The sequence below is a fragment of the Leclercia sp. genome (genome assembly GCF_036780805.1).
GTDB lineage: Bacteria > Pseudomonadota > Gammaproteobacteria > Enterobacterales > Enterobacteriaceae > Enterobacter.
The window spans coordinates 57672-163458 of the sequence record NZ_DAIQCE010000007.1 but is presented as its reverse complement, the minus strand read 5'-3'; the positions used below and the strand labels follow the sequence as shown (position 1 = coordinate 163458).

At 58.1% G+C, this 105787-nt stretch carries 95 protein-coding genes; 48 read left to right on the top strand and 47 right to left on the bottom strand.

The window, feature by feature from the left end:
* Nucleotides 1-180 (bottom strand): hypothetical protein (locus V7Q49_RS16930; protein ID WP_333853705.1); only part of this gene is annotated, 180 nt, incomplete at its 3' end.
* 74 nt (nucleotides 181-254) lie between these two features.
* Here V7Q49_RS16930 and metA point away from each other — a divergent pair.
* The 4 genes from metA (at nucleotide 255) to aceK (ending at nucleotide 6201) form a co-directional block, all read left to right on the top strand.
* On the top strand, nucleotides 255-1184 hold the full coding sequence (metA, locus tag V7Q49_RS16925; RefSeq protein WP_333853704.1) for a homoserine O-acetyltransferase MetA: 930 nt from the start codon (nucleotides 255-257) through the stop codon (nucleotides 1182-1184).
* 270 nt (nucleotides 1185-1454) lie between these two features.
* Complete coding sequence (aceB, locus tag V7Q49_RS16920) at nucleotides 1455-3056, top strand: malate synthase A (protein ID WP_333853703.1); 1602 nt, start codon at nucleotides 1455-1457, stop codon at nucleotides 3054-3056.
* A gap of 33 nt (nucleotides 3057-3089) precedes the next feature.
* Entirely contained in the window at nucleotides 3090-4394 is a 1305-nt protein-coding gene (gene aceA, locus V7Q49_RS16915; protein WP_333853702.1) for an isocitrate lyase, read from the top strand.
* 55 nt (nucleotides 4395-4449) lie between these two features.
* The gene (gene aceK / locus V7Q49_RS16910) at nucleotides 4450-6201 is read left to right on the top strand and encodes a bifunctional isocitrate dehydrogenase kinase/phosphatase (RefSeq protein WP_333853701.1); all 1752 of its coding nucleotides are present in this window, start codon (nucleotides 4450-4452) and stop codon (nucleotides 6199-6201) included.
* A gap of 22 nt (nucleotides 6202-6223) precedes the next feature.
* Here aceK and iclR read toward each other — a convergent pair whose 3' ends face one another.
* Complete coding sequence (iclR, locus tag V7Q49_RS16905) at nucleotides 6224-7048, bottom strand: glyoxylate bypass operon transcriptional repressor IclR (RefSeq protein WP_333853700.1); 825 nt, start codon at nucleotides 7046-7048, stop codon at nucleotides 6224-6226.
* 194 nt (nucleotides 7049-7242) lie between these two features.
* On the opposite strand from iclR, the gene metH reads away from it, so the two are divergent.
* Nucleotides 7243-10926: a methionine synthase gene (gene metH, locus V7Q49_RS16900; RefSeq protein WP_333853699.1), complete on the top strand. Its 3684-nt coding sequence runs from the start codon at nucleotides 7243-7245 to the stop codon at nucleotides 10924-10926.
* Nucleotides 10927-11110: 184 nt separating this feature from the next.
* Entirely contained in the window at nucleotides 11111-12742 is a 1632-nt protein-coding gene (locus V7Q49_RS16895; protein ID WP_333853697.1) for a Na/Pi cotransporter family protein, read from the top strand.
* On the opposite strand, the gene V7Q49_RS16890 is transcribed toward V7Q49_RS16895, so the two are convergent.
* Nucleotides 12739-13026 (bottom strand): addiction module antidote protein, encoded by a 288-nt coding sequence (locus V7Q49_RS16890; protein WP_333853695.1) that lies wholly within the window; start codon nucleotides 13024-13026, stop codon nucleotides 12739-12741. The genes V7Q49_RS16895 and V7Q49_RS16890 overlap by 4 nt on opposite strands.
* Nucleotides 13019-13336 carry a type II toxin-antitoxin system RelE/ParE family toxin gene (locus V7Q49_RS16885; RefSeq protein ID WP_333853693.1) on the bottom strand — a complete coding sequence of 106 codons (318 nt, stop codon included), beginning with the start codon at nucleotides 13334-13336 and terminating at the stop codon, nucleotides 13019-13021. Before V7Q49_RS16885 ends, V7Q49_RS16890 begins: the two co-directional genes overlap by 8 nt.
* Before the next feature lie 180 nt (nucleotides 13337-13516).
* Here V7Q49_RS16885 and rluF point away from each other — a divergent pair, with 180 nt between their 5' ends.
* Nucleotides 13517-14392: a 23S rRNA pseudouridine(2604) synthase RluF gene (gene rluF, locus V7Q49_RS16880; RefSeq protein ID WP_333853691.1), complete on the top strand. Its 876-nt coding sequence runs from the start codon at nucleotides 13517-13519 to the stop codon at nucleotides 14390-14392.
* Here the strand turns inward: rluF and V7Q49_RS16875 are convergent, their stop codons facing one another.
* The 3 genes from V7Q49_RS16875 to rtcR all read right to left on the bottom strand — a co-directional run bounded on the left by V7Q49_RS16875 (nucleotide 14393) and on the right by rtcR (nucleotide 17360).
* Complete coding sequence (locus V7Q49_RS16875; RefSeq protein WP_333853688.1) at nucleotides 14393-14665, bottom strand: DUF3811 domain-containing protein; 273 nt, start codon at nucleotides 14663-14665, stop codon at nucleotides 14393-14395.
* A 63-nt stretch (nucleotides 14666-14728) separates the two neighbouring features.
* The gene (gene panS, locus V7Q49_RS16870; protein ID WP_333853686.1) at nucleotides 14729-15673 is read right to left on the bottom strand and encodes a ketopantoate/pantoate/pantothenate transporter PanS; all 945 of its coding nucleotides are present in this window, start codon (nucleotides 15671-15673) and stop codon (nucleotides 14729-14731) included.
* Nucleotides 15674-15785: 112 nt separating this feature from the next.
* Nucleotides 15786-17360 (bottom strand): RNA repair transcriptional activator RtcR, encoded by a 1575-nt coding sequence (rtcR, locus tag V7Q49_RS16865; protein ID WP_333853684.1) that lies wholly within the window; start codon nucleotides 17358-17360, stop codon nucleotides 15786-15788.
* 188 nt (nucleotides 17361-17548) lie between these two features.
* Here rtcR and V7Q49_RS16860 point away from each other — a divergent pair, with 188 nt between their 5' ends.
* Nucleotides 17549-18775, top strand: a complete 1227-nt coding sequence (locus V7Q49_RS16860) for an RtcB family protein (RefSeq protein ID WP_333853682.1) — start codon at nucleotides 17549-17551, stop codon at nucleotides 18773-18775.
* 4 nt (nucleotides 18776-18779) lie between these two features.
* On the top strand, nucleotides 18780-19568 hold the full coding sequence (locus V7Q49_RS16855) for a nucleotidyltransferase domain-containing protein (protein WP_333853680.1): 789 nt from the start codon (nucleotides 18780-18782) through the stop codon (nucleotides 19566-19568).
* Nucleotides 19569-19600: 32 nt separating this feature from the next.
* Here V7Q49_RS16855 and lysC read toward each other — a convergent pair whose 3' ends face one another.
* Complete coding sequence (lysC, locus tag V7Q49_RS16850) at nucleotides 19601-20950, bottom strand: lysine-sensitive aspartokinase 3 (protein WP_333853678.1); 1350 nt, start codon at nucleotides 20948-20950, stop codon at nucleotides 19601-19603.
* Between the two features lie 304 nt (nucleotides 20951-21254).
* On the opposite strand from lysC, the gene pgi reads away from it, so the two are divergent.
* Together pgi and psiE are read left to right on the top strand one after the other, a co-directional pair.
* Nucleotides 21255-22904 (top strand): glucose-6-phosphate isomerase, encoded by a 1650-nt coding sequence (pgi, locus tag V7Q49_RS16845; RefSeq protein ID WP_333853676.1) that lies wholly within the window; start codon nucleotides 21255-21257, stop codon nucleotides 22902-22904.
* A 175-nt stretch (nucleotides 22905-23079) separates the two neighbouring features.
* Nucleotides 23080-23490, top strand: a complete 411-nt coding sequence (gene psiE, locus V7Q49_RS16840) for a phosphate-starvation-inducible protein PsiE (protein ID WP_103825384.1) — start codon at nucleotides 23080-23082, stop codon at nucleotides 23488-23490.
* Between the two features lie 92 nt (nucleotides 23491-23582).
* Here the strand turns inward: psiE and malG are convergent, their stop codons facing one another.
* The 3 genes from malG to malE all read right to left on the bottom strand — a co-directional run bounded on the left by malG (nucleotide 23583) and on the right by malE (nucleotide 27343).
* The gene (gene malG, locus V7Q49_RS16835; protein ID WP_333853674.1) at nucleotides 23583-24473 is read right to left on the bottom strand and encodes a maltose ABC transporter permease MalG; all 891 of its coding nucleotides are present in this window, start codon (nucleotides 24471-24473) and stop codon (nucleotides 23583-23585) included.
* Between the two features lie 14 nt (nucleotides 24474-24487).
* Complete coding sequence (malF, locus tag V7Q49_RS16830; protein WP_333853672.1) at nucleotides 24488-26032, bottom strand: maltose ABC transporter permease MalF; 1545 nt, start codon at nucleotides 26030-26032, stop codon at nucleotides 24488-24490.
* 120 nt (nucleotides 26033-26152) lie between these two features.
* Nucleotides 26153-27343 (bottom strand): maltose/maltodextrin ABC transporter substrate-binding protein MalE, encoded by a 1191-nt coding sequence (gene malE / locus V7Q49_RS16825; RefSeq protein ID WP_333853670.1) that lies wholly within the window; start codon nucleotides 27341-27343, stop codon nucleotides 26153-26155.
* Nucleotides 27344-27712: 369 nt separating this feature from the next.
* Between malE and malK the strand changes: the two genes are divergently transcribed.
* The 5 genes from malK (at nucleotide 27713) to ubiA (ending at nucleotide 32841) form a co-directional block, all read left to right on the top strand.
* Nucleotides 27713-28822: a maltose/maltodextrin ABC transporter ATP-binding protein MalK gene (malK, locus tag V7Q49_RS16820; protein ID WP_106993920.1), complete on the top strand. Its 1110-nt coding sequence runs from the start codon at nucleotides 27713-27715 to the stop codon at nucleotides 28820-28822.
* 71 nt (nucleotides 28823-28893) lie between these two features.
* Nucleotides 28894-30201 carry a maltoporin gene (locus V7Q49_RS16815; protein WP_333853711.1) on the top strand — a complete coding sequence of 436 codons (1308 nt, stop codon included), beginning with the start codon at nucleotides 28894-28896 and terminating at the stop codon, nucleotides 30199-30201.
* Between the two features lie 113 nt (nucleotides 30202-30314).
* Nucleotides 30315-31280, top strand: a complete 966-nt coding sequence (gene malM / locus V7Q49_RS16810; protein ID WP_333853667.1) for a maltose operon protein MalM — start codon at nucleotides 30315-30317, stop codon at nucleotides 31278-31280.
* Nucleotides 31281-31461: 181 nt separating this feature from the next.
* On the top strand, nucleotides 31462-31959 hold the full coding sequence (gene ubiC / locus V7Q49_RS16805) for a chorismate lyase (RefSeq protein WP_333853665.1): 498 nt from the start codon (nucleotides 31462-31464) through the stop codon (nucleotides 31957-31959).
* Nucleotides 31960-31971: 12 nt separating this feature from the next.
* The gene (ubiA, locus tag V7Q49_RS16800) at nucleotides 31972-32841 is read left to right on the top strand and encodes a 4-hydroxybenzoate octaprenyltransferase (protein WP_333853664.1); all 870 of its coding nucleotides are present in this window, start codon (nucleotides 31972-31974) and stop codon (nucleotides 32839-32841) included.
* Between the two features lie 92 nt (nucleotides 32842-32933).
* Here the strand turns inward: ubiA and plsB are convergent, their stop codons facing one another.
* Nucleotides 32934-35354, bottom strand: coding sequence for a glycerol-3-phosphate 1-O-acyltransferase PlsB (gene plsB, locus V7Q49_RS16795; RefSeq protein ID WP_333853661.1), 2421 nt, complete (start codon nucleotides 35352-35354; stop codon nucleotides 32934-32936).
* A 155-nt stretch (nucleotides 35355-35509) separates the two neighbouring features.
* On the opposite strand from plsB, the gene V7Q49_RS16790 reads away from it, so the two are divergent.
* From V7Q49_RS16790 to V7Q49_RS16775, 4 genes are all read left to right on the top strand, one after another.
* Nucleotides 35510-35878 (top strand): diacylglycerol kinase, encoded by a 369-nt coding sequence (locus V7Q49_RS16790; protein ID WP_333853660.1) that lies wholly within the window; start codon nucleotides 35510-35512, stop codon nucleotides 35876-35878.
* A 109-nt stretch (nucleotides 35879-35987) separates the two neighbouring features.
* Complete coding sequence (lexA, locus tag V7Q49_RS16785; RefSeq protein ID WP_166181281.1) at nucleotides 35988-36596, top strand: transcriptional repressor LexA; 609 nt, start codon at nucleotides 35988-35990, stop codon at nucleotides 36594-36596.
* Between the two features lie 63 nt (nucleotides 36597-36659).
* Nucleotides 36660-37979 (top strand): MATE family efflux transporter DinF, encoded by a 1320-nt coding sequence (dinF, locus tag V7Q49_RS16780; RefSeq protein ID WP_333853659.1) that lies wholly within the window; start codon nucleotides 36660-36662, stop codon nucleotides 37977-37979.
* A 141-nt stretch (nucleotides 37980-38120) separates the two neighbouring features.
* The gene (locus V7Q49_RS16775) at nucleotides 38121-38330 is read left to right on the top strand and encodes a CsbD family protein (RefSeq protein ID WP_032615972.1); all 210 of its coding nucleotides are present in this window, start codon (nucleotides 38121-38123) and stop codon (nucleotides 38328-38330) included.
* 69 nt (nucleotides 38331-38399) lie between these two features.
* Here V7Q49_RS16775 and zur read toward each other — a convergent pair whose 3' ends face one another.
* On the bottom strand, nucleotides 38400-38915 hold the full coding sequence (gene zur, locus V7Q49_RS16770; protein WP_333853656.1) for a zinc uptake transcriptional repressor Zur: 516 nt from the start codon (nucleotides 38913-38915) through the stop codon (nucleotides 38400-38402).
* Nucleotides 38916-39027: 112 nt separating this feature from the next.
* On the opposite strand from zur, the gene V7Q49_RS16765 reads away from it, so the two are divergent.
* The 6 genes from V7Q49_RS16765 to pspG all read left to right on the top strand — a co-directional run bounded on the left by V7Q49_RS16765 (nucleotide 39028) and on the right by pspG (nucleotide 43373).
* Nucleotides 39028-39516: a cupin domain-containing protein gene (locus V7Q49_RS16765; RefSeq protein ID WP_333853654.1), complete on the top strand. Its 489-nt coding sequence runs from the start codon at nucleotides 39028-39030 to the stop codon at nucleotides 39514-39516.
* 164 nt (nucleotides 39517-39680) lie between these two features.
* Entirely contained in the window at nucleotides 39681-40991 is a 1311-nt protein-coding gene (locus V7Q49_RS16760; protein ID WP_333853652.1) for a conjugal transfer protein TraF, read from the top strand.
* A gap of 117 nt (nucleotides 40992-41108) precedes the next feature.
* Nucleotides 41109-41426: a type II toxin-antitoxin system RelE/ParE family toxin gene (locus tag V7Q49_RS16755; protein ID WP_333853650.1), complete on the top strand. Its 318-nt coding sequence runs from the start codon at nucleotides 41109-41111 to the stop codon at nucleotides 41424-41426.
* Nucleotides 41427-41501: 75 nt separating this feature from the next.
* Nucleotides 41502-41798 (top strand): NadS family protein, encoded by a 297-nt coding sequence (gene nadS / locus V7Q49_RS16750; protein ID WP_333853648.1) that lies wholly within the window; start codon nucleotides 41502-41504, stop codon nucleotides 41796-41798.
* A 197-nt stretch (nucleotides 41799-41995) separates the two neighbouring features.
* Entirely contained in the window at nucleotides 41996-42988 is a 993-nt protein-coding gene (dusA, locus tag V7Q49_RS16745; protein WP_333853709.1) for a tRNA dihydrouridine(20/20a) synthase DusA, read from the top strand.
* Between the two features lie 142 nt (nucleotides 42989-43130).
* Complete coding sequence (gene pspG / locus V7Q49_RS16740) at nucleotides 43131-43373, top strand: envelope stress response protein PspG (protein WP_039031939.1); 243 nt, start codon at nucleotides 43131-43133, stop codon at nucleotides 43371-43373.
* Between the two features lie 178 nt (nucleotides 43374-43551).
* Here pspG and V7Q49_RS16735 read toward each other — a convergent pair whose 3' ends face one another.
* Complete coding sequence (locus tag V7Q49_RS16735; protein ID WP_333853645.1) at nucleotides 43552-44535, bottom strand: quinone oxidoreductase; 984 nt, start codon at nucleotides 44533-44535, stop codon at nucleotides 43552-43554.
* Nucleotides 44536-44606: 71 nt separating this feature from the next.
* Between V7Q49_RS16735 and dnaB the strand changes: the two genes are divergently transcribed.
* The 6 genes from dnaB (at nucleotide 44607) to V7Q49_RS16705 (ending at nucleotide 50239) form a co-directional block, all read left to right on the top strand.
* Complete coding sequence (gene dnaB, locus V7Q49_RS16730; protein ID WP_333853643.1) at nucleotides 44607-46019, top strand: replicative DNA helicase; 1413 nt, start codon at nucleotides 44607-44609, stop codon at nucleotides 46017-46019.
* Between the two features lie 9 nt (nucleotides 46020-46028).
* On the top strand, nucleotides 46029-47108 hold the full coding sequence (gene alr / locus V7Q49_RS16725) for an alanine racemase (protein ID WP_333853641.1): 1080 nt from the start codon (nucleotides 46029-46031) through the stop codon (nucleotides 47106-47108).
* 145 nt (nucleotides 47109-47253) lie between these two features.
* Complete coding sequence (gene tyrB / locus V7Q49_RS16720; protein WP_333853639.1) at nucleotides 47254-48447, top strand: aromatic amino acid transaminase; 1194 nt, start codon at nucleotides 47254-47256, stop codon at nucleotides 48445-48447.
* Nucleotides 48448-48642: 195 nt separating this feature from the next.
* Entirely contained in the window at nucleotides 48643-49356 is a 714-nt protein-coding gene (aphA, locus tag V7Q49_RS16715; protein ID WP_333853638.1) for an acid phosphatase AphA, read from the top strand.
* 110 nt (nucleotides 49357-49466) lie between these two features.
* Nucleotides 49467-49883: a secondary thiamine-phosphate synthase enzyme YjbQ gene (locus V7Q49_RS16710; RefSeq protein WP_333853637.1), complete on the top strand. Its 417-nt coding sequence runs from the start codon at nucleotides 49467-49469 to the stop codon at nucleotides 49881-49883.
* A 2-nt stretch (nucleotides 49884-49885) separates the two neighbouring features.
* Entirely contained in the window at nucleotides 49886-50239 is a 354-nt protein-coding gene (locus tag V7Q49_RS16705; protein WP_142490045.1) for an MmcQ/YjbR family DNA-binding protein, read from the top strand.
* Here V7Q49_RS16705 and uvrA read toward each other — a convergent pair whose 3' ends face one another.
* Complete coding sequence (gene uvrA / locus V7Q49_RS16700) at nucleotides 50240-53065, bottom strand: excinuclease ABC subunit UvrA (protein ID WP_333853636.1); 2826 nt, start codon at nucleotides 53063-53065, stop codon at nucleotides 50240-50242. It abuts the gene before it with no gap.
* A gap of 251 nt (nucleotides 53066-53316) precedes the next feature.
* Between uvrA and ssb1 the strand changes: the two genes are divergently transcribed.
* Nucleotides 53317-53847: a single-stranded DNA-binding protein SSB1 gene (ssb1, locus tag V7Q49_RS16695; protein ID WP_032615999.1), complete on the top strand. Its 531-nt coding sequence runs from the start codon at nucleotides 53317-53319 to the stop codon at nucleotides 53845-53847.
* A gap of 63 nt (nucleotides 53848-53910) precedes the next feature.
* On the opposite strand, the gene V7Q49_RS16690 is transcribed toward ssb1, so the two are convergent.
* Complete coding sequence (locus V7Q49_RS16690) at nucleotides 53911-54192, bottom strand: YjcB family protein (RefSeq protein ID WP_333853634.1); 282 nt, start codon at nucleotides 54190-54192, stop codon at nucleotides 53911-53913.
* 614 nt (nucleotides 54193-54806) lie between these two features.
* On the opposite strand from V7Q49_RS16690, the gene V7Q49_RS16685 reads away from it, so the two are divergent.
* Nucleotides 54807-56135 (top strand): GGDEF domain-containing protein, encoded by a 1329-nt coding sequence (locus V7Q49_RS16685; protein WP_333853633.1) that lies wholly within the window; start codon nucleotides 54807-54809, stop codon nucleotides 56133-56135.
* 338 nt (nucleotides 56136-56473) lie between these two features.
* The gene (locus tag V7Q49_RS16680; protein ID WP_333853631.1) at nucleotides 56474-58060 is read left to right on the top strand and encodes an EAL domain-containing protein; all 1587 of its coding nucleotides are present in this window, start codon (nucleotides 56474-56476) and stop codon (nucleotides 58058-58060) included.
* Here V7Q49_RS16680 and soxS read toward each other — a convergent pair.
* Entirely contained in the window at nucleotides 58057-58383 is a 327-nt protein-coding gene (soxS, locus tag V7Q49_RS16675; protein ID WP_039031951.1) for a superoxide response transcriptional regulator SoxS, read from the bottom strand. The genes V7Q49_RS16680 and soxS overlap by 4 nt on opposite strands.
* Before the next feature lie 98 nt (nucleotides 58384-58481).
* Here soxS and soxR point away from each other — a divergent pair, with 98 nt between their 5' ends.
* From soxR to V7Q49_RS16655, 4 genes are all read left to right on the top strand, one after another.
* On the top strand, nucleotides 58482-58940 hold the full coding sequence (gene soxR, locus V7Q49_RS16670) for a redox-sensitive transcriptional activator SoxR (RefSeq protein ID WP_333853628.1): 459 nt from the start codon (nucleotides 58482-58484) through the stop codon (nucleotides 58938-58940).
* A gap of 273 nt (nucleotides 58941-59213) precedes the next feature.
* On the top strand, nucleotides 59214-59885 hold the full coding sequence (locus V7Q49_RS16665) for a glutathione S-transferase family protein (protein ID WP_333853626.1): 672 nt from the start codon (nucleotides 59214-59216) through the stop codon (nucleotides 59883-59885).
* A gap of 298 nt (nucleotides 59886-60183) precedes the next feature.
* Nucleotides 60184-61533, top strand: a complete 1350-nt coding sequence (gene ghxP / locus V7Q49_RS16660) for a guanine/hypoxanthine transporter GhxP (protein ID WP_333853624.1) — start codon at nucleotides 60184-60186, stop codon at nucleotides 61531-61533.
* A gap of 151 nt (nucleotides 61534-61684) precedes the next feature.
* Nucleotides 61685-63331: a Na+/H+ antiporter gene (locus V7Q49_RS16655; protein ID WP_333853622.1), complete on the top strand. Its 1647-nt coding sequence runs from the start codon at nucleotides 61685-61687 to the stop codon at nucleotides 63329-63331.
* Nucleotides 63332-63427: 96 nt separating this feature from the next.
* Here the strand turns inward: V7Q49_RS16655 and V7Q49_RS16650 are convergent, their stop codons facing one another.
* Nucleotides 63428-64315 carry a LysR family transcriptional regulator gene (locus tag V7Q49_RS16650; protein ID WP_333853620.1) on the bottom strand — a complete coding sequence of 296 codons (888 nt, stop codon included), beginning with the start codon at nucleotides 64313-64315 and terminating at the stop codon, nucleotides 63428-63430.
* A gap of 100 nt (nucleotides 64316-64415) precedes the next feature.
* Here V7Q49_RS16650 and V7Q49_RS16645 point away from each other — a divergent pair, with 100 nt between their 5' ends.
* Entirely contained in the window at nucleotides 64416-64826 is a 411-nt protein-coding gene (locus V7Q49_RS16645; RefSeq protein ID WP_333853616.1) for a CidA/LrgA family protein, read from the top strand.
* Nucleotides 64819-65508 (top strand): LrgB family protein, encoded by a 690-nt coding sequence (locus tag V7Q49_RS16640; RefSeq protein WP_106993951.1) that lies wholly within the window; start codon nucleotides 64819-64821, stop codon nucleotides 65506-65508. The genes V7Q49_RS16645 and V7Q49_RS16640 overlap by 8 nt, the downstream gene beginning before the upstream one ends.
* Before the next feature lie 83 nt (nucleotides 65509-65591).
* Here V7Q49_RS16640 and V7Q49_RS16635 read toward each other — a convergent pair whose 3' ends face one another.
* Nucleotides 65592-66866, bottom strand: a complete 1275-nt coding sequence (locus tag V7Q49_RS16635) for an ABC transporter substrate-binding protein (protein ID WP_333853614.1) — start codon at nucleotides 66864-66866, stop codon at nucleotides 65592-65594.
* Between the two features lie 54 nt (nucleotides 66867-66920).
* The gene (locus V7Q49_RS16630) at nucleotides 66921-68216 is read right to left on the bottom strand and encodes a Gfo/Idh/MocA family protein (protein WP_333853612.1); all 1296 of its coding nucleotides are present in this window, start codon (nucleotides 68214-68216) and stop codon (nucleotides 66921-66923) included.
* Between the two features lie 46 nt (nucleotides 68217-68262).
* On the opposite strand from V7Q49_RS16630, the gene V7Q49_RS16625 reads away from it, so the two are divergent.
* Entirely contained in the window at nucleotides 68263-69840 is a 1578-nt protein-coding gene (locus V7Q49_RS16625; protein WP_333853611.1) for a hypothetical protein, read from the top strand.
* 210 nt (nucleotides 69841-70050) lie between these two features.
* Here V7Q49_RS16625 and actP read toward each other — a convergent pair whose 3' ends face one another.
* The 3 genes from actP to acs form a co-directional block, all read right to left on the bottom strand.
* Nucleotides 70051-71700 carry a cation/acetate symporter ActP gene (gene actP, locus V7Q49_RS16620; protein WP_333853610.1) on the bottom strand — a complete coding sequence of 550 codons (1650 nt, stop codon included), beginning with the start codon at nucleotides 71698-71700 and terminating at the stop codon, nucleotides 70051-70053.
* Nucleotides 71697-72011, bottom strand: coding sequence for a DUF485 domain-containing protein (locus tag V7Q49_RS16615; protein WP_142487870.1), 315 nt, complete (start codon nucleotides 72009-72011; stop codon nucleotides 71697-71699). The genes actP and V7Q49_RS16615 overlap by 4 nt, the downstream gene beginning before the upstream one ends.
* Before the next feature lie 135 nt (nucleotides 72012-72146).
* Nucleotides 72147-74105: an acetate--CoA ligase gene (acs, locus tag V7Q49_RS16610; protein WP_333853609.1), complete on the bottom strand. Its 1959-nt coding sequence runs from the start codon at nucleotides 74103-74105 to the stop codon at nucleotides 72147-72149.
* A gap of 426 nt (nucleotides 74106-74531) precedes the next feature.
* Here acs and gltP point away from each other — a divergent pair, with 426 nt between their 5' ends.
* Complete coding sequence (gltP, locus tag V7Q49_RS16605) at nucleotides 74532-75845, top strand: glutamate/aspartate:proton symporter GltP (protein WP_333853608.1); 1314 nt, start codon at nucleotides 74532-74534, stop codon at nucleotides 75843-75845.
* Nucleotides 75846-75922: 77 nt separating this feature from the next.
* Here gltP and V7Q49_RS16600 read toward each other — a convergent pair whose 3' ends face one another.
* Nucleotides 75923-76597, bottom strand: a complete 675-nt coding sequence (locus V7Q49_RS16600; protein WP_333853607.1) for a tetratricopeptide repeat protein — start codon at nucleotides 76595-76597, stop codon at nucleotides 75923-75925.
* A gap of 115 nt (nucleotides 76598-76712) precedes the next feature.
* Nucleotides 76713-78860, bottom strand: coding sequence for a formate dehydrogenase subunit alpha (gene fdhF, locus V7Q49_RS16595; RefSeq protein ID WP_333853606.1), 2148 nt, complete (start codon nucleotides 78858-78860; stop codon nucleotides 76713-76715).
* A 265-nt stretch (nucleotides 78861-79125) separates the two neighbouring features.
* On the opposite strand from fdhF, the gene V7Q49_RS16590 reads away from it, so the two are divergent.
* Nucleotides 79126-79857: a response regulator transcription factor gene (locus V7Q49_RS16590; protein WP_333853605.1), complete on the top strand. Its 732-nt coding sequence runs from the start codon at nucleotides 79126-79128 to the stop codon at nucleotides 79855-79857.
* On the opposite strand, the gene V7Q49_RS16585 is transcribed toward V7Q49_RS16590, so the two are convergent.
* From V7Q49_RS16585 to V7Q49_RS16560, 6 genes are all read right to left on the bottom strand, one after another.
* Nucleotides 79854-80864, bottom strand: a complete 1011-nt coding sequence (locus tag V7Q49_RS16585; RefSeq protein WP_333853604.1) for a carbohydrate kinase family protein — start codon at nucleotides 80862-80864, stop codon at nucleotides 79854-79856. The two genes, V7Q49_RS16590 and V7Q49_RS16585, sit on opposite strands and share 4 nt — an antisense overlap.
* Nucleotides 80864-81724: a ketose 1,6-bisphosphate aldolase gene (locus tag V7Q49_RS16580; protein ID WP_333853603.1), complete on the bottom strand. Its 861-nt coding sequence runs from the start codon at nucleotides 81722-81724 to the stop codon at nucleotides 80864-80866. The genes V7Q49_RS16585 and V7Q49_RS16580 overlap by 1 nt, the downstream gene beginning before the upstream one ends.
* 10 nt (nucleotides 81725-81734) lie before the next feature.
* Nucleotides 81735-82421: a D-lyxose/D-mannose isomerase gene (locus V7Q49_RS16575; RefSeq protein WP_333853602.1), complete on the bottom strand. Its 687-nt coding sequence runs from the start codon at nucleotides 82419-82421 to the stop codon at nucleotides 81735-81737.
* A 122-nt stretch (nucleotides 82422-82543) separates the two neighbouring features.
* Entirely contained in the window at nucleotides 82544-83485 is a 942-nt protein-coding gene (locus tag V7Q49_RS16570; protein WP_333853601.1) for an ABC transporter substrate-binding protein, read from the bottom strand.
* Between the two features lie 28 nt (nucleotides 83486-83513).
* Nucleotides 83514-84509 carry an ABC transporter permease subunit gene (locus V7Q49_RS16565; RefSeq protein WP_106993966.1) on the bottom strand — a complete coding sequence of 332 codons (996 nt, stop codon included), beginning with the start codon at nucleotides 84507-84509 and terminating at the stop codon, nucleotides 83514-83516.
* A gap of 2 nt (nucleotides 84510-84511) precedes the next feature.
* Nucleotides 84512-86026: a sugar ABC transporter ATP-binding protein gene (locus V7Q49_RS16560; RefSeq protein WP_333853600.1), complete on the bottom strand. Its 1515-nt coding sequence runs from the start codon at nucleotides 86024-86026 to the stop codon at nucleotides 84512-84514.
* Between the two features lie 158 nt (nucleotides 86027-86184).
* On the opposite strand from V7Q49_RS16560, the gene V7Q49_RS16555 reads away from it, so the two are divergent.
* On the top strand, nucleotides 86185-88467 hold the full coding sequence (locus V7Q49_RS16555) for an ATP-binding protein (protein ID WP_333853599.1): 2283 nt from the start codon (nucleotides 86185-86187) through the stop codon (nucleotides 88465-88467).
* A 70-nt stretch (nucleotides 88468-88537) separates the two neighbouring features.
* A complete protein-coding gene (yjdP, locus tag V7Q49_RS16550) occupies nucleotides 88538-88864 on the top strand; it encodes a DDRRRQL repeat protein YjdP (protein ID WP_312190654.1) in 327 nt (108 codons plus the stop codon).
* An 86-nt stretch (nucleotides 88865-88950) separates the two neighbouring features.
* Here yjdP and phnP read toward each other — a convergent pair whose 3' ends face one another.
* The 15 genes from phnP to V7Q49_RS16475 all read right to left on the bottom strand — a co-directional run bounded on the left by phnP (nucleotide 88951) and on the right by V7Q49_RS16475 (nucleotide 100296).
* Nucleotides 88951-89709 carry a phosphonate metabolism protein PhnP gene (gene phnP / locus V7Q49_RS16545; RefSeq protein WP_333853598.1) on the bottom strand — a complete coding sequence of 253 codons (759 nt, stop codon included), beginning with the start codon at nucleotides 89707-89709 and terminating at the stop codon, nucleotides 88951-88953.
* Nucleotides 89710-89718: 9 nt separating this feature from the next.
* Complete coding sequence (gene phnO, locus V7Q49_RS16540; RefSeq protein ID WP_142487885.1) at nucleotides 89719-90153, bottom strand: aminoalkylphosphonate N-acetyltransferase; 435 nt, start codon at nucleotides 90151-90153, stop codon at nucleotides 89719-89721.
* Nucleotides 90146-90697 (bottom strand): ribose 1,5-bisphosphokinase, encoded by a 552-nt coding sequence (gene phnN / locus V7Q49_RS16535; protein WP_333853708.1) that lies wholly within the window; start codon nucleotides 90695-90697, stop codon nucleotides 90146-90148. The genes phnO and phnN overlap by 8 nt, the downstream gene beginning before the upstream one ends.
* Nucleotides 90694-91830: an alpha-D-ribose 1-methylphosphonate 5-triphosphate diphosphatase gene (gene phnM / locus V7Q49_RS16530; RefSeq protein ID WP_333853597.1), complete on the bottom strand. Its 1137-nt coding sequence runs from the start codon at nucleotides 91828-91830 to the stop codon at nucleotides 90694-90696. Before phnM ends, phnN begins: the two co-directional genes overlap by 4 nt.
* The gene (phnL, locus tag V7Q49_RS16525) at nucleotides 91827-92507 is read right to left on the bottom strand and encodes a phosphonate C-P lyase system protein PhnL (RefSeq protein WP_333853596.1); all 681 of its coding nucleotides are present in this window, start codon (nucleotides 92505-92507) and stop codon (nucleotides 91827-91829) included. Before phnL ends, phnM begins: the two co-directional genes overlap by 4 nt.
* Before the next feature lie 100 nt (nucleotides 92508-92607).
* Entirely contained in the window at nucleotides 92608-93363 is a 756-nt protein-coding gene (phnK, locus tag V7Q49_RS16520; RefSeq protein WP_333853595.1) for a phosphonate C-P lyase system protein PhnK, read from the bottom strand.
* Nucleotides 93360-94205 carry an alpha-D-ribose 1-methylphosphonate 5-phosphate C-P-lyase PhnJ gene (gene phnJ / locus V7Q49_RS16515; protein ID WP_333853594.1) on the bottom strand — a complete coding sequence of 282 codons (846 nt, stop codon included), beginning with the start codon at nucleotides 94203-94205 and terminating at the stop codon, nucleotides 93360-93362. Before phnJ ends, phnK begins: the two co-directional genes overlap by 4 nt.
* Nucleotides 94198-95262 (bottom strand): carbon-phosphorus lyase complex subunit PhnI, encoded by a 1065-nt coding sequence (locus V7Q49_RS16510; RefSeq protein ID WP_333853593.1) that lies wholly within the window; start codon nucleotides 95260-95262, stop codon nucleotides 94198-94200. The genes phnJ and V7Q49_RS16510 overlap by 8 nt, the downstream gene beginning before the upstream one ends.
* Entirely contained in the window at nucleotides 95262-95846 is a 585-nt protein-coding gene (gene phnH, locus V7Q49_RS16505) for a phosphonate C-P lyase system protein PhnH (RefSeq protein ID WP_333853592.1), read from the bottom strand. Before phnH ends, V7Q49_RS16510 begins: the two co-directional genes overlap by 1 nt.
* A complete protein-coding gene (gene phnG / locus V7Q49_RS16500; RefSeq protein WP_333853591.1) occupies nucleotides 95843-96295 on the bottom strand; it encodes a phosphonate C-P lyase system protein PhnG in 453 nt (150 codons plus the stop codon). The genes phnH and phnG overlap by 4 nt, the downstream gene beginning before the upstream one ends.
* The gene (phnF, locus tag V7Q49_RS16495) at nucleotides 96296-97021 is read right to left on the bottom strand and encodes a phosphonate metabolism transcriptional regulator PhnF (protein WP_333853590.1); all 726 of its coding nucleotides are present in this window, start codon (nucleotides 97019-97021) and stop codon (nucleotides 96296-96298) included.
* Between the two features lie 20 nt (nucleotides 97022-97041).
* Entirely contained in the window at nucleotides 97042-97821 is a 780-nt protein-coding gene (gene phnE / locus V7Q49_RS16490) for a phosphonate ABC transporter, permease protein PhnE (RefSeq protein WP_333853589.1), read from the bottom strand.
* 115 nt (nucleotides 97822-97936) lie between these two features.
* Nucleotides 97937-98953, bottom strand: a complete 1017-nt coding sequence (phnD, locus tag V7Q49_RS16485; RefSeq protein WP_333853588.1) for a phosphonate ABC transporter substrate-binding protein — start codon at nucleotides 98951-98953, stop codon at nucleotides 97937-97939.
* Between the two features lie 23 nt (nucleotides 98954-98976).
* The gene (phnC, locus tag V7Q49_RS16480; RefSeq protein ID WP_333853587.1) at nucleotides 98977-99765 is read right to left on the bottom strand and encodes a phosphonate ABC transporter ATP-binding protein; all 789 of its coding nucleotides are present in this window, start codon (nucleotides 99763-99765) and stop codon (nucleotides 98977-98979) included.
* 195 nt (nucleotides 99766-99960) lie between these two features.
* A complete protein-coding gene (locus V7Q49_RS16475; protein WP_333853586.1) occupies nucleotides 99961-100296 on the bottom strand; it encodes a zinc ribbon domain-containing protein YjdM in 336 nt (111 codons plus the stop codon).
* 592 nt (nucleotides 100297-100888) lie between these two features.
* On the opposite strand from V7Q49_RS16475, the gene crfC reads away from it, so the two are divergent.
* The gene (crfC, locus tag V7Q49_RS16470; RefSeq protein ID WP_333853585.1) at nucleotides 100889-103246 is read left to right on the top strand and encodes a clamp-binding protein CrfC; all 2358 of its coding nucleotides are present in this window, start codon (nucleotides 100889-100891) and stop codon (nucleotides 103244-103246) included.
* Complete coding sequence (locus tag V7Q49_RS16465) at nucleotides 103243-104121, top strand: diguanylate cyclase regulator RdcB family protein (protein ID WP_333853584.1); 879 nt, start codon at nucleotides 103243-103245, stop codon at nucleotides 104119-104121. The genes crfC and V7Q49_RS16465 overlap by 4 nt, the downstream gene beginning before the upstream one ends.
* A gap of 338 nt (nucleotides 104122-104459) precedes the next feature.
* Here V7Q49_RS16465 and kdgT read toward each other — a convergent pair whose 3' ends face one another.
* Nucleotides 104460-105455 (bottom strand): 2-keto-3-deoxygluconate transporter, encoded by a 996-nt coding sequence (kdgT, locus tag V7Q49_RS16460; protein WP_333853707.1) that lies wholly within the window; start codon nucleotides 105453-105455, stop codon nucleotides 104460-104462.
* Nucleotides 105456-105787: the final 332 nt, after the last annotated feature.

Below are 105787 nucleotides of genomic sequence, written 5' to 3'. Positions count from 1 at the left end.
AACAGGTAAAAAGGCCATCCGCAAGGATGGCCTTTTTGCGTTGTGCCTTAAAAAAACGGGCGGCGCTGCGCTTGCCCGATCTACGGGGCCTGTAGTCCCGATAAGCGTAGCACCACCGGGCATATAAGCCGCATTCTTCCTCCTTGAAACTTTCTCACCTTTCACATGCAGACTCGACATTTGCCTTATTCCTGGTTATTGTCAGCTATCTGGATGTCTAAACGTTTATACGTATGCTGTGAGGATGTAAGGTTATGCCGATTCGGGTGCAGGACGAGCTACCAGCCGTCAATTTCTTGCGTGAGGAAAATGTCTTTGTCATGAAGGCATCGCGCGCTACAGGTCAGGAAATTCGTCCTCTGAAGGTGCTTATCCTCAACCTGATGCCTAAGAAGATTGAGACGGAGAATCAGTTCCTCCGCTTGCTCTCAAACTCCCCGTTACAGGTCGATATCCAGCTGTTGCGTATTGATGCACGTGAGTCCCGCAATACGCCTTCAGAGCATCTCAATAATTTCTACTGTAACTTCGCTGACATCCGCGACGAGAATTTCGATGGCCTGATTGTCACCGGAGCGCCGCTGGGTCTGGTTGAGTTCAACGATGTGGCCTACTGGCCGCAGATTAAGCAGGTACTGGAGTGGGCCAAAGATCATGTCACCTCCACGCTGTTTGTCTGTTGGGCGGTACAGGCGGCCCTCAACATTCTTTACGGTATCCCTAAGCAAACCCGCAGTGAAAAACTCTCAGGCGTTTACGAACACCATATTCTGCACCCCCATGCACTGCTGACGCGCGGCTTTGATGACACCTTCCTGGCGCCCCATTCACGCTATGCCGATTTCCCGGCTGCACTGATCCGTGACTACACCGATCTGGAGATCCTGGCAGAGAGCGAGGAGGGGGATGCCTACCTGTTCGCCAGCAAAGACAAGCGTATTGCTTTTGTCACCGGCCATCCGGAATACGATCCCGATACCCTGGCCAGCGAATTTTTCCGCGATGTGGAAGCGGGCTTAAACCCGGATGTTCCGTACAACTATTTCCCGCAAAACGATCCGCAAAACAAACCGCGGGCAACCTGGCGCAGCCATGGCAACCTGCTGTTTACTAACTGGCTCAACTACTACGTCTACCAGATCACACCATACGATCTGCGCCACATGAATCCGACGCTGGAGTAATCCTCTGAGGATCCTCATCCTGTAGCGTTTCAGCTATCCAGTTAAGGCACCTTCGGGTGCCTTTTTTATTTCCGAAACCCACTCCGTGTTATCAATTATTTTTAATCTGATAAATATCAATCGATTAAGCGTATTTAAAATTAAAAATGGAAATAGTTTTTGATTTTGCGATAAATCCAGATAGTCTTAATTTTGCTGAACGAAAACTACACAACGATCTTTCGTTCGCGTGGGGGAAATGAATTCGGATCAACGACGAGGAGCAGTGGAATGAATCAACAGGCAACCATTATCGATGAACTGGCCTTTAACCAACCGCATGGCGAGCAGGAGCAGCAGGTTCTGACGCCCGATGCCGTTGAGTTTCTTACCGAGCTGGTAACCCGCTTCACGCCAAAACGCAATAAGTTACTGGCGGCACGTATCCAGCAGCAGCAAGACATTGATAACGGAAAGCTGCCTGATTTTATTTCGGAAACTGCTTCCATTCTCGAAGGCGACTGGACGATCCGCGGCATCCCGCAGGATCTGCAGGACCGACGCGTCGAGATCACCGGCCCGGTAGAGCGCAAAATGGTGATCAATGCGCTGAATGCCAATGTGAAAGTCTTTATGGCCGACTTTGAAGATTCGCTGGCGCCCGACTGGAATAAAGTGATCGAAGGCCAGATCAACCTGCGCGATGCGGTGAACGGCACCATCAGCCACACCAATGAAGCCGGCAAAATTTACCAGCTCAAGCCTAACCCTGCGGTGCTGGTCTGCCGCGTGCGCGGCCTGCATTTACCGGAAAAGCATGTCACCTGGAACGGGGAAGCGATCCCCGGGAGCCTGTTCGATTTTGCCCTCTATTTCTTCCACAACCATAAAAATCTGCTGGCAAAAGGCAGCGGCCCCTATTTCTACCTGCCGAAAACCCAGTCCTGGCAGGAAGCGGCCTGGTGGAGTGAGGTCTTCAGCTATGCCGAGGATCGTTTCGAACTGCCGCGCGGCACCATCAAAGCCACGCTGCTGATTGAAACCCTGCCGGCGGTGTTCCAGATGGACGAAATCCTGCATGCCCTGCGCGACCACATCGTTGGCCTGAACTGCGGCCGCTGGGATTATATTTTCAGCTATATCAAAACCCTGAAAAATCACCCCGATCGCGTCCTGCCGGATCGCCAGGTGGTGACCATGGATAAATCATTCCTGAATGCCTACTCGCGTCTGCTGATCAAAACCTGCCACAAACGCGGCGCCTTCGCGATGGGCGGCATGGCGGCCTTTATTCCGAGCAAAGACAGCGAGCGTAACAATCAGGTGCTGAACAAGGTGAAGGCCGACAAAGAGCTGGAAGCCAGCAACGGCCATGACGGCACCTGGGTGGCGCACCCCGGACTGGCCGATACCGCCATGGAGGTGTTCAACCGCATTCTGGGCGATAACAAAAACCAGCTGCACGTAACCCGCGAAGAGGATGCCCCTGTCACTGCCGCACAGCTGCTCGAGCCGTGCGAGGGCGAGCGCACCGAAGAGGGGATGCGCGCCAATATCCGCGTGGCGGTGCAGTACATCGAAGCGTGGATCTCCGGCAACGGCTGTGTGCCGATTTACGGTCTGATGGAGGATGCCGCCACCGCCGAGATCTCCCGTACCTCTATCTGGCAGTGGATCCATCATCAGAAGACCCTCAGCAACGGCAAACCGGTCACTAAAGCCCTGTTCCGCCAGATGCTGTCGGAAGAGATGCTGAATATTCAGGAAGAGCTGGGCGAGCACCGCTTCAGCAGTGGTCGCTTCGACGCCGCCGCACGCCTGATGGAACAGATCACCACCTCAGATGAACTCATCGATTTCCTGACGCTGCCTGGCTACCGCCTGCTGGCCTGATTTCACCACATAACAATAATGGAGCATCTGCACATGAAAACCCGTACCCAACAAATCGAAGCATTACAGAACGAGTGGACTCAACCGCGCTGGGAAGGCATTGAGCGTCCTTATAGCGCAGAGGAAGTGGTGAAGTTACGCGGCTCGGTCAACCCGGAGTGCACCCTGGCACAGCTGGGGGCGGCAAAAATGTGGCGGCTGCTGCATGGGGAGTCGAAAAAGGGCTACATCAACAGCCTCGGCGCGCTGACCGGCGGCCAGGCGTTGCAGCAGGCAAAAGCGGGCATTGAAGCGGTCTATCTGTCGGGCTGGCAGGTCGCGGCGGACGCCAACCTTGCGTCCAGCATGTATCCGGATCAGTCTCTCTATCCGGCAAACTCTGTCCCGGCAGTAGTGGAGCGCATCAACAACACCTTCCGTCGTGCGGATCAGATCCAGTGGGCGTCCGGCATTGAGCCGAACGATCCGCGCTTTGTGGACTACTTCCTGCCGATTGTCGCCGATGCCGAAGCAGGCTTTGGCGGCGTGCTGAACGCTTTCGAGCTGATGAAATCGATGATTGAAGCCGGTGCAGCGGCCGTTCACTTCGAAGATCAGCTGGCCTCGGTGAAGAAGTGCGGACACATGGGGGGCAAGGTGCTGGTGCCAACGCAGGAGGCGATCCAGAAACTGGTGGCTGCCCGTCTGGCCGCTGACGTGCTGGGCGTTCCGACGCTGGTGATTGCCCGTACCGATGCCGATGCTGCGGACCTGATCACCTCCGATTGCGACCCTTACGACAGCCAGTTCATTACCGGGGAGCGTACCAGCGAAGGCTTCTATCGTACCCATGCCGGCATTGAGCAGGCGATCAGCCGCGGGCTGGCCTACGCCCCTTATGCCGATCTGGTGTGGTGTGAAACCTCCACCCCGGATCTGGCCCTGGCGAAACGCTTCGCTGACGCCATCCATGCGAAATACCCGGGCAAACTGCTGGCTTATAACTGCTCCCCGTCCTTCAACTGGCAGAAGAACCTGGACGATAAAACCATCGCCAGCTTCCAGCAGGCGCTGTCGGACATGGGCTACAAATATCAGTTCATTACCCTCGCGGGCATTCACAGCATGTGGTTCAACATGTTCGATCTGGCGCACGCCTATGCCCAGGGTGAGGGCATGAAGCACTACGTCGAGAAGGTTCAGCAGCCTGAGTTCGCGGCAAGCCAAAAGGGCTATACCTTCGCCTCGCATCAGCAGGAAGTGGGAACGGGCTACTTCGATAAAGTGACCACCATCATTCAGGGCGGCGCTTCTTCCGTGACCGCGCTGACCGGGTCGACCGAAGAAGCACAGTTCTAATCTTTTCCACCTCTCCCCCTCGGGGAGAGGGTTAGGGTGAGGGGTAAGGGAACCTATGTCGCGTGGTCTGGAATTATTGATTGCCCAAACCATCCTGCAGGGCTTTGATGCCCAGTATGGACGTTTTCTGGAAGTGACCTCCGGCGCGCAGCAGCGCTTCGAACACGCTGACTGGCATGCGGTTCAGCAGGCGATGAAGCAGCGTATTCATCTCTACGACCACCATGTGGGCCTGGTGGTGGAGCAGTTGCGCTGTATTACCGACGGTAAAAGTCCGGAGGCGGAATTTTTACTGCGCGTCAAAGAGCATTACACCCATTTGTTACCCGACTACCCGCGCTTCGAAATTGCGGAGAGCTTTTTTAACTCCGTCTATTGCCGGTTATTTGACCACCGATCATTATCTCCTGAGCGGTTATTTATCTTCAGTTCCCAGCCCGAGCGACGCTTTCGAACCATTCCGCGTCCGCTGGCAAAAGATTTCTTTCCCGAGCGCGGCTGGGAAAAGCTTCTGCACCGCGTCTTAACGGATTTGCCGCTGCGCTTGCCGTGGGAGAATAAAACCCGGGATATCGATTATATCCACGCACATCTCAACGAAACCTTTGGCGCGGATGTCCTCAGCCACAGCCATTTGCAGGTTGCCAACGAGCTTTTCTACCGCAATAAAGCGGCCTGGCTGGTGGGCAAAGTGATTACGCCGACAGCCATCGTGCCGTTTCTGTTACCGATTCATCGTACCGACGACGGGGAACTGTTTGTCGATACCTGCCTGACCACCAGCACCGAGGCCAGTATCGTTTTCGGCTTTGCCCGCTCCTACTTTATGGTTTATGCCCCGCAGCCGGGCGCGCTGGTGGAGTGGCTGCGCGAGATCCTGCCGGGCAAAACAACCGCCGAGCTGTATATGGCGATAGGGTGCCAGAAGCACGCCAAAACCGAGAGCTATCGGGAGTATCTGCACTATATCGCCCATGCCGACGAGCAGTTTATCGAGGCGCCGGGCATCCGCGGTATGGTGATGCTGGTCTTTACCCTGCCGGGATTTGACCGGGTATTTAAGGTGATTAAGGACAGATTTGCGCCGCAAAAAGAGATGACCGCTGCCCACGTGCGCGCCTGCTATCAGCTGGTTAAGGAGCACGATCGCGTTGGACGCATGGCGGATACCCAGGAATTCGAAAACTTTGTGCTGGATAAGCAGCAGATCGATCCGGCGCTCATGGCGCTTTTACTGCAGGAAGCCTCCGGCAAAATCACCGATCTTGGCGACAAAATCGTAATAAGCCATCTCTACATTGAACGCCGCATGGTGCCGCTTAATATCTGGCTGGAACAGTCCGAAGGTCAGGCGCTGCGTGATGCCATTGAAGAGTACGGCAACGCGATTCGCCAGCTTGCCGCCGCTAATATTTTCCCGGGTGATATGCTGTTTAAAAACTTCGGCGTCACCCGCCACGGGCGAGTGGTGTTCTATGATTATGATGAAATTTGCTATATGACCGAAGTGAATTTCCGCGATATCCCGCCGCCCCGTTACCCTGAAGATGAGCTTTCCGGTGAACCCTGGTACAGCGTATCGCCGGGCGACGTTTTCCCCGAAGAGTTTCGCCACTGGCTGTGCGCCGACCCACGTATCGGGCCGTTATTTGAAGAGATGCATGAGGATCTGTTCCGAGCCAGCTACTGGCGCGGTTTGCAAACGCGGATCAAAAATGGGCACGTGGAAGATGTGTACGCTTACCGCCGTAAGCAGCGGTTTAACATCCGATTTTCTCCCTCTCCCTGTGGGAGAGGGCCGGGGTGAGGGCATCAGGCCGCACTCAATCTTAACGAATCCCGCCGTACGCCAGCGTCACCTCTTTCGCCGCCTTAATCACCAGCGCACCCAGCTCGGTCACCCGGTCATCGGTCATACGTGAAATGGGGCCGGAGATAGAAATGGCCGCAAACGGCTCGCGGTGCTCGTCGAAAATACAGGCTGCCAGGCAGCGAAGGCCCAGGGCATGTTCTTCATCATCAAACGAATAGCCGCGCTTGCGGGTCAGGGCCAAATCTTCTTTCAGATGCACCGGTGATACCAGCGTTGCATGAGTATAGGCATGCAGCCCTTTGCGGTGCAGCAGCCCGGTGACCTGCTCCTCGCTGAGCTGGGATAAAAATGCTTTTCCCGCCCCGGAGGCGTGCATCGGCAGCTTGCCGCCAATCGGTGCCGACATGCGCATCAGCTGAGTACACTGCACCTGGTCGATAATGATCGCCTGGTGATCGCTCTGGTCGAGCACCGCCAGGTTGACCGTCTCGCCGGAATCTTCCATCAGCTTGCGCAGGATCGGGTGCACGATAGCGAGCAGGTTACGGCTCTGCAAAAAGCTGCTGCCGACGATAAAGGCGTGGGCACCCACAGACCAGTGCCCCAGCTCGCCCACCTGACGGACAAAGCCCAGCTGCTGCATGGTGGTCAGCAGGCGATGGGTGGTGGAGTTCGGCAGGCCTGCCTGTTGGGCCAGCTCGGTCAACGCCACGCTGCTGTGCGATTCGGCTATCCACTCCAGCAGTTTAAGGCCCCGCGTCAGGGACTGGACTTGTCCGCCCGCCGGGGCGGTTGCGGCGGCGGGTTTTCTGCCGCGTTTAGCGGGAACGGTGGCAACCATAGCAGGCTCCTTTTTCTGTATCGTGGAAATCATTTTCGTTTTATTTGGCTGTTTTGCAACCGCTATCCTTACTGATCGGAGGAGTTATGGTGAACATGTCTCATGTTACCGCGGTGTGACTTTTCCCCTTTGCAAGATTATGCCAGTATGGTCTGCTGGCCTTTTGGCCTGGTTGAGCGTTGTCGGGAGCAAGTGTGAGCAGCAAAGTAGATCAACTTCGTGCGCAGTTAAATGAACGCATTCTGGTGCTGGATGGCGGTATGGGCACCATGATCCAGAGCTATCGTCTGAGTGAAGACGACTTTCGCGGCGACCGTTTCGCCGACTGGCCCTGCGATCTGAAAGGTAACAACGACCTGCTGGTACTCAGCAAGCCAGAGATCATCGCCGCCATTCATTACGCCTATTTCGAGGCGGGTGCGGATATCGTTGAGACTAACACCTTCAACTCGACAACTATCGCCATGGCGGATTACGAGATGGAATCCCTGTCGGCAGAGATCAACTACGAGGCGGCGAAGCTGGCCCGTGCCTGTGCCGACGAGTGGACGGCCCGCACGCCAGAGAAACCGCGCTACGTGGCGGGGGTGCTCGGTCCGACCAACCGCACCGCCTCTATCTCACCGGACGTGAACGATCCGGCATTTCGTAATATCACCTTTGACCAGCTGGTGGCCGCGTACCGCGAGTCAACCCGCGCGCTGGTGGAAGGCGGTTCCGATCTGATCATGATTGAAACGGTCTTCGATACCCTCAACGCTAAAGCGGCTATTTACGCTGTGAAAGAGGAGTTCGAGGCCCTCGGCGTGGATCTGCCGATCATGATCTCCGGCACTATCACCGACGCCTCTGGCCGTACTCTCTCCGGGCAGACCACCGAAGCCTTTTATAACTCCCTGCGCCACGCCGATGCCCTGAGCTTTGGCCTGAACTGTGCCCTGGGGCCGGACGAACTGCGCCAGTATGTGCAGGAGCTGTCGCGCATCGCCGACTGCTACGTCACTGCCCACCCAAACGCTGGCCTGCCGAACGCCTTCGGGGAATACGATCTCGACGCCGCGACCATGGCGGCGCAGATCCGCGAATGGGCTGAATCCGGATTCCTGAATATCGTCGGCGGCTGCTGCGGCACCACGCCGGAGCATATCGCCGCCATGAGCAACGCGGTGGCTGGCCTGCCGCCGCGCAAGCTGCCCGAGCTGCCGGTGGCCTGCCGTCTTGCCGGTCTTGAGCCGCTGAACATCGGGGATGAGAGCCTGTTTGTGAACGTCGGGGAACGTACCAACGTCACCGGCTCCGCGAAGTTCAAGCGCCTGATCAAAGAAGAGAAATACAACGAAGCGCTGGACGTTGCCCGCCAGCAGGTTGAGAGCGGCGCGCAAATTATTGATATCAATATGGATGAGGGGATGCTCGATGCCGAAGCGGCGATGGTGCGTTTCCTCAACCTGATCGCCGGTGAGCCGGACATTGCCCGCGTGCCCATCATGATCGACTCCTCAAAATGGGACGTGATCGAGAAAGGCCTTAAGTGCATTCAGGGCAAGGGCATCGTTAACTCCATTTCGATGAAAGAGGGGGTCGAACCCTTTATCCATCACGCGAAAATGGTGCGCCGCTACGGTGCCGCCGTGGTGGTGATGGCCTTTGACGAAGTGGGCCAGGCCGATACCCGCGAGCGCAAAATTGAGATCTGCCGCCGCGCGTACCAGATCCTGACCGAAGAGGTCGGCTTCCCGCCGGAAGACATTATCTTTGACCCGAACATCTTCGCCGTCGCGACCGGGATTGAAGAGCACAACAACTACGCGCAGGACTTTATCGGCGCGTGTGAAGACATTAAGCGCGAGCTGCCGCACGCGCTGATCTCCGGCGGCGTCTCCAACGTGTCGTTCTCTTTCCGCGGCAACGACCCGGTGCGTGAGGCGATCCACGCGGTGTTCCTCTACTACGCCATCCGCAACGGGATGGACATGGGGATCGTTAACGCCGGTCAGCTGGCGATTTACGACGATCTGCCGGCGGAGCTGCGCGACGCGGTCGAAGACGTGATCCTCAATCGTCGCGACGATGCCACCGAGCGGATGCTGGATCTGGCAGAAAAATACCGCGGCAGCAAATCGGACGAGGCGGTTAACGTTCAGCAGGCCGAATGGCGCGCCTGGGACGTGAAAAAACGTCTCGAATACTCGCTGGTCAAAGGCATTACCGAGTTTATCGAACTGGATACCGAAGAGGCCCGCCAGCAGGCCGCGCGCCCGATTGAGGTCATCGAAGGGCCGCTGATGGACGGCATGAACGTGGTCGGCGATCTGTTCGGCGAGGGCAAAATGTTCCTGCCGCAGGTGGTGAAATCGGCCCGCGTAATGAAGCAGGCGGTGGCCTATCTGGAACCCTATATCGAAGCCAGCAAAGAGAAAGGCTCCAGCAACGGCAAGATGGTGATCGCCACCGTGAAGGGCGACGTGCATGACATCGGCAAAAACATCGTCGGCGTGGTGCTGCAGTGTAATAACTACGAGATCATCGATCTGGGCGTGATGGTGCCGGCGGATAAAATCCTCAAAACCGCGCGCGAAGTGAATGCCGACCTGATTGGCCTCTCCGGCCTGATCACCCCGTCGCTGGACGAGATGGTCAACGTGGCGAAAGAGATGGAGCGCCAGGGCTTTACCCTGCCGCTGCTGATTGGCGGCGCAACCACCTCGAAAGCGCACACGGCGGTGAAGATCGAGCAGAACTACAGCGGGCCGACGGTATACGTGCAGAACGCCTCGCGCACGGTGGGCGTGGTCTCGGCGCTGCTGTCCGCAACCCAGCGCGACGACTTTGTTGCCAGAACCCGCAAAGAGTACGAAACGGTGCGTATTCAGCACGCGCGCAAAAAGCCGCGCACCCCGCCGGTGACCCTGGCGGCGGCACGGGATAACGACCTGGCCTTTGACTGGTCAAGCTACACGCCGCCGGTTGCCCATCGCCTGGGCGTGCAGGAGGTGACGGCCAGCATCGAAACCCTGCGTAACTATATCGACTGGACGCCGTTCTTTATGACCTGGTCGCTGGCCGGGAAATACCCGCGCATCCTTGAAGATGAAGTGGTGGGTGAAGAGGCCCAGCGCCTGTTTAAAGATGCCAACGACCTGCTCGACCAGCTCAGCGAGGAGAAAACCCTCAACCCGCGCGGCGTGGTGGGGCTGTTCCCGGCCAACCGCGTAGGCGATGACATCGAGATCTATCGTGATGAAACCCGCACTCACGTGCTGACGGTCAGCCATCATCTGCGTCAGCAGACCGAGAAGGTCGGTTTTGCCAACTACTGCCTGGCCGATTTTGTCGCGCCGAAGCTGAGCGGTAAAGCCGACTACATCGGCGCCTTTGCTGTGACCGGTGGGCTGGAAGAGGACGCGCTGGCGGAGGCCTATGAAGCGCAGCATGATGATTACAACAAAATCATGATTAAAGCGATTGCCGACCGTCTGGCCGAAGCCTTTGCCGAATACCTGCATGAGCGGGTGCGTAAAGTCTACTGGGGCTATGCGCCGAACGAGAACCTCAGCAACGAGGAGCTGATCCGCGAGAACTACCAGGGCATTCGTCCGGCGCCAGGCTACCCGGCCTGCCCGGAGCATACCGAGAAAGGCACCATCTGGCAGCTTCTGGATGTCGAAGCCCATACCGGCATGAAACTGACCGAATCCTTCGCCATGTGGCCTGGGGCGTCGGTGTCCGGCTGGTATTTCAGTCATCCTGACAGCAAGTACTACGCCGTGGCGCAGATCCAGCGCGACCAGGTGGAAGATTATGCCCTGCGTAAAGGGATGAGCGTGTCTGAAGTTGAGCGCTGGCTGGCACCGAACTTAGGCTACGATGCCGACTGACATCACTATTCTTAACGACAAACAGGGCGCTCAATGAGCGCTCTGTCTCTTTCTATCGTTTGAAGCCTTATACTTGAGAAAAGCTCAGGCCGATCCTGGGCCGGATAAGGCATAGCCGCCATCCGGCAATAGCGCGCGCAACGAGCCTCAGGAAAACGTATAACGAAAAGGAGAACCTACATCCGTGCTGACACTGCTACATCTGCTTTCTGCCGTCGCGTTGCTGGTCTGGGGCACGCACATTGTCCGTACCGGCGTGATGCGGGTTTTTGGTGCCCGCTTACGTACCGTTCTCAGCCGCAGCGTTGAGAAAAAACCGCTCGCGTTCTGCGCTGGCATCGGCGTGACCGCGCTGGTGCAAAGCAGCAACGCCACCACCATGCTGGTTACCTCGTTTGTGGCCCAGGATCTGGTGGCGCTGACGCCTGCGCTGGTTATTGTCCTTGGTGCCGACGTGGGGACCGCGCTGATGGCGCGAGTGTTAACCTTCGATCTCTCCTGGCTCTCACCGCTGCTGATTTTCATCGGCGTGATATTTTTCCTTGGCCGTAAACAGACCCGCGCCGGACAGCTGGGGCGCGTGGGGATCGGCCTGGGACTGATTCTGCTGGCGCTGGAGCTCATCGTCCAGGCCGTTACCCCCATCACCCAGGCCAGCGGCGTGCAGGTTATCTTCGCCTCGCTGACCGGCGATATCCTGCTGGATGCGCTGATTGGCGCGGTGTTTGCCCTGATCAGCTACTCCAGCCTGGCGGCAGTGCTGTTAACCGCCACGCTCACCGCGGCGGGGATCATCTCCTTCCCGGTGGCCCTCTGTCTGGTGATAGGCGCTAACCTCGGCTCCGGCCTGCTGGCGATGCTCAACAACAGCGCGGCCAACGCCGCGGCCCGTCGCGTGGCGCTCGGCAGCCTGCTGTTTAAGCTGGTGGGCAGCCTGCTGATCCTGCCGTTTGTTTATCCGCTGGCGAACCTGATGGACAACCTGCCGCTGCCGAAATCGGAGCTGGTGATCTACTTCCACGTCTTCTACAACCTGGTGCGCTGCCTGGCGATGGTGCCCTTTGCCGAGCCGATGGCGCGGTTCTGTAAGCGGGTGATCCGCGATGAACCGGAGCTGGATGCGCGCCTGAAACCGAAACATCTGGATACCTCAGCCCTGGATACCCCGGCGCTGGCGCTGGCCAATGCCGCCCGGGAAACGCTGCGCATGGGCGATGCCATGGAGCTGATGCTGGAGGGGTTAAAAAAGGTGATGCATGGCGAACCGCGGGAAGAGAAAGATCTGCGCAAGATCGCCGATGACATCAACGTGCTCTATACCGCCATCAAACTCTATCTGGCGCGGATGCCAAAAGATGAACTGGCGGAGGAGGAGTCCCGCCGCTGGGCGGAGATCATTGAGATGGCGCTTAACCTTGAGCAGGCCTCCGATATCGTCGAGCGCATGGGGAGTGAAATCGCCGACAAATCGCTGGCGGCCCGCCGGGCGTTTTCCCTCGAAGGGGTCAAAGAGCTGGATGCGCTGCACGATCAGCTGCTCGCCAACCTGAAGCTGGCAATGTCGGTCTTTTTCTCCAGCGATCTGGCCAGCGCCCGACGTCTGCGCCGCAACAAGCACCGCTTCCGCATCCTCAACCGTCGCTATTCCCACGCGCACGTTGACCGACTGCACCAGCAAAACGTGCAAAGTATCGAGACCAGCTCCCTGCATATGGGGCTGCTGGGTGACATGAAGCGTCTTAACTCCCTGTTCTGCGCGGTGGCGTACAGCGTGATGGAGCAGCCGGATGAAGATGATGTGCGGGATGAGTATTAATTTATGGCGTTTTTAATGGCCAGGCCGAGGCCCAACGCTTTCAGCACTGCCAGGGTGGTTTTAAGCGTTGGGTTACCTTTCTCGCTGAACGAGCGATAAAGCTGTTCCCGTGAAAGGCCTGTCTGGGCTGCAATCTGCGTCATGCCTTTGGCGCGGGCGACGACGCCCAGCGCTTGTGCAATATAGGCGGCATCACCCGTCTCCAGCGCATCGGCCATGAATACGGCTATCTCCTCATCGTTGATGAGTGCGCTGGCGGGGTCGTAGGGGGTTAATTTATTCATTGCGAATGATCTCCTGATAGTCGAGCGATCTGGCGAGCATCTTAGCCATCTCAATATCTTTTTTTTGGCTGCTTTTATCGCCGCCGCAGAGCAGGATAATGAGGATATCCCCCTGCTGTTGATAGTAGAGCCGATAGCCAGGACCATACTGAATACGAAGCTCACTGATCCCTTCACCGACAGGCTTCACATCACCCGATAAACCCTGTGACAGGCGAAAAAGCCGGGTCGCAATCAGTGTTTTTACTCGATCGTCCTTGATGCTTTTTTGCCAGCGCCGAAAGACCTCTGTCTGGACAATTTCCTTCATCATACCTCCTTGTATTTTATAAACTACAGTCCGGGTTAACAAGTGGACGAGAAAAATTAGGAGGCGATGGTGGGCAAGTAAAGGAGGATTTTAGCGATTCTGAATGCGTCTCGTATTTCTTGGCTCTTAACTTTTTACCAGCCCAAACCTAAGGTATATTTCGCCTCTACAGGAGAAATTATGCTGCCAACTCAATCCACCCGATTAAACAAATACATTAGCGAGAGCGGGATCTGCTCGCGTCGCGAGGCTGACCGTTACATCGAACAGGGCAACGTGTTTATCAACGGTAAACGCGCCACCATTGGCGATCAGGTCGCCCCTGGCGACGTGGTCAAAGTGAATGGTCAACTGATCGAGCCCCGGGACGAAGAAGACCTGGTGTTTATCGCGCTGAATAAACCGGTTGGCATTGTCAGTACCACAGAAGACGGCGAGCGCGACAACATCGTTGATTTCGTCAACCACAGCAGCCGTATCTTCCCGATTGGCCGTCTGGATAAAGACTCTCAGGGATTAATTTTCCTCACTAACCACGGCGATCTGGTGAATAAGATCCTGCGTGCCGGTAACGACCACGAGAAAGAGTACATCGTCACGGTCAACAAGCCGGTGACGGATGACTTCATTCGCGGGATGGGGGCGGGCGTGCCGATCCTCGGCACGGTCACGAAGAAGTGCAAGGTGAAGAAAGAGGCGCCGTTCGCCTTCCGTATCACCCTGGTTCAGGGTTTAAATCGCCAGATCCGCCGCATGTGCGAACATTTTGGCTTTGAAGTAACCAAGCTGGAACGTACCCGCATCATGAACGTCAGCCTCTCCGGCATCCCGCTGGGCGAGTGGCGCGATCTGACCGGGGACGAGTTGATTGAGCTGTTTAAGCTGATCGAGAATTCGTCCTCAGAAGCCAGGCCGAAAGCCAAAGCGAAGCCGAAAACCCAGGGCATTAAACGACCGGTAGTCAAAGCCCCACAGGCAGAAGAGAAAAGTAAAGCCAAACCGGCCGGGAACGGGAAACGCTTTACCCAGCCAGGGCGCAAAAAGAAAGGGCGCTGATTAGCGCCTTCCACGGGTTGGGGTATTTGCCGACCAGGAGAATGTCGCCTCTTTATCCACTTTATAAGCCTGCTCTTTTTTAAGCTTGCGGGCTTTTTTGGCGTCCAGTTCACGCTGCGCCATCAGTTTGTCGATGTACTCTTTTTTAAGGTGATTGGTTTCGGCGTTGGTCAGCAGTCGGCCATGGGCGATACGGGCGCGATCGAGCAGGGTTTTCAGTTCGCGCTGCTCGCTCTCCGTCATGTCTTTCTGGGTCAATCTCGGTGTGGACATACCTGAAGCCTCCTGTGGACGAGGCTTCAGTGTAAAGCATGCCTTCGCTGTCGCGAAGCTGAATTAACCTTCCTTCACCACATCGCGTTTCTTTTGTTCATCGATCGGCTTACCCGACCAGTAACCCGCCAGCAGCGAGCCGGACAGGTTATGCCACACCGAGAACAGCGCGCCCGGCAGAGCTGCCAGCGGCGAGAAGTAAATTTTGCCGAGCGCTGCGGCCAGGCCGGAGTTCTGCATGCCTACCTCAATCGCCAGCGTGCGGCAGGTGGATTCATCAAAGCCGAACAGCTTCCCGCCCCAGTAACCGCCCAGCAGGCCGATGGTGTTATGCAGCACAACCGCGATAATCACTACAAAACCAACAGAGGCGATATGCGCCGCAGAACCAGCCACCACGGCGCTGATAATTGCCAGAATACAGACCATCGAAAACGCCGGCAGATAGGGCTCCACGGCTTTCACCAGCCGCGGGAACAGGTGGTGGATAACCAGTCCCAGCGCAATCGGGATCACCACGATCTGCAGAATGCTCAGCAGCATTCCCATCACATCCACCTGAATGTGGGCATCCACATACAGACGCGTCAGCAGCGGGGTCGCCACCACGCCCACCAGCGTGGAGACGGAGGAGATGGTCACCGACAGCGCCACATCGCCTTTCGCCAGATAGATCATCACGTTGGAGGCCGTACCGCTGGCCACGCTGCCCACCAGTACCATCCCGGCGGAGAGATCCGGCGGCATCTTAAAGGCAATGGCCAGCGCCCATGCTGCCAGCGGCATCACCAGGTAGTGCAGGAAAATACCCGCCGCGACCGGGGCCGGGCGTGACAGCACGCGTTTAAAATCGTCGACTTTGAGATGCACGCCCATGCCGAACATGATCAGCATCAGCAGCGTGGTGACCCACGGGCCGATAGCGGTAAAGGTGGATGGCGTGTAATACGCGAGAACAGAGAGCAGCAGCGCCCATAACGGGAACAGCCGGGTGATGGCGGATAACATATGAATTCCTTGCGATTGTGTTGTGTCATGTAGTTATAAAAAAAGCCGGGATCGAGCCCGGCTTAGAGATAGTGTTTATCCTGCTAATGAATTTTGTTCAACCAAATTTTCTTCATGATCCCGGGTGGAGGCTTTCCCAGCTCAGCCCAAAGCGGGTGAGATATTTGCGCAGCCGGTCAGCATCGTTAGGGTTGACCTTTTTCATCCGCGAGACTGCAAAGAGTTCGCGTCCGGCCTCGGATAATGAGGCGCTACGACGGCACACCTCCAGCACGGTTTCCAGCTGTCGCTGGTCGAAGAGATCGAGCTCCATCGCCGGTGATGGCGTGGCGGTTTGCCAGCTCTCCTGCAGCCTGAGGATCTCTTCTTCAACAAGCGCTAAGGTGATGCGCCCCTGCTCGGCAAGCGTGGCCATCCGCGCCACAGAGGAACCCAGTTCACGAAAGTTACCGCGCCATAACGCCTGAGGCGAGTCCGCAAAACGCAGATAGCGCTCGCGCGCCTCTTTATCGAAGCGAACCTGTGCCTGGGCTTCGGATGCAAAGCGCTGCAGCTCGTACTCCACGTTAGGGGGGATATCCTCCCGGCGCTGCGCCAGGCCGGGCAGGGCAAAACTCCACATATTGATCCGCGCGTAGAGATCCTCCCGGAAACGACCTTCTGCCACCCACTGACGCATCTCCCGGTGCGTACCGGCAATCAGCTGAAAATCGCTCCTGACCTCTTTATCGGATCCAAACGGAAAGAAGGTTTTTTCTTCGATAGCTTTTAACAGCATGGCTTGTTCGTCGAGGCCCAGTTCGGCGATCTCATCTAAAAACAATACGCCGCCGTCGGCCTCACGCAGCAGCCCGGCGCGCGGCGTGGCTGCTCCGGTAAAGGCCCCTTTGACATGGCCGAAAAGAGTCGACATGGCGTTGTCTCCCCGCAGCGTGGCGCAGTTTACTGCCACCAGCCTGCCTGTCAGCTGATGGCGGGCTTGCTTAAGCTGGTAGATACGGTTGGCGAGGAAGGATTTTCCGGCCCCCGTTGGGCCAGTCAGCAGAACAGGGGCGGTCGAGCGTAGCGCCACCCGCTCAATCTGATCGATCAGGGCGTTGAAGGTGGCATTGCGGGTCTCTATCCCGGCTTTCAGGAACGAAACGGACTCCTGCTGCTCACGCTGAAAGCGGCTGGTCAGCGTGGCATAGCGGCTTAAATCCAGGTCGATGATTGAGTAACGTCCGACGGGGATGGCCTCTTCTGGCGCATCCCTGCTGGCGGGGCCTGTCTGGATCAGGCTGGCCGGGAGATACCGCGCTTCGGTCAGTAAAAACCAGCAGATCTGCGCCACGTGGGTGCCGGTGGTGATATGCACCAGGTACTCTTCATGCTCGGTATCAAACTTGTAGCCTGTAGCGAAGTCGAGTAACGCAGCGTACACCTCTTCAAAATCCCAGGGATCGGCAATGGTCACGGGCCACGGGCGCACGGTAGTATGGGGTGAAAGCAGTCTGATATCTTCCGTTATCTGTTCCGCCATCCCCTGGTCCTGTGGCTGGTGGAGCAGCTCAAGCCTGTCGACGGGAAGATCGGGCTGCTGGCAAAGCGCGACCGTTGGGCGCCATTTGCGTAAGCGGTTGGCCCGCTTGCCGCGTTTGTCCATCACCGTACCCAGTACCCCAATAACCACTCGCCGCTTTTTCATGTTTATCCTGCAAGATAAAGACCGATACTAAAAGATAAAAATATTCGCCAGGTTAAGCAATGTCTGGAGAGGTCTTCAAAATAAAAAGTAACATAATCAATAAGATGTATTTTTTATGTTGAGGATTAATAGTCTGGCACGCTTCTGGCAATACTTCTCAGTAACAGACAGCCCTGAGGGTGAGCACCATGAAACAGAATGATTTTGACGTAGTAACGGCGCAGCACAGCGCACCGGTAAAAATGTGGACGCACGGGGTGCCCGTTGAGCCAGAGGCGCGCGAGCAGCTGCTGAATACCGCAAAGATGCCGTTTATTTTTAAACATCTGGCAGTGATGCCGGATGTGCATCTCGGAAAAGGGTCCACCATCGGCAGCGTGATCCCCACCAAAGGGGCCATCATTCCGGCGGCGGTGGGGGTGGATATCGGCTGCGGGATGATCGCCGTGCGGACGTCGCTGCTGGCAGGCGATCTGCCGGATAACCTCCACGGACTGCGCAGCGCCATTGAACAGGCGGTGCCGCATGGGCGCACCAACACCCGCTCCCGCCGCGACAAGGGGGCGTGGGAAAAGACCCCGGATGAAGTGGATAACCACTGGGCCCGGCTGGCGCCGCGCTTCAGACGGCTGACGGATAAATATCCGCAGCTGCTGAAAACCAATAATCATCAGCATCTGGGGACGCTGGGCACCGGGAATCACTTTATCGAGGTGTGTCTGGACGAGCAGCAGCGCGTGTGGGTCATGCTGCACAGCGGCTCGCGTGGCGTGGGCAACGCGATTGGCAACGTGTTTATCGCCCTGGCGCAGAAAGATATGCAGCAGCACATTGCCAACCTGCCGGACCGGAATCTGGCCTATTTCCAGGAGGGGAGCCGGCACTATAAAGACTACATCGAGGCCGTGGAGTGGGCGCAGGATTTTGCCCGTCATAACCGCGAGGTAATGATGTCGCGGGTGCTGGCCGCGCTGTCGCGCATCGTGCCAAAGCCTTTCCTGACCCAGCAGGAGGCGGTGAATTGCCATCACAACTATGTCCAGAAAGAGCGTCATTTTGGTGAAGAGGTGCTGGTGACGCGTAAAGGGGCGGTGTCGGCGCAGAAGGGCGAGATGGGGATCATCCCCGGCTCGATGGGGGCGAAAAGCTTTATCGTGCGCGGCCTGGGCAATGAAGAGAGCTTCTGCTCCTGCAGCCATGGGGCAGGGCGGGTGATGAGCCGCACGGCGGCCAAAAAGCGCTTCACCGTTGCCGATCAGATCCGCGCGACGGCCCACGTCGAGTGCAGAAAAGACAACGAGGTGATCGATGAGATCCCGATGGCCTATAAAGACATTGATGCCGTCATGGCGGCGCAAGCATCCCTGGTCGAAATCGTTCATACGTTGCGCCAGGTAGTATGTGTAAAAGGATAAAGAGATGGCTGATAACGGTGTAGATAACGCCATGCGCGAGCGCGTACGGCAGCAACTCAACGAAATAGAACAACGATTCAATGTGACCGTGCTCTATGCCTGTGAATCGGGCAGCCGGGGCTGGGGCTTTGCGTCGCCGGACAGCGATTATGACGTGCGTTTTCTGTATGTGCATAAACCGGACTGGTATTTGCGCGTAGAGCCGCAGCGGGACGTGATCGAGCTGCCGATAGACGACGAGCTGGACGTGAGCGGCTGGGAGTGGCGCAAGGCGCTTGGCCTGCTGAAAGCGGCTAACCCTACGCTTATCGAGTGGCTGGATTCGCCGGTGGTCTATCAGCAGAGCGAAACGGTGATAGCGGAATTGCGCACGCAGGTGCCCGCCTGGTTTTCCCCGGTGCGTGCGCGCTGGCACTATTACTCCATGGCGCGCAAAAACTTCCGTGGTTATTTACAGGGCGAAGAGGTGCGGCTGAAGAAGTACTTTTACGTTCTGCGGCCGCTGTTAGCGGTGCGCTGGGTGGAGGCCGGAAAAGGGATGCCGCCGATGCGTTTTGCTGACCTTCTGGCGGGAAGCGATCTTGATGCGCCGCTACGGCAGGAAATCGATGCTTTACTGGCGATAAAACAGCGTGCGGGAGAAGCGCACTACGGCCCCAGACGGCCTTTGCTGCATGCTTTCATTCAGCATGAGCTGGTACGGGGCGAAAACCCGCCCACGCTGCCGGACAGCCGTGATGGCAAAATAGCCTCGCTGGATTCACTGCTGATGAGAACGGTACTGGCAGGATAAAAAAATGGCCCGGTTTCCCGGGCCATTGTCTGTTACTCGAACAGATTATGATGCAGCTTCTGCACGACCTGCTCGGCTTCGGCGCCAGGCACCAGGAAGCACAGGTTGTAGCTGGATGCGCCATAGCAAATCATGCGGATGTTGAACGGCTCCATCACGCCAAACACCTCTTTGCCCACGCCGCTGGCGCGGGACAGCTCGTTACCGATGATCGCCACCAGGGCGAGATCTTCTTCCACCTCGACGCGGCACAGTTCTGAAAGCTCCATCAGCAGGGACTGCGTCAGCAGCGTATCTCCGGTGGAGGTTGAGCCGGTGGTGTCCAGGGTCAGGGCGATATTCACTTCTGAGGTGGTCACCAGGTCCACCGAGATGCTGTGGCGCGCCAGAATGCTAAACACGTCCGCCAGGAAGCCGCGGGAGTGCAGCATGCTCAGGCTGTGCAGGGTCAGCAGGGTCTGTTTGCGACGCAGGGCGATGGCGCGGAACAGCGGTGGGTTTTCGGTGGTGTTGCACACTATCGTGCCGCCCGCTTTCGGATCTTTGCTGGACCCGACAAATACCGGGATATTGCTGCGCACTGCAGGCATCAGCGTCGCCGGGTGCAGCACTTTCGCGCCAAAGGTCGCCATCTCAGCGGCTTCTTCAAAGGCGATCACATCAATACGTTTTGCCGCAGGCACCACGCGCGGATCGGTGGTGTAGATACCCGGCACGTCCGTCCAGATATCGACGCGGGAGGCCTGCAGGGCTTCACCCAGCAGGGCTGCGGTGTAGTCGCTGCCGCCACGGCCCAGCGTGGTGGTGCGGCCTTTGGCTTCGCTGCCGATAAAGCCCTGAGTGATGACAATCCCTTCTGCCAGACGCGGCGCCAGCTGTTGGGTGGTCAGTTCGGCAATGGCGGTAACGTCCGGCTCGGCGCGGCCAAAGCGATCGCTGGTGCGCAGCACTTTACGCACGTCAAACCACTGCGACTGAACGTTACGCTCGCGCAGCACTTCGACAAACAGCAGGGTCGACATCAGCTCACCGTGGCTGACCAGCTCGTCGGTCAGGGCGGTGGAGGTCGCCAGCGAGGCGGCTTCCGCCAGGGTGATAATATTTTCCAGCAGGCGTTCAATCTCTTCGCTGATCACGCTTGGATCGCGCAGACGGCTAAGAATATCGAACTGAATTTTGTGCAGCGCTTCGAGCTTCGCCTGGCGCTCGCTCGCTTCCAGCCCTTCAGCAAGGGCCACCAGCAGATTAGTGACGCCAGCCGAAGCGGACAACACCACCAGGCGGGTATCAGGATCGGCCAGCACCACATCGGCGCTGCGGTTCATGGCATCAAAATCGGCCACGCTGGTACCGCCAAATTTGGCGACAACAAAACTCGTCATAACAACCTCGTGTCAGGGAAGGAAAAAAGCGACCATGGCACAAGGACAAAATAGTTTTATCGGTGCAGGCGCAAATACCGTGTGTATAAATAAAATGTGCAGGGGATCCTGTCAACGCCGGGATTATGCGGATTTTTCATGCTGCCTTCCATATGAGAAACAGGACTTATAACAGCTATACTTTTGGAGCTTTTGCGCCGCACTTGATGCAGGCCAGGCCAATGGCATAAAAACCATCACAATTTTTGGCGACAGAGGCTACAATCGACCGAGGTCACAATTCTCAATTCAGAAGAGTATTGCTATGAAAAATATCAATCCAACGCAGACTTCAGCCTGGCAGGCATTACAGAAACATTTTGATGAAATGAAAGACGTCACCATCGCGGAGCTGTTCGCGAAAGACGGCGATCGTTTCAGCAAGTTCTCCGCGACCTTCGACGATCTGATGCTGGTGGATTTTTCCAAAAACCGCATCACCGAAGAAACCCTGGCAAAACTGCAGGATCTGGCGAAAGAGACCGATCTGAGCGGTGCCATCAAGTCGATGTTCTCCGGTGAGAAGATCAACCGCACTGAAGATCGCGCGGTGCTGCACGTGGCCCTGCGTAACCGTAGCAATACCCCGATTATCGTTGACGGCAAAGATGTGATGCCGGAAGTGAACGCCGTCCTGGAAAAGATGAAATCCTTCTCTGAAGCGATCATCTCCGGCAGCTGGAAAGGCTACACCGGCAAGGCGATCACCGACGTGGTGAACATCGGTATCGGCGGCTCCGATCTCGGCCCGTTCATGGTGACCGAAGCGCTGCGTCCGTACAAAAACCACCTCAACATGCACTTTGTTTCAAACGTCGATGGCACCCACATCGCGGAAGTGCTGAAAAACGTGAACCCGGAAACCACCCTGTTCCTGGTGGCGTCCAAAACCTTCACCACCCAGGAAACCATGACCAACGCCCACAGCGCGCGCGACTGGTTCCTGAAAACCGCTGGCGACAACAAGCACGTGGCGAAACACTTCGCGGCGCTCTCCACCAACGGTAAAGCGGTTGGCGAGTTCGGTATCGACACCGCCAACATGTTTGAATTCTGGGACTGGGTTGGCGGTCGCTACTCCCTGTGGTCCGCTATCGGCCTGTCGATCATCCTCTCCGTGGGCTACGACAACTTTGTTGAGCTGCTCTCCGGCGCGCACGCGATGGATAAACACTTCGCCACCACCGCACCAGAGAAAAACCTGCCGGTCCTGCTGGCGCTGATCGGCATCTGGTACAACAACTTCTTCGGCGCAGAAACCGAAGCGATCCTGCCTTACGACCAGTACATGCACCGTTTCGCGGCCTACTTCCAGCAGGGCAACATGGAATCCAACGGTAAATACGTTGACCGTAACGGCAACGCCGTGGATTACCAGACCGGCCCAATCATCTGGGGTGAGCCAGGCACCAACGGCCAGCACGCGTTCTACCAGCTGATCCACCAGGGCACCAAAATGGTTCCTTGCGATTTTATCGCCCCGGCCATTACGCACAACCCGCTGTCTGACCACCATCCGAAGCTGCTGTCGAACTTCTTCGCGCAAACTGAAGCGCTGGCGTTCGGTAAAGCGCGCGATGTGGTTGAGCAGGAGTATCGCGATCAGGGTAAAGATCCGGCGACCCTAGACCACGTGGTGCCGTTCAAAGTGTTCGAAGGCAACCGCCCTACCAACTCCATCCTGCTGCGTGAGATCACCCCGTTCAGCCTGGGCGCGCTGATTGCCCTGTATGAGCACAAAATCTTCACCCAGGGCGCAATCCTGAATATCTTCACCTTCGACCAGTGGGGCGTAGAGCTGGGCAAACAGCTGGCTAACCGCATTCTGCCGGAGCTGGGTGATAACCAGGATATCAACAGCCACGACAGCTCCACTAACGGTCTGATTAACCGTTATAAAGCATGGCGGGCATAATTCTGCCGCTTTAAACAATGCCGGGCGGCACTGCGTTTGCCCGGCCTACAGGTCACGTAGGCCCGGTAAGCGCAGCGCCACCGGGCGGTTTTGCACAAAATATAAACAAAAAATATAGATCCCCGTCACATTTTTGCGTTATACAGGAATCTCGCCCCGGAGAATGAGGTGCTGTATGACATCCCTGACTCGCCCGCGTGTTGAGTTTATCTCAACCATTCTGCAGACCGTGCTGAACCTGGGTCTGCTGAGCCTTGGCCTGATCCTGGTCGTCTTCCTCGGTAAAGAGACGGTGCATCTGGCTGATGTGCTTTTTGCCCCTGAGCAAACCAGCAAATACGAGCTGGTTGAAGGGCTGGTGGTTTACTTTCTCTACTTCGAATTTATCGCCCTGATCGTCAAGTACTTTCAGTCTGGCTTTCACTTCCCGCTGCGCTACTTTGTCTACATTGGTATCACCGCGATTGTGCGACTGATTATCGTCGATCATAAATCGCCCCTCGACGTGCTGCTCTATTCGGCGGCGATCCTGCTGCTGGTAGTCACACTCTGGCTGTGCAACTCGAAGCGACTGAAACGGGAATAAAAAAGGGCGGCCCGAGGGCCGCCGAATACAGTCACAAGTTGGATTAAGACATCAAGGCAAAGTTGAGGGTTGCAGTGGCATAACAATGAAACTTAACCTTTCACGCCCCCCGCGGTCAGGCCGTTCACCAGCCAGCGCTGGGCCAGCAGGAACACGACGGTGATCGGGATAGCGGAGAGGACGGCGGCAGCGGCAAAGTCGCCCCACAGGTAGTTTTGTGGGTTGAGATATTGCTGCATCCCTACCGCCAGGGTGTAGCTGTTCACATCACGCAGCAGCAGCGACGCGACCGGCACTTCGGTGATGGCGGCAATAAACGACAGAATAAAGACCACCGCCAGAATCGGCACGGAGAGCGGCAGCAGCACCAGGCGGAACGCCTGCCACGGGGTTGCGCCATCCAGCGAGGCAGCTTCTTCCAGCGAGTTATCGATGGTTTCGAAATAGCCTTTGATGGTCCAGACGTGCAGCGCGATCCCGCCGAGATAGGCGAAGATCACCCCGCCGTGGGTGTTCAGGCCAATGAACGGCACGTACTGGCCGAGGCGGTCAAACAACGCGTACAGGGCTACCAGCGACAGTACCGCCGGGAACATCTGGAAAATCAGCATCCCTTTCAGCAGCGTGGCTTTCCCCTTGAAGCGCATACGGGCAAAGGCGTAGGCGCAGGTGGTGGAGAGGGTCACGATGCCAATCGCGGTGATGGTGGCGACTTTCACCGAGTTCCACAGCCACAGCAGCACCGGGAACGGCGGCGGCGTGACGCGGCCATCGGCGTGCTCCACGCTGAAGCCCAGCGCCAGCTTCCAGTGCTCCCAGGAGATTTGATCCGGGATCAGGCTGCCGGTGGCGAAGTTACCCGAACGCAGGGAGATGGCGATAACCATCAGCAGCGGGAACATGATCGCCGCGATAAAAATCAGCAGGCCTAAGTGCGTGGCGAAGAGGCGCAGCTTCTGAGATTTGGGTTGGACCATAGACATGTTCTGTGCCCTCCTTAGTCGAATTTCATGCGTGTGGCTTTCAGGTTCACAATCGCCAGCGCGCCTACCAGCAGGAAGATCAGGGTGGCAATCGCTGCCGCCAGACCGAAGTCCTGGCCGCCGCCGCCTTCAAAGGCGATACGGTAGGTGTAGCTCACGAGCAGGTCGGTATAACCGGCTGGCGTGGTGGTGCCGAGACGGTCCGGGCCACCGTTGGTCAACAGCTGAATCAGCACGAAGTTGTTAAAGTTAAAGGCGAAGCTGGCAATCATCAACGGCGTCAGCGGCTTGATCAGCAGCGGGAGCGTAATTTTAAAGAAGTTCTGGAACGGGGTCGCACCGTCCATCGCCGAGGCTTCGTACAGGTCATCCGGGATCGCCTTCAGCAGCCCCATGCACAGGATCATCATGTACGGATAGCCGAGCCAGGTGTTGACGATAACGATCATGGTGCGGGCGGTGGTCGGGTCGCTGAACCAGGCCGGTTTAATGCCAAACAGGCTGCTCAGCATCATGTTGATTTCACCAAAGCTCTGGTTGAACAGACCCTTGAAAATCAGAATCGAGATGAACGACGGTACGGCGTACGGCAGGATCAGCAGGACGCGGTAAATCGCTTTCCCTTTTAACGCTTCCCACTGCACCAGGCAGGCCAGCACCATGCCGACGGCCACGGTCAGGATCACGGTCAACACCGAGAAGACCACGGTCCAGACGAAGATGGCGAAGAACGGCTTCTGAATGCCTTCGTCGGTAAAGACGCGGGTAAAGTTGTCCCAGCCGATGGTGACGGTATAACCCGGGCTGAGCTTATCGTCGCCCCAGTTACCGTCGGCATTCACCGACTGGTAGAAGCCAATCTCGTTGTTCGGGCGGTACTTCACGCCGGTCTGGTTGTTAGTGAGCGTGCTGTTATCGCCCAGCGTGTAGAGCGGGCGGGTGCCGGAGAACTGGCGCAGCGAGCTCATGATCACTTTGCTTTCGTCCGGCAGCTCGGCGGTGATCTGGGTCAGCGCCTGGCGGTTCTGGGTGATGACACGCAGGTTAGCGCGTTCCCCTTCCGGCAGGGCGTCTGCCTCTTTCAGGGCCAGTTTCTGCTCGCCGCCAAATTTAAAGGCGTCGGAGACATAGTATTTGCCCGCTGCATCGTCGGTCAGCGCCAGCTTCCACTCGTCACCGGCCGGGTAGAGGCCAAAGTTGAAGGTTTTACCGGCCTGATAGGAGCGGTCCATCAGCACCTGCTGGGCGCGCTCTTGCGCGAGCTGGTTGGTGCTGCTGTAGTTGGTGAAGGCAATGGCGATGGTGCAGATCAGCGGGAACAGGACAAACAGCCCCATCCCGGCCACGCCCGGATAGACATAGCGCCAGGCGTAGGCTTTACGATTGGCGAAAATATAGAGGCCGACCGCGCTTAAGATCAGCGTCATGGCGGCAAACAGGTACTCCCCCTGGGCGTACATCAAAACAATAAGGTAACCCACCAGCAAGCCCAGCAGACCAATCACTGACCATTTCAGCGTGTCGCTTTGCCACCAATGTTTCTTTTTAACGACATCCATGGGGATCTTCCTCTACAACAATTAAACAACCCTCACCCCAACCCTCTCCCTGAGGGAGAGGGGCGGTTTTCTCCTTCTCCCTTGAGGGAGAAGGACGGGATGAGGGGGTTACAGCCAGTCTTACTTCGTAATACGACCCTGAGCATCTTTCAGCGCGGCATCCACAGTCTGACGACCGCTGGCGGCGTTGATCACCGCTGTACGGGTGGCATACCAGAAGGCTGCCATCTGTGGGATGTTCGGCATGATTTCGCCTTTCTCGGCGTTGCTCATGGTGGCGGCGATGCGTGGATCTTTCGCCAGCGTCTCCTGGAAGGATTTCAGCGCCACGGCACCCAGCGGTTTATCCTTGTTCACTTCTTCCAGACCCTGATCGGTCAGCAGGTAGTTTTCCAGGAACTCTTTCGCCAGCTCTTTGTTCGGGCTGGCGGCGTTGATACCGGCACTCAGCACGCCAACGAACGGTTTAGACGGCTTGCCATTGAAGGTTGGCAGCACCGCAACGCCGTAGTTGATCTTGCTCTTGTCGATGTTGGACCATGCCCACGGACCGTTGATGGTCATCGCGGTTTCGCCCTTGTTGAAGGCGGCTTCGGCGATGGAGTAATCGGTGTCCGCGTTCATGTGTTTGTTCTTGATCAGGTCAACCAGGAAGGTCAGACCCGCTTTCGCGCCTGCGTTGTCTACGCCGACGTCTTTCACGTCGTATTTGCCGTCAGCAAACTTGAACGCGTAACCGCCATCGGCAGCAATCAGCGGCCAGGTGAAGTACGGCTCTTGCAGGTTGAACATCAGCGCGCTCTTACCTTTCGCCTTCAGCTCTTTATCCAGAGCCGGGAGCTCTTCCCAGGTTTTCGGCGGGTTAGGTACGAGGTCTTTGTTGTAGATCAGGGAGAGCGATTCAACCGCGACCGGGTAAGCGATCAGCTTGCCGTTGTAACGCACGGCATCCCAGGTGAACGGGAACAGCTTGTCCTGGAAGGCTTTATCCGGAGAGACTTCCGCCAGCAGGCCAGACTGTGCGTAGCCGCCGAAACGGTCATGCGCCCAGAAGATAATGTCCGGGCCGTCGCCGGTCGCCGCAACCTGCGGGAATTTCTCTTCCAGTTTGTCCGGGTGTTCAACGGTGACTTTGATGCCGGTGTCTTTCTCGAATTTTTTACCCACTTCGGCCAGGCCGTTGTAGCCTTTGTCGCCGTTAATCCAGATTACCAGCTTACCTTCTTCAATTTTGGCGAGCGCCGGAGCGGAGATCATCATTGCTGCAAGGGCGGACAATGCGAAAACGCGTGCGCCAGTCTTGATATTCATATCTGCCATCCTTTTTGGTGATGTGCTGTGGATACATGAGGTGGTTCAACGTCGCTCAGTCTCCTTATTTGACATCCTCTTTCCATCCTCCCGTCCCCTACGCCCCACCCCCGTTTTATGTGATCTGCGTTGCATAAAATTGAGTTATGTGTCCCAGCGCACATAAAAGTACGGTGAATTTTGCCAGTGACATCACGAATTTAGCCTCAGCCCCCCGGCCGCGCTGGCGGAGTCCTCTCTCTCATCCTCCCGCCTCCTCCCCCATAAAAAAGGCAGGGGGTGGAGGATTCGCGAGGCCGCGCGATACCGCATAGTCAGCCCATATTGAATGTTTCTGTCGATGACAGGTTGTAACGAAGGGAGTAGGGCATGGCGAGCGTAGAACTGCGTAACGTAACGAAAGCCTGGGGTGACGTGGTGGTATCGAAAGATATCAACCTCGATATCCAGGAAGGCGAATTCGTGGTTTTTGTTGGCCCGTCAGGCTGCGGTAAATCCACGCTGCTGCGCATGATTGCCGGTCTGGAAACCATCACCAGCGGCGATTTAATGATTGGCGATACCCGGATGAACGATATCCCGCCTGCGGAACGCGGCGTCGGGATGGTATTCCAGTCTTATGCGCTCTATCCACATCTCTCCGTTGCCGAGAACATGTCGTTCGGCCTGAAGCTGGCCGGTGCCAAAAAAGAGGTTATTAACCAGCGCGTGACCCAGGTCGCCGAAGTGCTCCAGCTGGCGCACCTGCTGGAGCGTAAGCCGAAGGCGCTCTCCGGTGGTCAGCGTCAGCGTGTGGCGATTGGCCGTACGCTGGTGGCGGAACCGCGCGTGTTCCTGCTCGATGAGCCGCTGTCGAACCTCGATGCCGCATTGCGCGTGCAGATGCGTATTGAAATATCCCGTCTGCACAAGCGTCTGGGTCGCACCATGATTTACGTCACCCACGATCAGGTCGAAGCGATGACCCTGGCCGACAAGATTGTGGTGCTGGATGCCGGTCGCGTGGCGCAGGTGGGCAAACCGCTGGAACTCTATCACTACCCGGCAGACCGCTTTGTTGCGGGCTTTATTGGCTCGCCAAAGATGAACTTCCTGCCGGTCAAAGTCACCGCCACCGCCATTGAGCAGGTTCAGGTTGAACTGCCGAACCGCCAGCAGGTGTGGTTACCGGTAGACAGTGCAAACGTCAACGTGGGGGCAAACATGTCCCTCGGGATCCGCCCTGAGCATCTGCTGCCGAGCCACATCGCTGATGTGACGCTGGAAGGCGAGGTTCAGGTGGTTGAGCAACTTGGTCACGAAACACAGATTCATATCCAGATCCCCGCCATTCGTCAGAACCTGGTGTACCGCCAGAATGACGTGGTGTTGGTAAAAGAGGGTGCCACATTCGCTATCGGCTTGCCGCCAGAGCGCTGCCATCTGTTCCGAGAAGATGGCACTGCATGTCGTCGGCTGCATCAGGAGCCCGGCGTTTAAGCAATCCCAATAATAAGCACGAAACCATCAGGTGAAGTGTTCAAAGAAAAGCAATGATCTCAGGAGATAGAATAATGATTACTCTGCGCAAAGTCCCTCTGGCGGTCGCCATTGCGGCAGGCATCCTGTCTGCCCAGGCCGGCGCTGTCGACTTTAAAGGTTATGCTCGTTCTGGCATTGGCTGGACCGGGAGTGGTGGCGAACAGCAGTGTTTCCAGGCAACAGGTGCACAAAGTAAATACCGTCTTGGTAACGAATGTGAAACCTATGCCGAGCTGAAACTGGGCCAGGAAGTGTGGAAAGAAGGCGACAAGAGCTTCTACTTCGACACCAACGTAGCCTACTCCGTTTCACAGCAGAACGACTGGGAATCAACCAGCCCGGCCTTCCGTGAAGCAAACGTGCAGGGTAAAAACCTGATTGAATGGCTGCCAGGCTCCACCATCTGGGCCGGTAAGCGCTTCTATCAGCGTCATGACGTTCACATGATCGACTTCTACTACTGGGATATTTCAGGTCCTGGTGCAGGTATCGAAAACATCGATCTGGGCTTCGGTAAGCTCTCTCTGGCAGCAACCCGTTCTTCTGAGTCCGGCGGCTCTGCGACCTTCGCCGAGCGTAATGCGGACGGCGACCGTGTTTATGACAACGTCGTACCAAACGATGTCTTCGACGTTCGTTTAGCGGGTATGGAAATCAACCCAGGCGGTACCCTGGAACTGGGCGTTGACTACGGTCACACCAACATTCCTGACGACTTCTACCTGCAGCCTGGCGCCTCTAAAGATGGCTGGTTGTTCACCGCTGAACACACCCAGAGCATGATGAAGGGCTTCAACAAGTTCGTTCTGCAGTACGGCACGGACTCCATGACCTCTAACGGCAAAGGTATTCCACAGGGCGGTAGCGTTAATAACGACGGTTCTCTGATCCGCGTTCTCGACCACGGTGCCATCACCCTGGCTGACCAGTGGGATCTGATGTACGTCGGTATGTACCAGAATATCGACCGCGACAACAACAACGGTACCGAGTGGTGGACCGTCGGTGTGCGTCCGATGTACAAATGGACACCAATCATGTCCACCCTGCTGGAAGTGGGCTACGACAACGTCAAGTCTCAGAAAACTGACGATAAAAACAGCCAGTACAAAATCACCCTGGCACAACAGTGGCAGGCAGGCGACAGCATCTGGTCTCGTCCGGCTATCCGTGTCTTTGCAACCTACGCCAAGTGGGATGAGAAATGGGGCTACGCAAACAACAGTGATACCGGCTACACCTCTGGTGTCGCGTATAACGACACTTCTGCGAAAACCTTCAGCCGTGGCGACAACGATGAGTGGACCTTCGGCGCCCAGATGGAAATCTGGTGGTAATACGTAACACCTGATGTATTGACCTAAAAGAGGGGCGCAAGCCCCTCTCTTCGTAGAGTACGGCGCGCTATTGCCTGGCCACCGCTGTGCTGATGCTATCTGAGGTAAAAACAATGAAAATGAAGAAAAGTCTCGTCGCGCTGTGCCTCTCTGCAGGGTTGCTGGCAAGTGCTCCAGCCATCACTCTCGCAGACGTCAATTTTGTACCGCAAAACACCAGCGCCGCGCCTGCTATCCCGGCCGCCGCGCTACAACAGCTGGTCTGGACGCCTGTCGACCAGTCCAAAGCCCAGACCACCCAGCTTTCTACCGGCGGTCAGTCCTTAAATGTCCCGGGGATCGCCGGCCCGGTGGCGGCCTACAGCGTGCCTGCCAATATCGGTGAAATCACCCTGACGCTGAACAGTATTGTGAACAAGCAAACCAGCGTCTTCGCACCGAACGTGCTGATTCTGGATCAGAACCTGACGCCATCGGCCTACTTCCCGAGCGAATACTTTACCTACCAGGAGCCGGGCGTGATGAGCGCTGACCGTCTGGAAGGGGTCATGCGCCTGACGCCTGCGCTGGGTCAGCAAAAACTGTACGTGCTGGTATTTACTACCGATAAAGATCTGCAGCAATCCACCAAGCTCATCAACCCGGCTAAAGCCTATGCCAAAGGCACCGGCAACGCCGTGCCGGATATCCCGGACCCGCTTGCCCGCCACGTCACCGACGGTGAGCTGCGGTTGAAAGTCTCCACTAACAGCGCCTCCAGCGTGCTGGTTGGCCCGCTGTTTGGCTCCTCCGGCACCGGCCCGGTGACCGTGGGTAATACCGCAGCACCTGCTCCGGTCTATGCCGCGCCAGTCGCCGCTCCGGCCACCACGACACCGGCGACCGCTGCTGCCCCGGCCGCCGCGAAGAAGAGCGAGCCGGTGCTTAACGATACCGAAACCTATTTCAATCAGGCCATTAAACAGGCAGTCGATAAAGGCGATGTCGACAAGGCGCTGAAACTCCTTGATGAAGCCGAGCGTTTAGGCTCGACCACTGCCCGTTCCACCTTTATCAGCAGTGTAAAAGGCAAGGGGTGACCGTCTCCCCACAGTGCTGATTTTGTCAGTAGTTTGGTGCGCCCTTACGGGCGCACTTTTTTTGCACGGTCTGCCGCTGTTGCATCTCTGTTGCGATAATGTTCGCTAGTTCACGTTTGCCCGCCCCCATTCCGCGTTTCTGCGATACAATAGCTTCACGTTATGTATCGGAGAGTCTGGCATGTCACACCCCGCGCTAACGCAACTGCACGCGCTGCGTTATTTTGACGAAATCCCTGCGCTGGAACCGGAGCAGCTCGACTGGCTGCTGCTGGAAGATTCCATGACCAAACGTTTTGAGCAGCAGGGCAAAAAGGTTACCGTCACCCTCATTCAGGAGGGATTTGTCACGCCCGACGCGGTTGCGGATGAACTGCCGTTGCTGCCGAAAGAGGCGCGCTACTGGCTGCGGGAGATCCTGCTCTGTGCCGACGGTGAACCCTGGCTGGCCGGACGCACCGTGGTGCCTGAGTCCACGCTTACCGGGCCGGAGCTGGCGCTGCAGCAGATGGGCAAAACCCCGCTGGGGCGTTATCTGTTCACCTCCTCCGAGCTTACCCGTGATTTTATTGAAATTGGTCGCGATGCCGGGCTGTGGGGACGTCGTTCCCGCCTGCGCTTAAGTGGTAAACCTTTGATGCTGACCGAGCTGTTTTTACCGGCGTCGCCGTTGTACTAAGAGGAAGAGAAAATGGAGTGGAGTCTGACGCAGAACAAGCTGCTGGCGTATCACCGCTTGATGCGAACCGACAAGCCAATCGGTGCGCTGCTGCTGCTGTGGCCGACCCTGTGGGCGCTGTGGGTGGCGACCCCCGGGCTGCCGCCGCTGTGGATCCTGGCGGTGTTCGTGGCGGGCGTCTGGCTGATGCGTGCGGCAGGCTGTGTCGTCAACGACTATGCCGACCGTAAATTTGACGGCCATGTGAAACGCACCGCGAATCGTCCGCTGCCAAGCGGCGATGTCACCGAGAAAGAGGCACGCACGCTGTTTGTGGTGCTGGTCCTGCTGTCGTTCCTGCTGGTACTGACCCTGAACACCATGACCATTCTGCTCTCCGTGGCAGCGCTGGCCCTGGCCTGGGTCTACCCGTTTATGAAGCGCTACACCCATCTGCCGCAGGTGGTGCTGGGCGCGGCCTTTGGCTGGTCGATCCCGATGGCGTTCGCCGCCGTCAGCGAAAGCGTGCCCTTGAGCTGCTGGCTGATGTTCCTGGCGAATATCCTCTGGGCGGTGGCCTACGATACCCAGTACGCGATGGTTGATCGGGACGATGACCTGAAAATCGGCATCAAATCGACCGCCATTCTGTTTGGGCGTCAGGACAAGCTGATCATTGGGATTTTGCAGGTTGCAGTGCTGGGGCTGATGGTGGCGATTGGTTACCTGAACCAGCTGAACGGGGCCTTCTACGCGGCGGTCGCGGCGGCAGGGGTGCTGTTTATCTATCAGCAGAAGCTCATCGCCAACCGCGAGCGCGAAGCCTGCTTTAAGGCGTTTCTCAATAACAATTACGTCGGTCTGGTGCTTTTCCTGGGACTGGCGGTGAGTTACTGGGCATAAAAAAATGCCCGGTGGCGCTAGCGCTTACCGGGCCTACAGGTTCTGTATCGTAGGCCGGGTAAGGCGAAGCCGCCACCCGGCATTTTTATGCACTACTCGCCCTGCGTCGCGCTCTCAATCGTTAAGCGCACGTCGGAGGTCATCAGGTCTGCCAGCATCTGGTACACCTTCATCGTCTCTTCCGGCTCGGCATCACCGCTGTCGCTGATATACCCCTCGTCACGCAGCGTCAACACCAGCGAGCTGAACACCGCTTTATCGAAGAACTCCGGCGCGTTGATGCCGTGCAGCATCGACAGACGCTGTGCCAGCGTGCGGCTCTCTTTCTCCAGCGTACCGCGGTTGATCGACGGGTTAGCGCTCAGCAGCCAGAAGGTAATAGCGTAGCGCTGCACGGTCTCGCGTGCGCCCGCCGCCAGCAGCTGCAGCGTGCGTGCCCGGGACGGGTTGATCAGCAGAGCGTCATCTTTCTGCGAGATCAGTCCCTGGCGGGTCAGCTCTTCAATCTGCTGATCCAGCACCTCTGCCAGCTCGTCGTTGTTCCAGCGCAGGAACAGCTCGGCTTTCAGCATCGGGTAGAGAGCGGTGACATGCTCCAGCAGTGCCTGACGGCTGATCTGGCGATGCTGGGTGATGATGGCAGCCATCAGCGAAGGCAGCATCAGCATATGCGCAATGTTGTTGCGGTAGTAGGTCATCAGTACCGCCTGCTCGCGCGGCAGAATGATGATATCGCCAATGGTGTCCTTCTCGACCTCGAACTTGTTCATCTGCAGCGCGTGGTCGATCAGCTCGCTGGCGCTGGCGGCCGGCACCGTGGCATCTGCCGCGTACGGCACGTTGCGCATCAGGTTCAGGTAGCAGTCGAGCTGCTCGGTCAGCTGCTCGCGGGTGAGCGAGCGCTGGCGAGAGGCCAGCAGGGCGGTACAACACAGGTTCATGGCGTTGGCCGCCCCGGCGTTGTTAATACGCACCATCAGATCGGCGGCAATGGCGTTCACCGTTGGCGTCAGCCAGGCCGGACGCACCGCTTCGATCGGATCGATGGACTCGCGCCACTCCGGCACACGGTGGTTGAGATAAGTCATCAGCGGCATAGGTTCGCCGAAGTTGACATACCCCTGGCCGAGGTTACGCAGCTTGCTCAGGCCGCGCAGCATCTGCAGCAGGCTCTCTTTCTCTTTGGTGGCACCGCGCAGCTCTTTGGCGTAGGTACCCACTTCCATCACGTGCTCGTAACCTATGTAGATTGGCACCAGGGTGATTGGACGCGTACCGCCGCGCAGCATCGCCTGAATGGTCATCGACAGGGTGCCGGTTTTCGGATCGAGCAGACGGCCGGTACGGGAGCGGCCGCCCTCCACGAAATATTCCACCGAGTAGCCGCGGCTGAACAGCTCGCCCAGATACTCGCGGAACACGGTGGAGTAGAGCTTGTTGCCTTTAAAGGTACGGCGAATAAAGAACGCACCCAGACGGCGGAAGATCGGGCCTGCCGGCCAGAAGTTGAGGTTGATACCCGCAGCGATGTGCGGCGGCACCAGCCCCTGATGATAGAGCACGTACGAGAGCAGCAGGTAGTCCATGTGGCTGCGGTGGCAGGGCACGTAGACAATCTCATGGCCGTCGTGGGCCAGCTGGCGCACGCGCTCGGCGTTGTGCACGTTGATCCCCTGATAGAGACGGTTCCAGGTAAAGCTCAGGATACGGTCGCTAAGGCGGATCATCTCGTAGGAGAAGTTGGCCGCAATCTCTTCCATCAGGGCGATGGCGTTTTGCTGCGCCTTCTCGTGGGAGATTTTTTTGCTACGCGCTTCGTCTTCGACGGCGCGGGCAATGGCCTTCGAGGCCAGCAGCTTATTAAACAGATCCTGACGGGCCGGCAGGCGCGGGCCTACCGCGGCCAGACGCTGACGGGCAAAGTGCATGCGCGCCACGCGTGCCAGCTTCTGGGCAATGGTCTTATCCGTACCGTGCTCATCGGCCATGCGACGCAGGGAGACTGACGGTGAAAAACGGACGAAGCTGTCGCGGCCAAGCCAGTTGACGGCGAAAAACTTCTGCACCCCGTTGAGCATGCGCAACGGCGGATTTTCCTCGCCTTTATCGCGCCCCGGACGACGACCAAACATCACCGACACGGGCACCATCTGCACGTCCAGCAGCGGGTTGCTGCGGTGCAGATCGAGGTAGTCATGGAACAGCTTGATCGACTCTTCTTTCGGCGTGTACCAGGTGAACACGCGAGGGCCACCGTGGATAAAGATGTAGCGCGGCAGCTGGGTGCCGTCGATCTCCAGCGGCTCCAGCGGATCGGGAAGATCGTGCGCCAGGCACTGGGCGCGCAGCGTCAGCAAGTCGGCCTTCGAGTTATAAGGCAAAACGTACATAATAGGACGCGAGGTATCGAGTCCCAGTTCCAGCGTCGGAACCGCCGGAATAGACTTGCTTTTTACCAGGACGCTTAATGGTAAATTAAGTAATTTGTAGTAAATTCGTGGCCAGCCAGACATAAACGATGTAAAGCCTCTGGTTAAAAATGCAATTGCGGCGCAAGGATAACAGAAAGCGCGCAAAATTTCTGTTGTTACCCGTCATACTTCCGGTGGCTGCGCCAGGCGCTTAACCCACCGTTTCTGACGCTATTTTCGAAGAAAGGTTTCTTTTAATGGCCAATAATACCACTGGGTTAACCCGAATCATTAAAGCTGCCGGCTATTCATGGAAGGGCATCCGTGCTGCCTGGATCAATGAAGCCGCATTTCGCCAGGAAGGGGTTGCGGTCGTCGCGGCGATTATCCTTGCCTGCTGGCTGGACGTTGATCCCATCACCCGCGTATTACTGATTGGCTCGGTGATGTTGGTGATGATAGTCGAAATTCTCAACAGTGCGATCGAGGCGGTCGTCGACCGTATCGGCACTGACTTTCACGAGCTCTCGGGCCGGGCAAAAGATATGGGCTCAGCCGCGGTGCTGATGGCGATTATCGTTGCGTTGTTTACCTGGGTCACGCTGCTTTGGGGACATTTACGATAAGCCTTCAGAAACCGAACAAGTCTCTGGTTTTTTATGCGGTTTGTGGTTCCAAAATCACCTTTAGCTGTATATACTCACAGCATAACTGTATATACACCCAGGGGGCGGAATGAAAGCGTTAACGACCAGGCAGCAAGAGGTGTTTGATCTCATTCGGGATCATATCGGCCAGACGGGTATGCCGCCGACGCGTGCAGAAATCGCGCAGCGTCTGGGCTTCCGTTCTCCAAATGCCGCCGAAGAGCACCTTAAGGCACTGGCGCGCAAGGGTGTGCTTGAGATTGTTTCCGGTGCGTCTCGCGGTATTCGTCTGCTGATTGAAGCCGAAGAGGGCCTGCCGCTCGTCGGTCGCGTTGCCGCGGGTGAACCGCTGCTGGCGCAACAGCACATTGAAGGCCATTATCAGGTCGATCCGGGCATGTTCAAACCGAGCGCAGATTTTCTGCTGCGCGTAAGCGGTATGTCCATGAAAGACATCGGCATTCTGGATGGCGATCTGCTGGCGGTACATAAAACGCAGGACGTGCGTAACGGTCAGGTCGTGGTGGCGCGCATCGATGATGAAGTGACCGTCAAGCGCCTGAAAAAGCAGGGCAACACCGTGCAGCTGCTGCCGGAAAACAGCGAGTTTTCCCCGATTGTTGTCGACCTGCGCGAAAATAACTTCTCCATCGAAGGGCTGGCGGTTGGCGTCATCCGCAACGGTGAATGGTTATAAATCCTTTCTGACAAACTGCGGCAGTGCCGCAGTTTGCTTTTCCTGCCTCTGGCGAACATTTTCATGTCTCTCCTGACTGCTTCAGACAAGGCGTTGTGGCGTCTTGCGCTTCCCATGATCGTCTCCAATATCAGCGTCCCTCTGCTTGGGCTGGTGGACACGGCTGTGATTGGTCATCTCGATTCCCCCGTTTATCTGGGCGGTGTCGCCATCGGCGCGACGGCAACCAGCTTCCTGTTTATGCTGCTGCTCTTTTTGCGCATGAGCACCACCGGCCTCACCGCGCAGGCCTATGGCGCGAAAGATCCGCTACGTCTGGCCCGCGCGCTGGTGCAGCCGCTGATCCTGGCCCTGGGTGCCGGGCTGCTGATTGTGCTGTTGCGCACGCCGCTTATCGATCTGGCGCTGCATATCGTTGGCGGCAGCGAGGCCGTGCTCCATCAGGCGCGGCGCTTCCTTGAGATCCGCTGGCTCAGCGCCCCGGCATCGCTGGCTAACCTGGTGCTGCTCGGCTGGCTGCTGGGGGTGCAGTATGCCCGGGCGCCGGTGATCCTGCTGGTGGTGGGTAACCTGCTCAACATCGTGCTGGATCTGTGGCTGGTGATGGGCCTGCAGATGAACGTGCAGGGGGCCGCGCTGGCGACCGCTATCGCAGAGTACGCCACTCTGATGATTGGCCTGTGGATGGTCTGGCGGGTGCTGGCCCTGCGTGGTATTTCGCTGGCGCTGCTGAAAACGAGCTGGCGGGGCAATATCCGCAAGCTGCTGGCCCTCAATCGCGACATCATGCTGCGCTCGCTGTTGCTACAGCTCTGCTTCGGGACGCTGACGGTAATGGGGGCACGGCTGGGGCCGGAGATCATCGCCGTTAACGCCGTGCTGATGACCCTGCTGACCTTTACCGCCTATGCGCTGGATGGCTTCGCTTATGCGGTCGAGGCACACTCCGGGCAGGCCTATGGCGCGCGGGAAAGCGGGCAACTGCGGGAAGTGTGGCGGGCGGCCTGCCGTCAGTCCGGCCTGGTGGCGCTGGCCTTTGCCCTCATCTATGCTCTGGCAGGCGATCACATTATTGCCCTGCTGACTTCACTGCCCGAGCTGCGCGCGCTGGCGAGCCACTATCTTATCTGGCAGGTGATCCTGCCGGTGGTAGGGGTCTGGTGCTATTTGCTGGATGGCATGTTTATCGGTGCCACCCGAGGGGCAGAGATGCGCAACAGTATGGCCGTGGCGGCCGCTGGATTTGGCCTGACGCTTTTCACCCTGCCGTGGCTGGGCAACCACGGTCTGTGGCTGGCCCTGACCGTGTTCCTGGCCCTGCGGGGGCTGTCTCTGGCCTGGATCTGGCACCGGCACTGGCGCAACGGCAGCTGGTTTTCATAGCGGCTTCGCCTGGCCGAACGGTAAAAGATTCCGAATAACAAACCGAACGCCGCAGGCTTATCTATAATTATTATCACGTCCAGCACGAAACGTATTTCAGGACGAACTTAACCTTAACGACCGAACGAAGAGGAATCGATGATGAATAAAGACCAAGTCGGCGGTAACTGGAAGCAATTTAAAGGTAAAGTAAAAGAACAGTGGGGCGACCTGACTGACGATGACATGACCGTCATCGAAGGTAAACGTGACCAACTGGTGGGTAAAATTCAGGAACGCTATGGTTATGAGAAAGACCAGGCAGAGAAAGAAGTTGGTGACTGGGAAACCCGTAACAACTATCGCTGGTAATTAACCTATACCCGCAGGTACACGGATGTACGCCCAGGGCGACCTTTCAGGTCGCCCATTTTTTTGTCCTCAGCGCGGCTTTTTCTTCAGCTGGATAGAGTGATCGTGCTGACAATTTTCCTGATGGCGGCAGGCTTCCACTTCAACGCAGTTACGGCACAGACCGTGCGCTTCAATCACGTTGTGGCGCAGGGCAAACCCCATCTTCGCCGCCAGGCTATGCATGATATCTTCCACCCCTTCCGCGCCTTCTTCCTTCACGCTGCCACAGCGGTCACAGATGAACATCGCTGAGGTATGGGTCGGCTGATCGAACAGATGACACAAAACGTAGCTGTTGGTCGATTCCACCTTATGCACAAAGCCCTGCTCGAGTAAGAAATCGAGCGCCCGATAGACGGTAGGCGGCTTGGCCTGCGGCTCGCTCTCGCGCAGCAGGTCGAGCAGGTCGTAGGCGCTGATCGCCCCGTTTTGCAGGCTCAGCAGACGCAACACTTCAAGGCGCTGCGGAGTCAGGCGCACATTGCGTTGCGCGCACAGCTTTTCGGCTTGCGCTAACAGTGCCTGCATTGTGGTCGTTTCCATTTTGCACCTCGAATGACGTGGAATAACAAACCGCCAGTTTACCATGTTCTGGCCTAAACGCCGAGATCCACCGGGTGTGCTACCCTGACGAAAAACCACAGGAGATGAAAAGATGAAAAGACCGGACTGCATTCGCCACTGGCGTGAAGTAGAAGGCGCCGACGACTCAACCTATCCCGACAGCACAGAGCGTTTCGCCATTGGCGCGCCGCTGGCCCGTGCGCTCGGGCTGGGCCGTCTCGGTATCCACCATGAACGCCTGCCGCCGGGACGTCGCACTTCCTATCCTCATGCCGAAAGCGACGAAGAGGAATTTATCTTTGTGCTCGAGGGATATCCCGAAGCCTGGATCAACGGTTATTTATGGAAACTGGAGCCGGGGGACAGCGTTGGTTTTCCTGCCGGAACGGGCGTGTGCCACACCTTTATTAATAATACCAGTGAAGAAGTGCGGTTATTAGTGGTGGGCGAAGCGAATAAAAAACATAACCGAATTTATTATCCGCTGAATGCGGTATATGCCGCCACTCGCGAAGATCGCTGGATCGATCATCCGCCGCAATTTTTTGGTCCGCATGATGGAAAACCAGGGCAAAAGTAATTTCTTGTTCTATACATACTTAAAGGAATAACAAAATCAACAACTTAATCTAATACTAAAGTTTAGATAAATTCGGCTCCTCATACTTTTTTCACAAAGGACGTATGCCCCTGCGCGGCGTTTAGCCGTCGGGGTTTATTCACCCAAAATAAGTCAGGTGTCCTGTGAAAATAATATTCAAATTTTCTGTGGCTGGAATTGCCACCGGTATTCTTTTGGCTAATCAGGCGGGAGCCGCAAATACCTGGACGGAAGCACGCGGCGATGCAATGGGTGGGACGGGCGTTGCGTCGGCGCATTATAGTAGCGGGGTGCTGATCAACCCGGCCCTGCTGGCAAAATCGAAAGCAGAAGATGACGTCGCCATTATATTCCCCTCGGTGGGGGCGCAAATCAGCGACAAAGACAATCTGCAGGACAAGATCGATGAAATCAGCGATGAGATCGGTGACGATCGCGAGATGATCGACGATCTGACCGTGGCGAGGATCCTGGCCGATCCGCAGGGTACGCTCGGTGAGCTTCAGAGTGCCGCAGGCAATCTGGCCGATCAGTTGGAGTTCCTCGAAGGCAAAACCGCACACGGCAACGCCGGGGCAGGGATAGCCGTCAGTATTCCGGGCTCGGGGCTGTCGCTGGCGTTTGTCGCTAAGGCCAATGCCCATGCGCGCATCAGCTCGGAGATCGATCAGCAGGATATTGATTTTCTGCGCCAGTTGCAGGGCAACGCAGGGATGACCAACCAGATGGCGCTGGGTGCGGCGCGAAATGGCAGCGACGTCATTACCCGCAACCTTAACTCCGTCGCCCTGGGCAGGGCAGCGATCGTTTCCGACTACGGCGTGGCGGTTGCCCGTCAGTTTGAGTTCAACGGCCTGCCGGTCTCGGTCGGCGTGACGCCTAAACTGCAGCAAACCTGGCTCTACAACTACACCACTTCAATCTATACCTACGACAGCGGCGACTTTAACAGCAGCCGCTACCGGAATGACGATACCAGTTTTAACGTCGATGTTGGCGTCGCGGTCGACTTCGGTGAATACTGGACGGTCGGCCTGAGCGGGCAAAACCTGTTCTCACGGGATATTGATACCAACGATATCCGCATCCTCAACGGGCGTACCGGGCAGGTGGTGAGCTATCAGGACACTTACCAGATCCGCCCCCTGGTCACGGCGGGGGTGGCCTGGCATACCGGCCTGCTCACCCTCAGCGCCGATGGCGATCTGACAGAAACCCGGGGCTTCAAAAGCGAAGATGACTCGCAATATGTCGGTGTAGGGGCAGAGGTCTCCCTGCTTAGCTGGCTGGCGGTGCGCGGCGGCTTTCGCGGGGACGTGAAGGGCAATGATAGTAACGTCTTCACCGGCGGTTTCGGCTTCGCGCCCTTTAACACCGTGCATATCGATCTAACCGGCATTGTCGGCGAGGATGAAACCTGGGGAGCCGGGGCGCAGTTCAGCGTCACCTTCTGACGGGTGCCGGAGGCGCTCTTCTTACTCTAACTATGTACCGGGTACATTAAAGAACTTGATTAATGTACCCGGTACACTTAAAGTGCACTAAGAATTACGATAGCCTCAGGGAATGAGATGTTTACTTTTATTGAACTGCAGGGTTTCAGTAAACAACGTCAGTTGCTCCTGCCAGATAATGAGTTTCGGGCCTTTCAGGAGGTATTGATTGAAAATCCTGAAGCCGGAGACACTATCGCCGGGACAGGAGGATTTCGGAAGATCCGCTGGAGTCGTCCGGGAATGGGCAAACGCGGCGGCGTGCGGGTGATTTACTACAATGTGACGCGTAAAGGACGAATTTATCTGGCTCTGGTCTATCCAAAAAATGAGCAGGATGATTTAACTGAAGAGCAAAAGAGAATGCTGAAGCAGTTATCCGATATGTTGGTATAACGCTGAGGTTCTGTAACTCCCATAGGGGCGAAGTATAAAGCCCGATGCGGCGTCAACGAGGGCGATGAGATACAGATGAAAGACGAATTATTTGCCGAGCTGCTGGCCAGTGCAGAAGAAATGGTACGAATTGAAAAGGGTGAACAGACGCCAATGCCGGAGCATGTGCATACGTTTAGCCCGATTGATGTAAAGGCAATTCGTGAGGCGACTGGGTTAAAACAGCAGGATTTTGCGGCCGCCGTAGGCGTCAGCTATGACCTTGTAAGAAGCTGGGAGACAAAACGGCGTCAGCCAACCGGCGCACCGCGAAAATTATTGCTGTTGTTACAGACTAATCCTTTTATTATCAATCAGCTTAAAACTATTTAATTCCGTGAGGTGCTTGTTCTGGCGCATCATGATTTATCACTAAATTTATTTTAAGTCCAAAGTACAGCGATCTCCGTATCTAAGTTCACCTGTTGTGCGGTGTATTATTTGTTGTACTGAGGAATTAGAAATACGGCAAAAAATTTAAAAAAATGTCTCAAATTAAAGAAGCACAAAATGCGTTGAATACCACCGTGATGCCTGAGCAATCAGTTAAATTCCCACCACACCGTTTTTCCATCGCGCCGATGCTCGACTGGACAGACAGGCACTGCCGCTACTTCCTGCGCCAGCTGTCGCGCCATACCCTGCTCTATACCGAGATGGTGACCACTGGGGCGATTATTCATGGCAAGGGCGACTATCTCGCCTTCAGCGAAGAGGAGCATCCGGTGGCGTTGCAGCTCGGCGGCAGCGATCCCGCCGCGCTGGCGCACTGTGCGAAGCTGGCAGAGGAGCGCGGTTACGACGAGATTAACCTCAACGTCGGCTGCCCTTCCGATCGCGTGCAGAACGGCATGTTTGGCGCCTGCCTGATGGGCAATGCGCAGCTGGTGGCCGACTGCGTGAAAGCGATGCGCGATGTGGTCTCCATTCCGGTGACGGTCAAAACCCGTATTGGCATCGACGATCGGGACAGCTACGAATTTCTCTGCGATTTTATCGGCACGGTGGCCGGCAAGGGCGAGTGCGAGATGTTTATCATCCATGCCCGCAAAGCCTGGCTCTCTGGCCTGAGCCCGAAAGAGAACCGTGAGATCCCGCCGCTGGATTACCCGCGCGTCTACCAGCTGAAGCGCGATTTCCCGCAGCTGACCATGTCGATCAACGGCGGCATCAAGTCGCTGGACGAGGCCAAAGCCCATTTACAGCATATGGACGGCGTGATGGTAGGCCGCGAGGCGTACCAGAACCCGGGCGTGCTGGCGGCAGTGGACCGCGAGATTTTTGGTGTGGATAGCGCCGACCGCGATCCGGTGGCGGTGGTGCGGGCGATGTATCCCTACATTGAGCGCGAGCTGAGCAACGGCACCTATCTGGGACACGTGACCCGCCACATGCTGGGTCTGTTCCAGGGGATCCCGGGCGCACGTCAGTGGCGTCGTTACCTGAGTGAAAACGCTCATAAAGCGGGCGCTGATATCGAGGTGCTTGAGCAGGCGCTGCGTCTGGTGGCAAACAAGCGATAATTTTCACCAAAACTTCGTCAAATTCACTACGCCCGGCAGCGCATCGCCGGGCGTTTTAGTTTTATATCAAATAGTTATGTTTTGGCACGGATCTTGTAATACTCATAGCAGCGTATCGTTGTGATGCATTCGGGAGAGAGCCATGCTGGAACTACTTTTTGTGATTGGATTTTTTGTCATGCTGTTGGCAACCGGCGTCTCGCTGCTGGGGATTATTGCCGCGCTGGTGGTCGCTACCGTGGTGATGTTTATCGGCGGATTATTTGCCCTGATGCTGAAACTGCTGCCGTGGTTGCTGTTGGCCGTCGCGGTGGTGTGGGCGATACGGGCGATTAAATCGCCAAAACTCCCACGCTATCAGCGCAATAACCGCTTTCGTTACTAAGGTATTGAGCGGTTCGTCACATCCTTGCAACTTTTACGGCAGCATTGCTTAGAACAGAATAGGATTTACTTATCGAATCTGTCACTATTGCCGCCGTTAAAGAATTCATCGAGCTGTACCCTACATACAGCCGAACTAAAAAAAGAAAAGGGCTTCCTACGGGAAGCCCAATTTCTTTCTAGGGGATCAGTAAGCTCGATCCCTGTGTCGCCCGACTCTCCAGCACCTCATGCGCGCGTTGCGCGTCACTCAGCGGATACTTCTGCGCCTCTGCTACATCCACCTTAATCACGCCGCTGGCAATCAACGAGAACAGCTCGTTGCTGGCCTCAACCAGTTCGTCATGGTTGGTGATATAGCCCTGCAGCGAAGGGCGGGTGGCGAATAGCGAACCTTTCTGGTTAAGAATGCCCAGATTGACGCCGGTCACCGGGCCGGAGGCGTTGCCGAAGCTGACCATCAGGCCGCGACGTTGCAGGCAGTCCAGCGAGGCTTCCCAGGTATCTTTGCCCACCGAGTCATAGACCACGCGCACCTTTTTACCGCCGGTAATCTCTTTTACCCGCTCCACAATGCTCTCTTCGCGGTAGTTGATCACTTGCCAGGCACCCGCCTGCAGTGCGCGCTGCGCCTTTTGCGCGCTACCCACCGTGCCGATCAGCTTGGCCCCCAGCGCTTTTGCCCACTGGCAGGCAATCAGCCCGACGCCGCCTGCGGCCGCGTGGAACAGAAACTGTTCGTCAGGTTTGATCTCATAGGTTTTACGCAGCAGATAAAAGACCGTCAGCCCTTTCAGGAAGGAGGCAGCGGCCTGCTCAAAGGAGATGGCGGAGGGGAGAATGGCGGCTTTATCCGCCGGGACGTTGTGGATCGAGCTGTAAGCACCGAGGGCGGATTGCGCATACACCACGCGGTCGCCCTCCTTAATATGCTTAACGGCGCTGCCGACTTTGACTACCACTCCGGCCGCCTCGGTACCCAGCCCGCTTGGCAGGGCCGGGGGCGGATAGAGGCCACCGCGGATATAGGTGTCGATGTAGTTAATGCCAATGGCTTTGTTTTCGACCTGGACTTCGTTATCGCCAGGTGCGGTGGGGGTGAACTCTACCGCCCTGAGAACGTCCGGGCCGCCGTGCTTGTGAAATTCAATACGCGTTGCCATGCTCCCTCCATTAGACTTAGAAAATATGGTAATCTTTCGACCCACTCTCTATCTCGGTAACTCCATTCACTATGGCAGGAAACAAACCCTTCAACAAACAGACTGAACCCCGCGAGCGCGATCCACAGTTAGCCGGGTTAAAGGTCCCGCCGCACTCGATTGAAGCGGAACAGTCGGTGTTGGGCGGTTTAATGCTGGATAACGAGCGCTGGGACGACGTTGCCGAGCGCGTCGTCACCGACGATTTCTACACCCGCCCGCACCGCCATATCTTTACCGAGATGGCGCGTCTGCAGGAATCCGGCAGCCCCATCGACCTGATCACGCTCGCGGAATCGCTGGAGCGTCAGGGGCAGCTGGAAACCGTTGGCGGCTTCGCCTATCTGGCCGAGTTATCGAAAAACACGCCAAGTGCGGCGAACATCAGCGCCTATGCCGATATCGTGCGCGAACGTGCGGTGGTGCGCGACATGATCTCCGTCGCCAACGAAATCGCTGAAGCCGGTTTCGATCCCCAGGGGCGTAACAGCGACGAACTGCTCGATCTGGCCGAGTCACGGGTCTTTAAAATTGCCGAAAGTCGCGCTAATAAAGACGAAGGGCCAAAAAACATTGCCGAGGTGCTGGATGCCACCGTCTCGCGTATTGAGCAGCTGTTCCAGCAGCCTCACGACGGCGTTACCGGGGTTAATACCGGCTATGACGATCTGAACAAAAAGACCGCCGGTCTGCAGCCGTCGGATCTGATTATCGTCGCCGCGCGTCCGTCGATGGGTAAAACGACCTTTGCGATGAACCTCGTCGAAAACGCGGCGATGTTGCAGGATAAACCGGTTCTCATCTTCAGTCTGGAGATGCCCTCCGAGCAGATCATGATGCGTTCTCTGGCCTCGCTGTCGCGCGTGGATCAGACCCGCATTCGTACCGGCCAGCTGGACGATGAGGACTGGGCGCGGATCTCCGGCACCATGGGCATTCTGCTGGAAAAACGAAACATCTATATCGATGACTCCTCCGGCCTGACGCCGACAGAAGTGCGCTCCCGCGCCCGCCGTATCGCCCGCGAACACGGCGGCATTGGCCTGATCATGATCGACTACCTCCAGCTGATGCGCGTCCCGTCGCTATCGGACAACCGTACCCTGGAAATTGCCGAAATCTCCCGCTCGCTGAAAGCGCTGGCGAAAGAGCTGCAGGTACCGGTGGTGGCGCTGTCGCAGCTCAACCGCTCCCTGGAACAGCGTGCTGACAAGCGCCCGGTCAACTCCGACCTGCGTGAATCCGGCTCCATCGAGCAGGATGCCGACCTGATCATGTTCATCTATCGTGATGAGGTTTATCACGAGAACAGCGACCTGAAAGGGATCGCAGAAATTATTATCGGTAAGCAGCGTAACGGCCCGATCGGTACGGTGCGTCTGACCTTTAACGGACAGTGGTCACGCTTTGATAACTATGCGGGCCCGCAGTACGACGACGAATAAGGAATTCAAATGCAAGCGGCAACTGTAGTCATTAACCGCCGCGCTCTGCGACACAACCTGCAACGCCTGCGTGAACTGGCGCCCGCCAGCAAACTGGTTGCAGTCGTGAAAGCGAACGCTTACGGACACGGTCTGATCGAGACCGCGCGAACGCTCCCCGATGCCGACGCCTTTGGCGTCGCCCGTCTCGAAGAAGCCCTGCGCCTGCGCGAAGGGGGGATCACCCAGCCGATTCTGCTGCTCGAAGGCTTCTTTAATGCCAGCGACCTGCCGACCATCGCCGCAAAACGACTGCATACCGCGGTGCACAACCTGGAGCAGCTCGAGGCCCTGGAGAACGCGGTGCTCAGCGAGCCCGTCACCGTGTGGATGAAGCTCGACACCGGCATGCACCGTCTGGGCGTACGCCCGGAGCAGGCGGAGGCCTTTTATCAACGCTTAAGCCAGTGCCAGAACGTGCGTCAGCCGGTCAATATCGTCAGCCATTTCGCCCGCGCCGACGAGCCCGAGTGTGGTGCGACAGAACAGCAGCTCGATATCTTCAACACCTTCTGCGAAGGCAAGCCGGGGATGCGCTCGATCGCGGCCTCCGGCGGCATTCTGCTCTGGCCGCAGTCCCATTTCGACTGGGCGCGTCCAGGCATTATTCTGTACGGCGTCTCGCCGCTGGAGGGTAAACCCTGGGGGCCGGACTTCGGTTTTCAGCCGGTGATGTCGCTCACTTCCAGCCTGATTGCGGTGCGCGAACACAAAGCTGGAGAGCCGGTGGGCTACGGCGGCACCTGGATCAGCGAGCGCGACACCCGTCTGGGCGTGGTGGCGATGGGCTACGGCGACGGCTATCCGCGCGCTGCACCCTCCGGTACGCCGGTGCTGGTGAACGGCCGCGAAGTGACCATCGTTGGTCGTGTGGCAATGGACATGATCTGCGTTGACCTCGGGCCCGAGGCGCAGGATAAAGCGGGCGATCCGGTGACCCTGTGGGGTGAAGGTTTACCCGTAGAGCGGATCGCGGAAATTACAAAAGTAAGTGCTTACGAACTTATTACCCGCCTGACGTCACGGGTGGCAATGCACTACCTCGACTGATATCGACTTCCCTCTCCCTTAAGGGAGAGGGCGTTAAGCAGGTTCTGTCGCCCGCACCTCATCTTCCTTAACATCCTCTCGATCTTCTGCTGCTTCCGGTTTATTGTTGAATTCCCTGCCTCATTATTATCCGGAGAACCATCGCGTGTTCCAGAAAGTCGACGCCTATGCTGGCGACCCCATCCTCTCCTTAATGGAGCGTTTCAAAGAAGATCCGCGCGGCGATAAAGTTAACCTCAGTATCGGCCTGTACTACAACGAAGCGGGCATTATTCCGCAGCTGCAGGCGGTAGCCAAAGCCGAAGCGCGGCTGAACGCCACGCCGCACGGCGCGTCGCTCTATCTGCCGATGGAAGGGCTGAACAGCTATCGTCACACCATTGCTCCGCTGCTGTTTGGCGCAGATCATCCGGTGCTGGCGGAAAAGCGCGTTGCCACCATCCAGACGCTCGGCGGCTCAGGCGCGCTGAAAGTCGGAGCCGACTTCCTGCACAAGTATTTCCCGGAATCCGGGGTCTGGGTGAGCGACCCGACCTGGGAAAACCACGTCGCCATCTTTGAAGGCGCGGGCTTTACGGTAAAAACCTACCCATGGTTTGACGACCAGACCAACGGCGTGCGCGTTGGCGCGTTACTGGAAAAACTGAGCACCCTGCCGGAGCGCAGCATCGTGCTGCTGCACCCGTGCTGCCATAACCCGACCGGCGCCGATCTGACCAACGATCAGTGGGATGCGGTGATTGAGGTGCTGAAGGCCCGCAATCTCATTCCGTTCCTCGATATCGCCTATCAGGGCTTTGGTGCGGGGATGGAAGAGGATGCCTACGCCATTCGCGCCATCGCCAGCGCAGGCCTGCCGGCGCTGGTCAGCAACTCCTTCTCCAAAATCTTCTCGCTGTATGGCGAGCGTGTTGGCGGCCTGTCGGTGGTTTGTGAAGATCAGGATGCTGCCGGACGCGTGCTTGGCCAGCTGAAAGCCACCGTGCGTCGCATTTACTCCAGCCCACCAAACTTTGGTGCGCAGGTGGTGGCGACCGTGCTGGGTGATGATGAACTCAAAGCCGAGTGGCTGGCGGAAGTGGAAGCGATGCGTACCCGTATCCTGTCCATGCGCCAGACGCTGGTCGACGTGCTGAAAGAGGCGGTGCCGGGACACAACTTCGACTACCTGCTGCAGCAGCGCGGCATGTTCAGCTACACCGGCTTCAGCGCGCAGCAGGTGGATCGCCTGCGTGATGAGTTTGGCGTCTACCTGATTGCCAGCGGACGCATGTGCGTGGCGGGCCTGAACAGCAGCAACGTTCAGCGCGTGGCGCAGGCCTTTGCCGCTGTAATGTAAGCGCTTACTCACGGCCTCCTTCCTTTAGTGAAGGGGGCCTGAATGGGTTAAACTCCGCTTTGTGATACCCCTCTTTTTATTGTGACTTATATAAAAAATTCCCTTTCATTCCCTTCCGCCTGCGGTTATTTTCGATGTGGTTTTTGACCATCCGCTCAAAATAATAAATAACGGTTTGAATATTAAGGGGAAAATATGCGCAAAATCACACTGGCGCTCAGCGCCGTCTGCTTATTGCTCTCGCTCAGCCATCCGGCGGTGGCGCTCCCCTCATCACCTCCACCGCTATACACCGGCACCAATGCCGCCAGACTGGCCGAGCAGGCACCGATCCACTGGGTGTCCGTTGCCCAGATTGAACACAGCCTGATGGGACGTCCGCCCATGTCGGTGGGATTTGATATTGATGACACCGTGCTGTTCTCCAGCCCGGGCTTCTGGCGGGGTAAAAAGACCTGGTCACCGGACAGCGACGATTACCTGAAAAACCCGGCCTTCTGGCAGCAAATGAACAACGGCTGGGATGAGTTCAGCATTCCGAAAGAGGTGGCTCGCGCGCTGATTGCCATGCACGTTAAGCGTGGCGACAGGATCTGGTTTATTACCGGGCGTCATCCCACTAAAACCGAAACCGTCACCAAAGCGTTGCAGGACGCCTTTCTGATCCCCGCCCCGGCCATGAATCCGGTCATTTTTGCCGGTGAGCAGTCTGGCAAAAGCAACAAAGCCCAATGGATGGAGCAGAAACAGGTCAAGATTTACTATGGCGATGCCGACAGCGACATCATCGCGGCCCGCGAGGCGGGCGCCAGAGGCATCCGGGTGCTGCGCGCCTCCAACTCAACGTACAAACCGCTGCCGCAGGCAGGGGCGTTCGGCGAAGAAGTGATCGTCAATTCAGAATATTGAGTATTCGGGCAGAAAAGACGCTTTTTTAAGCAGATTTACCCGCTACGGGTTTTACCTTTCGTCGTATTGCTGCACACTTAGAAGGATTATCCTGCAAAACGGAGCAGCACATGTGGTATCAGCAAACCCTGACCCTGCGCGCCAGGTCTCGCGGTTTTCACCTGGTGACGGACGAGGTCCTCGGACAGATCCGCGATCTCTCCCGCATTAACGTCGGTTTACTGCATCTGTTGCTGCAACACACGTCAGCCTCTCTCACTCTCAACGAGAATTGCGATCCCACCGTCCGTTCCGATATGGAGCAGCATTTTCTCAAAACCGTTCCCGACGATGCGCGCTGGGAACATGATGACGAGGGGCCAGACGACATGCCTTCCCATATTAAATCCTCCATGCTTGGCGTCTCTTTGCTGCTGCCGGTGAATCACGGCCGCGTGCAGCTCGGCACCTGGCAGGGGATCTGGCTGGGAGAACATCGTATCCATGGCGGTTCGCGCAAAATTATCGCTACGCTACAAGGGGAATAATGATGACAATTTCGGAGATACTTCAGTACTGCATGAATAAGCCGGGTGCGGAGCAAAGCGTGCACAGTGACTGGAAGGCAACCCAGATTAAGGTCGCGGACGTGCTGTTTGCGATGGTGAAAGATGTGGAGGGGCGTCCGGCGGCCTCGCTAAAAACCAGCCCGGAACTGGCGGATCTGCTGCGCCAGCAGCACACCGACGTGCGTCCCAGCAAGCACCTGAATAAAGCGCACTGGAGCACGGTCTATCTCGATGGGTCGATACCGGATTCGCAGATTTACTACCTGGTGGATGCCTCGTACAAGCAGGCGGTGGAACTGCTGCCGGAGATGACCCGGCAGCAGCTGTCAGTCTGACTACTTCAGAAGCGGTTTAAGGAAGCGGGCCGTGTGCGAGGCTTCGCACTCCGCCACGGTTTCCGGGGTGCCGGAAACCAGGATTTCACCGCCGCCGCTGCCGCCTTCCGGACCGAGATCGACAATCCAGTCTGCGGTTTTAATTACGTCCAGGTTGTGCTCAATCACCACGATGGTGTTGCCCTGATCGCGCAGCTGGTGCAGCACGTCGAGTAACTGCTGGATATCGGCAAAGTGCAGACCGGTGGTCGGCTCATCCAGAATGTACAGCGTCTGCCCGGTGCCGCGTTTGGAGAGCTCACGCGCCAGCTTCACGCGCTGCGCCTCGCCGCCCGACAGGGTAGTCGCCGACTGACCCAGACGAATGTAGGTCAGACCGACATCCATCAAAGTCTGGAGCTTACGCGCCAGCGCCGGAACGGCATCAAAGAACTCACGCGCCTCTTCAATGGTCATATCCAGCACTTCGTGGATGGTCTTGCCTTTGTATTTAATCTCCAGCGTTTCGCGGTTATAGCGTTTGCCTTTGCACTGGTCGCACGGCACATAGATGTCCGGCAGGAAGTGCATCTCTACCTTGATCACCCCATCGCCCTGACAGGCTTCACAGCGGCCGCCGCGAACGTTAAAGCTGAAACGTCCTGGCGTATAGCCGCGCGAACGCGATTCCGGCACGCCGGCAAAGAGTTCACGTACTGGCGTAAACACGCCGGTATAGGTGGCCGGGTTAGAGCGAGGCGTACGACCGATCGGGCTCTGGTCGATATCGATCACCTTGTCGAAGTGCTCCAGACCGTGGATCTCGCGATACGGCGCGGGTTCAGCCAGGGTTGCTCCGTTCAGCTGAGTCTGAGCAATCGGGAACAGGGTGTCGTTAATCAGCGTTGATTTACCGGAACCCGAGACACCGGTGATACAGGTGAACAGGCCGACCGGCAGGGTCAGGGTCACGTCTTTCAGGTTGTTGCCGCGGGCACCGGTCAGCTTCAGCACTTTTTCCGGGTCGGCGGGCACGCGCTGTTTCGGGACTTCAATCTTGCGCTTGCCGCTCATGTACTGGCCGGTCAGGGATTCCGGTACCGCCATAATGGCGTCCAGAGGCCCTTCCGCCACCACCTGGCCGCCGTGGACGCCAGCCCCCGGGCCGATGTCGATCACGTGGTCGGCCGCGCGGATGGCGTCTTCATCGTGCTCAACCACAATCACGGTGTTACCGAGGTTACGCAGGTGGATCAGCGTCCCGAGCAGGCGTTCGTTGTCGCGCTGGTGCAGACCAATGGACGGCTCATCCAGCACGTACATCACCCCCACGAGTCCCGCGCCAATCTGGCTTGCCAGACGGATACGCTGGGCTTCACCGCCGGACAGGGTCTCTGCCGAGCGGGAGAGGGTGAGATAGTTCAGGCCGACGTTGACCAGGAACTTGAGGCGATCCCCGATCTCTTTCAGCACTTTCTCGGCGATTTGCGCGCGCTGGCCGGAGAGCTTCAGGTTGTTGAAGAAGTCCATCGCATGGCCGATGCTCATGTCCGAGATGGTCGGCAACGGCGTGTTTTCGACATACACGTGGCGCGCTTCGCGACGCAGACGAGTGCCGTCACAGGTGGCGCAGGAGCGGTTGCTGATAAACTTCGCCAGCTCTTCACGTACCGCGCTGGACTCCGTCTCTTTGTAACGGCGCTCCATGTTATGCAGCACGCCTTCGAACGGATGGCGGCGCACCGAGGTATCGCCGCGATCGTTCATGTATTTGAACTCGATGTTCTCTTTCGCGGAACCGAACAGGATCACTTTGTGCACGGTTGGGCTGAGGCTGCCCCACGGCGCTTCGACATCGAACTTGTAGTGTTCAGCCAGCGACTTCAGCATCTGGAAATAGTAGAAGTTACGCTTATCCCAGCCGCGGATCGCGCCGCCAGCCAGCGACAGCTCCGGGTTCTGGATCACCCGGTCGGGATCGAAATACTGCTGCACGCCCAGGCCATCGCAGGTCGGGCAGGCGCCGGCCGGGTTGTTGAACGAGAACAGGCGCGGTTCCAGCTCGCGCATGCTGTAGCCGCAAATCGGGCAGGCGAAGTTGGCAGAGAAGAGCAGCTCGTCTGCTTTCGAATCGTCCATATCGGCCACGACGGCCGTACCGCCGGACAGATCCAGCGCGGTTTCGAACGACTCTGCCAGGCGCTGGGTGAGGTCATCACGCACCTTAAAGCGGTCGATAACCACCTCGATGGTGTGTTTCTTTTGCAGCTCCAGCTTCGGCGGATCGGAGAGATCGCACACTTCCCCGTCGATACGGGCGCGGATGTAGCCCTGGCTGGCCAGGTTCTCCAGCGTTTTGGTGTGCTCGCCTTTACGCTCTTTAATGATTGGCGCCAGCAGCATCAGGCGTTTGCCTTCCGGCTGCGCCAGCACGTTATCCACCATCTGGCTGACGGTCTGGGCCGCCAGCGGGACATCGTGGTCCGGGCAGCGCGGCTCGCCCACGCGGGCATACAGCAGACGCAGGTAGTCATGGATTTCGGTGATGGTCCCGACGGTGGAGCGCGGGTTGTGGGAGGTCGACTTCTGCTCAATGGAGATAGCCGGCGACAACCCTTCGATATGGTCGACGTCTGGTTTTTCCATCAGCGACAGGAACTGACGCGCATACGCAGAGAGCGATTCAACGTAACGGCGCTGCCCTTCGGCATACAGAGTGTCGAAAGCCAGTGACGATTTGCCTGAGCCTGAAAGCCCGGTCACGACGATCAGTTTGTCGCGAGGGATAACGAGGTTGATATTCTTGAGATTGTGGGTGCGGGCGCCCCGAACTTCTATCTTATCCATTCACCTTTCCCGGTAGGTAGATACACGGAATGCCTGGTTTGTTTGAAGGACAACCGGCAGAAACGATTAATTATGACACAAATTGACCTGGCTGGATATACAGTATTGGAATGCAAATTCTGATTACCTGTGCAACAATGTAACCTTCGTGAGAACTCTGGAAGATGCTTCGAAACTATCGGAAGACCACGTGGAAATGGTACACTCGCGCGCTTACACTATTTTCAGACACGTTTTCAGGAGACACGATCATGGCCAGCAGAGGCGTAAACAAGGTGATTCTCGTCGGTAATCTGGGCCAGGACCCGGAAGTACGCTATATGCCGAGTGGTGGTGCAGTGGCCAACATTACGCTGGCGACGTCCGAATCCTGGCGCGATAAAGCGACCGGTGAGATGAAAGAGCAGACCGAATGGCACCGCGTTGTGCTGTTTGGCAAACTGGCCGAAGTGGCCGGTGAATATCTGCGTAAAGGCTCCCAGGTCTATATCGAAGGCCAGCTGCGTACCCGTAAATGGACCGATCAGTCCGGCGCAGAAAAGTACACTACCGAAGTGGTGGTTAACGTCGGCGGCACCATGCAGATGCTGGGTGGCCGTCAGGGCGGTGGCGCACCAGCAGGTGGCGGCCAGCAGCAGCAGGGCGGTTGGGGTCAGCCTCAGCAGCCGCAGGGTGGCAACCAGTTCAGCGGCGGCGCACAGTCCCGTCCGCAGCAGCAGCCGTCCGCACCAGCGCAGTCTAACGAACCGCCAATGGATTTCGACGACGATATCCCGTTCTGATCAGCAGAACCTGCGTTTCGCAACCACAAAAAACCCAGACATCGTCTGGGTTTTTTAACTTCACTAGGTGTACATCATTGGCCAGTCTGGTGGCGTATGGCTCATCGCCTCGACCATTACCGCTTTAACGTTATTCCAGATAACGGCCACATCCAGCAGGGTGATGCCCAGCAGGCCGGTCGCGAACCAGCATGCCGCCGCCAGACCCAGACAGGTGCTGACCACCGCCAGCGCGGTGTAATCTGATTTACGAAACTGAATGTTCAGCGTGCTGGCCAGAAACATCAGCACCGCGCTCAACAACTCCCAGCGTGCAAACACAACACCTGTGGTAATAGCTGCCATAAAAACGATCCTCAAAGATAACCGCCGCCGGGTAAAGCGCGACGTTGCCCACACACTGTGGCAAACTGGCTATCGGCAGGCTCAGACTCACAACAATGAAACGATGTTTCTTGTTACATAAGATATGTGAACTATATCACGTTTGTTCTTTTATTCGCCACTGGGCAAATGCATAAAAATAGCCTTTTTTAACCCTGTAATTAGCATGGTTATTAACATCAAAAATATATATTTAGCCTGCTAACCGGTGTAATTAAGATAACTTTGCTGATAATTCATTGGCATAAGAAAACATGTACAGAGCGGCAGCTTATGTACAATATTTACAGCCTCATGGCTATGGATTATGCTTCTTGCGGTTACTTACTCTGTTCGTAATAAATAAATCAGGCTTGAATTTTTTTTGCTGGTTATTATTTTTTTGTCATTTTATTTTTACACGCGCATCCCTGTAAGAGAGTCGCATTAATTTATGCCGACTGAATATCACTTATTCCTGATTAATTCGTTGCGGTATTTCTGTCTCGTTAATGAGCTGCGAATAAACAATGAAGCCAGTAAATCGAGAGAATATTAATGACAGTACCCGGGCCCTGCACGCATTAGCTAAATTAATGCCAAAATTATCGTCTCATGCCACCTTAACGGATCTGCTGGAGACGATTAATCATACCTTTGGCGCCCAGCTCAGTTGGGTGATGATGCAGGATGATACTGGTCCGCCGCAGTTTGTCAGTGCCGGGGAATTAACCTGCCATCCGCTGGAAATTAATGCGTTTCTTGCCAGCCTGTTATTGCAACGCCAGCGCCGTTCATGGCAGGTCATCGGCTGGAAAGAGAATATGGGCGCGCTGATATTTCCTCCCGGACATCCGGGACACCTTCAATTACAGTGTGGGGTGCTGTGTAAAATGGCGCCGCATCAGCACGGCTATTTTTTCCTGGGGTTTACGCAGCCGCAAAGCACCCTCACCGTACTGAAAGAGGTGGTGATTATCCTGATGGAAAAACTGAAGGATTTTGTCACCGGTCTCGTTGCCCGTGAGCGCACGGCAAAAGAGATGCAGCGGATGATCGCCCAGTACAAAACGCTGTTTGAACGAGCCCCGGTACTGATGAACTCTTTCGACAGGAATAGCCGCTGCGTATTGTGGAATGCCGAATGCGAAAAGGTGTTTGGCTGGACGATGGCGGAGATCAACGCCCATACCGATCCGCTGGCGCTATTTTATCCTGACCCGGAGGTGCGCCGCCGGGTGCACGAGTCGCTGAACACCGCCCCACTGAACGATATGTACGAATGGCATCCGCTGCGCCGGGACGGTATGCAGCTGACGATCCTGTGGTCGAATATTTCTCTGCCGGACGGTTCAATCCTCAATATCGGGCTCGATATTACCGCTCGCAAAAAAGCAGAGCGGCAGCTGGAGGTGAAGGCCATGACCGACGATCTGACGCGCTGCTTAAATCGCTTTGCCATCCTGCAACAGATTGCCGCCGCCCTGGAGGCCAGCCAACGGCAGGAGGCGAACAGCCACTTCTCGGTTCTGATGTTCGACCTGGATTTCTTTAAACAGATCAACGATCAATGGGGTCATCTGGTGGGGGATGCGGCGCTGGTGCACTTCTGCGACTGCCTGCGGGCGTTGATCCCTCCCGGCTCGGCGCTGGGGCGGGTAGGCGGAGAGGAATTTTTACTGCTGCTGCCGAAAACCCACAGCGATGCGGCGGTGCAGCTCTCCACCCGGCTCCGCCAGGCGCTGGCCGTGACGCCGCTTAACGTCGGCAGCCGGACGCTGATCCTCTCCTTCAGTGCGGGGGTGGTGGAGGTGAGCGGGAAACAGCACGATAGCTCCTCGCTACTCATTAGCGCAGATAAGGCACTTTATGATGCCAAACGTGCAGGAAGAGGAAAAACAATCGTCGCGGTTGATTATTTATAAATCACTTTAATCATTATCATGGGATAAATAGCACAAAACTTCATGAGGAAGTTGCGCTTTTTTGATGCTGTCGGTAGTTTGACTTAATCGACGACATTCTGTTGAGTTATCCGGGAGCCTGGCTTTCGCCCCCGGTAATTATTTTGCTTAATAAACAGGAAACGAATACTTTCAGTTTGGCTTACGGACAAATATTATCGGCATAACCAAATATTAGGTTATTGGTGTTAAAAGTCAGTTGCTAACTTCGCATGATTCATGCAACGTAATCACCTGTTTAGCAAAGCATCCGGCCTTCATGATCACAGGCACATAAAAAGCAGGGAAAAAGGGCGGAAATGAATCGTAGCGCACGGGACAAGGTGCTGAGGATAGTCGGGGTTATCATGGTAGTTTCGCTACCTGTGATGCTTGCGCTATGGTTTGCCCAGCAACGCGCGGTCAACGAAACACGCAGCCAACTTAGCTCCTTTGCTCAACTCGCTTTAGATAAAACTGAACTGGTGATACAGCAGGTTGAGCTGGCACGTCATGCGGCTGAACAGTATTCGGGCGATATTTGCACGCCGGCACACCGACAGAATATGTTAAATATCGTCCGGGGCCGACTTTACATTGCCGACCTGCTCTATGCTGATGGCCGTGAATTCCTCTGCTCAACGACCAGCACCCCCGATAACCCCTATACGATTTCCGACGCCAATTACCAACGCCAGCCTGACGTCTCTATCTATTATTACCGCGATACGCCGTTTTACGCGGGATATAAGATGACTTATATGCAATTAGGGCATTATGTGGTGGTGGTGAACCCCCTGACCTATAGCGAAGTGATGTCTTCGGATCGCTCTCTGGCATGGGGTGTATTTGATACGGTGACCAATGCCTTTTTTTCGGTCAGCGAACAGGCTAATCAAAATGAATTAAAAACGCTGATTGGCGATAACGATCTCTCCTTCCAGAGCGAAGGTCGCTTTTATACTATTGTTCGTTCCGACAAGCGCCCGATTGCCGCCATTGTTTCGACCACTAACCAGCGTTTTTATGAAGTGCTCTATCATCAGGCGACATTAACCCTGCCGCTGGGAATGATCAGCAGCATTATTATTTTACTGATGTGGTCGCGAACGCGACGCGAATTTAATTCACCGGGTCGCTTATTACATCGGGCATTAAATAAAAGACAGCTTTGTCTGCACTACCAGCCCATTATCGATATTAAAACCAATGTTTGTGTCGGGGCAGAGGCGCTGTTGCGATGGCCAGGTTTTAACGGCCCGGTGATGAGCCCGGTAGAATTTATCCCGCTGGCAGAAAAAGAGGGCATGAGCGAGCGTATTACCGACTACGTAGTGGAAGAAGTCTTCAGCGATCTCGGCCCTTTCCTGGCCTGCAACCCGCATATCTATATCTCCATTAACCTGTCGGCCACGGACTTTCACTCTTCACGCCTGATTGCGATGATCACCGACAAAGCCCGCCACTATAACGTTCGGGCCCAGCAGATTAAAATCGAAGTGACCGAGCGCGGGTTCATCGACGTACCGAGAACCACGCCGGTGATCCAGGCGTTTCGTCAGGCGGGATATGAAGTGGCGATCGATGATTTTGGTACCGGCTATTCCAACCTGCACAACCTCTACTCGCTGAACGTCGACATCCTGAAAATCGATAAATCCTTCATTGATACGCTGACCACCAACAGCACCAGCCACCTGATCGTCGAGCACATTATTGAAATGGCCCAAAGCCTGCGCTTAAAAACCATCGCGGAAGGGGTGGAAACGGCGGAACAGGTCACGTGGTTAAACAAGCGCGGCGTGCAGTATTGCCAGGGCTGGCACTTTGCGAAGGCAATGTCGCCGCAGGATTTCATGACCTGGCAGCAACAGCCTGTCGCGGCATCACTCGCCCACAGCCACTAATTCAGCTGATGACGATAGTCGCTGGGGGTGCGATCAAACTCGCGGCGGAATACGCGGGAAAACGTCTGCTGAGAGACATAGCCCAGATCCATGGCGATATCAAAGATAGGTCGCTGGGTCGTACGCAGCGCCTGGGCGGCCAACAATAACCGGCGTTGGCGAATGTACTCGCCCAGCGTCTGATGCATCACGGCGCGGAACATCCTCTGCAAGTACCACTTCGAATAACCTGACTTTTTTGCCACCACATCGATACTCAAGGGTTGATCGATATGGTCATCCATCCATTCGATAAGTGTCTGAATAATTTGTTGATGCGACATAAAGCAGCCTCCCTCTGGGTACACCTGTGTCTGTAGATTCGTCGTTTTGTCTGCGGGCGAGTATAATTCCTCAAGTTAACTTGAGGTAAAGAGGTTTTATGGAAAAGAAATTACCGCGGATAAAGCCGCTGCTGACGCCGGGCGAGGTGGCCAGGCGTAGCGGCGTGGCGGTGTCGGCACTGCATTTCTATGAAAGCAAAGGGTTAATTAAGAGCATTCGCAACGCCGGCAACCAGCGGCGTTATACCCGCGACGTGCTGCGCTACGTGGCGATCATTAAGATTGCTCAACGCATCGGCATCCCGCTGGTCACCATTGGCGAGGCGTTCGGCATCCTGCCGGAGGGGCATACCCTGAGTGCGAAGGAGTGGAAGGCGCTGTCGTCCCAGTGGCGCGACGAGCTGGATCGGCGAATTCATACCCTGGAGGCGCTGCGTGATGAGCTGGACGGCTGCATTGGCTGCGGCTGCCTGTCGCGCAGCGACTGTCCACTGCGTAACCCTGGCGACAGGCTGGGCGAGCAGGGCACCGGCGCACGTCTGCTGGAAGAGGATTAGCCCGACGCAGTAAAAACTAAAGCGCCACAAGGGCGCTTTAGTTTATTCCCGGTCTTTGTCTTTCTCTCTATCCCGCTGGTTCACAGGAGGGTTTCCCCCGACATCAACACCCCTCAGTCGAGCATGCTTTGGAGGTTCCGGTTTGTGCTGACAATTTAAGTCTAGGCCGGGAGCCCGGGTTTGCCAGCGTTACTGGACAAAAACTCGGCGAAATTTTTTCGCCAGGTTGTGCAATTTTCTATAGTTAGTGGATAAGCCCAACTGGAGATGACCATGATTAAGGTCCACCACCTCAACCAGTCCCGATCCCAGCGCGTGCTCTGGGCGCTGGAAGAGCTCTCACTGCCCTATCAGATTGAACGTTATCAGCGGGATAAGACGATGATGGCGCCCGCCGCGTTGCGCAAAGTCCATCCGCTGGGCAAATCCCCGGTGCTGGAGGATAACGGCCTGATCCTGGCGGAGTCGGGGGCCATCCTCGAATACCTGCAGGAGACCTACGATCCCGGCTCGCAGCTCAAGCCGCAGGATCCCGGGATGAAGCTGCACTACCGTTTCTGGCTTCACTACGCGGAAGGCTCCCTGATGCCGCTCCTGCTGATGAAGCTGGTCTTCTCCAGCCTGGGTAAACCGCCGATCCCGTTTGGCCTGCGCTCGCTGGGCAAAGTGCTGGGGCAGGGGGTGCAGAAGGCGTATCTCAACAAACAGCTGGAAACCCACGCCCGTTTTCTGGAGTCCTGGCTTAAGGATCACCGCTGGTTTGCCGGAGATCGCCTCAGCATGGCGGATGTACAGATGAGCTTTCCGGTGTTTGCGCTGCTGGATCGTGGCGGCATTAAGGATCTTCCCCACCTGCAGACGTGGAAGAAAAACGTCGAAATGCGTCCGGCCTGGCAGCGGGCGATCCAGCAGGGCGGTCCGTTCGAAATCCCTGGCGCGTCCTGAAAATGTTATCAAATTGCGCATTCACGATAACGTTTGCGCATACTCTGTCTACTTCTTCACCATCTCGTACGGAAATTAGCAAAAAACGGCAAAGTTAAGTTGAAAACGCCCATCTTTAGGCCGGATAATCGTTTGCCTTTAATTCAACACCCGTTTTGTCAGCGCGAAGCTAAACGTTTGCTTTTTTTATGACGCCCCTCTTTGTCATAAACGCAGCACAGGGATAAGACGTTTCGCTGGTCGTGGAGTGTCCATCACGCTGACCGACGACGATAATAATTTTCAGGGGATGTTTTCTATGTCTACGCCATCTGCGCGTACCGGCGGTTCACTCGACGCCATGTTCAAAATTTCTGCCCGCGGCAGCACCGTGCGTCAGGAGATCGTTGCCGGTCTGACGACCTTCCTGGCCATGGTCTACTCGGTGATCGTGGTGCCGGGCATGCTGGGCAAAGCCGGTTTCCCACCGGCGGCGGTCTTTGTCGCTACCTGTCTGGTGGCCGGTGTGGGCTCCATCGTGATGGGTCTGTGGGCCAACCTGCCGCTGGCGATCGGTTGCGCGATCTCGCTGACCGCCTTCACCGCATTCAGCCTGGTGCTGGGCCAGCACATCAGCGTGCCGGTTGCGTTGGGCGCCGTGTTCCTGATGGGTGTGCTGTTTACCATTATTTCCGCCACCGGCATCCGTAGCTGGATCCTCCGCAACCTGCCGCAGGGCGTTGCGCACGGCACCGGGATTGGTATCGGCCTGTTCCTGCTGCTGATTGCCGCTAACGGCGTTGGCCTGGTGATCAAGAACCCGCTGGACGGTCTGCCGGTTGCGCTGGGTAATTTCGCCAGCTTCCCGGTGATCATGTCGCTGATTGGTCTGGCGGTGATCATCGGTCTGGAAAAACTGAAAGTGCCGGGCGGCATCCTGCTGACCATCATTGGCGTCTCTGTGGTGGGGCTGATTTTCGATCCGGCGGTACACTTCTCCGGCGTGTTCGCCATGCCATCCCTGAGTGATGAGAACGGCAACTCGCTGATCGGCAGCCTGGATATCATGGGCGCGCTGAACCCGGTGGTGCTGCCAAGCGTGCTGGCGCTGGTAATGACCGCGGTCTTCGATGCCACCGGAACCATCCGCGCGGTAGCGGGTCAGGCGAACCTGCTGGATAAAGACGGTCAGATTATCGATGGCGGCAAAGCGCTGACCACCGACTCCCTGAGCAGCGTCTTCTCCGGTCTGGTGGGTGCCGCTCCGGCAGCCGTGTATATCGAATCAGCGGCGGGTACGGCGGCAGGCGGGAAAACCGGTCTGACGGCGATTACCATTGGCGTCCTGTTCCTGCTGATCCTGTTCCTTGCCCCGCTGTCGTATCTGGTTCCGGCGTACGCAACCGCGCCAGCGCTGATGTACGTTGGCCTGCTGATGCTGAGCAACGTGGCGAAAATTGATTTTGCCGACTTCGTCGACGCGATGGCCGGCCTGATCACCGCGGTGTTCATTGTGCTGACCTGTAACATCGTTACCGGCATCATGATCGGTTTCGCGTCGCTGGTGATTGGCCGTATCGTCTCCGGTGAATGGCGTAAGCTGAACATCGGTACGGTAGTGATTGCCGTGGCGCTGGTGGCGTTCTACGCGGGTGGCTGGGCTATCTAAGCTGTCAACTGCGGAAAAAGACGGGTGGCTCAGGCCGCCCGTTTTTATTTTCGGAACACATCTTGTTGCCTTATGCGTTACTCTGGGGGAGATACACTGTGGCAAGATGCCAGTGATGTAAACGTACAGAAATCTCGCAAACAGGGAACGCATGGAAATCTTCTTCACAATACTCATCATGACCCTTTTGGTCTCTCTCTCCGGGGTAGTTACCCGCGTACTGCCCTTCCAGTTACCGCTGCCGCTGATGCAGATCGCCATCGGTGCTCTGCTGGCGTGGCCGACGTTCGGATTGCATGTCGAGTTTGATCCCGAACTGTTTCTGGTACTGTTTATTCCTCCTCTGCTGTTTGCCGACGGCTGGAAAACGCCAACCCGTGAGTTTCTTGAACACGGGCGCGAAATCTTCGGTCTGGCGCTGGCGCTGGTGGTGGTCACCGTGGTGGGGATTGGTTTCCTCATCTACTGGGTGGTGCCAGGGATCCCGCTGATACCGGCCTTTGCGCTGGCGGCGGTGCTGTCGCCAACCGATGCCGTAGCGCTGTCCGGGATTGTCGGTGAAGGGCGCATACCGAAGAAAATCATGGGCATCCTGCAGGGCGAGGCGCTGATGAACGACGCCTCCGGCCTGGTAGCGCTGAAGTTTGCCGTCGCCGTGGCGATGGGCACCATGGTCTTCACCATCGGCGGGGCGACCGTAGAATTTTTCAAAGTGGCGGTTGGCGGCATCATTGCCGGGTTTGTGGTGAGCTGGCTGTATGGCCGTTCGCTACGCTTCCTCAGCCGCTGGGGCGGCGACGAACCCGCCACGCAAATCGTACTGCTGTTCCTGCTGCCGTTCGCGTCGTACCTGATTGCGGAACATCTTGGCGTGTCGGGCATTCTGGCCGCGGTGGCGGCGGGGATGACCATCACCCGCTCCGGCGTGATGCGTACCGCCCCGCTGGCGATGCGCCTGCGTGCCAACAGCACCTGGTCAATGCTGGAGTTTGTCTTTAACGGCATGGTGTTCCTGCTGTTAGGCCTGCAGCTGCCGGGTATCCTCGAGTCCTCGCTGGTGGCGGCCGAAGCCGATCCGAATGTCGAAACCTGGATGCTGTTTACCGATATCGTGCTGATTTACGCCGCGCTGATGCTGGTGCGTTTCGGCTGGCTGTGGACGATGAAAAACTTCAGCATGCGTTTCCTGAAAAAGAAACCGATGGAGTTTGGCGCCTGGTCCACCCGTGAACTGCTGATCTCCACCTTCGCCGGGGTGCGTGGGGCCATTACGCTGGCCGGTGTGCTCTCTATTCCGCTGCTGCTGCCGACCGGCGACGTCTTCCCGGCCCGCTACGAGCTGGTATTCCTCGCCGCCGGGGTGATCCTCTTCTCGCTGTTTGTCGGCGTGGTGATGCTGCCGATCCTGCTGCAACATATGGAGGTGGGCGACCACGTTCAGCAGCATAAAGAGGCGCGTATCGCCCGGGCGGCAACCGCTGAAGTGGCCATCGTCGCCATCCAGAAAATGGAGGAGCGCCTGGCCGCCGATACCGAAGAGAACATCGATACCCAGCTGCTGAAAGAGGTGAGTTCGCGGGTCATTGGTAACCTGCGCCGCCGCGCGGATGGCCGTAACGACGTGGAAAGCTCCCTGCTGGAAGAGAACCTTGAGCGCCGCTTCCGCCTGGCCGCGCTGCGCTCTGAACGCGCGGAGCTGTACCACCTGCGTGCCACCCGGGAGATCAGCAACGAGACGCTGCAGAAGCTGCTGCACGATCTCGATTTGATGGAAGCGTTGTTAATAGAGAAGCAGTAGTCGTTTGTTGCCCCTCACCCTAGCCCTCTCCCCATAGGGGAGAGGGAACAGTATGGCACGGTGCGGCCTTTTCCCCTCTCCCCTTTGGGGAGAGGGTCAGGGTGAGGGGCCCCAAAACCCTTCACAGCATTTCAGCCACGCCTGGGCGCTGTTCGACAGATAAACCCCTTCCCGCCAGATCATCCCCAGCTGCCAGTGCAGATCGCTCTGCAGCGGGATCCAACGCAGGGTGTTTTTATTCAGCCGCTCGCAGATGGGCTGCGGCAATATCGCAATCCCGACCCCCGCCTGCACCATCGCCGCCAGAAAGTCCCACTGCCCGCTGCGCACCGCGATGCGCGGTTTGACGCCGTGCTGGTTGAAGAGCTGCATCAGCTGGCGGCTGAGGGCAAAATCTTCGTTGTAAATCAGCAAAGGATGCTCGGCCAGCAGCTCCGGGTTAATGGCCTCCAGCGTCAACCAGCTGCCGGAGCGCGGCACCAGCACGCACAGCGGATGGCTGAACAGCGGCAGCGCCGTCAGACCGCTGTCTTCCTCCACCGGCAGGGCGGTCATCGCCAGATCCAGCTCGCCGTTGATCACCGCCTGCTGGACGGTTAAGCCGCCAAATTCAGAAATTTTCAGCTCCACGCCGGGATAGCGCTGGCGAAACAGGCCGATGGGCCCGGCCATCATCATCCCCACCATCGGCGGGATCCCGAGACGCAGTATCCCCTTGTTGAGGTGGTTGATGTCGCCCAGCTCCGCCTCCAGCTGGCGAAACTCCGCGAGGATCGCCAGCCCGCGCTCAAACACCACCCGGCCGGTGTCGGTCAACAGCAGCTTGCGTCCGTCGCGGATCAGCAGGGTACAGTTCAGTTCATCTTCGAGGTTTTTCAGCATTTTGCTGATGGTGGGTTGGGTGACAAAAAGCTTCTCCGCGGCGCGGGTGAAACTCTGCTGGCGGACCACTTCGACAAAGTAACGCAGCGTGCGTATGTCCATGACTATTCCTCGAAACTATACCTTTGATGATTTTAATTCATTTCAGTCAATTACGGGCGCTGACTATACTGGCGCTCTCTCTCATTTTTAGGAAATCCCCATGACCGTGGCGTTAGGTCGCGTTACGCCTGCCGTCGTGCAACGACTTCAGGTACCGGTTCAGGTACTGCTTTACGCGGGTCTTTTTGTCTTCGCTGAATACCTTGTTAGCTGGTTACATCTGCCGCTGCCGGCCAATCTGGTCGGGATGATGCTGATGTTCAGCCTGATCCTCTGTCGCGTCATCCCCCTGAACTGGGTGCGGGCGGGCTCGCGCTGGCTGCTGGCGGAAATGCTGCTCTTCTTTGTGCCGGCGGTGGTGGCGGTGGTCAATTACGTCCAGCTGCTGATGGTGGACGGCTGGCGTATCTTCGCGGTGATTGCCCTGAGCACGCTAATGGTGCTGGGTGCCACCGCGTGGGTGGTGGATAAAGTCTACCGCTTTGAAATCAGCAGGCAGAAACATGACTAACTTTCAGGTCAGCGTGCTCTGCCTGGTGGTAACGCTGATTATCTATTTCGCCAACAAGCGCCTGTATCGCCGCTTTCGAAAACTGCCCCTGATGCCGCTGGTCTTCACCCCGATTTTGCTGGTGATGATGCTGGTGTGGGGCCATATCTCCTGGCAGAACTATATCGGTGAAGCGCACTGGCTGCTGTGGCTGCTCGGCCCGGCGACTATCGCCTTTGCGGTGCCGGTTTACGACAACCTCGCGGTGATCAAGCGCCACTGGATGTCGCTCTCCGCCGGGGTGATCACCGCCACGGTGGTGGCCGTCACCAGCTCGGTCTGGCTGGCGCGGCTGTTTACCCTGTCGGATGAGATCCAGCGCAGCCTTGCGGTGCGTTCCGTCACCACCCCCTTTGCGCTGGCCGCGGCAAAACCGCTCGGCGGGCAGCCGGATCTGGTGGCGCTGTTTGTGGTGGTGACCGGGGTGTTTGGCATGGCGGTGGGGGATATGCTGTTTTTACGGCTGTCGATCCGCGAAGGGATGGCAAAAGGAGCCGGGTTTGGCGCGGCCTCCCACGGTGCTGGCACCGCCCGCTCCTATGAGCTGGGCCAGCAGGAGGGCGTGGTCGCCAGCCTGGTGATGATGCTCTCCGGCGTGGTGATGGTGCTGGTGGCCCCGCTGGTGGGGTGGTTGATGTTCTGAGCCGCCCTTATTGCCCGGCGGCGCTGCGCTTGCACGGGCCTACGGTTTTGTAGGCCGGGTAAGCGCAGCGCCACCCGGCAAAGCTAACGATTCAAACGACGCACAATCCGTTCCACCTTCTGCCGGAAATCCGCCGCGACCTGGGCGGGTGCCTGGCCCTGCTCCAGTTTTTCCCGCGCGGAGGTGAACTGGTCGATTACCTGCAAATCCTCAATATAGGGCGTGGCAACGGCGGTGGTGTGCAGGGACTGCGCCTGGCGCAATCCGGCGATCACCGGATCCTGCGGGTCAATTACCCCTTTCTCCGTTAACTGCCTTTCCGCCGCCTTATTGAGCGGAATGCCGCGCTCCAGCCCCAGGGCTTCCACCGACTGCGGATCGTTGAGCAGGTAGTTCACCAGGATTGCCGCCTCTTTGGGATGCTTTGTGGATTTCGCTACCGACAGCATCTGCGCCGTTTTGAAGTACACCCCTGATTCGTCCGTCCCGGGCTGCATCACGTAGTCCCCCAGCACCAGCTTCGCCGGCGGCGTCATGTTGTTGGCAAACATGCGGATGGTGATGTTCCAGGTGAACAGGCCGCCCCATTCGCCGTTAATCCACGGCTTCATCTCATAGAGATTGCCTTTACCGTAGGAGGAGAGGGTCTTTGGCGACGGGAGGACGTGGTCGTCGCTCAGGCGTTTTACAAAGCCGAAGGCCTCATCCCACTGGGCGTCGTTCCAGGCGAAGGAGCCGTCGCTGTTGAACATCGGTTTGTGGTGGGTCTGCATCATGTACGCATTGAGCAGCAGAATGACGTCCTGATCGACCATCGCGTAGGGGTAGTAATTGTTGCCCAACGTCTGCTGGAAGGTTTTCCCGGCGGCAAAGAACGCATCCCAGGTTTTCGGGTACGCCAGCCCGGCTTTCTGCCAGGTGACGTCGTTGTAGTAAAAGACCGGGGCATTGACCGAGATCGGCAGGCCGTTGAGCTTGCCGTTGATGGTGGTGGACTGCAAGTCCTGCGCCTGGTACTGGCTTAAATCCAGCTCCGCTTTCAGTTTGTCGAGATCGTAATAGCCTTCGCCGTTTTTGGAAAAGACGATCAGCCACGGCCAGTTGGTCTGCATCACATCCGGCTCGGTGCCGCTCGCCATCTGGGTGGTCAGGCGCGAAAGATGCCCGTCCCAGCCGGTGTATTCGGCCTTCACTTTGATCTCCGGATGCGCTTTTTCAAAGGCCTCGAGCGCCTTCAGCGTGGCCTGGTGGCGGCTGTTGCCTCCCCACCACGACATGCGTAATTCAACGGGCTGCGCCCAGGTAGAGGTACAGGAAAATAACAGCGATGCGATGACACCTGACAGGAGTTTATTCATTCTTTGTCTCCGGACTTTTTTATTATTAAACAGGTGAATAATGGCCCAACGCTTTTAGCGTTTCGTCAGACGGGTAACCAGCTCAAACTCCTTAAAATTGACCGGACGCTGCTGCTGCATAGAGATGTTGCCCGCAATCCCGGTGAGGATAGACATGGCCCCGGCACGGTGGTCCGCCGCGCGCTGCAGCGGGTCGTGGCCCGGCGCACCGAACAGGTCGGCCAGCATGGCGTTATCGCCGCCGCCGTGGCCCCCCTCACCGAGGCTGAACTCGGCTTTCCAGGGTTCGGCAAACATCGGGAAGACCGTGAGATCGCACTGCTCCAGGCTGCCCTCGTTTTCGCGCTCGCCCCCGGCGTTGACGTAGGACTTCTCAACGATCTTCATCTCCAGACGGCCTTCGGTGCCGTTAAACACCACGTTCAACCCTTCCCACGGCAGGTAGGCGTTGAGGGAGTAGGTGAGCTGGACCTGGTTCTGGTACTTCACCAGCACCGACATCGTATCTTCGATGGTGATGCCGTCGCTGAACACGCTCTGGTCGCGGAAGTAGTTATCCTCATGTTCGGCATCGAGATAGAGCGCTTTGAGCTGGGCGTTCTCCGCCATTTGCAGGGCAAAAGGATCCGCTTTCGCCCCGGCAAAGCCGTGGGCGCGCGGGTAGAAGTGGGTTACGCCACGCTTCTCCGCGTTCTCCCGACCGTAGAACTGCAGGCTGCCTTCGGCGTAAACCCGCTCCGGGTAGCTGCCGAGCCAGAAGTTCATCAGGTCGAAGTGGTGGGTGGATTTATGCACCAGCAGGCCGCCGCTGTTGCGTTTTTCCCGGTGCCAGCGGCGGAAGTAGTCCGCGCCGTGTTCGGTGTTGAGCAGCCACTCGAAGTGTACCGAGGTGACCGTGCCAATCGTCCCCTGCATCAGCAGCTCACGCACCTTGCTATGGTGCGGGGCGTAGCGGTAGTTGAAGGCCACGCGCACGCTGCGGCCGGTCTCTTCGATGGCGTCGAGAATGCGCAGCGCGCGCCGTTCGTCGATGGTCATCGGCTTTTCGGTGATCACATCGCAGCCGGCGTGCAGGGCGCGAACGATGTAGTCGTCGTGGGTGCGGTCCATGGTGGTGACAATAACTACATCGGGCCGTGTCTCGCGGATCATCTCTTCAAACTGCGCTGCCTGCCAGGTAGAAACCGGCGCGGCCCCTTCGTTTTTTAAAAGCTGATTGGCATAGTGCATGCGCGTGGTATTGGTATCGCAGAACGCGACCATTCTGGCATTTTCCCGCCAGGTGCCACCGATGGCGGAAATATATAAACCGGCACGACCACCGGTTCCTACCAGAGCATAAGTTTTCATGGCATCCTCGATTAATATGAATAATTAAAATCAGCAAGGTGGCCCAATGAAACGTATTCCCCATCAACTGATGGAGCTGAACAGCACTTTTATCTGGCACTGGCCCTGGTTTATTCAGGGAGTGCAAAGCGCGAAACAGCACGGTTTCACTGGGATCATCCTGCACCAACAGGAACTGCTTTCACTACTTGCGACGCCCTCGCCGTTAAGCCAGAAGCTCAACGTCGAGAACCTTATTCATCAGCAAAATTACGCCCTGCAATATTTAACCCGCGTCGATCGTTATCTGGCGGAAAATAACCTGTCGTTCTGGCTTCAGGGTGAAGCCGCGCCTAATGACGACATTATTAAGCGTAAATTTCCTGAACTGACGTTCGACGAAAAAAGCGCGCCCGATTTCTGGCACCACTTTTATGCCGCGATATTGCATCCGCTATTACACGCCTTGCCCCATCTCAGCGGGCTTATTCTCAGCCTGACGACGCCGGACTTTCAGACCACCCGCTGGCAGCAAAGCCTGCATGATGTCTGGAGCCTGCTGCGCGCCCGGGGCAAAAAGCTGATCCTGCGCGACTTCATTGATAACAGCTGGCCGCGCCAGCAGCTTTCTAACATTCTGGCGACGCTCCCGGACGACGTGCGCGCCTCGGTAAAAGCCACCGAGCTGGATTACCACCCCGGCTTTGCCAACCATCCGCACATCGCCACCCTGCCGGGGCATAAAAAGTGGATTGAGTACGATCTCTTCGGCACCGGCTACGGCTGGACCGCGCTGCCGTGCTATCTGGCCGATGAGATCAGCGGCCGCTTAAGCTGGGCCCTCAGCGCCGCCGAAAACGAAATCGAAGCCATTACCTCCCGCGTGAGCTGGCAGTGGCTGCCCGACAGCCGGGTAATGGACTCCGCAAACGCCATCAATCTGTTCGGGCTCACCGCCGCCAATCAGGCCGGCGATGCGGCGCTGCCCGCTACCTTCGATCGCTGGGCGGAACACCATCAGCTCGGCTTTCGCTCTCTGCAGGACAAACATCAGCTCTCAGCTATCGTCCACGCCAGCTACGACTGGCTGTGCAAAACGCCGAACCTCCTCGGGCGACGGCTGCACTATCAAAGCCAGATCCCGGAGAGCATTGCCCAGGCGCAACAGCTGTTGCACATGGATACCCGCAGCGCCAACTGGCTGCATGCCTGGCAGCCGCTGATGCCCACTGACGATCCCGCGCTTGGCAAAGAGCAGCGGGAGCGGATGGCGCTGGAGAAAGAGGCCGCCTGCTTTCTCGCCTCGCGCACGCTGCAAAACCTGCGTGAGCTGATGCCGCGTATTACCTGCCGGGACGATACCCTGGCGATCCTGCTGGCCGCCTGGCGCAGCGCGGAGATTTACAGCCAGATGTTCTCCCACGTCGCCGCCGCGGTGACCGACGTACTGTGGCTGGACCATTACGGCACCCACAGCCAGCCTGCGGATACCCTGCAGAAGCATCAGCAGCGGCTACTGCATTACAGCGACACTCTGGATCGCTGGCTGGTGGACCCGCCCGCCAGCGGCCCGTTATTCCTGCCGCTGTTGCTGAACCCGGAGCGGCTGGAGCGTTTTGCCAGAAGCCTGAGCGCGTCGCTGTAACCAAAGAATAAAAACTGAGACGGGGATTGTCTGTACGGGGGGCAGAGGGAAAGCCGGGGATTGGTGTGAAATCGGGAAAAGTGTGATGGTCTTTGCGAATCGTAGATAAAGCCTGTGATGCACATCGGCTTTTTCCGTTCTGGCGACGTGATAAACGTCACCAGAAGGGGAAAAAAATGTGATCCCCGACCAGCGGCCGGGGAGGGGATTTTAGTGCGCGCGGCCCTGCTCAACACCCAGACCGGTTTGGGAACGGATAAACTGGGCGCGGAACTTTTCACGCTCCAGATTCCCTTCCGCCGAGTTATCCGTGGCGGAGAAGAACCAGATCCCAATGAACGCCACCGCGATGGAGAACAGCGCCGGGTATTCGTAAGGGAAGAGGGCTTTTTCGTGGCCGAGGATCTGCACCCAGATGGTTGGGCCGAGGATCATCAGGATCACCGCGGTCAACAGACCCAGCCAGCCGCCAATCATCGCCCCACGGGTGGTCAGTTTTGACCAGTACATGGAGAGCAGAATGATCGGGAAGTTACAGCTGGCGGCAATCGAGAAGGCCAGTCCCACCATAAAGGCGATGTTCTGGTTCTCGAACAGGATACCCAGCAGGATCGCCACCACGCCCAGGATCAGCACGGTGATTTTAGAGACTTTCAGCTCATCGCGCTCGGAGGTACCTTTACGCCAGACGTTGGCATAGAGGTCATGGGAAACCGCCGAAGCACCGGCCAGCGTCAGGCCTGCAACCACCGCCAGGATAGTGGCGAAGGCCACGGCGGAGATAAAGCCGAGGAACAGGTTGCCACCCACCGCGTCAGCCAGATGCACCGCCGCCATGTTGTTGCCGCCAATCAGCGCGCCCGCCGCGTCTTTGAACGCCGGGTTAGCGCCCACCAGCATGATGGCACCGAAGCCGATGATAAAGGTCAGGATGTAGAAGTAACCCATAAAGCCGGTGGCGTAGAGCACGCTCTTACGCGCTTCACGCGCATCGGACACCGTGAAGAAACGCATCAGGATGTGCGGCAGACCTGCGGTACCAAACATCAGGCCGAGGCCTAACGACAGCGCCGAGATCGGATCTTTCACCAGCCCGCCCGGGCTCATGATCGCTTCCCCTTTCGGGTGGACCGCCATCGCTTCGCTGAACAGGTTGTTGAAGCTGAACCCGACGTGCTTCATCACCATAAAGGCCATAAAGCTGGCGCCGAACAGCAGCAGCACGGCTTTGATGATCTGCACCCAGGTCGTGGCGAGCATGCCGCCAAACAGGACGTACATCACCATCAGCACGCCCACCAGCACCACCGCGATATGGTAGTTCAGGCCGAACAGCAGCTGGATGAGTTTACCGGCACCCACCATCTGGGCGATCAGGTACAGGGCCACCACCACCAGCGAGCCGCAGGCGGAAAGGGTACGGATTGGCCCCTGTTTCAGGCGATAGGAGGCCACGTCGGCAAAGGTATAGCGCCCGAGGTTACGCAGGCGTTCGGCGATCAGGAACAGAATGATCGGCCAGCCGACGAGGAAGCCGAGGGAGTAGATCAGCCCGTCGTAGCCGGAGGTGTAAACCAGCGCGGAGATCCCGAGGAAGGAGGCCGCCGACATAAAGTCGCCCGCGATCGCCAGTCCGTTCTGGAAGCCGGTAATGTTGCCGCCCGCGGTGTAGTAATCGTTACGCGAGCGCACGCGTTTCGACGCCCAGTAGGTGATATACAGGGTCAGCACCACGAAGATCAGGAACATCACAATCGCCTGCCAGTTGGTTGGCTGGCGTTCAACTGCGCCGGTAATGGCATCGGCGGCATGTGCCGCAAAGGGGAGGGTGGCGGCAAGCGCCGTCAGAACTCGCTTCATGATGCTTTTACCTCACGCAGAACCGCTTTATTCAGACGATCAAATTCACCGTTAGCACGAATGACGTACACGGCGGTCAGCACGAACGAAATGACGATCACCCCTATACCGATGGGGATGCCGCGGGTGACGCTGGTCCCCGCGTGTAAGGGGGTGCCCAGCCAGTGTGGGGCGAAGGCAATCAGCAGAATAAAGCCGACGTAAATGATTAACATGATGATAGATAAAGTGAAGGCAAACCGTTGCCGCTTATCGACGAGCTCCCTGTAGTGCGCACTATTCTCTATCTGCTGACAAATATTATCATTCATCACAGAAGTCTCCGAGGTAAGGTAGGGCTTGTTTTTATCCCCTCTCCCTGAGGGAGAGGGTTAGGGTGAGGGGGGAAGGTGCGGTGGAATACCCTCACCCCGCCCTCTCCCATAGGGAGAGGGAGAAAAGCGGTATTACGATGGCATGGCGATGGCCTGCTTCTCTTCAAGCAGTTTGTCCACCACGCCAGGATCGGCCAGCGTAGAGGTATCGCCTAAGTTGCTGGTATCACCCGCGGCGATTTTGCGCAGTATACGGCGCATGATCTTGCCGGAGCGGGTTTTCGGCAGCGAGTCGGTCCAGTGCAGCACGTCCGGGGTGGCAAGCGGGCCGATCTCTTTACGCACCCAGTTACGCACGTCGGTATACAGCTCCGGTGACGGCTCTTCGCCATGGTTCAGGGTGACGTAGGCGTAGATCGCCTGGCCTTTGATGCTGTGCGGAATACCGACCACCGCCGCTTCGGCAATTTTCGGATGCGACACCAGCGCCGATTCGATCTCGGCGGTTCCCAGACGGTGGCCGGAGACGTTCAGCACGTCGTCCACGCGACCGGTGATCCAGTAGTAACCATCCTCGTCACGACGCGCGCCGTCGCCGCTGAAGTACATGTTTTTGAAGGTCGAGAAATAGGTCTGCTCGAAGCGATCGTGATCGCCAAACAGGGTGCGCGCCTGGCCCGGCCAGGAGTCGGTAATCACCAGGTTGCCCTCGGTGGCCCCTTCCAGCGGGTTGCCTTCGTTATCCACCAGCGCAGGCTGGACGCCGAAGAACGGACGGGTTGCGGAGCCGGCTTTCAGCTGGGTAGCGCCCGGCAGCGGGGTGATCATGAACCCGCCGGTTTCGGTCTGCCACCAGGTGTCGACCACCGGGCACTTCTCGTTACCGATCTTCTTCCAGTACCACTCCCAGGCTTCCGGGTTGATCGGCTCGCCCACGGATCCGAGGATGCGCAGGGAGGAACGGTCGGTCCCGTCAATCGCCTTGTCGCCTTCGGCCATCAGGGCGCGGATCGCGGTCGGAGCGGTATAGAGAATATTCACCTGATGCTTGTCTACTACCTGGCTCATGCGCGCCGGGGTCGGCCAGTTTGGCACCCCTTCGAACATCAGAGTGGTCGCGCCGCAGGCCAGCGGGCCGTACAGCAGGTAGCTGTGACCGGTGACCCAGCCGACGTCGGCGGTACACCAGTAGATATCGCCCTGATGATAGTCAAAGACATACTTGAAGGTGGTGGCGGCATAGACCAGATAGCCGCCGGTGGTGTGCAGCACGCCCTTCGGCTTGCCGGTGGAGCCGGAGGTATAAAGGATAAACAGCGGATCTTCCGCGTTCATCGCTTCCGGCTGGTGCTGGTCGCTGGCCTGCTCGATCAGGTCGCTCCACCACAGGTCGCGGCCTTCATGCCATTCAATGGTATTGCCGGTGCGCTTCAGCACAATCACGCTGTTGACGCTGTTCACATTCGGGTTTTTCAGGGCATCGTCGACGTTCTTTTTCAGCGGTACGGCACGACCCGCACGCACGCCTTCGTCGGCGGTGATCACCAGTTTTGAGCTGGAGTCGATAATGCGTCCGGCCACCGCTTCCGGCGAGAAGCCGCCGAAGATCACCGAGTGCACGGCACCGATGCGGGCGCAGGCCAGCATCGCCACGGCCGCTTCCGGCACCATCGGCATATAGATAGCCACCACGTCGCCTTTTTTGATGCCCTGAGCCAGCAGCACGTTGGCAAAGCGGCAGACATCGCGGTGCAGTTCGCGGTAGGTGATGTTTTTGCTCTGGGTGGCGTCATCGCCCTCCCAGATAATCGCCGTCTGGTCGCCGCGCTCGGCGAGGTGACGATCCAGGCAGTTGGCGGCGAGGTTCAGCGTGCCGTCTTCATACCACTTAATAGAGACGTTTCCGGGCGCAAAAGAGGTGTTCTTGACCGTCTGATACGGGGTGATCCAGTCAAGGATTTTGCCCTGCTCGCCCCAGAAGGCGTCAGGGTGGGTAATAGACAGTTGATACTTCTCCTGGTACTGCTCCGGGTTAATCAGGCAGCGGTCCGCAATATTTGCGGGAATGTCGTGTTTATGGACCTGGCTCATGGTTTTTGTTCTCCTTGTAGAATGTTAATAATATGTCGCAAAAACGTTAATAGTAGGGGCTTTGGGACCTTTGTTTACTATTTGGGCGACAGATCACGCAAAAGTTAAAGAGTTCGAAAATTGAGCAAATGACACTTTGAAGAAAAATAATTACCCTTGCGGATTATTTGCATTTATGGATAAAAAAGCGTTTTTATAACAAAAGGTTATTTATCATGACTAATACAAATTAGCGTGATAACGCCTTTTGTCAGTCAAATGCCTCGTTCTTAAAGGCTTGCGCAGCATGCCGTGCAAATGGTACTGATACCGCGCGTTAAAAAACCCCATAAATGAACGCAACACAATTCATGCCCTTTCAGTATGTGTCGTCCCCGCCGTTTTACGAGTACGAGTACGAACACTTCATTGAGGAAGTCTCTTGTTATGAAAAATTTGAAAGTCAGCCTGGCCTGGCAAATTTTGCTGGCCCTTGTGCTGGGTATCTTGCTGGGTAGTTATCTGCATTATCACAGTGACAGCCGCGAATGGCTGATCGCTAACTTACTGTCGCCTGCGGGTGATATCTTTATCCATCTGATCAAGATGATTGTGGTGCCGATTGTCATCTCGACGCTGGTGGTAGGGATTGCCGGGGTCGGTGATGCGAAGCAGCTTGGCCGCATTGGCGCAAAAACCATCCTTTATTTCGAAGTGATCACTACGGTGGCGATCGTTCTCGGCATCACGCTGGCGAATGTGTTCCAGCCTGGCGCGGGCATTGATATGTCGCAGCTGGCGACGGTGGATATTTCGAAATACCAAAGCACGACCGCCGATGTGCAAAGCCATGCTCATGGCCTGATGGGAACCCTCCTGTCGCTGGTGCCGACCAATATCGTGGCGTCGATGGCGAAGGGCGAAATGCTGCCGATCATCTTCTTCTCGGTGCTGTTTGGTCTGGGACTCTCTTCACTGCCAGCGACGCATCGCGAACCGCTGGTGAGCGTGTTCCGCTCTATCTCTGAAACCATGTTTAAAGTGACTCACATGGTGATGCGCTACGCGCCGGTCGGGGTGTTTGCGCTTATCGCCGTCACCGTGGCGAACTTCGGTTTTGCTTCCCTATGGCCGCTGGCGAAGCTGGTGCTCCTGGTGCACTTCGCGATCCTGTTCTTCGCCCTGGTGGTGCTGGGGCTGGTGGCGCGGATGTGTGGCCTGAGCATCTGGATCCTGATCCGTATCCTGAAGGACGAGCTGATTCTGGCGTACTCCACCGCCAGCTCCGAGAGCGTGCTGCCGCGTATTATTGAGAAGATGGAAGCCTACGGGGCGCCGGCGTCGATCACCAGCTTTGTGGTGCCGACCGGCTATTCGTTTAACCTCGACGGCTCTACGCTGTACCAGAGTATCGCGGCGATCTTCATTGCCCAGCTGTACGGGATCGACCTCTCCCTGTGGCAGGAGATTGTGCTGGTGCTGACGCTGATGGTGACCTCAAAAGGGATTGCCGGCGTGCCGGGCGTGTCGTTTGTGGTGCTGCTGGCGACCCTGGGTAGCGTGGGTATTCCGCTGGAAGGACTGGCGTTTATCGCCGGTGTTGACCGTATCCTCGACATGGCGCGTACTGCGCTGAACGTGGTGGGTAACGCGCTGGCGGTGCTGGTGATTGCCAAGTGGGAACACCAGTTCGACCGTAAGAAAGCGCTGGCGTATGAGCGCGAGGTGCTGGGTCGTTTCGATAAGACCGCAGACCAGTAAAGTAAAAAGCCGGGTGGCGCTATCGCTTACCCGGCCTACAGGACCGTAGGCCCGGCAAACGTAGTGCCGCCGGGCGTTTACTCCCCGCTTAACGCATCAAACTCCTCGCAGCCAGTATCAAAGCCTTCGCTACAGCTCAAATTTAACCAGTACAGCGCCTTCTGTTTATTGGGGGTGATAAACCCGTCCTCGCCCTGCTGAAACACCTTGCCCGCCCAGTACTCCGCGTAACCCGTGCGCGAGAGGGTAGAACTCTGCTTAAACCACTGCGCGGCCTGGACATCATCCTGCGCCACCTCCGCGCCGTTGGCGTAGATCAGCCCCAGCAGCAGTTGGGCATCGACCGCGGCGTCATCTTCGGTATTTTCTGCCACTTTATGCAGTAAGCTCAACGCCTGCGGGTAGTCGGTTTTCCCGGCCCGGGTATTGACCAGCAAACGCGCCAGCATCACCGCCCCCGGCGAGCTGCCCGCCACGGTGGCCTGCTGCGCCAGCCCTTTCGCTTGCGCCAGATCGCCGTGCTTAAACTTGATTTGCGACAGCAGTGCCATGGCATCCACGTCGCCGTTTTTGGCGGCTTTTTCGGCCCACGTTTCGGCCTGCTTATCATCACCCGAGCTGTAATACGTTTCGGCAAGGTAATACTGCGCCCGGCTGTCGCCCGCCTCAGCCTGCTTCAGGTACTGGCCACCGATCTCCTCAGCGCCCACCAGGGAAGAAAACAGGATCAACAACAGATAAAGAGATTTCATGCGTTATTTTCGTAGGGATAGATAACGGGCAGTATAAGCGCGGGAAGAGCAGAAAAAAATGGGTGCGTTAAGACCTCCACTCCCCCACACGCTTCACTGTTCCATTATTTTGCCGTCAGCCCATGGCGGTTTCGCGTAACCGCTTTTTCAGCTGATTATATTCATCGATAATATATTGCCCGGCGGCAGCCTGATCCGCTATCGCCTCGACGCGTACGGCGCAATATTTATATTCCGGCGTTTTGGTAATCGGGCTGAGGTTTTCCGCCACCAGCTCGTTGCAGGCGCCGATCCACCACTGGTAGGTCATGTACACCGCTCCGACGTTGGGCCGTTCGCTCACCTGGGCGCGGGTAATGACCCGACCCTTGCGCGAAGTGACCCACACCAGCGCCTCATCCTCAATGCCCAGCTGTTTGGCATCTTCGGTGTTGATCTGCACATAGCCGGGCTCATCGGCCAGCGCCGACAGGGCCGCACAGTTGCCGGTCATCGAGCGGCAGGAGTAGTGGCCCACTTCGCGTACGGTGGAGAGCACCAGCGGATAGTCTGGCGACAGCTTGTCTATCGGTGCCATCCAGTCGCAGGTGAAGAACTGCGCCAGCCCGTTCGGGGTATCGAATTTCTCTGCAAACAGGTACGAGGTGCCCTGGTCTTCCGGCGATTCGTCCCGGCACGGCCACTGGATGTAGCCCAGCTCGCCCATCTTCTCGTAGGTCGCCCCCTTGAAGCCCGGACACAGCTGGCGCAGCTCATCCCAGATTTGCTGCGTGTTGTCGTAGTGCATCGGATAACCCATCCGGGTCGCAATCTCGCTGATGATCTGCCAGTCGGTTTTCAAATCCCACTTCGGCTCGACGGCCTTAAAGAAGCGCTGGAAGCCGCGATCGGCCGCGGTGTAGACCCCTTCATGCTCGCCCCACGAGGTGGAGGGCAGAACCACGTCCGCCGCCGCCGCGGTTTTGGTCATAAAGATATCCTGGACAATCACCAGCTCGAGATCTTCAAACGCCTTTCGCACTGCCGACAGTTCGGCATCGGTCTGGAGCGGATCTTCACCCATGATGTACGCCGCCCGCACCTCTTTGTGGGCCACGCGGTGCGGCAGCTCGCTGATACGGTAGCCGGGGTGTGCCGGCAGGCTCTCGACGCCCCAGGCTTTGGCGAATTTCTCGCGGTTTTCCGGGTGCTTCACGAACTGATAGCCCGGATAGGTATCCGGCAGCGCCCCCATGTCGCAGGCACCCTGCACGTTATTCTGCCCGCGTACCGGATTGACCCCGACGTGGGCTTTGCCGAGGTTGCCGGTCAGCATGGCAAGGCTGGTCAGCGCGCGCACGGTCTCCACCCCCTGCCAGAACTGGGTCACACCCATTCCCCACAGCAGGGTGGCCGTTTTTGCCCCGGCATACAGCCGCGCCGCCTGGCGGATCTCGCGCGCACTTACGCCGGTAACGGCCTCGACTGACTCCGGCGTGTAGCGTTCGACTATCTGACGGTACGCATTAAAGCCTTCCGTGCGGGTGGCAACGAAGGCCCGATCGTAGAGCTGCTCGGTAATAATTACGTGACCGATGGCATTGAGCAGGGCGATGTTCGAGCCGTTTCGCAACGCGATATGCATATCGGCAATGCGCGCGGTTTCGATGCGCCGCGGATCGCAGACGATAATTTTTGCCCCGTTCTGCTTCGCGCGCAGAATGTGATTGGCGACGATCGGGTGCGAATCCGCCGGGTTATAGCCGAAAATAAACACCAGATCGGTGTCATCAATCTCGTTGATGGCGTTGCTCATGGCGCCATTCCCGACCGACTGGTGCAGACCTGCAACCGAGGGGCCGTGTCAGACGCGTGCGCAGCAGTCGACGTTGTTGGTGCCAATCACCGCGCGGGCAAATTTTTGCATCAGGTAGTTGGTTTCATTTCCGGTGCCGCGCGAGGAGCCGGTGGTCTGGATCGCATCCGGGCCGTGCTGCGCTTTGATGTCGCTGAGACGGCGGGCGACATAGTCCAGCGCCTCATCCCAGGAGACTGCCTCCAGCCGGCCGCCGCGAACGCGCCGGATCATCGGGGTTTTCAGCCGCGGGGTGAGGATTTGGGTGTCGTTGATAAAATCCCAGCCGTAATAGCCTTTCAGGCACAGCGTGCCCTGGTTGGTTTTCCCTTTGGCCGCCTCCGCACGAACGATGTTGCCGTTATCGACCACCAGGTTGATCTTGCATCCTGAGGCGCAATAGGGGCACACCGTGATGACGTTTTTCATCGGTCTCGCTCCAGATTCAAATGACGCTGACATGTCGGTTAAGTATGCCGCTTCTATGCCACAATCTTGTTGTGGAATTACCCTGACTTTACGGGCGAATCCTGGTCAAAACCCTGACGAAAAACAGTCGAGCGTCAAAAATTGCGGCAGCAGAAGCGATGGGGATGTGACGGCGGTTGAAGATCCGTGACGGAAAGGGCGTTTTGGCTGGAGCCTTGCACAGAATGGGCCAGACTGATCTCTATCTCCCTCATGGAATCCAGTGATGAAACCAGCAATTCTGGTGGTCGATGACGACACCGCGGTCTGCGAACTGTTGCAGGATGTGCTCAACGAGCACGTCTTCACCGTCCACGTGTGCCACAACGGCCAGGATGCCCTGCGGCTGGCACAGCAGGCACCGGAGATCGCGCTGGTATTGCTGGATATGATGCTGCCGGATATCAACGGCCTGCAGGTACTACAGCAGCTGCAAAAGCAACGCCCGGAGCTGCCGGTGATCATGCTCACCGGCCTCGGCAGTGAGTCGGACGTGGTGGTGGGCCTCGAGATGGGGGCCGACGACTACATCGGCAAACCCTTCAACCCCCGGGTGGTGGTGGCGCGGGTCAAAGCCGTGCTGCGCCGCACCGGCGCGCTGGCGGCAGAACCGGTCGTTGCGCGGGCGGCCGGGATCGGCTTTAACGGCTGGACGCTGGATACCACCCGCTGTGAACTGATTGACGCCCAGCGCGGCGTGGTCGCCCTGACCCAGGGTGAATACGGTTTGCTGCTGGCCCTGACGCAGAACGCCCGGCGGGTGCTGAGCCGGGAGCAGCTGCTGGAGCTGACCCACAGCGAGAGCGCGGAGGTGTTCGATCGCACCATCGACGTGCTGATCATGCGTCTGCGCCGTAAAATCGAAATCAACCCCCATCAGCCGCTGCTGATTAAAACCATTCGCGGGCTGGGCTATGTTTTTGCCGCCGACGTGCAGCACGGAGACAGGGCGGCTTAGGCCAGCGGGTTCTCCTGAATAAACAGCTCTAGTTCCGACAGGGTTTTCGCCCCGTCGATGGCGTTGGCCGCCAGCAGGCTGGCCCGCGCGCAGGCGTGCGCCATCCGGATGCTCTCCGCCAGCGACAGCGATTCGTGGCAGCCATACAAAAACCCGGCGCAGAAGGCATCTCCCGCCCCGACGCTGCCGACAATCTCCTCCTGGCTCAGCCGCCACGAGGGGATCCAGCATCCCTCCCGATCCGGCTCCTGTCCCCAGGCCCCTTCCGGGCAGTGGATCACCACCCGCGCCTTCACCCCCGCCGCCAGCAGCTCTGCCGCCGCCGCGGCAATGTTGGCGATAACCGGTGCATCCTGGTCATCGCGCATCGGCAGGCCGCTGAACTCGCCCGCCTCCAGCTCGTTGATCACCAGGTAGTCGAGATGGCGCAGGGCAGGGAGCACCAGCGGCTGATAGCGCGGATCGCCCTTGCGCGACACCAGGTCGAGGGAGGTCTGAAACCCCAGCTCGTGCATCTGCGCCAGCAGCCGCGCGCTGCGGGTGCCGTACTCTTCGTCCGGCATGTCCAGGCTGTCCAGCAGCAGGAGATAGCCCAGATGGAAGATCTTCAGGCTGTGGTCGAGCCGGTCGAAGGCGGGCAGATCCAGCAGCCGGTTGGCCCCCGGGGAGTGGAAAAAGGTGCGCTGGCCGCTGGGGTCGGTCATTACCTGCGACATGGAGGTGGGGGCAAAGGTGGTGCGCTGCACCCGCTGACGGTTGACGTGATACTGGTCGAGCATGGCAAGAATATAATCCCCGTCGTGGTCTTCCCCCACCAGACCGACCGCCTGCAGTGGGATCCCGGCATGCATTTTCGCCAGGGTTAACAACACGTTGAGCGGCGCCCCGCCGGTGGCGCGCTCGCTGTGGACGATCTCCGCCAGCCAGCCGCGCTCCGGCCACTGCACAATCTGGTGGACATGATCCACCAGCATGTTGCCCGCCGCGATAATGCCCCGGCGTTCCATCAGGCGTACCCCGCGCTGCCAAAGATACGCATCTGCGCGGCAACGGTGTCGGCGATCGCCTCTTCGATGCCCAGCAGCAGTTCGGCAAACTCATCGTACAGCGGCTGTCGGTTGGCCATTCGCCGTTCCACCTCCGCCAGCGCCGCCTGGGACATGCCGGTGTAGAAGTTAATCTTGTGGATCCCCAGCTCAATGGCGCGGCGGAAATCGGCATCGCCGATCCCGGACCCGCCGTGCAGCACCAGCGGCAGGCCGGTTTGCTGGCGGATGGCATCAAGGCGGACGAAGTCGAGCTTCGGCTCGCCCTTGTACTTGCCGTGAGCATTGCCGATCGCCACCGCCAGGGCGTCGATGCCGGTCAGGTCGACAAACTCCCGCGCCAGCTGTGGATCGGTGAAAAAGGCTTCGTCGGCATGGCCGTACAGGGCACCGCCCTCATCGCCCCCCACCGCGCCGAGTTCCGCCTCCACCGAGACGCCCACCGCGTGGCACATCTTCACCACTTCCCGCGTCTGGCGGATATTCTCTTCGTAGCTCAGCGTCGAACCGTCGAACATCACCGAGCTGAACCCCAGGCGCAGCGCCCGCACCACCGCCTCGAAATGCAGGCCGTGATCGAGATTCAGCACCACCGGAATGTCATGCCGGGCGGCTTCGAATTTGACTGCCTCCACCAGCGAGTCGAGCGACACATACTTAAAATGCACTTCGGCAATGTTGATGATAAAGGGCGAGTTCTCCTGACGGGCCGCGGCAAACAGCGCCCGCAGGAAGTGGGAGTCGAGGACGTTAAACGCCCCCAGGGCATAACGATGCTCGCGGGCGTGCGCCAGCCCGTCGGCGAGAGAGATAAGCGGCATGATTCACTCCTTACAGGCGAAACAGACTGTACTCATTGCACAGGACCAGCACCGCCGGTTCGTCTTCATCAATGTTGTTATAGCGGGCGGTGGGCTGCAGGAAGTGGTTGTCGTGCTCGTCGTCATTGACCGACGAGACTTCCCCGACCAGCACGTCACCAAAGCCCTTTTCTCCCCAGAAACTGTGGTACAGACCCGGCGGCAGGCAGATGCTCTCTCCCGGCGCGAGGCGGATATAGCTGCCCGCCACGTGGGTCTGCTGGCATCCGTCGATGGCGACCTGGATATCGCCATTCTCTTTCTGTTCATTTTCATCGGCGTTCCACAGTTCGACGATCAGATTGCCGCCGCCGCGGTTGATGATGTCCTCGCGTTTGCGCCAGTGAAAGTGCAGGGGCGTCACCTGGCCCTCACGCACGTGCATGATCTTCTCGGCGTAGCATTTGTCCCACGGCTTACCGCCGGGAGAGCCGTTGCGCAGGGCAAAGAGGGTTAAGCCCTGCGCCGCAAAGTTGTCGCCGCCGAACGCGGTCACGTCCCAGCCGAGCCGCAGGTCGAACACTTCCTGCCAGGCGTCGGCGTCAAGCTGCTGCCAGCGGGTCGGGGGAAAGCTGGCAAAGGGGGGCAGATGCACGTCGTGCATGGAGAAAAACTGTCGCGTGTGGCCGAGGATCTCGTTGATTTCGGAGCGTTTCATGATGACTCCTTGATTGATGTGCAAAACCCCCTCACCCCGGCCCTCTCCCTCAAGGGAGAGGGGGATAATTTCCCTCTCCCCGTGGGAGAGGGTTAGGGTGAGGGCATCAGACCGCACAGACCTTACTTAACCGTCCAGCCCTTATAATTACCGACGTTGCTCTTGTCGATCATCGTCACCGGGATCAGCACCGGCGCTTTCGGCGCGGGTTTGCCCTGTAGAATGTCATAGCCGATTTCTACCGCTTTTGCCGCCATGACCTGCGGATCTTGCGCCGGGGTGGCAATAAAGAGTGAATTTTCGCGCTTCAGCGCCTCTTCCGCATCCGGCGATCCATCGACGCCGACGATAAAGAACTCGTTACGTTGCGCCTGTTTTGCCGCCAGATCGGCTCCGATCCCCGTTGGATCGTTGATGGCGAATACGCCGTCGATCTTCGGATTAGCTGCCAGCAGGGAGGTCATCACCTCCAGCCCGCCGTCACGGCTGCCTTTGGCGTTCTGGTTATCGGAGAGCACTTTGATATCCGGATGTTTTTTAAATTCGGCCTTGCAGCCTTCTACCCGGTTTTGTACCGCCGATACCGGTGGTCCGTTGATGATCACCACGTTGCCTTTGCCTTTCAGGCGGTCGGTGATCAGCTTACAGGCCATCTCACCGGCCTGGGTGTTGTCGGAGGTGATGGTCGCATCGGCACCCTCTGCCGCCACGTCAACCGCCACCACCACAATCCCGGCATCTTTCGCGCGCTTCACCGCCGGGCCGATCCCTTTCGAATCGGCGGCGTTGAGAATGATCATATCGACTTTGGCGGCGATAAAGTTATCGATCTGAGAAACCTGCTGGCCGAGATCGTAGCCGCTGGAAACCAGCGTCACTTTCACGTTATCCCCTGCCAGTTTGCGCGCTTCCAGCTCCGCCCCCTTGGTGATCTGCACAAAGAACGGGTTCGCCAGATCGCCCACCGTCACGCCGATGGACTTCAGCTCTTTGGCCTGAACAAACGGGCTTGCTGCGAGCAGTGCGCCAGCACAGAGCGCGGTAACTAATGGCTTTAATCTCATGCTGTATTCCTCACGTAGGGTATTGTTGTTATGCACTTTGATGGTGTCGGGTACGGTATTTGTCGATCAGCACCGCAATGATGATCACCGCCCCTTTGATCACCAGTTGCCAGAAATAGGAGACGCCCATCAGCGTCATGCCGTTGTTCAGGGTGGCGATAATCAGCGCCCCCACCAGCGTGCCGGTGATGGTGCCGATCCCGCCGACGAAGCTGGTGCCGCCGAGGATCACCGCCGCGATAGCGTCCAGCTCATAGCCGGTGCCGAGGTTGCCGTTGGCGCTGTAGAGCCTGGATGCGCTCATCACCCCACCGAGGCCCGAGAGCAGGCCACTCATGCCGTAGACAAACAGCAATACCATCCAGACCTTGATGCCGGTTAAGCGCGCGGCCTGCATGTTGCCGCCCACCGCGTAGATATGGACCCCGAGGGTGGTGCGGCGCAGGATGAACCAGCAGACGGCGATCACCGCCAGGGCGATCACCACCAGCCACGGCACCGGCCCGAGATAGTTATTGCCGATCCATTCAAAGCTGATGCTGGAGTTGATCACCGTGGTGCCGTCGGCTAGCAGGTAGGCCGCCCCGCGCAGCGCCGTATAGGTGCCGAGCGTGACGATAAAGGGCGGTAGTCCGGCAAAGGCCACCAGCGCGCCGTTGAACAGCCCCAGCACCATACCGAGCATCAGCGCCGCCGGCACCGAGAGCATCGACAGCTCCGGCATCAGCGAGACCACCATCGCCGCCACCGCGGTGGTGCCCAGAATCGAGCCCACCGAGAGGTCGATGCCGCCGGTCAAAATAATGAAGGTCATTCCCGCCGCCAGCACGATGTTGATCGACGCCTGGCGGGTGATGTTCAGCAGGTTACTTTCGGTGAAGAAGTTCGGTGCGATAAAGCCAAATACCGCGACGATCAGGATCAGTATCGGCAGGATACCGATGGTTTGCATCAGATCGCCCATCAGCATTTTTTTGGCGGAGGCCGCTTTGGCCACCTGTTGCGGAGTGTTGGGTTGCGTCATGGTTATACCGCCCGATGGTGAGAGTCGTTAACGCCGGTCGCCAGCGTCATGATGTTTTCTTGTGTGATATCGGCCCGATGGAGTTCCCCGGCGATGCTCCCCTCGCGCATGACGTACACGCGATCGCTCATGCCGACCACTTCCGGCAGTTCGCTGGAGATCATCAGGATCGCTACCCCTTTACGCGCCATCTGGTTCATGATCCGGTAGATCTCGCTTTTGGCCCCGACGTCCACGCCGCGGGTCGGCTCGTCGAGGATCAGAATGCGCGGGCCAATCGCCACCCAGCGGGAGATGAGCAGCTTTTGCTGGTTGCCGCCCGAAAGCCCGCCCGCCCGCACCTGGGAGTGAGGCACGCGGATATTGAGCAGGGCGATGGCGTCGTCGGAGATCGTCTGGGCTTTTTTGCGGTTCAACATGCCGAAACTGGCGTCGCGCTCCAGCGTCGCCATGGTGATGTTCTCCTGCGCCGCCAGCTCGAGAAACAGCCCCTGCTCCTTGCGGTTCTCGGTTAAAAAACCGATCCCGTGGTCGATGGCGGCGCGCGGGGAGTGGATCACCACCGGCTCGCCATCCACCTCAATCATCCCGCCGGTGGCCTTGCGCACGCCGAAAATCAGCTGCGCCAGCTCGGAACGCCCGGCCCCCACCAGCCCGGCGAGGCCGACGATTTCGCCGGAGCGCACCTGCAGACTGCAGGGCTGCACTTTGCTGCCGTCGGTCAGGTGGTGGACGTTAAGGCGCGGGCTGCCGAGCGGAATATCGCGCTCTTTATTGAACAGATCGCTCAGCGGTCGCCCGACCATCATCCGCACCAGTTCTGAGGCGTTGAGCTTGTCGCGGGTGAGGCTGCCAACGTACTGGCCGTCGCGCAGCACGCTGACGCGATCCGACAGTTCATACACTTCGGCCATGCGGTGGCTGATATAGATAATCGCCATCCCTTCGTCGCGCAGGCGCAAAATCAGCTCGAACAGACGGTGGGTTTCCCGGGAGGAGAGGGCGGCGGTGGGTTCATCCATCACCAGAATGCGGCTGTTGCGGTGTAGCGCGCGGGCGATTTCCACCTGCTGCTGCTCGGCGATGGTCAGCTTCATCACCAGGTCGGTGGCTTTGAAGTGGGCGCCGAGGCGATCGATCACCGCCTGGGCCTGGGCCGCCATCTCTTTGCGCTGCACCAGCCCGCCGCGCGACAGCTCGCTGCCGAGGAAGATGTTCTCGGCCACGGTGAGGTTAGGGGCGAGCTGCATCTCCTGGTAGATCAGGGTGATGCCCGCCGCCAGGGCGTCTTTCGGGCCTTTGATGTGAAACGGCTTGCCGTCGATCAGGATCTCGCCGCCGGTGGCGATGTAGGCCCCGGCGAGGATCTTCATCAGGGTGCTTTTTCCGGCACCGTTTTCGCCCATCAACGCGTGGATTTCACCGGGGAAGACCGTCAGATCCACACCCTTCAGCGCGTGGAAGTTGCCAAAGGTTTTGGCAATGTTGCGCATCTCTAAAACCGGGGTTCTGCTCATGGCGGATCTCCTGTGACGTTCGATATCCGCACTTCATCACACCCCGGTAAATGCAAAATGTCAGAAGTCGTTCATATTTGTCATAGTTATGAATAGTTAATGTGGATCACAGTTACGCCACTAAATCGCTTTCTCCCCTCACCCCGGAGCTAACATAAATGCCCTCACGCCGCCCCCCCTTCTTCGCCAGCGCCCGTGGCCGCCTGCTGATCTTTAATCTGCTGGTGGTGGCGGTGACGTTAATGGTCAGCGGCGTGGCGGTGCTGGGCTTTCGCCATGCCAGTCATATTCAGGAGCAGGTGCAGCGCCAGACCCTGGACGACATGACCGGCAGCATGAATCTGGCGCGGGAAACCGCCAACGTGGCAACGGCGGCGGTGCGGCTGTCGCAGGTCGTTGGGGCGCTGGAGTATAAAGACGAAGCCAACCGCCTGAAACAGACCCAGACGGCGCTGGGCCGCGCGCTGGAGCAGTTGGCCGACGCGCCGCTGGCGCAGCAGGAGCCAGCGCTGGTGGCCCGGATCATCCAGCGCAGCAACGAGCTTCAGCAAAGCGTGACCGGGATGCTGGAGCGCGGGCAGCGACGTCATCTGCAGCGTAACGCCCTGCTCAGCTCGCTCTACCAGAGCCAGAGCTATCTCCGCCATTTGCAGGACATCAACCGTCGCTACGCCAGTAACCTGCCTGACGCCCGGCAGCTCAGCGAGATGGACCGGCTGATCGTCGCCGCCATCGAAACCCCCTCGCCGCGCGCGACCCTTCAGCAGCTGGAGACGGTGACGGCGATGTTGCCCCGCCAGGCCACGCAGCCGGTGGTGAGCTTTGTCCTGCCTGATTTCAACGCCGAGCTGAACAAGCTCGGCCCGCTCTCCGGCCAGCTGGAGGAGAGCGATCTGGCGATAAGCTGGTATATGTTTCACATCAAGGCGCTGGTGGCGATCCTGAACAGCGATATCAACCGCTACGTGGAGCAGGTGGCGCAGGCCTCGCAGCTGCGCACCGCCGAGAGCCATCAGGAGCTGCGCTCGATCAGCATCTTTATCACCCTGTTTGCCGTGCTGGCGCTGATCATCACCGCCTTTGCCTGCTGGTATATCTACCGCAATCTGGGCACCAACCTGACCGCCATCTCCCGGGCGATGTCGCGGCTGGCCCACGGGGAACAGGATGTCTCGGTGCCCGCGCTGCAACGTCGGGATGAACTGGGGGAGCTGGCGCGGGCGTTTAACGTCTTTGCCCGCAACACCGCTTCGCTGGAGCACACCACCCGGCTGCTGAAGGAGAAGACCTCGCAGATGGAGGTGGATCGCCTTGAACGCCAGGGGCTGGAAGAAGCGCTGCTGCACAGTCAAAAGATGAAAGCGGTCGGGCAGCTGACGGGCGGGCTGGCGCATGATTTCAATAACCTGCTGGCGGTGATCATCGGCAGCCTGGAGCTGGCCGATCCCCATTCGCCGGATGCCCCACGCATTGGCCGCGCGCTGAAGGCCGCCGAGCGCGGGGCGCTGTTGACCCAGCGCCTGCTGGCCTTCTCCCGCAAGCAGTCCCTGAACCCGCACGCGGTGGAGATGAAGCCCCTGCTGGACAACCTGGCCGAGCTGATGCGCCACTCCCTGCCCGCCACGGTGGCGCTGGATATTGAAGCGCAGACCCCGGCATGGCCGGCATGGATTGACGTGGGCCAGCTGGAAAACGCCATCATCAACCTGGTGATGAACGCCCGCGATGCGATGGAAGGGCACAGCGGGATCATCAAAATCCGCACCTGGAACCAGCGCGTCACCCGCAGCGACGGGCGCAGGCAGGACATGGTGGCGCTGGAGGTGATCGACCACGGCGCCGGAATGTCGCAGGCGATCAAATCCCAGGTCTTTGAACCCTTCTTCACCACCAAACAGACCGGCAGCGGCAGCGGGCTGGGGCTGTCGATGGTCTACGGCTTCGTGCGCCAGTCCGGCGGACGGGTGGAGATCGAAAGTGCGCCCGGCCAGGGCACCACCGTGCGGCTGCATCTGCCGCGCGCCACCTTACAGGCAGTGCCCTCGCCGGAAACCGGCGCATCCACCGCCTCGCCGCCAGGCGACCGGCTGGTGCTGGTGCTGGACGACCAGACCGACGTCCGGCAGACACTGTGCGAACAGCTCCACCAGCTGGGCTACCTGACGCTGGAGGCCGAAACCGGCGAGCAGGCGCTGCAGATGCTGGATGCCTCCGGGGATATAGAGATGTTCATCAGTGATTTAATGCTGCCCGGCACGCTGAGCGGCGCGGAGGTGATCCAGCATGTGCGCCACCGTTTCCCGCATCTTCCGGTGCTGCTGATGAGCGGTCAGGATCTGCGCCCGGCGCACAACCCGCAGCTGCCCGAGGTGGAGCTGCTGCGTAAGCCTTTTACCCGCGGGCAGCTGGCGCAGGCGCTGGAGAAAGCGGTCAACATTTGAGATTCCTCCGCTACTCGCGCTTTTCGCCGTTTATTACCGTAAAGCCAGCTCATCCTGCGAGACTGGCTTTATGAAACGTACCTCTACCGCTCTGTTATTTGGTCTGCTCTCTTTAACCAGCCAGCTGGCGCATGCCGACATCGTTGACGATGCGATCGGCAATATTCAGCAGGCCATCAATGACGCCTACAACCCCAACAGCAATAATCGCAATTCCGATGACGATCGCTACGAAGACAGCCGCCGCAGCAGTGACAGCCGCCAGTATGACGATCGTCGCAGGCAGCTTGAGGACCGACGCCGCCAGCTGGATGACCGTCAGCGTCAGTTGGATGAGGACCGTCGTCGCTTAGAAGAGGATGAGCGCCGGTTAGAGGACGATTACGATCGGCGCTGATGCCCGGCGGCGCTTCGCTTGCACGGGCCTACAAAGGACCGCGAACCGTAGGCCGGCCCTCTCCCACAGGGAGAGGGAGAAAATGGTTAATCCAGCACCAGCACCATCCCGTCATACCCCGCTTCGAACCCCTCCGGCAGCGGGTTGTCCATCATCCACACGTCGAACTGATGGCTGATATGAGTGAGGATCACTTGCGGACAGCCAATCACCTGATTCAGGGCGACCACCGTGTTCAGATCGCAGTGATTGCGCGGCGTCTCTTCCCGCGGCTCGTGGCTGCAGTCAATCACCATCGCCTGGGGGTGGTTGTTGAGTAAAAACTTCACCGTTTTGTCCGGCAGCCCGGCGGTGTCCGACAGCCAGGCCACCCGACTGTGGGCGCTCTCCAGCAGATAGCCAAACGTCAGCTTCGAATGGTTGAGCGGCAGCGGCGTCACCCGCAGCCCCTGCAGTTCAAACACCACAAAGGGTTGAAGGGTGTGGCTAAAGTCGAGAATGCCGGGATGCTTAAACAGATCGTCGCACCCGGCGTCGTCCGGCGGGCCGTAGACCGGAATGGTCGCCCCCACGCCCCAGCGCAGCGGGAACAGCCCCTGAACATGATCCATATGGTAGTGGGTAAGTAAAATCTGCTGAAAACTGCCTGCCGGCCAGTCGTCCATCAGGTGCGGGATCCCCGCATCCAGCAGCGTCACCGCGTCGTTGAATTTGACCACCGCGCTACAGGGGCGACGGCGATAGTCGTCCTGCAAACGCGCCCGGCGACAGGCCGGACAGTCACAGCCAAAAGCGGGCACCAGCTGGGCGCCACCGGTTCCTGTTAACGTTATGGTCAGACTCATCGCATCCCCTTACAGCGGTTTGGTAAAGCGGAAATGGCTCTGGGTGTACCCTTCACGAAGATAAAAGCGGTGCGCGTCGAGGCGCTTGACGCTGGTGGAGAGCTCGGTCATCTCCGCCCCGGCGTGGCGGGCCTCTTCTTCTGCCCAGGCCAGCAGCTGGCTGCCTACCCTGAGCCCGCGCGCCTGCGGCATCACCACCAGTTCCTGAATCTCGCCGATCCAGTTGGCGTGATGCAGATGAAACTGCATATGCAGGCCGATCATGCCGATGATGTGCCCATCCTGCTCGGCCAGCTGGTAGCGCATATTGTGATCCTGCAGATTGGCCGCAAAGCCGGCATGAAACGCTGACCGATCCAGCTCCGCCTGTTTTAACTCACAAATAAGGCCATAGACGGCGTCGACGTCCTCCGCGGTGGCGGGACGCAACTCACACTCAGGCATGGTTTTTCTCCTTCTGGTGAATGAGCGAAAGAAAGTGTTCGACGGACTGGAGCAGACTGCCGTCGTTATTCAGGACAGGGCAATCGGACGGGGTATAGCGGGCGGCACGCTCCAGCCGCTGGTCGATCTCTCTGGCGTTCTCCCGGCCGCGGCTTTGCAGTCGGCTTCGCAGAATGTCGGGCGACACCTGCAGGCAGATCGGCTGCAGCGCCTTTGCATAGCGCGCCTGCGCCTGGGGCAGATGGGCGCGCGAGCCGTTGACCACCACGTCGAATCCGGCGTGCAGCCAGAGGTCGATCTCCAGACCCACCCCATAATAATAGCCGTTCGCGTGCCAGCTCAGGGCAAACAGTTGCTGCCCCGCGCGGGTAAAAAACTCGGGCTCGCTGAGGGCGATGTGGTTCTCACTTCCCGCGCTGGCGGGGCGGGTGATGTAGCGGTGCGCCACCAGCAGCTGCGGGTGGGTCTGCTGGCGTAACGCCGCCAGCAGGCTGTCCTTTCCGGAGCCCGACGGCCCCATTAACCAGATTACTCTTCCCATCAGAACACCCGTTTTCCCTGACGCCAGACGTGGTCGATATGAATATGCTCGCCTTTGCGGTGCGCCAGCACCAGGTCCGCCCGCTTGCCTTCGCCAATCACCCCGCGATCGTGCAGGCTCAGGGCCTGCGCCGGGTTCTTCGTCACCAGACGGATCGCCTGCGGCAGGGTAAAGCCGTTGTCTGCATCGTCGGCCACCCGGAACGCCGCATCCAGCAGGCTGGCCGGGTAATAATCGGAGGACAGAATATCCAGCAGCCCGAGCGACGCCAGCGAGCTTGCCGCCACGTTGCCGGAGTGCGAGCCGCCGCGCACGATGTTTGGCGCACCCATCAGCACGTTCATGCCGTGCTGGCGCGAGGCTTCTGCCGCTTCGAACGTGGTGGGAAATTCGGCGATGACGCTGCCAAGCTGCCGGGATTCGAGCACATGATCGGCGGTGGCGTCATCGTGGCTGGCCAGCGCGATATTGCGCTCCCGGCACAATGCGGCAATGGCCTGGCGATTGGGCTGGGACCAGCGGGCGGCAAGCTGAAGCTGCTCCTCTTCGTAGCGCGCCATCTGTTCGTCATTGAGGGAGTATTTGCCCTGATAATATTCGCGGTACTTTTCGATGTTGGCGAACTGGCGCTGGCCCGGGGAGTGATCCATCAGCGACACCAGGGTCACCGGCTCGCGGCTCACCAGCTTCTCGAACAGCGGCAGGGTGGTGTGATGGGGCAGCTCGCAGCGCAGGTGCAGACGGTGCTCGGCGCGGTTGAGGCCGCGCTTCTGCGTCTCCTCCACGGCGTTGATCATCTTCTCCAGATTCTCCAGCCGGTCGCCGCCGTCGCGCACGTCGCCAATCGCCACCGCGTCCAGCACGGTGGTGATGCCGCTGGCGACCATCATTCCGTCGTGGCTGCTCATCGCCGAATGGGCGGGCCAGTCCACCTTGGGCCGCGGGGTGAAGAACTTGTCCATGTTGTCGGTGTGCAGTTCGATCAGCCCCGGCAACAGCCAGCCGCCTTCGCCGTCCATCGCCTCTGGCAGGCGGCTCTGGGTTTCAGCAAAAGTACGGATGATGCCGTCCTGAACCTCGATGGAGCCGTCAACGACCTCGTTTTCCAGCACCAGTTTTACGTTGTTTACGATCATGCGGTGATCCCCATCGGGTGCAGACGATCCGCCACGCGATCCCGCACGGCGTCGTCGTGGAATATCCCGACGATCGCCGCGCCGCGCGCTTTGGCTTCTTCGATCAGTTCCATGACCGCCGCGCTGTTTTTCGCATCCAGCGAGGCGGTCGGTTCATCGAGCAGTAAAATCGGGTAATCGACGATAAAGCCGCGGGCGATGTTGACCCGCTGCTGCTCCCCGCCGGAGAAGGTAGAGGGGGCGAGATGCCACAGGCGCTCCGGCACGTTGAGGCGCGTCAGCAGGCTGGCGGCTTTGGCGGCGCAGGCTTCACGCGGTACGCCGAGATCCAGCAGCGGCTGCATCACTACCTCCAGCGCCGGGACGCGCGGGATGACCCGTAAAAACTGGCTGACCCAGCCGATGGTGGTGCGGCGGACGTCCCGCACCTTGCGCGCCGGGGCCTGCACCAGATCCACCCATTCGTCGCCGTGGCGGACATGAATATGGCCTTCGTCCGGCAGATAGTTGGCGTACAGGGAGCGCAGCAGGGTCGATTTGCCGCTGCCGGAGTGGCCGTGCAGCACCACGCATTCGCCGCTGCTGACCTCCAGAGAGGCATTTTGCAGCACCGGCAGGCGCACGCCGTTTTGCTGGTGGAGCACAAAGGTTTTACTGACGTTTTCGACGCGGATCATGTTGGCCTCGTGGTTCAGGATGCCGGGTGGCGGCTACGCCTTACCCTGCCTGGAAAATCGTAGGCCCGTGCAAGCGAAGCGCCGCCGGGCAACAGCAAACTCAGTTTTGCAAAACGGATGACACCAGCAGCTGGGTGTAGGGATGATGCGGATCGTCGAGCACCCGGTCGGTCAGCCCACTTTCCACCACCTCGCCGCTCTTCATCACCAGCAGACGGTCCGCCAGCAGGCGGGCAACGCCCAGATCGTGGGTGACAATCACCACTGCCAGGTTCAGCTCCACCACCAGACCGCGAAGCAGATCCAGCAGACGCGCCTGAACCGACACGTCCAGCCCGCCGGTAGGCTCGTCCATAAATACCAGCTTCGGATGGGTGACCAGGTTGCGGGCAATCTGTAAACGCTGCTGCATCCCGCCGGAGAAGGTGGTCGGCAGGTCGTCGATGCGCGACGCCGGGATCTCCACATCGACCAGCCACTTCTGCGCGGTGGCGCGGATATCGCCATAATGACGCGCGCCGGTGGCCATCAGCCGCTCGCCGATGTTGCCCCCCGCTGACACCTGACGGCGCAGGCCGTCCATCGGGTGCTGGTGGACCACGCCCCACTCGGTGCGCAGCAGGCGGCGGCGTTCGGCCTCGCTCATGCCGTACAGAGACTGCTCTTCATACAGAATCTCACCCTGTTGCGGGGCCAGACGGGCGGAGATGGCCTTCAGCAGGGTGGTTTTGCCGGAGCCGGACTCGCCGACAATCCCCAGCACTTCCCCCGGCCAGAGGTCAAACGACACGTCGCTGAAGCCTTTGCCCGGCGCATAGAGGTGGGTCAGGTTATTGACCGAAAGCAGCGGTTTCATTGGCTGTTGGCCTCGCTCTGTTGGCGGCAGTAATCGGTATCGGAGCAGACAAACATCCGGTTGCCCGTGTCATCCAGCACCACTTCATCGAGATAGCTGTGTTGCGATCCGCAGATGGCGCACGGCTGGTCCCACTCCTGCACGGTAAACGGGTGGTCGTCGAAGTCGAGGCTCTCCACGCGGGTGTACGGCGGCACGGCGTAGATGCGCTTCTCGCGCCCGGCACCGAACAGCTGCAACGCGGGCATCATGTCCATCTTCGGGTTATCGAATTTCGGGATCGGCGACGGGTCCATCACGTAGCGGCCGTTGACCTTCACCGGGTAGGCGTAGGTGGTGGCGATATGGCCGAAGCGGGCGATGTCTTCATAGAGCTTCACCTGCATCACGCCGTACTCTTCCAGCGCGTGCATGGTGCGGGTTTCGGTTTCGCGCGGCTCGATAAAGCGCAGCGGCTCCGGGATTGGCACCTGGAAAATCAAAATCTGATCTTCAGTGAGCGGGGTTTCCGGGATGCGGTGGCGGGTCTGGATCAGCGTGGCGTCTTCGGTGCGCTCGGTGGTGTTCACCCCGGTGACGCGCTCAAAGAACTGGCGGATCGACACCGCATTGGTGGTGTCATCCGCCCCCTGGTCGATGACCTTCAGCACGTCCGCTTCGCCAATCACGCTGGCGGTAATCTGGATCCCGCCGGTGCCCCAGCCGTAGGGCATCGGCATCTCACGGCCGCCGAACGGCACCTGATAGCCGGGGATCGCCACCGCTTTTAAAATGGCGCGGCGGATCATGCGTTTGGTTTGCTCATCCAGATAAGCAAAGTTATAGCCGCTGAGGTTAGCCATTCTTGCGCTCCTGTTGCAGACGTTTCAGCAGTTCCAGCTCGGCCTGGAAATCGACGTAGTGCGGCAGCTTGAGGTGCGAGACAAATCCCGCCGCCTCGACGTTATCCGCGTGGGCCAGCACGAACTCTTCGTCCTGCGCCGGGCCGGCAAGGTTTTCGTCATAGTCCGGGGCCTGCAGGGCGCGGTCCACCAGCGCCATCGCCATCGCCTTGCGCTCGCCCATGCCGAACACCAGCCCGTAGCCGCGGGTAAAGTGCGGCGTGTCGTTGTCCGGGGTGACAAAGCCGTTGACCATTTCGCACTCGGTCATCAGCAGTTCGCCGACATTCACCGCAAAACCCAGCTCTTCCGGCACGATTTCTACGTCGAGATGGCCGCTGCGGATCTCGCCGGCAAAGGGGTGGTTGCGCCCGTAGCCGCGCTGGGTGGAGTAGGCCAGCGCCAGCAGGTAGCCCTCGTCGCCGCGCATCAGCTGCTGCAGGCGCGAGGCGCGGGAGCAGGGATAGACCGGCGGGGTGCGGGTGATGTCATCGGGTTCGCTGCCGTTATCTTCTTCCGCCTTCGCCAGCCCCTGGTTTGCCAGCAGGCTAAAGACGTGCGGGGCTGCGTCCTGCGCGGCGTCTGAGGTTGTCAGGCGCGGGGCATCGCCGTTCGCCAGCAGAGTGAAATCGAGCAGGCGATGGGTGTAGTCGTAGGTAGGGCCAAGCAGCTGGCCGCCGGGGATATCTTTATAAACGGCAGAAATGCGGCGCTCGAGGCGCATCTTCGCGGTATTCAGCGGCTCGCTCACCGCCAGCTTCGCCAGGGTAGTGCGGTAGGCGCGCAGCAGGAAGATAGCTTCGACGTTGTCACCGCTGGCCTGCTTCAGCGCCAGCGCCGCCAGCTCGCGGTCGGCGATGCCGCCCTCGGTCATCACCCGATCCACGGCGAGGTTGAGCTGCTGTTCGATCTGGGCGACGCTCAGCTCGGGGAGCTGCTCATCCCCCCGGCGTCTGTGCTCCTGCAGGGCATGGGCGGCGGCAATCGCCTTCTCGCCCCCTTTGACGGCAACGTACATCAGCACACCTCCACGTGGGTGGTTCGCGGGATCGCCAGCAGGCGCTCGCCGCAGGTCAGGAGCAGGTCGATCCCCAGCGGGAACGGGTGCGGCCGCTCGGTTAGCTCATGAATGATGCACTCCGGCAGCTGCGGGGCGACCATGCGCTCCTCGGCGATCCCGGCCCCGGTCAGGCGCAGCATGCGTCCGCCGCTCAGGCTCGGCACCTGCAAAATCAGGGTAGCGCTGCTCTCCGGCGCGACGGCGCTGCCTTCGCTCAGGGCGTTAAGCTGCTCGTGGCTGATCTGCTCGTCGGCCACGGCAAACACCGCCAGCTGGGGCTGATCCACCAGCGGGGCGCTCGTATGAAAACGCAGGTTAGAGCTGACGATATCGTTACTCACCGCGCCCGACAGCCAGACCGGGGTGTCATTGTCGGCCAGGGTCAGCAGCACGCTGGTGGTGGCGAGATTCAGCGGCTGCCAGCCGTGTTTCAACTGGTGCAGGGAGACAATCACCCCCGGTTCGCTCATCGCTTTCAGCAGACGGCGAAAACTGTGTTGGGCATCCTGCACGGCAAGGGTAAAAGCGGGTTGAAGGGTCATGCGTTGTCTCCGCGAACGAGCGTAAAGAAGTCGACCCGGCTGGTGTTGACCTCGGCCTGACGCGCGGCAAGGCGTGCGGCGCGGTCGGCTTCCAGCGGGGCAATAAGGGTTTCCATTAGGGTCTGAAAGTGCGGGGCTTCCTGCAGCAGAGCATCGATGACCGCGCACCGCTCGGCATGCGCTTTGTTGCGCCCGAGCAGGTAGCTGTAGCCGAGCGTGCCGCTGGCAAGACGTACCACGGCGCGGGTCAGGGTGGCATCACCGGCAAAGTAGCGTGCCCCGGTGCCGCCCATCCGCGCCTGGATCTGCACCAGCCCGGTTTCCGGGGCGCGGATCGGTTCATAAGCGGGCGTCAGGCTCAGCGCCGACATGCGCTCGGCGAGCGCCGCAGGCTGGCTGTGAGCCAGCACGGCCATCCAGTGCTGGCGGGTGGAGGTATCGAAATGCATTCAGTGCTCCATGGTGAATTCAATCATGTCGGCGCGGGTCAGGCTGACGGAGTACTCCGTCGCGTCGATCTCGCCGTCACGGTGGTTAAGGGTACGCACGCAGAGCAGGGGCGCCATGTTGGGGATTTCCAGCACCTTGCTCTCTTTGGCCTGCGCGCGGCGGGCGCTGATGCGGGTCTGGGTGCGCTTGAGCGCAATCCCGGTGGCCGCGAACAGGAAGTCGTGCAGCGAGCCGCTGGAGAAGTGCTGCAGCACCGGCCACAAATCGAGGTCGGCAAAGTAGTGGTCGATCTGACACAGGGCGATACCGTTGACCCGGCGCAGGGTGCGCAGATGGACGACGTTGTCTCCCTCCTGAATGCCCAGCGCGTCCGCGACGTGGCTGGAGGCCGGGCGCAGCACCGAGAGCAGTTTTTCGCTGGTGGGGTGGCTGCCCTGATCCAGCAGGTTCTGGCTGAAGCGCGCCTGGGCGTTGAGGGGATAGTCGAACGGGCGCATCAGCACCAGCACGCCGACGCCCTGACGGCGCTGCACCCAGCCGCGCTCCACCAGCTGATCGATGGCGCGGCGCAGGGTGTGGCGGTTCACTTCATAGCGATCCGCCAGCTGCTGTTCCGCAGGCAGATAGTCCCCGCAGCGGTAGTGTGTGCGCAGCTCCACTTCAAGCTTTGCCGCAATTTCTTGCCAGCGGGTCGGGTAACTGGTCGGATGTCTGGATAAGTGCATACAGATCAAAGCCTCGCTTCTCAGATGAAGTGCTTACGCAAACGTTGAGAGAGGAAGTCCAGCAGGCTAACCGTCACGATGATGAGCACCATCAGGGCGCAGGTTTGCTGGAACTGGAAACCGCGAATCGCTTCCCACAGGGTGACGCCAATCCCGCCTGCGCCGACCATGCCGACGACGGTGGCGGAGCGCACGTTGGACTCAAAGCGGTACAGGGAGTAGGAGATCAGCAGCGGCATCACCTGCGGCAGGACGCCGTAGAGAATTTCTTCGAGCTTATTAGCCCCGGTGGCGCGAATGCCTTCGACCGGGCCAGGCTCGATGGCTTCCACCGCTTCCGAAAGCAGCTTGGAGAGCACCCCGGTGGTGTGGATGAACAGCGCCAGCACCCCGGCGAACGGGCCGAGACCGACGGCCACCACGAACAGCATCGCAAAGACCATTTCGTTGATGGCGCGGCAGGCGTCCATCAGGCGGCGTACCGGCTGGTAAATCCACCAGGGGACGATGTTGTCGGCGCTCATCAGGCCAAACGGAATGGAGAGCACTACGGCCAGCGCGGTTCCCCAGACGGCGATTTGCAGGGTGATGGCCATCTCGCTGAGGTAGTCCTGCCACTGGCTGAAGTCCGGCGGGAAGAAGTCGGCGGCGAAGGTCGCCATGTTGCCGGAGTCCTGGATCAGCGTAAGCGGGGCCATTTCCGCCCCCTTCCAGGAGACGACCAGCACCGCCAGCAGGATGGCCCAGCTAATCAGCGAGAACCAGCTGCGTTTGGGTGGTGGGAGAGTGATGGTTTGCATGATAGCTCCTTAATCTGTTCTCCCTCTCCCTGTGGGAGAGGGCCGGGGTGAGGGCATCAGCGTACGCATTTCCCCCTCACCCTAACCCTCTCCCTCAAGGGAGAGGGGACTTGAGTTACTGCACCGCTTTATTCACGCTGGTCATCGCACCCAGCGCGGCGGTCAGGCGGTCGAGATCGTCCAGCTGGGCCTGAATTTCAGACATCTTGCTGCTCTTCTCTTCCTCCTTCAGTCCCTTGTTCTCCTTCACGCCCTGGATCTGTTTGAACAGCGCCAGCTGGCGAATCGGCACCAGCTGCAGGTCGCTGGAGGCGCGGAACGGCGCCCAGCCCAGGCGTTCCAGCACGGTCTTCTCTTCCGCGGTTTTGCCGTAGTTCATAAAGAAGTCGTACACCTTGTCCTTGGTGCTTTCGGAGAGGTTTTTACGCCACACAATCGGGTCGCCCGGGATCAGCGGGGATTTCCAGATCACCTTCAGCTCTTTCAGCTTGTCCGGGGCGGAGGTCTTCAGCTTGTCGAGGTTTTCGGTGTTGTTGGTGGCCACGTCCACCTGCTTGTTAGCGACCGCCAGAGCGTTGGTCTCATGCCCGGCGTTGACCGTGCGTTTGAATTCGCTGGTGGAGACGTTGTTTTTGGCGAAGACGTAGTAGCCCGGGACCAGGAAGCCTGAAGTAGAGTTCGGGTCGCCGTTGCCAAAGGTGAGCTCTTTACGTTTGGCGAGCATGTCGTTGAGGTTGTTGATCGGGCTGTCTTTATTGACGATCAGCACGCTCCAGTAACCCGGGGAGCCGTCGGCGGCGACCGTCTGGGCGAAGACCTGACCGTTGGCGCGATCCACCGCTTCCATCGCGGAGAGGTTGCCGTACCAGGCGATATCGACCTTGTTAAAGCGCATCCCCTGGATAATGCCCGCGTAGTCCGGGGCGAAGAAGGCGTTCACTTTGATCCCCAGTTTGGTTTCCATGTCTTTCAGGAAGGGTTCCCACTGTGGCTTCAGGTTCTGCTGTGATTCCGTCGAAATGATGCCAAAGTTCAGCGCTTTTTCCTGCTCTTCCGCCGAGGCCGGGCTTAACAGGGTGCTGATACTGAACAGGCTGGTAAAGGCCAGCGCGGCAATCGTTTTATTGCGCATTTCCATTCCTCATTGTGGGGACGTTAAGCAGCCTGCGCGTTCTCTTCGACGCGGTTAATGCTGCGGTAGAGATGGTCAAAACGGTCGTTATCAAACTGATGGCTGGCACCGTCAAAGAACACGTGCCCCTGACGCAGGGCGACGATGCGCTCGCAGTAGCGCAGGGCGTAATCCACCTGATGCAGCGTCACCACGATGGTGATGCCGTCCTTCTGGTTGATGTCGCGCAGGGTCTCCATCACGATGCGGGCCGACTCTGGATCGAGTGAGGCAATCGGCTCATCGGCGAGAATGATTTTGGCTTCCTGCATCAGCGCCCGGGCAATCGCCACGCGCTGCTGCTGTCCACCGGACAGGGTGGAGACCCGCTGGTGGGCGAAGTGAGCCATGCCGACGCGGGTCAGGGCGTGCAGCGCCGCCTGTTTCTGCGCGGGCGAGAACCAGCGCAGACAGGTGCGCCAGAACGGGGTGCTGCCGAGGGCGCCAATCAGCACGTTCTCGAGCACCGTCAGGCGGTTCACCAGGTTGAATTGCTGGAAGATGTAGCCGGTCTGCGCGCGGCTTTTGCGGATATCACTCGCCAGACGCCCCGCGCGTTGCACGGTGTTGCCCAGCAGCTCGACGTGGCTTTCTGAGGTTTTATCGCAGGTGATAAGGCCGCTTAAGTGGCGCAGAAGGGTGGATTTACCTGAACCGGATGGCCCCAGTAGTGCGACCATTTCGCCCTGCTGGACGGTCAGATCAACGGCATGCAGAGCCTTATTATGATGGAAGGTCTTGCTCAGTTTCTCGACGCGGATGACAGTTTGCATGGGTGAGGCCTCGATTCAAATGTGGCCTCATGCTGGCGGATCAATGTGACATTTAGGTTAAGTGTTGGTTGCGGGAGTTTGAAGAGTTGAGGTGAAAGCGATGACATGTATTGTAGGCCGGATAAGCGCAGCGCATCCGGCAAAAGCGCCCGGCGGCGCTTCGCTTGCCGGGCCTACAAAAGATAACGGCAAAAATCAGTTCTTTTTCACGAACTCGGATTTCAGCTTCATCGGGCCGAAACCGTCAATTTTGCAGTCGATGTTGTGGTCGCCTTCAACCAGGCGGATGCCTTTGACTTTGGTTCCGATCTTCAGCATCGATGAGCTGCCTTTGACCTTCAAATCTTTAATGACGGTGACGTTATCGCCGTCGGCCAGCAGATTGCCGTTGGCATCTTTAACGATGAGTTCATCGCTCTCGTGCGCAGGTTCTGCGTTATTCCATTCGTAAGCGCATTCCGGGCAAATGAACATCCCGTTATCTTCGTAGGTATATTCAGAGCTGCATTTCGGACAGTGTGGCAGTGACATGGTGTTCTCCTCAAAATAGTGCGAACCGGCGGCAATCAGGCCCGCCAAAAACCGACAGGTTGTCGAAAAAGGCGGCAAGTATAACGCATGTCCTTACTGTTGTCGGTGACATTATTTTTCGCGGTTGGCGAAAAAAACGTTTTCCAATGACATTGTTTGTCAGTGACCTGAGCGATGCTGAGGGTCAGACGCAGGAAAGAAACGCGGCTGATTAAAAGCGACAATATTTTATTGCGGCAAATTGATACGCCGTGTCATTTCAGATAAGGTGAAGACGCTAATGATATTTCACTTACTTACTTTAATCGCCATCCCTGGCCTGCAAGGGATGATTTACCCCTCATTTTTGGTGGGTAACTGATGATGAATTTTCCTGAAGTTTTCAAAAATTGAGCTACGCTCTTAATCTTTCGGTTTCCCTGACCGAAGGAGCGCGCTCCGCTACTTTACGCGCTGAAAGAATATATTTTTACTGTCATTACAGAATTATATTGCTTCGAACATATTTACAACACGTAATCATATAAGCCGATCCTTCATTCTTAAAACAATTCGGTTATATAAAATTTGTGTTAAGGGAAGGCTTTTTACTATGCACACACAAACCATATTTGAATTAAGCCAGGAAGCAGAAAGACTGCTTCAGCTCTCGTTGCAGAATCTTGAAACGCTGAGCACCATGCCTGCCGCGATGCTGGACAACGCCACGTCGGCCATTTCCGGCGAAACCAGCAATGTCTTACCTCTGCATTTTAGTGCCCGTGGCTTAGAGGCACAGCAGTCGATGCTCAATAATGAGCTGCGCAAAATTACCCGCCTGGAGATGGTGCTGGCGATCGTGGGCACCATGAAGGCCGGGAAGTCCACCACCATTAACGCCATCGTGGGCACCGAAGTCCTGCCCAACCGCAACCGCCCGATGACCGCGTTGCCGACGCTGATCCGTCATACCCCCGGCCAGAAAGAGCCGGTGCTGCATTTTTCTCACGTCGCGCCCATCGATACATTAATAAGGCAAATGCAAAAGAAGCTGGCCAATTACGATCGCGGCAAGCTGGCGCAGCAGCTGGAAATTGACAAAGATATGACGGCGCTCCTCGGGCGCATTGAAACCGGCGAGGCATTTGAAAAACATTATTTGGGTGCGCAGCCAATATTTAACTGTTTAAAAAACCTGAATGATTTGGTGCGGCTTTCCCAGGCGCTGGGCACGGAATTTCCGTTCTCTGCCTATGCCGCGATCGAGAATATTCCGGTCATCGAGGTGGAGTTTGTCCATCTGGCCGGGCTGGATGTCCATCTGGGGCAATTAACCCTGCTGGACACCCCCGGACCGAACGAGGCCGGACAGCCGCATCTGCAAAAAATGCTCACCGAGCAGCTCGCCCGCGCGTCGGCGGTGCTGGCGGTGATGGACTATACCCAACTGAAGTCAATCTCTGATGCCGAAGTGCGGCTGGCCATCTCCGCGGTCGGCAAATCGGTGCCGCTGTACGCCCTGGTCAATAAGTTCGATCAGAAAGACCGTAACAGCGATGATGAAGAGCAGGTGCGGGCGATGATCTCCGGCACGCTGATGAAGGGGCATATCTCTCCGGGGCAGATCTTCCCGGTCTCGTCGATGTGGGGATACCTGGCGAACCGGGCGCGTCACGAACTGGAGATGCACGGTAAGCTGCCCGATCACCAGGAGCAGCGCTGGGTGCAGGATTTCGCCGAAGCCGCGCTGGGCCGCCGCTGGCGGACTGCCGATCTGGATGATATTGAACACGTTCGCCACTCCGCCGATCTGCTGTGGGAAGACTCCCTGTTCGAACAGCCCATCCGCAAGCTGATCTACGCCGCCTACGCCAACGCCTCGCTGTACGCGTTACGCTCCGCGTCGCATAAGCTGCTGAACTACGCCCAGAATGCCCGAGAGTACCTGGATTTCCGCTATCAGGGGCTGACGGTGGCCTTCGACGAGTTACAGCAAAATATTGCCCGCCTGGAAGAGGACATGGCTCTGCTGCACTCCCGCCAGGCCACGGTGAGCGATGAGGTGCGTCATGAGGTAAGCCAGGCCCTGAGCGCCACCGACCTGTTCCTCACTTCCCAGCAGAACGAGATTAAACTTGCCATCTCGCAGGTCTTCAATCCCGAAAATATGCTCGATCTGGCGGGGTTTGAACTGCATAAACAGCGTGCTGATGCCACGGCGACGCCCGATCAGCTGGTGCTGGAGGACGAGGGCCAGGCGCAGATCCTGTTAAGTAAAATCCGCTCCTCCTGCGAGATGATTATGCTGGATGCGCAGGCAAAAATTGGTCGTGAGCTGGCGCTGCGTTTTGACCAGCTGGAGACCACGCTGGCGCGGGCGCTGAACGACGCCATGCGCCCGATTGAAACGCGCATTAAAGAAGAGTTGAGCCATGCCGGCTTCCGCGCGCGGATCAGCTTCCCGGCGTTTCAGGCCAATCAGCTTAACTTTAATACTCAGGGGTTGTTCAACGATGCCATCGCCCAGGAGAATCAGCCTGCCGGTCAGACCCCGGGGGCCGGGAGCGCGCTGCGCGAGACGGTCTCCCGCTGGTTGAACAATCCGGGCTGGGGCTGGGAAGACTTTGTGATGACCCGGACGCGCTATGTTATCAACGTGTCACAGCTTCATGAGAAATTTAAACACCATATCGATCACTTTTGTGAACAAATCCGTAAAGCTTTGGCCGCCCAGGTCGATGTCTCTGTTACAGCAGGTATGGCGACATTCTTTGCCGAATTCTCGTTATGCCTTGCAGGGTTACAGGAAAGCTTGCGTGATAGCCTCGCGGTGCGCCAGCAGAATGAGCATGCCACGCGTGCGCTCAGCCAGCTGTTGCAGCAATGCATTACGACTGCGACGTGGATTCAGGAAGATACCCGACTGTTACGCGATGATATTCAAACGCTATTCGCGGCAGAGCAACCATGACAAAACACTTACTGGACGGTCCCGGGCGGACGCTGGAATGTATTCATCCTAAATTTATGGTCGACCTGGTGCAGGGGGTTGACGCGCAGCGTCACGCCTCTGTGGGGTCGCAACAGCAGCACTTTCGTGAACGTTTAACCCAGGAAATTATGGTGCAGGCTCAGCTTCGCCAGTGGGCGATGGGGGGAATGTTCAGCGAAAATGCTGTGCTGCGGCTCGGGCTGGTAGAGAAACTGGCGGGCATGGTCGATCCTGGCCATCTGGCACTGACCCGTATGACCCAGACCCTGACCACGCTGCGCCAGCAGGCTAACCTGCGTAATCAACCCGCCATTGGCGTGGTGCATCAATACGAAGTCCTCTCCGCCCATTTTCAGCAACGCGCCCAGTTTAAAGAGAAGGCGTTAACCCAGCGTGGGTTAACGGTGCAGGCGGGCGTACACAGCGAACAGATTTTTACCCGCTGGCGGGCCGGGCATTATGACGGCTGGTCGCTGGCCGGGCGCGGCTACGTGGTGCTGGAGGAGCTGCGCTGGGGGGCGTTTGGTGACGCCTGTCGGCTGGCCAATGCGGATGTCAGCGCCATGCTCAAAGATAACCTGTGCAGCATGGTGGCTAACTACCTGGCTCAGGGGATCAATGCGGCACCTGCCACCCGTCATTTTTATCATCAGTGGCTGACCACGCCCAGTACGCCGGGGATTATCGATCATAAAGATATGCTTGGCTGGCTGGGGGACTGGTGTGATGCCGACCGGCATCCGGTGTGCTGGTCAGTAACGCAGAGCTGGCAGAATGTGGCGCTGGGAATGCCGAGACTCTGTTCGGCGGCAAGGCTGGCAAAAGCGATGGTGGAAGAGGTGTTTGGGGAGTAAACGTTTTTGCACGGTCGGCCCCCTCTCCCTTGAGGGAGAGGGCTGGGGTGAGGGGGAATATGCGGCTCAGGTGGTGGTTCCGTTCACTTCCAGACCAGTGCTTCTCTGTCACGCCAGAACCGGTAAACGTGCCAGGGTGGCTCAATCGCCACCAGCCTGCATCCGTGCAGGCTATGCCCTCTCGGCGCGTCCCTGCGCCTCGCCCCGGCCTTCCGGAAACGCTTCGGCGATTTTCAGCCGGATCAGGGGGCCGCTGTAAGCCTTTTATTATTCTGAATGTACTTCATTGCTTTAAATGCAAAACCCTCTCACCGGGTGGGGAGAGGGCTACATATTCATTAGTGGTGCAGTGATTCCGCCGGGGTCTGTTCCGCATTATTCACCGGAACCTGGCCGAAGCGCTTAGCGTACAGCGCGGTAATAATCGGCACCAGAATGGCCGTCACGATAACGCTCGCGGCAACCAGCGCGGTGGCGGAAGCGGCAACCGGTTCGAACGCCGGGTTAATCTGGGCGATAATCACCGGGTTTGCCACGGCAGCACCCGCTGCGGACGAGGCGGCGACCCCCGCAGTACCATTCCCTCCACCGATAACACGGTCGGCAATAATCAGCGGAATACCGGTGATAACGATAACCGCCACACCCAGCACGATACCCAGCAGGCCGGTATCCAGAATCACGTTCAGGTTGATGGTGTTACCCAGCGCGAAGCCGAAGAACGGGATCAGAACCGGCGTGGCTTTGCTGAAGAAGTCACGCAGATCGTGGTCGAGGTTGCCGAGGGCAAAACCGATCAGGAACGGCAGGACGGCGCCGACAAAGTGGTGCGGTTCAAAGGAGGCCAGACCGGCAGAGCCGAGGATCAGCATGGTCATCAGCGGGCCGGATTCCAGAGACATCAGAACGAAGGCGCCGGACTCTTCTTTGGTGCCGTACTGGTTCATCAGGCTGGCGTACAGGCCGCCGTTGGTCATGTCCATCGCAGAGACAATCGCCAGCACGGAGAGGCCAGCGAAGAAGCCGGTCTGAATCCCGTTTTCCGGGATAAACATGGCGCAAATCATCGCCACAACCCAGGCGACGGCAATTTTGGTAATCACCAGCGTCCCGGATTTACGTAATACTGTGCCCGTCGCCCGTAAATTAATGGAGGCGCCGATACAGAAGAACCATACCGCCAGAATCGGAACTGTTCCGGTAATCATGCCTTTGGTGAAACCACCAAAATAGGCTCCGGTATTAGGCGCTAAGGTATTTAAAATTGCACCCAGTACCAGCGGAACCAGCATCATCCCTCCGGGGATGCGTTCAATCGCGGCTTTAATCTTCATCATTAACCCTCACATCTCATCACGCATCGCCAGCGGACAAGTGATATTTAATAATCTAATGAATTCAACGAATTGTGGCTTAAAAACGTCAGGTAATTCGTCATTCATACAGCAGATAAAACCAGTTTGGTTTTTTTAAACCTTCATTTGAAGGCCACCAGACTCGTTTTGACGGGCTTATGATGCGATCGTTGGAATGATGATTCAATGAAAATAAAACAGTGTTTTAGTTATCTCGATCACATATTTTACGGAAACACGTGATTTGCATCTTGATTAATAAAATGGCTGTGAACGCATTGTAAATAAATGTCGTTCTTTTTTGATTTCAC

Excerpts from the sequence above, each read along its gene's own strand:
- metA (WP_333853704.1), top strand. The coding sequence starts at position 255 with ATGCCGATTCGGGTGCAGGACGAGCTACCAGCCGTCAATTTCTTGCGT.
- aceB (WP_333853703.1), top strand. The coding sequence starts at position 1,455 with ATGAATCAACAGGCAACCATTATCGATGAACTGGCCTTTAACCAACCG.
- aceA (WP_333853702.1), top strand. The coding sequence starts at position 3,090 with ATGAAAACCCGTACCCAACAAATCGAAGCATTACAGAACGAGTGGACT.
- aceK (WP_333853701.1), top strand. The coding sequence starts at position 4,450 with ATGTCGCGTGGTCTGGAATTATTGATTGCCCAAACCATCCTGCAGGGC.
- iclR (WP_333853700.1), bottom strand. The coding sequence starts at position 7,048 with ATGGTTGCCACCGTTCCCGCTAAACGCGGCAGAAAACCCGCCGCCGCA.
- V7Q49_RS16890 (WP_333853695.1), bottom strand. The coding sequence starts at position 13,026 with ATGAATAAATTAACCCCCTACGACCCCGCCAGCGCACTCATCAACGAT.
- V7Q49_RS16885 (WP_333853693.1), bottom strand. The coding sequence starts at position 13,336 with ATGAAGGAAATTGTCCAGACAGAGGTCTTTCGGCGCTGGCAAAAAAGC.
- rluF (WP_333853691.1), top strand. The coding sequence starts at position 13,517 with ATGCTGCCAACTCAATCCACCCGATTAAACAAATACATTAGCGAGAGC.
- V7Q49_RS16875 (WP_333853688.1), bottom strand. The coding sequence starts at position 14,665 with ATGTCCACACCGAGATTGACCCAGAAAGACATGACGGAGAGCGAGCAG.
- panS (WP_333853686.1), bottom strand. The coding sequence starts at position 15,673 with ATGTTATCCGCCATCACCCGGCTGTTCCCGTTATGGGCGCTGCTGCTC.
- rtcR (WP_333853684.1), bottom strand. The coding sequence starts at position 17,360 with ATGAAAAAGCGGCGAGTGGTTATTGGGGTACTGGGTACGGTGATGGAC.
- V7Q49_RS16860 (WP_333853682.1), top strand. The coding sequence starts at position 17,549 with ATGAAACAGAATGATTTTGACGTAGTAACGGCGCAGCACAGCGCACCG.
- V7Q49_RS16855 (WP_333853680.1), top strand. The coding sequence starts at position 18,780 with ATGGCTGATAACGGTGTAGATAACGCCATGCGCGAGCGCGTACGGCAG.
- lysC (WP_333853678.1), bottom strand. The coding sequence starts at position 20,950 with ATGACGAGTTTTGTTGTCGCCAAATTTGGCGGTACCAGCGTGGCCGAT.
- pgi (WP_333853676.1), top strand. The coding sequence starts at position 21,255 with ATGAAAAATATCAATCCAACGCAGACTTCAGCCTGGCAGGCATTACAG.
- psiE (WP_103825384.1), top strand. The coding sequence starts at position 23,080 with ATGACATCCCTGACTCGCCCGCGTGTTGAGTTTATCTCAACCATTCTG.
- malG (WP_333853674.1), bottom strand. The coding sequence starts at position 24,473 with ATGTCTATGGTCCAACCCAAATCTCAGAAGCTGCGCCTCTTCGCCACG.
- malF (WP_333853672.1), bottom strand. The coding sequence starts at position 26,032 with ATGGATGTCGTTAAAAAGAAACATTGGTGGCAAAGCGACACGCTGAAA.
- malE (WP_333853670.1), bottom strand. The coding sequence starts at position 27,343 with ATGAATATCAAGACTGGCGCACGCGTTTTCGCATTGTCCGCCCTTGCA.
- malK (WP_106993920.1), top strand. The coding sequence starts at position 27,713 with ATGGCGAGCGTAGAACTGCGTAACGTAACGAAAGCCTGGGGTGACGTG.
- malM (WP_333853667.1), top strand. The coding sequence starts at position 30,315 with ATGAAAATGAAGAAAAGTCTCGTCGCGCTGTGCCTCTCTGCAGGGTTG.
- ubiC (WP_333853665.1), top strand. The coding sequence starts at position 31,462 with ATGTCACACCCCGCGCTAACGCAACTGCACGCGCTGCGTTATTTTGAC.
- ubiA (WP_333853664.1), top strand. The coding sequence starts at position 31,972 with ATGGAGTGGAGTCTGACGCAGAACAAGCTGCTGGCGTATCACCGCTTG.
- plsB (WP_333853661.1), bottom strand. The coding sequence starts at position 35,354 with ATGTCTGGCTGGCCACGAATTTACTACAAATTACTTAATTTACCATTA.
- V7Q49_RS16790 (WP_333853660.1), top strand. The coding sequence starts at position 35,510 with ATGGCCAATAATACCACTGGGTTAACCCGAATCATTAAAGCTGCCGGC.
- lexA (WP_166181281.1), top strand. The coding sequence starts at position 35,988 with ATGAAAGCGTTAACGACCAGGCAGCAAGAGGTGTTTGATCTCATTCGG.
- dinF (WP_333853659.1), top strand. The coding sequence starts at position 36,660 with ATGTCTCTCCTGACTGCTTCAGACAAGGCGTTGTGGCGTCTTGCGCTT.
- V7Q49_RS16775 (WP_032615972.1), top strand. The coding sequence starts at position 38,121 with ATGAATAAAGACCAAGTCGGCGGTAACTGGAAGCAATTTAAAGGTAAA.
- zur (WP_333853656.1), bottom strand. The coding sequence starts at position 38,915 with ATGGAAACGACCACAATGCAGGCACTGTTAGCGCAAGCCGAAAAGCTG.
- V7Q49_RS16765 (WP_333853654.1), top strand. The coding sequence starts at position 39,028 with ATGAAAAGACCGGACTGCATTCGCCACTGGCGTGAAGTAGAAGGCGCC.
- V7Q49_RS16755 (WP_333853650.1), top strand. The coding sequence starts at position 41,109 with ATGTTTACTTTTATTGAACTGCAGGGTTTCAGTAAACAACGTCAGTTG.
- nadS (WP_333853648.1), top strand. The coding sequence starts at position 41,502 with ATGAAAGACGAATTATTTGCCGAGCTGCTGGCCAGTGCAGAAGAAATG.
- dusA (WP_333853709.1), top strand. The coding sequence starts at position 41,996 with ATGCCTGAGCAATCAGTTAAATTCCCACCACACCGTTTTTCCATCGCG.
- pspG (WP_039031939.1), top strand. The coding sequence starts at position 43,131 with ATGCTGGAACTACTTTTTGTGATTGGATTTTTTGTCATGCTGTTGGCA.
- V7Q49_RS16735 (WP_333853645.1), bottom strand. The coding sequence starts at position 44,535 with ATGGCAACGCGTATTGAATTTCACAAGCACGGCGGCCCGGACGTTCTC.
- dnaB (WP_333853643.1), top strand. The coding sequence starts at position 44,607 with ATGGCAGGAAACAAACCCTTCAACAAACAGACTGAACCCCGCGAGCGC.
- alr (WP_333853641.1), top strand. The coding sequence starts at position 46,029 with ATGCAAGCGGCAACTGTAGTCATTAACCGCCGCGCTCTGCGACACAAC.
- aphA (WP_333853638.1), top strand. The coding sequence starts at position 48,643 with ATGCGCAAAATCACACTGGCGCTCAGCGCCGTCTGCTTATTGCTCTCG.
- V7Q49_RS16710 (WP_333853637.1), top strand. The coding sequence starts at position 49,467 with ATGTGGTATCAGCAAACCCTGACCCTGCGCGCCAGGTCTCGCGGTTTT.
- V7Q49_RS16705 (WP_142490045.1), top strand. The coding sequence starts at position 49,886 with ATGACAATTTCGGAGATACTTCAGTACTGCATGAATAAGCCGGGTGCG.
- uvrA (WP_333853636.1), bottom strand. The coding sequence starts at position 53,065 with ATGGATAAGATAGAAGTTCGGGGCGCCCGCACCCACAATCTCAAGAAT.
- ssb1 (WP_032615999.1), top strand. The coding sequence starts at position 53,317 with ATGGCCAGCAGAGGCGTAAACAAGGTGATTCTCGTCGGTAATCTGGGC.
- V7Q49_RS16690 (WP_333853634.1), bottom strand. The coding sequence starts at position 54,192 with ATGGCAGCTATTACCACAGGTGTTGTGTTTGCACGCTGGGAGTTGTTG.
- V7Q49_RS16685 (WP_333853633.1), top strand. The coding sequence starts at position 54,807 with ATGCCAAAATTATCGTCTCATGCCACCTTAACGGATCTGCTGGAGACG.
- V7Q49_RS16680 (WP_333853631.1), top strand. The coding sequence starts at position 56,474 with ATGAATCGTAGCGCACGGGACAAGGTGCTGAGGATAGTCGGGGTTATC.
- soxS (WP_039031951.1), bottom strand. The coding sequence starts at position 58,383 with ATGTCGCATCAACAAATTATTCAGACACTTATCGAATGGATGGATGAC.
- soxR (WP_333853628.1), top strand. The coding sequence starts at position 58,482 with ATGGAAAAGAAATTACCGCGGATAAAGCCGCTGCTGACGCCGGGCGAG.
- V7Q49_RS16665 (WP_333853626.1), top strand. The coding sequence starts at position 59,214 with ATGATTAAGGTCCACCACCTCAACCAGTCCCGATCCCAGCGCGTGCTC.
- ghxP (WP_333853624.1), top strand. The coding sequence starts at position 60,184 with ATGTCTACGCCATCTGCGCGTACCGGCGGTTCACTCGACGCCATGTTC.
- V7Q49_RS16655 (WP_333853622.1), top strand. The coding sequence starts at position 61,685 with ATGGAAATCTTCTTCACAATACTCATCATGACCCTTTTGGTCTCTCTC.
- V7Q49_RS16650 (WP_333853620.1), bottom strand. The coding sequence starts at position 64,315 with ATGGACATACGCACGCTGCGTTACTTTGTCGAAGTGGTCCGCCAGCAG.
- V7Q49_RS16645 (WP_333853616.1), top strand. The coding sequence starts at position 64,416 with ATGACCGTGGCGTTAGGTCGCGTTACGCCTGCCGTCGTGCAACGACTT.
- V7Q49_RS16640 (WP_106993951.1), top strand. The coding sequence starts at position 64,819 with ATGACTAACTTTCAGGTCAGCGTGCTCTGCCTGGTGGTAACGCTGATT.
- V7Q49_RS16635 (WP_333853614.1), bottom strand. The coding sequence starts at position 66,866 with ATGAATAAACTCCTGTCAGGTGTCATCGCATCGCTGTTATTTTCCTGT.
- V7Q49_RS16630 (WP_333853612.1), bottom strand. The coding sequence starts at position 68,216 with ATGAAAACTTATGCTCTGGTAGGAACCGGTGGTCGTGCCGGTTTATAT.
- V7Q49_RS16625 (WP_333853611.1), top strand. The coding sequence starts at position 68,263 with ATGAAACGTATTCCCCATCAACTGATGGAGCTGAACAGCACTTTTATC.
- actP (WP_333853610.1), bottom strand. The coding sequence starts at position 71,700 with ATGAAGCGAGTTCTGACGGCGCTTGCCGCCACCCTCCCCTTTGCGGCA.
- V7Q49_RS16615 (WP_142487870.1), bottom strand. The coding sequence starts at position 72,011 with ATGAATGATAATATTTGTCAGCAGATAGAGAATAGTGCGCACTACAGG.
- acs (WP_333853609.1), bottom strand. The coding sequence starts at position 74,105 with ATGAGCCAGGTCCATAAACACGACATTCCCGCAAATATTGCGGACCGC.
- gltP (WP_333853608.1), top strand. The coding sequence starts at position 74,532 with ATGAAAAATTTGAAAGTCAGCCTGGCCTGGCAAATTTTGCTGGCCCTT.
- V7Q49_RS16600 (WP_333853607.1), bottom strand. The coding sequence starts at position 76,597 with ATGAAATCTCTTTATCTGTTGTTGATCCTGTTTTCTTCCCTGGTGGGC.
- V7Q49_RS16590 (WP_333853605.1), top strand. The coding sequence starts at position 79,126 with ATGAAACCAGCAATTCTGGTGGTCGATGACGACACCGCGGTCTGCGAA.
- V7Q49_RS16585 (WP_333853604.1), bottom strand. The coding sequence starts at position 80,864 with ATGGAACGCCGGGGCATTATCGCGGCGGGCAACATGCTGGTGGATCAT.
- V7Q49_RS16580 (WP_333853603.1), bottom strand. The coding sequence starts at position 81,724 with ATGCCGCTTATCTCTCTCGCCGACGGGCTGGCGCACGCCCGCGAGCAT.
- V7Q49_RS16575 (WP_333853602.1), bottom strand. The coding sequence starts at position 82,421 with ATGAAACGCTCCGAAATCAACGAGATCCTCGGCCACACGCGACAGTTT.
- V7Q49_RS16570 (WP_333853601.1), bottom strand. The coding sequence starts at position 83,485 with ATGAGATTAAAGCCATTAGTTACCGCGCTCTGTGCTGGCGCACTGCTC.
- V7Q49_RS16565 (WP_106993966.1), bottom strand. The coding sequence starts at position 84,509 with ATGACGCAACCCAACACTCCGCAACAGGTGGCCAAAGCGGCCTCCGCC.
- V7Q49_RS16560 (WP_333853600.1), bottom strand. The coding sequence starts at position 86,026 with ATGAGCAGAACCCCGGTTTTAGAGATGCGCAACATTGCCAAAACCTTT.
- V7Q49_RS16555 (WP_333853599.1), top strand. The coding sequence starts at position 86,185 with ATGCCCTCACGCCGCCCCCCCTTCTTCGCCAGCGCCCGTGGCCGCCTG.
- yjdP (WP_312190654.1), top strand. The coding sequence starts at position 88,538 with ATGAAACGTACCTCTACCGCTCTGTTATTTGGTCTGCTCTCTTTAACC.
- phnP (WP_333853598.1), bottom strand. The coding sequence starts at position 89,709 with ATGAGTCTGACCATAACGTTAACAGGAACCGGTGGCGCCCAGCTGGTG.
- phnO (WP_142487885.1), bottom strand. The coding sequence starts at position 90,153 with ATGCCTGAGTGTGAGTTGCGTCCCGCCACCGCGGAGGACGTCGACGCC.
- phnM (WP_333853597.1), bottom strand. The coding sequence starts at position 91,830 with ATGATCGTAAACAACGTAAAACTGGTGCTGGAAAACGAGGTCGTTGAC.
- phnL (WP_333853596.1), bottom strand. The coding sequence starts at position 92,507 with ATGATCCGCGTCGAAAACGTCAGTAAAACCTTTGTGCTCCACCAGCAA.
- phnK (WP_333853595.1), bottom strand. The coding sequence starts at position 93,363 with ATGAAACCGCTGCTTTCGGTCAATAACCTGACCCACCTCTATGCGCCG.
- phnJ (WP_333853594.1), bottom strand. The coding sequence starts at position 94,205 with ATGGCTAACCTCAGCGGCTATAACTTTGCTTATCTGGATGAGCAAACC.
- V7Q49_RS16510 (WP_333853593.1), bottom strand. The coding sequence starts at position 95,262 with ATGTACGTTGCCGTCAAAGGGGGCGAGAAGGCGATTGCCGCCGCCCAT.
- phnH (WP_333853592.1), bottom strand. The coding sequence starts at position 95,846 with ATGACCCTTCAACCCGCTTTTACCCTTGCCGTGCAGGATGCCCAACAC.
- phnG (WP_333853591.1), bottom strand. The coding sequence starts at position 96,295 with ATGCATTTCGATACCTCCACCCGCCAGCACTGGATGGCCGTGCTGGCT.
- phnF (WP_333853590.1), bottom strand. The coding sequence starts at position 97,021 with ATGCACTTATCCAGACATCCGACCAGTTACCCGACCCGCTGGCAAGAA.
- phnE (WP_333853589.1), bottom strand. The coding sequence starts at position 97,821 with ATGCAAACCATCACTCTCCCACCACCCAAACGCAGCTGGTTCTCGCTG.
- phnD (WP_333853588.1), bottom strand. The coding sequence starts at position 98,953 with ATGCGCAATAAAACGATTGCCGCGCTGGCCTTTACCAGCCTGTTCAGT.
- phnC (WP_333853587.1), bottom strand. The coding sequence starts at position 99,765 with ATGCAAACTGTCATCCGCGTCGAGAAACTGAGCAAGACCTTCCATCAT.
- V7Q49_RS16475 (WP_333853586.1), bottom strand. The coding sequence starts at position 100,296 with ATGTCACTGCCACACTGTCCGAAATGCAGCTCTGAATATACCTACGAA.
- crfC (WP_333853585.1), top strand. The coding sequence starts at position 100,889 with ATGCACACACAAACCATATTTGAATTAAGCCAGGAAGCAGAAAGACTG.
- V7Q49_RS16465 (WP_333853584.1), top strand. The coding sequence starts at position 103,243 with ATGACAAAACACTTACTGGACGGTCCCGGGCGGACGCTGGAATGTATT.
- kdgT (WP_333853707.1), bottom strand. The coding sequence starts at position 105,455 with ATGAAGATTAAAGCCGCGATTGAACGCATCCCCGGAGGGATGATGCTG.